The sequence below is a fragment of the Streptococcus australis ATCC 700641 genome (genome assembly GCF_000186465.1).
In the GTDB taxonomy this organism is placed as follows: Bacteria; Bacillota; Bacilli; order Lactobacillales; family Streptococcaceae; genus Streptococcus; species Streptococcus australis.
This window is the reverse complement of the sequence record NZ_GL636091.1, coordinates 242779-354389: the sequence shown is the minus strand read 5'-3', so window position 1 is coordinate 354389 and position 111611 is coordinate 242779. Positions and strand designations below refer to the sequence as shown.

The following is a 111611-nucleotide window of genomic DNA, read 5'->3' as shown; positions in this document are numbered from 1 at the left end:
CGGTCGCTTCCAATTTTGTCGTCTTCACTTGACGGACAGTTGGGAAGTTTTCATCGATATTCAACACAGAAGCGATTTTGCTTGGTGTTGGAAATACAATATCATTGATTTCTTCAAAGTGTTCATCATTCATATGGATATGATAATCTTCTTTAAAGCGATCATAAATCGAACTATAGTAATCTAAGCTCGGATAATTTGGGTTAATATATTGCTCTGGGACATAAGTCTGGTGGTAGATATAAGTATCTTCACCAATATGACGGGTCCGATCAATCTTGTAATAGAATTGAGTTGGAGCAAGTCCTAGTTTATCCAAGATGTTCAGTGCGTTGCCACGCTTGATAGAGAGAACTTTTACGGTCGCTTTTTGGATAGGGAAGGTTTCGACGTCTGAAAACTCAACCAGTTTGTGTTTTCTAGCGCGCGAAACAAAGGTTCCTTTTCCTTGTTGGCGGACGATGTATCCATCGCTAGCCAAATCGTTCAAAGCACGAACAACAGTAATCGAGCTAACATTATAAATCTTAATCAACTCGGCTTCTGTGTAAAATTTATCTCCATTTTCGAATTTGCCTGAGATAATTTGTTGCTTCAAATCATCTTTGATGTGTTGGTATTTTGGGATTGCCATGTACTTCACCTCTTTTTTCGATATCTCTTGTTAATATTATTTTAACATATTTTTTTGAAAGTGGTTGACATTTTTTCGTTAATATATTATATTAATAAATGAAAAGGGTTTCTTAGAAGGAGGTTCTCAGTATGGGGGCATTTGAAATCCGTGAAGATTTTTATTTAAATGATCAACCTTTTAAGATTTTATCTGGTGCAATTCATTATTTTCGGATCGATCGTGAGGATTGGTATCATTCCTTATATAACCTAAAAGCTCTAGGTTTTAATACTGTTGAAACCTATGTTCCATGGAATGCTCATGAGCCACAAAGAGGCCACTTTCACTTTGAAGGGAATTTGGACCTGGAGCACTTTATCCAAGTGGCTCAAGAGTTAGATCTGTATGTAATCCTCCGCCCATCACCGTTTATTTGTTCGGAGTGGGAATTTGGGGGCTTGCCAGCCTGGTTAATTGAAAAAGACCTTCGGATTCGCTCATCGGATCCGGCCTTTCTCGAGGAAGTGGCTCGCTATTACGATGAACTCCTGCCACGTGTGGCCAAGTACCAATTGGATCGTGGGGGCAATATCCTCATGATGCAGGTAGAAAATGAATACGGCTCTTACGGGGAAGACAAAGCCTATCTTCGGGCGATCAGAGATCTAATGATCGAGCGGGACATTACCTGTCCACTCTTTACTTCTGATGGACCTTGGAGGGCGACTCTTCGAGCAGGGACTTTGATTGAGGATGGACTCTTTGTAACCGGTAATTTTGGTTCGCGAGCAAATTACAATTTCTCTCAGATGAAAGAGTTCTTTGCAGAGCATGACAGAAAGTGGCCACTCATGTGTATGGAATTTTGGGATGGCTGGTTCAATCGTTGGAAAGAACCCATCATCAAGCGAGATCCAGAAGAGTTGGCAGAAGCAGTCCATGAGGTCTTACAAGAAGGATCTATCAATCTCTACATGTTTCATGGTGGGACCAACTTCGGATTTATGAACGGTTGCTCAGCACGAGGGACCGTCGATCTACCGCAGGTGACATCCTACGACTATGACGCTCTCTTAGATGAGCAGGGCAACCCGACTCCTAAGTACGATGCAGTCAAAAAGATGATGAAGACCTACTATCCAGAGTATCCACAGTCAGAACCACTTGTGAAGTCGAGTTTATCTGAACGAACATTGGAGTTGACCCAAAAGACTAGTTTGTTCGGCAATTTAAACGAGATTGCTCAAGTCACAGAAAGTCTTTACCCACAGACCATGGAAGAAATCGACCACCCATTAGGCTATCTGCTCTATGAGACAGAAGTGGAAATGGATGCGGAAGAAGAGCGCTTGCGTATCATCGATGCGCGTGATCGGGTGCAGGTTTATGCCAATGATCAGTTGATTGCCACTCAATACCAAGAAGAAATCGGTCAAGATCTTTTTTTAAACGGAGAAAAGAAAACGATTACAAACCTAAAATTCTTGATCGAAAACATGGGAAGAGTCAATTATGGGCACAAACTCTTAGCGGACACCCAACGAAAAGGAATCCGAACAGGAGTTTGTATCGATCTTCATTTCAAGCTTCATTGGAAACAATATGCGCTTGATTTTAGCCAGCTGGATCGCTTGGATTTTTCGAAAGAATGGCAAGAAGGTCAACCAGCTTTTTATCAATTTGCTTTTCATCTAGATCAGGTTGAGGATACCTTCCTTGATATGACTGGATTTGGAAAAGGGATCGTTCTTGTAAATGGCCACCATATCGGTCGTTTCTGGGAAGTCGGTCCAACACTCTCCCTCTACATCCCTCATGGTTTTCTCAAAGATGGGGAAAATGAGATCCTCGTCTTTGAGACAGAGGGCACTTGGAAGGAGACCTTAGAACTTGTTTCACAACCTACATTCAAAGAAGTAAAGGGGGAAAACTTATGACTATTGTAGGATGCCGTATCGATGGACGTTTGATCCACGGGCAGGTAGCCAACCTTTGGACTACCAAACTAAATATTTCACGTATCATGGTGATCGATGATGAAGTCGCTCAAAATGATATCGAAAAAAGTGGCTTGAAACTAGCGACACCACCTGGTGTCAAGCTCAGTATTTTGCCAGTAGCAAAGGCTGCAGAAAATATCTTGGCTGGAAAATATGACAGTCAACGTCTCTTCATCGTAGCTCGCAAACCAGACCGCTTCCTCGGTTTGGTAGAAGCAGGGGTACCACTTGAAACCTTAAACGTAGGGAACATGTCTCAATCAGACGAGACTCGTCCTGTTACTCGTTCGATCAACGTAGTGGATGCCGATGTGGAAGCTTTCCACAAGCTAGCTGAAAAAGGAGTTAAGTTAACTGCTCAAATGGTTCCAAATGATCCAGTTGAAGACTTCTTGAAGTTGCTCAAATAGTTTATAAATAAAAAAGAAAAATTTTAGGAGGAAATTGTCATGATACAATGGTGGCAAATTTTACTACTTACTTTGTACTCAGCTTATCAAATCTGTGATGAGTTGACGATTGTTTCATCAGCAGGATCACCAGTCTTTGCTGGTTTCATTACTGGACTTGTCATGGGAGATTTAAAGACAGGTCTCTTTATCGGAGCTTCTCTTCAATTGACAGTACTCGGTGTTGGTACTTTTGGTGGAGCTTCTCGTATTGACGCGACTTCTGGTGCCGTTCTTGCGACTGCCTTCTCAGTAGCACAAGGGATTGATGCAGAGCTTGCTATTGCTACAATCGCTGTGCCGGTAGCAACTTTGTTGACCTACTTTGATATTCTTGGTCGTATGACTACAACTTACTTCGCTCACCGTGTAGATGCTGCAATCGACCGCTTTGACTACAAAGGTATCGAACGCAACTACCTTCTTGGAGCGATTCCTTGGGCTCTTTCTCGAGCTCTCCCAGTTTTCTTCGCTCTTGCTTTTGGTGGAGCTTTCGTAGAAACTGTTGTTACAGGTCTTGCTAATGTACAATGGTTGGCAAACGGTCTGAAACTTGCGGGTCAAATGCTTCCAGGTCTTGGATTTGCGATCTTGCTTCGCTACCTTCCTGTTCGTCGTAACCTTCACTACTTAGCACTTGGCTTTGGCTTAACAGCAATGTTGACAGTGCTTTATAGCAATGTTCAAAGTGTTGGTAACGCCGTTTCAGCAATGCTTGGAACAGATGCTTTTGCAAAACTTCCAAAAGAACAAATGGTTGCCTTCACAAACAACTTCAAATCTGTATCTATGATTGGTATTGCCATTATCGGTATCTTCCTTGCAGTACAACACTTCAAAAACAGCCAACGTACAGTTGTAGCTGCTCCAGTAACTGAATCAGAAAGCGGGGAAATTGAAGATGACGAATTCTAATTACAAACTAACAAAAGAAGATTTTAAACAAATCAACAAACGTAGCCTCTTCACCTTCCAATTGGGTTGGAACTATGAGCGGATGCAGGCTTCTGGTTACCTTTATATGCTTTTACCTCAGTTGCGTAAAATGTATGGTGATGGCACTCCAGAATTGAAAGAAATGATGAAATTGCATACGCAATTCTTCAATACTTCACCATTCTTCCACACTATTATCACTGGTTTTGATTTGGCCTTGGAAGAAAAAGATGGTGTGAAATCGAAAGATGCGGTTAACGGGATCAAGACAGGTCTCATGGGACCATTTGCCCCTCTTGGAGACTCAATCTTTGGATCATTGGTACCAGCTATTATGGGTTCAATTGCAGCAACTTTGGCTGTTGCAGGAAACCCAGCCGGTATCTTATTGTGGATCGCTGTGGCAGTTGCTTATGACATTTTCCGTTGGAAACAATTGGAATTTGCCTATAAAGAAGGGGTTAACCTCATCAACAACATGCAAAGTACCTTGACAGCTTTGATCGATGCAGCTGCCGTTCTGGGTATCTTCATGGTTGGTGCCTTGATTGCCAGCATGATTGGTGTTGAAGTTTCTTGGACTCCACACATTGGGGACAAAGCGATTGAAATTCAAGATATGCTCAACCTTATCTTCCCACGTTTGGTACCAGCTATCATCACAGGTGTAATCTACTGGTTGCTTGGACGAAAGGGTATGAACTCTACAAAAGCTATCTTGCTCATCATCCTTGCAGCAATCGCATTCTCAGCATTTGGCCACTTCTTCTTTGGAATGGCATAATGGAGTAAGGTATGGCAAAACACCTAGTATTGGTCAGTCATGGTCGCTTCTGTGAAGAGCTCAAGGCCAGCACAGAAATGATTATGGGACCACAAGACAACATTCATGCCGTGGCCCTCTTGCCAGAGGAAGGTCCTGAGGAGTTTACAGCCAAGTTTGAAGCCTGTGTTGCAGACTTTGAGGACTACATCGTCTTTGCGGATCTTTTGGGAGGCACTCCTTGTAATACGGTTAGCCGTCTGATTCTTGAAGGGCGCGCCATTGACCTCTATGCAGGGATGAACTTGCCAATGGTAATTGAATTTATTAATAACAGCCTGGTCGGAGGAGAAGAAGCTTATCCAGCGCGTGCACAAGAAAGCATCGTGAAGGTTAATGATCTCTTATCCAACTTTGATGACGACGAGGATGAGTAAAATACGATAGCGAAAACCGCTTGAACATTCGGAATGGGGCTGGGACAATTGTCTCGGCCTCTTACCGCTTATAAGGCGGGTAGAAAAGAGGAGAAGCATGCTAGATTATACAAAAGAAGAACTGCTGGAACTGGGGGCTGAAATTACGACACGCGAAATTTACCAGCAACCGGAAGTTTGGAAAGAGACCTATCGTCTCTATCAAGAGAAAGCAAAAGAAATCCAAGAGTTTTTGGAGGCTATTGGGAAGCGTCATGGCTACATCAAGGTCATCTTGACAGGGGCAGGGACCTCAGCCTATGTGGGGGATACTTTGGTTCCGTATTTGCAGGAAGTGCACGATGAACGTCACTGGAATTTCCAATCCATTGCGACGACAGATATCGTGGCGCATCCACAAACCTATCTCAAAAAAGAAGTACCAACTGTCTTGGTTTCCTTTGCACGAAGTGGCAACTCCCCAGAAAGTGTCGCAACCGTGCAGCTGGCCCAAGACTTGGTCAATGAACTCTATCAAATCACCATTACCTGTGCGGAAGAAGGGAAGCTGGCTCAGCAGGCTCACGGAGATGAGCGCAATCTCTTGCTCTTACAGCCGAAAGAAACCAACGACGCCGGCTTTGCCATGACCTCCAGCTTTACCTCTATGCTCTTGACAGCCCTCTTGGTCTTTGATCCAAGTGAGGAAGCAATCAAGGCAAAACGAGTAGAAGAACTGATTCACCTGTCAGAACAGGTCTTGGAAAAAGATCGCGAGGTTAAGGAAGTTGTAGACTTAGACTTCGAACGCGTCATCTATCTGGGGGCAGGACCTTTCTTTGGGTTAGCTCATGAAGCTCAGCTCAAGATTTTGGAATTAACTGCAGGTAAAATCGCGACCATGTACGAGAGTCCTGTCGGCTTCCGTCACGGTCCGAAATCGCTCATCAATGATCAGACTCTGGTCCTGGTATTTGGCTCCATTGATCCTTATACGCGTCAGTATGATCTAGATTTGGTTGGAGAAGTAGCCGGAGATCAGATTGCCCGTCAGGTCGTCCTCTTGACGGACCAAGCTGCTGGGATTGAGCATGTACGAGAAGTTTTGGTAGCATCTTCAGCCGATTCACTAGATATCTACCGTGCCTTCCCTTACATTATCTACGGTCAATTGATTTCTCTCTTGACTTCGCTCAAGGTTCAAAATCGTCCAGACACGCCATCACCAACTGGTACCGTCAATCGGGTTGTACAAGGAGTGGTGATTCACCCTTTTCACTAGAATGAGTGATCTTGGAGGAGACAACTTGTGAAACACTATCAAAAATATCTATTTGGTCAACTGGACGGCCAAGACGTAGAAGCTTATCGCTTCGAAAATGACCTAGGTTATCAATTGTCTGTCATGACCTATGGGGCGACGATCTTAGAGTATGTGACACCAGACAAGCATGATCAATTCGCTAATATTGTATTGGGCTTTGACAATTTTGATGCCTATGTCGGCAATAGCCCCAAGTATGGAGCTAGCATTGGCCCAGTCGCGGGCCGGATTGCGGAGGCAAGTTTTGAGATCAATGGTCAAACCTATCACTTAGAAGCCAATAATGGTGCCAACTGCAACCACAGTGGACCGACTGGCTGGGACAGCGCCTTGTTTAGCGTGGAATCCGTGACAGACCAAGAAATCACCCTGTACACAGAGCGGGCGGATGGTATCGGTGGTTTCCCTGGAAATCTCAAGATCTGGGTGACCTATGGCTTGACGGAAGCAGGGGAGTTGGAAATCAGCTATCGAGTAGAAACGGACCAAGATACTCTAGTTAATCCGACCAACCACAGCTATTTCAACCTATCAGGAAACTTCACTCAGCCGATTAATGACCATGTCTTTCAGATCAACCATCAAGGGCTTTACCCTATCCATCCCGACGGTGTCCCTCTTCACACTGTGGACAAAGAAAGTCCGATCGTTCAGCATCTCTACCAAGCTATGCTCTTAGAGGATCTCTTTAAGGATTCTGATCCGCAAATCCGCCTGGTAGAAGGCTTGGACCATCCATTTGCTCTTCCAGAAGGGCATGAGAATGCAGGCTTCTTCTATCATCAGCCGTCTGGACGCTTTTTGACCTTCAAGTCAGAAGCTCCCGCCTTGGTGGTGTATTCTGCTAACTTTGTGGATGAAACGGTTTATCTGGAAGGAAAACCAATGGTTCAGCACAATGGTCTAGCCTTGGAATTCCAAACCGTACCAGATGCCATTCATAGCGACCAAGCTGAAAAGGTCATCTTGAGAGCGGGTCAAGTCTTCACCAGCAAGACTAGCTACCATGCCATCGCTAAGAAATAATGAGGACAGGGGAGTGGCCAAACAAGGATGTGAAAACCTTGCTTGGAACCTCCTCTTTTTTTGAAAAAAATTTTAAAAATGACTATAAGGAAACTTTAAGCTTCCCGTCGTATACTAATACCATCATCAAAGACCTCCTAACTTTGAATGATAAAACTCCTAAAACTTTTTCATAATAATCTCCCTATAAGAGCCACCAAAACCGGTGGCTTTTTTTCTATGTACCTTAGTGAGTCAAGTCAAATAGGGACGTAGACGAGCTTAGGTACATTGACGCAGTTCGAACGCTAGTGAGAACTACGATCCTTATTTCTTAGCAAATGTTAGCGAGTTTAGGTACGTTGACGCAGTTTGAGCGGAGCGAAAACTACGTTCTTATTCTTTACGAGTGTTAGCGAGTTTAGGTACGTTCCTTAAAAAGAAACAAGGTAGTTTAAGAGGGGAATCGATTCCCAACACCCGACAATCAATAATATGTGATAGATCAAATAGAATATGATTTTAAATCATCAGAGGCATCATTTTTTGCTATAATAGACTGTATGAGTAGAATTTTAGACAATGAAATCATGGGCGATGAAGAGGCCGTTGAACGGACGCTACGCCCGCAATATTTACATGAATATATTGGTCAAGATAAGGTTAAAGACCAGCTAAAAATCTTTATCGAGGCAGCCAAGCTTCGGGATGAGGCGCTGGATCATGTCCTTCTTTTTGGCCCTCCGGGACTAGGGAAGACTACGATGGCTTTTGTCATTGCCAATGAACTGGGCGTCAATCTAAAGCAGACTTCCGGTCCTGTCATTGAAAAGGCTGGTGATTTGGTAGCTATCCTCAATGATCTAGAGCCAGGCGATGTCCTTTTTATCGATGAGATCCACCGTCTTCCTATGTCAGTCGAAGAAGTACTATACAGCGCCATGGAAGATTTTTACATCGACATCATGATTGGTGCTGGCGAGACCAGCCGGAGTGTCCATCTGGATCTTCCTCCCTTTACCTTGATTGGTGCGACGACTCGAGCTGGGATGCTGTCCAATCCCTTGCGCGCTCGCTTTGGAATTACCGGTCATATGGAATACTACGAGCAAGATGATCTGACAGAGATTGTCGAGCGGACCGCCGAGATTTTTGAGATGGAGATTACCCACGAGGCTGCCGAGGAGCTTTCTCTTCGTAGTCGGGGGACTCCTCGGATTGCCAACCGTTTGCTGAAGCGGGTGCGTGATTTTGCCCAGATTATGGGCGATGGCTTGATTGACGATACCATTACCGACAAGGCCCTCTCTATGCTAGATGTGGACCATGAAGGACTGGACTATGTCGATCAAAAGATCCTGAGGACCATGATTGAGATGTACGGTGGCGGCCCGGTTGGCCTTGGGACTCTATCGGTCAATATTGCCGAAGAGCGAGAGACCGTAGAAGATATGTATGAGCCTTACTTGATTCAGAAAGGCTTTATCATGCGGACCCGGACAGGGCGCGTGGCGACCCGCAAGGCTTATGAACACCTGGGTTATTCCTACAATGGAGACTAGAAGAAGATGCTAACGGAAAAAGCGATAGTAGAGCAAATCCAAGCGGATCAAGAGATGATGACTGTCTTGGCCATTATTCGGGATCTCAACCTGGCAGACGCTTGGCTTGCAGCTGGTGCGGTGCGCAATTTCGTCTGGAACCAGCTCTCTGGCAGATCAGGATTTGACGCGTCGACAGATCTGGATCTGGTCTTTTATGACCCTACGATGAGCTATGAGGAGACTCTGCAGATCGAGCAGGAGTTAAAAAAGACCTATCCTCAGTACGCTTGGGAAGTGAAGAATCAAGTCTATATGCACCAGCATAGTCCGGGGACGGCTCCTTATCGCAGTGCTTGTGACGCGGTTTCTAAATACCCCGAGCAGTGTACAGCAATTGCAGTTCGCCTAAGGAAAGATGGTCAGCTAGAGCTCTTTCTCCCCTATGGGACAAGGGATATCGAAGATTTCATCGTTCAGCCGACTCCACATTTTTTAGCCAGTCCCGAGCGTTTGGCGGTTTATACAGAGCGTATGCGGAAGAAAGATTGGAAACGAAAATGGCTATCCCTTCAGATCATCCTGCCTGAATAAAAAAAGAAAGTCAGCCCACCTCAACGATGGACTGGCTTTTTTCGTCTTGCCTCAAAAATATAATTTTAGCAGATTATATTTTTCTTACATTCTGTTATAATAGAAAGGAGGTGCTGTCATGAAAAAAATCGTATTTGTGTGTTTAGGAAATATTTGTCGGAGCCCCATGGCGGAGTTTGTCATGAAGGATTTGACCAACCAGTATGAGATTGAAAGTCGTGCTACATCTAACTGGGAGCACGGGAACCCTATTCACCAAGGGACTCAAAAGATTTTTCGCAGTCATGGCGTGCCCTATGATGCATCTAAAACATCCCTTCAAATCAGTGACCAAGATTTTCGTACCTTTGATCTGATCTTAGGAATGGATGAGAACAATGTAGCTGACCTCAAACGAATGGCACCTCCTGGAACAGAGCACAAGATTCATCTCTTTGCAGGAGAAAGTGTTCCAGATCCATGGTACACAGGAGATTTCGAAGAGACCTATCGCCGTGTTCTAGCTGGTTGTCAAGAGTGGTTGGATCGATTAGAAGATTAGTTTCGGACTGGCTCCTGAAATGAGTAACCGGCTGAAGATAAAAAGAATGAACAGAGTATGGAAAAAATAAAAGAATTATTTGAGACCTATAAGGTCTATGTTACGAGAGAGAATATTGAACGATTGTCCTTGGGGATTATTGTTCTGTCTGCTTTGTGGGTATTTCTTTCCTCCATTCCTTTCGGAGGTGTATTGACCCTCGATAAGGGAGCTATTCGCTATGACGGAAGTGTCGTCCGAGGCAAGATGAATGGCCAAGGGACGGTGACTTTTGAGAATGGGGACACCTACAAGGGCAATTTTGTCAATGGGACCTTTAGTGGTTATGGAACCTTTACAGCCAAGGCTGGCTGGAAATATGAAGGTGAATTTGTCAATGGCCAACCAGAAGGCCAGGGAACCTTGACGACAGAACAAAATGTCGTTTATAAGGGAACGTTTAAACAAGGAATTTATCAAAATGCGAATTAAATGGTTTTCATTGGTACGGATAACGGGACTTCTTCTCGTTCTTCTCTACCATTTCTTTCAAAAAGTTTTTCCTGGTGGATTTATTGGAGTCGATATCTTCTTTACTTTCTCAGGATTTTTGATCACGGCTCTGCTGATCGATGAGTTTGCCCGTCATCAAAAGATTGATCTCAAGGGCTTCCTTAGACGACGCTTCTACCGGATTGTCCCTCCTTTAGTCTTTATGGTCTTGCTGGTCATGCCTTTTACCTTCTTGGTCAGACGAGACTTTATTGCTGGGATTGGGACGCAGATTGCAGCCGTTTTTGGCTTTGTGACCAACTTCTATGAGATGTTAAGTGGCGGAAGTTACGAAAGTCAGTTCATCCCTCGTCTTTTCATTCATACTTGGAGTTTGGCTCTTGAAGTTCATTACTACGTCCTCTGGGCGCTCTTGGCTTGGTTTTTGGGTAAAAAAGCTAAATCAGTTGGCCAATATAGAGGCTATATCTTCCTATCTTCGACAGGTATCTTTTTGGTGACCTTCCTGACCTTCTTTGTCGGAGCGCTGGTCACCAAGAATTTGTCCAATGTCTACTTTTCTAGTATCGCTCACGTCTTTCCTTTCTTTGTGGGGAGTGCTTTAGCGACAGTGACAGGGATTACAACGACCAGCCCAAATCTTACTCAATTAGTGAAGAAGCTATCTCTACAGAAGACGTTAGCGATTTTAGCGGGTGCTTTTCTAGTTTTATTGGTCTTGACCTTTATCCTTCCCTTTGATAGTGTTTGGACCTATTTATTTGGCTTTTTAGTAGCAACTCTTGCTGCATCTGTGATGATTGTGATGACGCGTGTCCTTCATGAAAAGACACCAGATCAGAAAGAACCAGCAGTGATTACCTTTATTGCAGATACAAGTTATGGGGTCTATCTCTTCCACTGGCCATTTTACATCATCTTTTCTCAATTAATGACCAATGGATGGGCTTCTCTATTAACAGCGCTTGTATCCTTTAGTCTTGCTGCCTTGAGTTTCTATATTATTGAACCAACCTTGGCTGGACGTGAACCGAAGATTTTTGGGATCTCGATGGATCTCAGAAGCTTCACGAAGCCACTCTTTTACAGCGCGATTCCCTTGACCTTGCTCATGTTTGGGATTGCACTCTTTGCGCCACGCGTCGGAGCCTTTGATGAAAACCTGATTACCGAAGGGCTTCGTCAATCCGACAGCAAGATGCAGATCACGCGTGCCCAAGTTGACAATGCTTCAGCGACTTCCTACAATGTATCAGATGGCGTGACCATGATCGGAGATTCTGTAAACCTCCGGGCATCAGATTATCTGAAACAAGTTCTGCCAGATATCCAACTAGATGCTTTGGTGAGTCGCAATCTGGACTCAGGCTTAAAGGTATATGAAACGGATATTGCCAATAGAGTCTTGCTCAAGAACGTGGTGATCGCACTTGGAACTAACTCTTCTAATAATTATCAAGAATTGTTGGATAAGTTTGTTCAAGAACTACCAAAAGGACATCGCTTAATCTTTGTGACCCCATATGATGGACGTGAAGCAAATGATAGCAAGAGCGTCACCGTTCAGACTCGAAAGTATGAGCTAGAGTTAGCTAAAAAATACGATTATGTCTATGTAGCGGACTGGCATCAAGTTGCTGTCGAAAATCCAGCTATCTGGGCTGGAACGGATAGTGTCCACTTTGGTTTAGAATCAGATGGCTCCATCGATGTTGGGGGAAATCTATATGCTAACGTCGTAAAAGAAGCAGTTGATCAAGCAAATCGGGGGCCAGTTAAGCCGTAAAAATTACTAAACGACTTAAGCAATTTTCACTTGAAGAAAATTGCTTTTTTTAGTAAAATCAAGAAAACGCTTACAAAAAATGCGTGAAAATATTTGTTTGTGAAATTGAAGTGCTTTCTCAAAAAAATTCTTCAATTTTTTCTTGAAAATACTCCTGTATAGAAGGAGAAGGAGGATTCATGATAAAAAGTTAAAAAAATCTTTGTGAAACTATTTACAAATTTTCTAAAATAGAGTACAATAATATTGTGAAAAAATTAACAAATCGAAATTTCTTACACTATTCTTGAAAGTTTCTGAAAATAGGAAAAAGTTCCGGAAAAGGATAAGGGTTTCAAACATTGGAGGAAAGCATCAAATGGCTGATAAAAAAACTCTCTCACCTGAAGAAAAGAAACTCGCTGCTGAAAAACATGTAGACGAGTTGGTGCAAAAAGCGCTCGTAGCGCTTGAAGAAATGCGCAAATTGGATCAGGAGCAAGTAGACTACATTGTGGCGAAAGCATCTGTAGCTGCTCTTGACGCTCATGGTGAGCTCGCTCTTCATGCCTATGAAGAAACTGGTCGTGGAGTCTTTGAAGACAAGGCGACTAAGAACTTGTTCGCTTGTGAGCACGTTGTAAACAACATGCGTCACACCAAGACAGTTGGTGTCATTCAAGAAGATGATGTCACTGGTTTGACCTTGATTGCTGAGCCAGTCGGAGTAGTCTGCGGGATTACCCCTACAACCAACCCAACTTCAACAGCAATCTTTAAAGCATTGATCTCCTTGAAGACACGGAACCCTATCGTCTTTGCTTTCCACCCATCAGCGCAAGAATCATCTGCTCATGCGGCACAAATCGTTCGCGATGCAGCGATTAAAGCAGGAGCTCCTGAAAACTGTGTGCAATGGATCACGCAACCATCTATGGAAGCAACCAGTGCCCTTATGAACCACGAAGGGATTGCGACTATCCTTGCAACAGGTGGTAACGCAATGGTGAAAGCGGCATACTCATGTGGGAAGCCAGCTCTTGGGGTAGGTGCCGGAAACGTTCCTGCCTATGTTGAAAAATCAGCTAACATCCGCCAAGCAGCACACGATATCGTTATGTCTAAATCATTTGACAATGGTATGGTCTGTGCATCTGAACAAGCGGTTATCATCGATAAAGAAATCTACGATGAGTTTGTTGAAGAATTCAAATCTTACCATACTTACTTTGTTAACAAAAAAGAAAAAGCCCTTCTTGAAGAGTTCTGCTTCGGCGTAAAAGCTAACAGCAAAAACTGTGCGGGTGCGAAATTGAATGCGGACATCGTTGGGAAGCCAGCAGCATGGATCGCTGAACAAGCTGGCTTCTCTGTACCAGAAGGAACCAATATCCTTGCGGCAGAATGTAAAGAAGTTGGCGAAAAAGAACCGTTGACTCGTGAAAAATTGTCACCAGTCATCGCTGTCTTGAAATCTGAAAGCCGTGAAGACGGAATTAACAAAGCTCGCCAAATGGTTGAATTCAACGGTCTTGGTCACTCAGCTGCCATCCATACAGCAGACGAAGAATTGACCAAAGAATTTGGTAAAGCAGTTAAAGCCATTCGTGTGATCTGCAACTCTCCTTCGACTTTCGGTGGTATCGGGGATGTTTACAATGCCTTCTTGCCATCATTGACACTTGGATGTGGTTCTTACGGACGCAACTCTGTTGGGGATAACGTTAGTGCCATCAACCTCTTGAATATCAAAAAAGTCGGACGCCGGAGAAATAACATGCAATGGATGAAACTTCCTTCAAAAACATACTTTGAACGTGATTCAATTGAATACCTACAAAAATGTCGTGACGTTGAACGTGTCATGATCGTTACAGACCACGCTATGGTAGAGCTTGGTTTCCTTGATCGTATCATCGAACAGCTTGATCTTCGTCGCAACAAGGTGGTTTACCAAATCTTTGCAGACGTAGAACCAGATCCAGATATCACAACTGTTGAACGTGGTACAGAGATCATGCGTGCCTTCAAACCAGATACTATCGTCGCTCTCGGCGGTGGATCTCCAATGGATGCGGCCAAAGTAATGTGGCTCTTCTACGAACAACCAGAAGTGGACTTCCGTGACCTTGTACAAAAATTCATGGATATCCGTAAACGTGCCTTCAAGTTCCCATTGCTTGGTAAGAAGACTAAATTTATCGCTATCCCAACAACATCTGGTACAGGATCTGAAGTAACACCATTTGCCGTTATCTCTGATAAAGCAAACAACCGTAAATACCCAATCGCAGACTACTCATTGACGCCAACCGTTGCCATCGTAGACCCTGCCTTGGTATTGACAGTTCCTGGATTTGTAGCTGCTGATACAGGTATGGATGTATTGACGCATGCGACTGAAGCTTATGTATCTCAAATGGCAAGTGATTACACTGACGGTCTTGCTCTTCAAGCCATCAAACTTGTCTTTGAAAACTTGGAAAGCTCAGTGAAGAACGCGGACTTCCATTCACGCGAAAAGATGCACAATGCGTCAACTATCGCAGGTATGGCCTTCGCCAATGCCTTCCTCGGTATTTCTCACTCAATGGCCCACAAGATTGGTGCACAATTCCACACGATTCACGGACGGACCAATGCGATCTTGCTTCCATACGTTATCCGTTACAACGGTACACGTCCGGCTAAGACAGCGACATGGCCTAAGTACAATTACTACCGTGCAGATGAGAAATATCAAGACATCGCTCGTATGCTAGGGCTTCCATGCTCTACACCAGAAGAAGCAGTAGAGGCTTATGCAAAAGCTGTTTACGAACTTGGTGAACGCGTAGGAATCCAAATGAACTTTAAAGCACAAGGAATTGATGAAAAAGAATGGAAGAAACATTCTCGAGAATTGGCCTTCCTTGCTTACGAAGATCAATGCTCACCAGCTAACCCACGTCTTCCAATGGTAGACCATATGCAAGAAATCATCGAAGATGCTTACTATGGTTACAAAGAACGTCCAGGACGTCGTAAGTAAGACGCTAGAGAACAACTGATGTTTATCAGCTATCCCTCGCTCAAAAGAGCGGGGGATTTTTCTTCATTTTAATGATAGAAATTTATTTTTATGATCTGAAAATTATCTTTTAAAAAAATCTAATAAATATGTTGCAAGCGCTTACTTTATTTGTTATAATATTCACAAAGTGAAACTACAATAAAATGGTTTGATAAAACCAACAAAAAAGGAGTCGCTTATGAAAGCAGCAACATATGTATCCGCAGGAAATCTTCAGTTGATTGATCAACCAAAACCAGTCATCAAGAAACCGACTGATGCGATTGTTCGTTTGGTCAAAACGACCATTTGTGGAACAGACCTCCATATTTTGGGAGGAGATGTTCCAGCTTGTAAAGAAGGGACCATCCTGGGTCACGAAGGAATTGGGATTGTCGAGGAAGTCGGCGATGCGGTTACGAACTTTAAGGTAGGAGACAAGGTTATCATCTCTTGCGTAACAGCTTGTAACACTTGCTACTACTGTAAACGTGGCTTGCCATCTCACTGTGAAGATGGCGGTTGGATCCTTGGTCACTTGATCAACGGTACCCAAGCAGAGTATGTCCATATCCCTCACGCAGACGGCAGTCTCTATCATGCACCTGCCTCTGTTGATGACGAAGCACTTGTTATGCTCTCAGATATTCTCCCAACTTCCTATGAAATTGGGGTGCTCCCATCTCACGTGAAACCAGGAGACAACGTTTGTATCGTTGGTGCAGGGCCAATCGGCTTAGCAGCTCTCTTAACCGTACAATTCTTCTCTCCAGCTACTATTATCATGGTAGACTTGTCAGAATCTCGTCTTGAAGCTTCTAAGAAGTTTGGGGCGACTCATACCATTTGTTCAAGTGATATTGATGAAATCAAGTCCTTTATCAATGAAGTGACCGATGGTCGTGGTGTCGACATCTCGATGGAATGTGTGGGCTATCCAGCAACCTTTGATGTCTGCCAAAATATTATCTCTGTCGGTGGTCATATTGCCAACGTCGGAGTGCATGGGAAACCAGTTAGCTTCAATCTTGATGACCTTTGGATCAAGAACATCACGCTCAACACTGGTTTGGTTAATGCCAATACAACCGAAATGCTTCTTAATGTCTTGAAATCTGGTAAGATTGATGCGACGAAGTTGGTGACCCACCACTTCAAACTTTCAGAAGCAGAAAAGGCATACGAAATCTTCAAACATGCTGGCGAAAACAATGCTCTGAAAGTCATTATTGATAACGACCTCAGCTAAGAAGGCTCAATCGTTTGATGCTGAAACAAAAAGGACAGGAACAGTTTCATGTTCCTGTCCTTTTTAACAGATGTAGTAGTTGTTCTTGTCACATCTATTTACTTGCCACTCCTAATAAAACGTACTATAATATGATTAGAAATATAACATAAATAGAAAGGTGTGATCTTATGAAAATGTTCCATTATCATCGTGAGTTCTGGTTGGACTTCCATTTCTGGCTCTTGGTCTTACTTTTAGTGGCTGTAGCTATGATGACACAGGATCCGCTTTCGGTTGTTAGTCTTGCTTATCTTGCTTTTGTAGGGATTTTGATTCTTCTTCAGGTCTTTCAACCGCAGGTGTCCAATCGCCAGCATCCAGTAGGTAGCTACCATTTCAATTGGGACTTTTATCGTGACACCAGACTGTATATTGATCTCTTTTTATTGGCTGGTCTATTAGAAGGTCCGTTTACTTCAACGGATATAGTTTATTGGATCTTGCTTGGGGCATTCGTCGGCTCTATTGGCTTTGTGTTTGTCGTAAAGGAAAAACCGATTCAAAAAACGGCCTAGTGAATTGAAAGTTCTAGAAGACATTTATTTGGGATCACTTTCCTCGATGATAAAGAGGGTGAATAGAAAAAGGTTTTGCTTCGTTCACACGAAAAAATCCTAGCTTTTTTAAAAGCTGGGATTTTTTGTACTGTTTAGTGAGATGATAAAGAAGTGTTACTATTTGCCTCGTTTGCGAGCGTATTCGTCAAAGGCGCCAGCGAAGGTTCCCATGAGTAGGGGAGTTGCGATCAGTCCGACAGTAATCCAGACGGATCCACCGTCCACATGGCTGAGTTCCTGCTCGGACAAGCTTCTAAAACGTGTTTCTTCGAGTTTCATGCTTGCTCCTTTCTAGTGCATGATGCCGTTGACGATGCTACGACCGAAATCACGCCCCGAATTGTATAAAATGTTCCAGGTCTGTACGATAAACTTGGCTGAATCAAAGACGGATCCTCCTCCGTCAATGGTGGCTAGTTCTGCCTCAGTCAGGCAGGTGTAATGGATGCTTGTATCCATAGATGTCCTCCTTAATGTAAAATCGTGTAGAGTAAATCAATTGCCTCGTTCAGAATGGTGAAAGTGACCATGAAGGCAATAGCAAATTTAGGAAAGTACCCTTCTACCTGCTTGGGTGCTTTTTTATCGAGAATGCAGTATCCTGTCAAAAGGATGAGGGTGATAAATACCAGACTCATAAGTCTCCTCCTTTACCATTTTCGTGTCATATTACTATGAAATGCATCGATCAGTTTTGTTGTCCCGATATAAGCAGAAGAAAAACCGTAAGCGAAAACTAACAGAAAAGGGAGTCCTCCACCATTAATATCACTTAATTCTTCATGCGTGAGATCTTTAAATTGTACTTGGTCTATCATTGCTTTTCTCCTTCAAATTAATTATTTAAATGCTCCCCAAATGGCAGTTCCTACAGCTGTTACACCACCAGCAATAGTGCCAGATAGATAGGGATGAGCAAGGATCCAAGCAACCAATGGGATAGCTCCCCCATCGACTTGTGTTAATTCTTCTTCTGTTAAGGGTGTGAATTTTTGTGTGAATTCTGTTGTCATTTAGTTTTCCTCTTTCTTTTTTGTTTGTTGCCATCTAGCATCAACTGCTAGATAGATTGTAGCCGCAATGGCTAAATTCATTTTTGGTTGAAATGCAATCAAATGTGCATCATGTAAAACTGTTAATGCGATGATGATTGTAAAAATCATCGTATGGATAGGCCATCTCATATCTTAATACTCCTAATTTTTGTTGAATAGCAAAGCTAGGGTAATTTTTCAATAGAGCTAGCTTATATTTTGTTGACTTTCTTCATTTTATGTCAGCCGAGCTGATTTGATGAAGCAAGGATAAGGTTAAATAGCCAATGCAGTGTTTAGCTTACGTTTCAAGTTTTTGTTTAAAACAAAATCAATGAAAGCAAGATTAATAGAACAAAAGCTTTGGTATTCTTTTTCATGTTCGGTATTCCCTTTCCTTATTTATTTACGGAAGAAGTAATACAAAAACCATGGGATGATAATGGGAGTATAGTACATCTGTGGTCCTCCTTTCTTTTTGTTTGGTCACTTATACTATTCGTATAAAAATCTGGAAATGGAAAAAATTTCTAAAAAAGTTTTAGAATGTTTGAATCTCTGAAACTAGTTTCAGAGATCTTTTTATTTTCCCTAAAATGTGAAACTATAAACCAATTGCAAGAATAACATTGTAAGCGCTTTAAAAAAGAGCTATAATTAATTTACAAGTACTCGAGTTGCCATAGTATCAAAGGAGAAGGAGTTATGTCACAGATTACAAAAGATGAACTGATCCAGCAAATCAAAGATGGCGTCATTGTTTCTTGTCAGGCTCTCCCTCACGAACCGCTCTATACAGAAACAGGAGGAGTTATTCCTCTCTTGGTTAAAGCGGCTGAGCAGGGTGGAGCTGTCGGAATCCGAGCCAACAGTGTCCGGGATATCAAGGAAATCAAGGAAGTGACCAAGTTACCAATTATTGGAATTATCAAGCGTGACTACCCACCTGAAGAACCCTTTATCACGGCTACCATGAAAGAAGTCGATGAATTAGCAGCTTTGGATATCGAGGTCATTGCTCTGGATTGTACCAAACGTCCCCGTCATGATGGTCTTTCGATTAGTGACTTTATCCATCGAGTCAAAGAAAAATATCCCGATCAGCTCTTGATGGCCGATATCTCGACCTTGGAAGAAGGATTGACGGCTGTTGAAGCGGGAGTAGACTTTGTCGGAACGACCTTATCTGGATATACAGACTACAGTCCAAAGGTCGATGGACCCGATTTTGAACTGATCCATAGCCTCTGCCAAGCAGGAGTGGATATCATCGCAGAAGGTAAGATCCACTATCCTGATCAGGCCAAGAAAATCCATGATCTCGGGGTGCGCGGTATCGTCGTAGGTGGCGCTATTACCCGACCAAAAGAGATCACCGAGCGCTTCGTCGCAGCCTTAAATTGAGAAAACAAAACAGAAGATTGAAGGAGGAGGAGACCCAATAGAGACTAGTCGAATTCATTTAATGAGAATGTTTCAGTGAAGGATAACGATGAAGATTTCAAGAAGGAAGTCATATTTGCTTAACTTTCTGCAACATAAATCTAGTGTAAAAGGAGAAATAGATGATATTTGATGATTTAACAAACATAAAATTGTACAAAGGGATTCATCCTAATCTGGATCAAGCGATTGATTATCTCTATGAACACCGGAAAGATTCTTTTGAGCTAGGGAGATATGATATCGACGGTGACAAGGTCTTTCTCGTTGTCCAAGAAAACACCCTTAACAAAGATGAAAATGATCGCTTTGAACATCATCGCCGTTATGCCGACCTTCATTTATTAGTTGAAGGACATGAATTTTCTAGCTACGGTTCCCGTATCCTAGATGAAGCTATTCCATTTGATGAAGCAAGTGATATTGGCTTTGTTCATTGTGAGAAATTCTATCCACTTCATTTGGGCTATCATAATTTTGCAGTCTTCTTCCCTGGTGAACCTCACCAACCAAATGGTTATTCAGGTCAGGAAGAAACAGTCAGAAAATATTTATTCAAAATTGCGATTGATTAGATGTCTTAAATAGAAAATGGAGGAGATAGGCAATATAGTTAGTTTTTTCGGAGAAGTTAAGTCTTCAAAGCGCTGATTACATATTTTGTATTTAAAACAGAAAGAGGAAAACAATGAAAAATAGTAAGAAAATTCTTTTCGCTTTGGTTCTCGCGTTATTCGCATTGTTTGTCACTGCATGTTCATCTTCAAAAAATGATGCAGAAGGAAGTAATAAAACTGGAGAATTATCTGGTGAAATTGTAATGTGGCACTCATTTACTCAGGGGCCTCGGTTAGAAAGTATTCAAAAATCAGCTGATGAGTTCATGAAGAAGCATCCAAAAGTTAAAATCAAGATTGAGACATTTTCATGGAATGACTTCTATACAAAATGGACGACTGGATTAGCAAATGGCAATGTTCCAGATATTAGTACAGCTTTGCCAAACCAAGTTATGGAAATGGTGAATTCAGATGCTTTGGTTCCATTGAATGATACTGTTAAGACAATTGGAGAAGACAAATTTAATAAAACAGCATTAGATGAAGCGAAGGTTGATGGCAATTTTTATTCCATTCCTTTGTACTCACATGCTCAAGTAATGTGGGTTCGCACCGATTTATTGAAACAATATAATATTGAAGTTCCAAAAACATGGGATCAATTGTATGAGGCTTCCAAAAAATTAAAAGAAAATGGAGTTTATGGAGTGTCTGTACCTTTCGGGACAAATGATATGATGGGGACACGCTTCTTGAATTTCTATGTACGAAGTGGTGGTGGAAGTCTTTTGACAAAAGATATGAAAGCTGACTTGACAAGTAAACTGGCTCAAGATGGAATTAAATATTGGGTGAAGATGTACAAGGAATTTTCTCCAAAAGATTCACTTAACTTTAATGTCTTGCAACAAGCCACTTTGTTCTATCAAGGAAAGACAGCATTTGACTTTAACTCAGGATTCCATGTCGGTGGTATCCAAGCAAATAGCCCTCAATTGATAGATGCAATTGATGCCTACCCTATTCCAAAGGTGAAAGAATCAGATAAAGATTATGGTATTGAAACTTCTAATATTCCATTGGTAGTTTGGAAGAATTCCAAACATCCAGAAGTAGCGAAGGCATTCTTAGAATCTTTGTATGAAAAGGAAGATTACATTAATTTCTTAGATTCAACTCCTGTTGGAATGTTGCCTGCCATCAAAGGAATTAGTGATGATCCAGCCTATAAAGATAATGACATTCGCAAGAAATTCCAACATGCAGAAGAAGTTATTACAAAAGCAGCAGAAAAAGGTACAGCTATTGGATATGAAAATGGTCCAAGTGTTCAAGCTGGAATGTTAACAAATCAACATATCATTGAACAAATGTTCCAAGATATTATTACAAATGGTAAAGATCCAATGGAGGCTGCTAAGGATGCAGAAAAACAATTGAACGATTTATTCGAAACTGTAGCAGTTGATGTTAAATAATAATAGCAGAGGCTACAATAATGTAGCCTCTATTTTTAGAGAGGAAAAAGCATATGGTCAAAAATAGAAATTTGACTCGATGGGTGTTTGTGTTACCTGCTATTATCATTGTTGGACTATTATTTGTTTACCCATTTTTCTCCAGCATTTATTTTAGCTTTACAAACAAACATTTGATCATGCCGCGGTATAAATTTGTAGGATTAGCAAATTATAAAGCAGTTTTATCGGATCCTAATTTCTACAATGCCTTCTTCAACTCCCTTAAATGGACAGTCTTTTCTCTTTTGGGACAAGTGCTTGTTGGTTTTGTGTTAGCACTTGCATTGCACAGAGTTAGACGCTTTAAGAAGTTATATAGAACATTGTTGATTGTTCCTTGGGCATTCCCAACAATTGTTATTGCCTTTTCTTGGCAATGGATTTTAAACGGGGTATATGGTTATCTACCTAACTTGATTGTGAAATTGGGACTGATGAATCATGTTCCTGGATTTTTGACAGAAAGTACGTGGGCCTTTATCTGTTTAGTATTTATTAATATTTGGTTTGGTGCTCCTATGATCATGGTCAATGTTCTATCAGCCTTACAAACGGTTCCGGAGGAACAGTTTGAAGCGGCTAGGATTGATGGGGCTTCTAGTTGGCAAGTTTTTAGATTTGTTATTTTACCTCACATTAAAGTAGTAGTCGGATTACTTGTTGTACTTAGAACAGTATGGATCTTTAATAACTTTGATATTATCTATCTGATTACAGGTGGTGGCCCTTCAAACGCAACAACAACATTGCCAATATTTGCATATAATCTCGGATGGGGAACAAAACTTCTTGGGCGTGCCTCAGCGGTAACAGTCTTGCTATTTATTTTCTTATTGGCAGTATGTTTCATTTACTTTGGAGTAATTAGTAAATGGGAGAAGGAGGGTAGAAAATGATGAAGAGAAGAACAAATGTACTCCTTGATATTGGGTCACATGTTGTTTTAGTTATTTCAACTATTATCGCAATTTTTCCTTTAATTTGGATCCTTTTATCTTCTGTAAAAGGAAAAGGTGAATTAACCCAGTTTCCAACAAGATTTTGGCCTAAACAGTTTACTCTCGATTATTTTACGCATGTCATTAATGATCTACATTTTATAAATAATATAAAAAATAGCTTATTAATCGCATTAACGACAACTGTCATAGCTATTATCATTTCTGCAATGGCTGCTTACGGTATCGTTCGCTTCTTTCCAAAATTAGGGGCGATCATGTCTCGGTTGCTGGTAATTACCTATATCTTCCCTCCGATTTTGTTGGCAATTCCTTATTCTATTGCCATTGCAAAAGTTGGATTAACCAATAGTTTAATTGGTTTAATGATTGTTTACCTTTCGTTTAGTGTCCCTTATGCAGTGTGGTTGTTAGTGGGCTTCTTCCAAACAGTTCCAATTGGAATAGAGGAAGCAGCAAAAATAGATGGAGCAAATAAATTTGTTACCTTCTATAAAGTGGTGTTACCAATTGTTGCACCAGGTATTGTTGCCACAGCTATCTATACCTTTATCAATGCATGGAATGAATTCCTTTACGCACTGATCTTGATCAACGATACAAGCAAGATGACGGTTGCAGTAGCTTTGCGTTCATTAAACGGTTCGGAAATTCTGGATTGGGGAGATATGATGGCAGCTTCTGTAATTGTGGTATTGCCTTCAATCATCTTCTTCTCAGTTATCCAAAATAAAATTGCAAGTGGTCTTTCTGAAGGATCCGTAAAATAGTAAAAATAGAAACAGGAGAAAAACAATGGTTGTAAATTATGGTGTTGTCGGTACAGGATACTTTGGTGCTGAATTGGCAAGATATATGAAAGAAAATGACGGTGCAGTAATTACAGTTGTGTATGATCCAGAAAATGCAGAAGCTGTAGCAGAAGAATTAGGAGCCCGAGTGGCGTCATCACTCGATGAATTGGTTCAAAGTGATGATGTGGACTGTGTGATTGTTGCTTCTCCTAATAATCTGCATAAAGAACCCGTTATTAAAGCTGCTCAGAATGGAAAAAATGTTTTTTGTGAAAAACCGATTGCCCTATCATATGAAGATTGTAAAGAGATGGTAGAAACATGTAAAGAAAATGGTGTGATTTTCATGGCTGGTCATATTATGAATTTCTTTAATGGTGTTCATCATGCTAAAGAATTGATCAACCAAGGAGTTATTGGAGATGTTTTGTACTGTCATACAGCTAGAAATGGCTGGGAAGAACAACAACCATCCATTTCATGGAAAAAAATTCGTGAAAAGTCAGGAGGACATCTTTACCACCATATTCATGAGTTGGATTGCGTTCAATTTTTAATGGGAGGTATTCCTGAAACAGTTACGATGACAGGCGGAAATGTTGCTCACCAAGGAGAAAACTTTGGCGATGAAGATGATATGATTTTTGTCAATATGGAATTCCCTGGTAAGCGATTTGCTTTGCTTGAATGGGGCTCTGCCTATCGTTGGGGAGAACACTATGTTCTGATTCAGGGAACGAAGGGTGCTATAAAATTAGACCTATTTAATTGTAAAGGTACTCTGAAAGTAGACGGAAAAGAAACTTATTTCTTAATCCATGAATCTCAGGAAGAGGATGATGACCGTACAAGAATTTATCATAGCACTGAGATGGATGGTGCCATTGCTTATGGTAAACCAGGGAAACGAACTCCATTATGGCTATCTTCTGTTATTGATAAAGAAATGAAATATCTTCATGACATAATGAATGGTGCTCCCGTATCAAAAGAATTTGAAAAACTATTAACTGGAGAAGCGGCATTGGAAGCAATTGCGTCTGCTGATGCTTGTACTCGTTCCATTAATGAGGACCGAAAAGTTAAATTATCAGAGATCATGGGTTAATAATATTACTGATACGGCAAAAGGAGAAAATATGTCAGGTTTAAAAAAATATGAAGGAGTCATCCCTGCTTTTTACGCTTGCTATGATGACCAAGGAGAAATTAGCCCGGAGCGGGTACGTGCGCTGGTAGAATATTTTATCGCGAAAGGTGTGCAGGGCTTGTATGTCAACGGATCTTCCGGCGAATGTATCTACCAGAGCGTAGCCGATCGCAAGCTGGTCTTAGAAGAAGTCATGGCAGTGGCTAAAGGAAAATTGACCATCATCGCTCACGTAGCCTGCAACAATACCAAGGATAGCGTGGAATTGGCACGACATGCAGAAGAACTAGGAGTAGATGCCATTGCGGCCATTCCGCCGATTTACTTCCGCTTGCCAGAGTATAGTGTAGCCCACTATTGGAATGAAATCAGCGCAGCAGCGCCAAACACAGACTTCGTTATCTACAATATCCCGCAATTGGCAGGTGTGGCTTTGACACCGAGTCTGTATAAAGAAATGTTGAAAAATCCACGGGTCATTGGGGTGAAAAACTCTTCGATGCCTGTGCAGGATATTCAAACCTTTGCTTCTTTAGGTGGTGAAGACCACATCGTCTTTAATGGTCCGGATGAGCAATTCTTAGGTGGCCGTCTGATGGGAGCAGGAGCTGGTATTGGAGGTACCTATGGTGCTATGCCGGAGCTCTTCTTGAAACTCAATCAATTGATTGCGGACAAGGACTTGGAGACTGCGCGTGCCTTGCAGTTTGCCATAAATGGCATTATCGGAGTCTTGACGTCTGCTCATGGCAACATGTATGGAGTCATTAAAGAAGTCTTGCGGATCAATGAAGGTCTAGAACTGGGATCTGTTCGGAGTCCATTAACTCCAGTAACGGAAGCAGACCAGCAAGTGGTTCAAAAAGCAGCTAGCTTAATCCGTGAAGTCAAGGAACGTTTTCTTTAAAAAGAATAGAAATCGGAAAGGAGAGGTGTATGGCCTATTACCTAGCGATTGATATCGGTGGGACCAATATCAAATATGGTCTGATTGATGAAGCAGAGAATTTGATTGAGTCGCATGAAATGCCGACAGAAGCTGAAAAAGGGGGACCTGGAATTCTAGGGAAAACCAAAGCTTTAGTAGAATCTTACCTCGAAGAAAATAACATTCTTGGAGTCTGTATTTCGTCAGCTGGGATGGTTGATCCCGATAAGGGGGAAATCTTTTATGCTGGACCACAGATTCCCAATTATGCGGGAACTCAGTTTAAAAAAGAAATTGAGGAAACCTTTCACATTCCCTGCGAGATTGAAAATGACGTCAATTGTGCTGGTTTAGCAGAAGTCATGTCGGGGAATGGCCAGGGGGCTCAAGTTGCTGTCTGTTTAACAGTCGGCACTGGAATCGGTGGCTGTCTCTTAATTAATGGGGAGATTTTCCATGGTTTTAGCAATTCTGCCTGTGAAGTAGGCTATCTTCATCTTCAAGATGGTGCCTTCCAAGATTTAGCCTCGACTACGGCTTTGGTTGAATATGTTGCCAAGGAGCATGGGGATCCTGTCGAACAATGGAGTGGCCGTCGCATATTCAAGGAAGCGACCCAAGGAAATACCATCTGTATGGCGGGAATCGATCGAATGGTCGATTACCTAGGTAAGGGGCTTGCCAATATCTGTTATGTTGTCAATCCTCAAGTGGTCATCCTTGGTGGTGGGGTCATGGGACAGGAAGCGATATTGAAACCAAAAATTTCAGCCGCGCTCAAAGACTCCCTGGTTCCAAGCCTTGCAGACAAAACACAATTGGAGTTTGCGCATCATCAAAATACAGCAGGGATGGTAGGAGCTTACTACCATTTCAAACAACAACAAGCCAGACGCAATTAAATCAAAAAACGAGGCTGGGACAAAAGTCCTAGCCTCTTATTTGTTTTTGCATTGTCAAGCAAGACGCAGTGGTTGAGTGGGCTCTACTACGCTGATTACATCAGCTTTTACAGCCCTACTCAACTGTGCGGAGGTGGGACGACGAAATCGAATTCTAACGAATTACCGATTTCTGTCCCACTCTCATTTTTTGTGGAAAAGAAAAACCAGAATGCAGAGGAAAGGATCCTCAGCTCCTGGTGATAAATCGGAAGATTAACGTCTACGTGAATCGTAGCCATTGAGTTTTTTGTTTTCCCAATAGCTATTGAAAATTTTCTCCTTGCGCTCCCGATCCATTTCAAGAAAGTGAGCGTAGATTAAATCAATCGTGGTTAAGAAGGGAAGGGTTGCCGTAATACGGTCAATATAAGTGCTTCCAGGTAGGGGAGCAACTGGTAAAATTTCCGTAAAGTCATCCTTGATAGCGTCTGGTTGAGCAGTAAGAAGAACCGTTTTTGCACCCATTTCTTGAGCATCTAAGAGACTATGGATAATCGAGCGTGTGGTTCCCGACAGAGAGAAGGCAATGACCAGACAGGATTTATCCAAGATACTGGTCGTCCATGCAAAGCCGTCTTGATCGGTTAAGGCCTCACAAACAACGCCAAGTCGGAGGAAACGAAGTTTCATCTCAGAAGCCACCAATCCTGAGCTTCCTTTTCCAAAGAAGTAGACCCGATCTGCTTGAGTGATTAAGTTGGCGACTTCTTTGATTTGGTCGTCTTTTGCTAGGTTTTCTGTAGCCTGAAGGACCTGCTGGTAGCGACGCAAGATATCCTGGGTTAATTCGTCGTGCGGGGATTGTTGCTTTTGAGATTTGGTTTCTTCGTTAAAGTGATAAATAAATTCACGGTAGCCTGTGAAGCCACACTTTTGGGAAAAACGGGTCAAAGCAGCTTTTGATACATGCAACAGTTCCGTTACTCTAGACGAGGAAAGAGAGTGTTGCTGTGCTTCAGGAGATAAAAAATAGCGGGCAATGTCTAACTCTAGCTCCGTCATTTCTTCTTGATGGCTCTTAATAATGCTTCGGAGATCACGATCTTGTTTCACAGCGGTCCTCCTTTCAACTGAGGTTACACATGGAGAAAATCCTATAATATATTTCACAGTATAACATAAAAAACCGGGATATACAAGGAATACGACTAGCGAACGACTGAAAGAAGGAACAGAATCAACATCTTTTTTGAATCACCTTTGTTAAAAAAATAAGCTCTGGAAACAAAGGAAAGACGCTGAAAAAAGTTGATAAAATATGATATAATTTACACAAGAATTTGTTCCTTCTCGTAAAGGAAGAGGTAAGGAGGTGGAGTGATGGCCAACGCAACTCTCGAAATGATGCAAGAGATTGAAATGGCGGCAGAAGCCGTTGTCGCAAGTTACGAGGATCAGGTCCAAGATTTGCGCCAACAGCTAGGTGATCACCTACAGGAGGTAGCTGCATCCTATGACAAAGAGACCGCTAAGCTAGTAGCAGAGCGGGAAGAGTCCTCGAAAGCGATGATTGCTAGCTTGGAAGCAGACCTTGCAGTGACTAGTCAACGCAATGACGAAAAGGTGCAGCAAGCCATGACAGATAAGCGCGTAGCTTTGGTAGACGAAATTGTAGAAAAGGTGGTAGCAACCTATGGCAATTAGCCCAATGCAACACCTTTCCCTGGTTTTGCCCACAAGACTAATGGACGAGCTTCTCTTGTCGCTCCAGTCAGAGGAATCTGTCCAAATCTATGATTTGAGCGCACAAGAAGATTGGCAAGTTGCCTTTCAGACGATTGATAGGACCAAAGGATTAGCTCAAAGACTGGATGAACTAAGACGTCGGGAAGAACAGTTGGAAAAGGCCATTCAGGCCTTGGAGCCTTTCATTCCTCAAAAGAAGGGATTAGAAAAACTGAAAGAAGCTCCTTTGTCTTTGTCTTTCCAAGAGCTAGAGTCCCATGGGCTTATCCGTGATGAGCAACGTTTCTTACAGTCGGTGCAAAAGCAATTGGCTGTCTTAGCAAAGGCGCGGGATCGCATCCAGCTAGCCCAAGAAGAGCTTGCCTCTTTGGAAAAATGGGTTGATTTGACAACGACACCGGACCAACTCAAGCGTTTCCGCTATGTCCGTGGCTTAATCGGTACCATTCCGAATAGTGAACAGGATCAGGCGCGTCAGGCCTTGCTAGCGCACCCAGATGTAGAGGTTGATGTGGTCTTCAGCTCGGAAACGGAGCATGGGGTCGTTGTCTTGTATAAGTCTGGTGACTTAGCGGGTATTCAAGATACGCTGACCAGTTCGCATTTTAAAGAGTTTGACTACCAAGGAGAGGCCCTGCCGAAAGAACGTTTGGAGCAACTCAAGAGAGAGATCAAAGAACAAGGTGCTGTCGAAGCAGCTACTTTGGAAACGCTCAGTCAGGCTAAGGAAGACCTCAACCAACTCAAGTACCAACTCGATTATGTCTTGAGTTTAGGAGCGCGGGAGGAGGCCAAAGGTTCTCTAGCCAGTACAGCCCATTTGGTTGCCCTAGAAGGATGGATTGAAACAGCTCAACTAGAAGCTTTAAAGGCTAAACTTCAAAAGGAATTTGGGAGCCAAGTCGTCTTGCAGACGCGAGAGGTCACCCAAGAAGAATGGGATCAGGTACCCATCAAGCTAAAAAATAATGCCTTGGTGGAGCCTTTCGAGTTGGTGACCGAAATGTACGCCCTGCCCAAGTATTATGAGAAAGATCCGACGCCAATCGTCTCTCTCTTCTACTTCGTCTTCTTCGGCATGATGGTAGCAGATATCGGCTATGGGCTCTTGTTGACGTTGGCAACTGGATTTGCTCTAAAGGCCTTCCAGCTTCAGCCGAGCGCAGCAAAAAACCTTCGTTTCTTCTGCCTCTTAGGAATCTCGGTAGCCCTTTGGGGAGTCGTATATGGTTCCTTCTTCGGCTTTGAGATGCCTTTTGCTTTGATCAGTACGACGACCAATGCCATGACCATCTTGATCCTATCGGTCGTCTTTGGTTTCATTACCGTTTTGGTCGGTCTCTTCCTAGGAGGGATGAAAAATGTCCGCCTGAAAGACTATACGGAAGCCTACAACGCAGGCTTTGCTTGGGTCTTGATCTTGTTAGGCTTGATGCTCTTAGCAGTCGGAAATATCCTGCCAGGCTTATCCTACCTAGTCCCCATTGGTCAGTGGCTAGCCATTCTCAATGCGATTGGGATTCTGGTGGTGTCCATTGTTAGTGCTAAGAAATTATCAGGACTAGCAGCAGGTCTCTTTAATCTCTACAATGTTAGTGGGTATGTCGGAGACTTGGTCAGCTTTACCCGTTTGATGGCGCTTGGCTTGTCAGGGGCTAGTATCGGTTCAGCCTTTAACTTGATTGTCAATCTCTTCCCAACCCTGGGACGGTTCACAGTCGGCCTTGTCCTCTTTGTCCTCCTCCATGCCATCAACATGTTCCTGTCCTTCTTATCAGGCTATGTGCATGGAGCGCGTTTGATTTTTGTCGAGTTCTTTGGCAAGTTCTACGAGGGTGGTGGAAAGCCCTTCCAACCTCTAAAACCGTCGGAACGCTATGTCAAAACAAAAAAATAATTCAGTAAATCAATCATACAAAATTTTATAGGAGTATATTCATGGAATCTTTAGCTTCATATTTCTCAACTCATGGGGGGGCCTTCTTTGCTGCCCTTGGTGTAGCCATTGCAGTGGCTCTTAGTGGAATGGGTTCAGCCCTTGGTGTTGGTAAGACCGGTCAGGCTGCTGCTGCACTCTTGAAAGAACAACCCGAAAAATTTGCCCAAGCCTTGATCTTGCAATTGTTGCCAGGTACACAAGGTTTGTATGGTTTCGTTATCGGAATCTTGATCTGGTTGCAAATTAAGCCAGATATGCCTCTTGAAACAGGGGTCGCTTACTTCTTTACAGCTCTTCCAGTTGCGATTGTTGGTTATTTCTCAGCGAAACACCAAGGGAATGTCGCAACGGCTGGGATGCAAATCTTGGCAAAACGCCCAGAAGACATGATGAAAGGAGTTATCCTTGCGGCCATGGTTGAAACCTATGCTATCTTGGCCTTCGTTGTATCCTTCCTTTTGACTCTTCGCGTCGGCTAATCTAGACACACCTAAGTCAAAGATGAGGAGGCTTCTCTTCGTCTATTATCGGTGGTGAAGAACTCCAAAGGAGGAAATAAAAACAATGACGGATTATTCCCAATTAAAGGATTCCATCCTTGAACAGGCCCATGAAAAAGGCCGGAAATTAGTGGCGGAAGCGACGGCTAAGGTCCAAGCAGAAGCCCAGTTGCAGGAAGCTCGTTTGGTAGAAGAAAAGTTACACCAACGGGCGGTTCAATTGCAGACGATTGAGCGCCACTTGCAACGTGAAAGCCAACAAATTGAAAATCAAAAGCGCCAATCGACACTGGTCACTAAGCAACGGGTTTTAAAAGAGTTGTTTGCGGATGCCTACCAGAAAATGGCGACATGGTCACGCCAGGAAGAACTCACATTTCTTCACCGTATTCTTCCTCGCTATGCGGACCAAGCAACCGTCTTAACCCTGGGTGCTGTGACGGCAGAGAAATTGACAGATCAAGATCGTCAGGATTTGATAGAGGCCTATCCACAACTTCAATTAGCGACAGAAACTCTTGCCCAAGAAGCTGGTTTTGTCCTTTCCTTTGGCGAAGTAGATGCCAGCTACCTCTACCGTGATTTGGTTGATGCTGTACGGGAGGAGCAGAGCTTCCATATGGCAGCCAGCATTTTTAAAGAAGAAAAGAACTAGGAGGGCCTATGTGTGAACGGACGTATTCTCAAGTAAATACCGGGATTAGTGTACGTGAAGCTAGTTTTTTGAGCCCAGCTCAGTTTGATGCCCTTCTGAACAGTTCCGATGCAGAAGCGCGTGCTAATCTCTTGCAAGGGACGGCCTATGCCTTGGAGGCAGATCAACTGCGTCAAGTCCAAGTTGTCGAGCAAGCCTTGATGAAGCATCTTCTAGCTGAGTACGATTGGGCTTATCAGGTAGCTCCAAACCCAGCTGTGGTCGACCTCTTTGCCCTCAAGTACACCTATCACAATCTCAAGGTCTTATTGAAAGAGCGAGCAACGGGGCGAGATTTGAATTTCTTGTTATTGGATGCAGGTCCCTATTTCTTAGCGGTTCTTGAACAAGTAGCCAAGACCTTTTCTTCAGAGAACTGCCCAGAATTTATGGCTCAAGAAGTAGCAGCGACCTGGCAGGAATATGTCGACTATCAGGACATTCGCGTTCTGGAGATCGGCATGGATCTGGCTTACTTTGATCATCTCAAACGCTTGGCGAAAGACCTGGGGCATCCACTTCTAGAATCGCTGGTTACCTTGACCATTGATTGTTACAATGTCATCACTGTTGAGCGGGCCCTCAGCCTGAAAAAGCCAGGCAGCTTTATGAAGCAACTCTTGTCCGATGCAGGGACCCTCTCAGCAAGAGAAGTCATCCAGTGTGTGGAGCAGGGCAACCTCATCAGTTGGTTCCAACAAGTTAATCCCTTGCCTTATGATGTGGAACTGTCTCGGTACGAAGAGCAGATGCGAGCAGGGAGAGTGAGCGCTGAGACAGTGGAATACCTGGAGCATGTGATCAAGCACCGAATTTTGGAACAAGCTTCCTTTGAGACAGACGGTCCCTTGCCTTTAGCTCGCTATCTCTTCGGAAAAGAGCTGGAGGTGAAGAATCTTCGTTTGGTCTTAACGGGGCTAGATAATCAGCTTCCAATTGACAAAATAAAAGAAAGGATGAGACCGATCTATGGCCAGTAAAACGCAAAAAATTGCCGTTGTAGGAAACCGAGATGCCATCCTTCCTTTTCAGATGATTGGCTTTCAGACCTTTCCCGTAGCAGAGGCTCAAGAAACCATCAATACCTTACGTCAGTTGAGCCAAGAAGATTTTGGCATCATCTATCTGACGGAGGATATGGCTCAGGAAATCCCAGATACCATTGCCCACTACGATCGGCAAGTAACTCCAGCCGTCATCTTGATTCCTACTCATAAGGGATCGACTGGACTGGGACGGCAACGCATTCGCGATAATGTCGAAAAAGCAGTAGGACAGGATATTTTATGAGAAAAAATGAATTTGGTCAAGCGATTGGAGATGCACTGCCGGATTTTACACCGGGGCGCTTGCCAGCTATTGAGCGGATCGAGGGTCGCTATACCGTAATTGAGCGCCTGTCAAAAGAAAAACACGGGGCGGATCTTTATCAGGTCTACGGGCCAGCCTCCCCAGCAGCTATGTGGACCTATCTGTTCAAAGGCCCTGCCCGAAATGAAGAGGAGTGGGACCGCTTATTAGATGGTCTCATGGCAGCCCAAGGTCGCTTTTACTATGCGATTGTAGACAAAGATTCGGGCAAGGCATTAGGGACTTTTTCTCTCATGCGGATCGATCAAGCCAACCGGGTGATTGAAGTCGGAGCAGTGACCTACTCACCAACGCTCCAGAAGACTCGCATGGCAACCGAAGCCCAGTATCTGTTAGCACGCTATGTGTTTGAGGAGTTAGGCTACCGCCGCTATGAGTGGAAATGCGATGCCTTAAACCAAGCTTCTCGCGAAGCAGCTGAGCGCTTGGGGTTCACCTATGAAGGGTGTTTCCGTCAGGCTATTGTTTATAAAGGTCGGACTCGAGACACAGATTGGTTGTCTATCATTGACCAAGAATGGCCAGCTATCAAAGAGCGTTTCGAAGCTTGGTTGGATCCAACTAATTTCGATGCCAATGGTCAACAAAAGCAATCTCTAAGAGAGATAGCGCAAAAGTAATACAAAGAAACAAAGGATTCCCAGGAGGAATACATGACTCAAGGAAAAATTATTAAAGTTTCCGGTCCCTTGGTGGTTGCATCAGGGATGCAGGAGGCCAATATCCAAGACATTTGCCGGGTCGGCGATCTTGGTTTGATTGGTGAAATTATTGAGATGCGGCGGGACGAAGCCTCTATCCAAGTATATGAAGAAACGTCTGGAGTCGGACCCGGTGAACCAGTGGTAACAACCGGAGCTCCCCTTTCTGTTGAGTTAGGACCAGGCTTGATCTCTCAGATGTTTGACGGGATCCAACGTCCCTTGGAACGCTTCCAAGAAGTCACCGCCAGCGATTTTTTGGTTCGTGGGGTGCAAGTTCCAAATCTAGACCGTGACACCAAATGGACCTTCGAACCAAGCGTGGCAGAAGGAACAGAGGTAGTTGCGGGAGACATCGTCGGTACGGTTCAGGAGACCAATATGGTGGAACACCGCATCATGGTACCCTTCGGTGTCAGTGGACGTGTGACCAAGATCGCAGCAGGTTCTTACACAGTGGAAGAGCCGGTCTATGAGATCGAGCAGGCTGATGGTAGCCTCTTTACTGGTACTTTGATGCAAAAATGGCCGGTTCGTCGAGGCCGTCCCTTTGCACAAAAACTGATTCCAGTAGAGCCTTTGGTTACAGGCCAACGGGTCATCGATACCTTCTTCCCTGTGACTAAGGGTGGAGCTGCAGCTGTTCCTGGTCCTTTCGGAGCTGGAAAAACAGTTGTGCAACACCAGGTGGCCAAGTTTGCCAATGTAGACATCGTGATTTATGTCGGTTGTGGGGAACGTGGAAACGAAATGACGGACGTTCTGAATGAATTTCCAGAATTGATCGATCCAACAACTGGCCAATCCATCATGCAACGGACGGTTTTGATCGCCAACACTTCTAACATGCCAGTGGCAGCGCGTGAAGCTTCCATCTACACAGGGATCACCATTGCCGAATATTTCCGTGATATGGGCTATTCCGTTGCCATCATGGCCGATTCGACATCGCGCTGGGCAGAAGCTCTTCGTGAAATGTCTGGTCGTCTAGAAGAAATGCCAGGGGATGAAGGCTACCCGGCCTACCTTGGTAGCCGGATTGCTGAGTACTACGAACGGGCCGGTCGAGTCAAGACACTCGGAACCACTGCGCGTGAAGGCTCTATTACGGCGATCGGTGCCGTTTCTCCTCCGGGTGGAGATATCTCAGAGCCGGTGACCCAAAACACCCTGCGGATCGTCAAGGTCTTCTGGGGACTAGATGCTCAGTTGGCGCAACGACGACACTTCCCAGCCATCAACTGGTTGAGTTCTTATTCCCTTTACCAGGATGAGGTGGGCCAATATATCGATCAGCATGAGCAGATTAGCTGGGCAGAAAAAGTCACCCGCGCCATGAATCTGTTGCAAAAAGAGAGTGAATTGCAAGAAATCGTGCGTTTGGTTGGTCTGGATTCCTTGTCTGAAAAAGACCGCTTAACCATGAATGCAGCCAAGATGATCCGCGAAGACTACTTGCAACAAAATGCCTTTGATGAGGTGGACACCTATACTTCCTTCAGCAAGCAGGTAGCCTTGTTGACCAACATTTTGACCTTTGACCAAGAAAGTCAGAAAGCGCTAGAATTAGGGGCCTACTTCACAGAAATCATGGAAGGAACGGTAGACCTTCGGGACCGCATTGCCCGCAGCAAGTTCATCCATGAGGACCAGTTCGGCACCATCCAAGCCTTGAAAGAAGAAATCGTAGAATCCCTACACCAAATCGTCGCGAAAGGAGGAGTAGACAATGAGCGTGATTAAAGAATACCGTACTGTCAGCGAAGTTGTTGGCCCCTTGATGATTGTCGATCAGGTCGAGGGGGTTCACTACAATGAACTCGTAGAAATCAAGCTCCATGACGGAACAACCCGTCAGGGACAAGTCCTCGAAGTCCAAGAAGACAAGGCCATGGTCCAACTCTTTGAAGGATCTAGCGGGATTAATTTGGAAAAAGCCAAGGTTCGCTTTACCGGACGTCCCCTAGAACTTCCAGTATCAGAAGACATGGTGGGACGCATCTTTAACGGGATGGGCAAACCGATCGATGGTGGTCCAGAGATTATCCCAGAGAAGTACTTGGACATTGATGGGCAAGCCATCAACCCTGTTTCGCGGGACTATCCGGATGAATTTATCCAGACAGGGATCTCAGCCATTGACCATTTGAACACCTTGGTTCGGGGTCAAAAACTCCCAGTCTTCTCAGGTTCTGGTCTTCCTCACAAGGAGTTGGCGGCTCAGATTGCTCGTCAAGCGACGGTGCTTAATTCTGAAGAAAACTTCGCCGTGGTCTTTGCGGCCATGGGAATTACCTTTGAAGAAGCCGAGTTCTTTATGAACGACCTGCGGGAAACAGGGGCTATTGATCGCTCTGTCCTCTTCATCAACCTAGCTAATGATCCAGCTATCGAGCGGATTGCCACTCCTCGGATCGCCTTGACCGCGGCAGAATATTTGGCCTATGAAAAAGACATGCACGTCTTGGTCATTATGACCGACATGACTAACTACTGTGAAGCCCTTCGGGAAGTATCCGCTGCTCGCCGGGAGGTTCCAGGACGTCGGGGATATCCAGGGTATCTTTATACCAACCTCTCGACCCTCTACGAACGTGCAGGACGCTTGGTTGGGAAGAAAGGATCTGTGACTCAGATTCCAATCCTCTCCATGCCGGAGGATGACATCACCCACCCAATCCCTGACTTGACAGGCTACATCACCGAAGGTCAGATTATTCTGTCTCGTGATCTCTACAATAGTGGTTACCGTCCACCGATCAATGTCCTTCCTTCCCTTTCTCGTTTGAAAGACAAGGGTTCTGGTGAAGGCAAGACTCGGAAAGACCATGCGGCGACCATGAACCAGCTCTTTGCGGCCTATGCTCAAGGGAAACAAGCAAAAGAGTTAGCTGTGGTTCTTGGGGAGTCTGCCTTGTCAGATACAGACAAGCTCTATGTCAAATTTACCGATCGTTTTGAGAAAGAATACATCAACCAAGGCTTTACTACCAATCGGACCATTCAAGAAAGTCTGGATCTAGGCTGGGAATTGCTGTCTATCTTGCCACGGACAGAGCTCAAGCGGATCAAGGATGATATGATTGATGAATACCTCCCAAAAACTTCCAAGGAAGCACAAGCCTAGGAGTAGAAAGGAGGAAGTCAAATGGCACGATTAAATGTCAAGCCCACCCGGATGGAGTTAAATACCCTCAAAGAGCGTCTGAAGACAGCAACTAGAGGCCATAAACTTCTAAAGGACAAGCGGGATGAACTCATGCGACGCTTCATCGAATCGGTCCGTGAAAATGACCGCCTCCGCCAGAAGGTTGAGGCAGCTCTCATTGGCAATATGCAAGAATTTGTCCTCGCTAAATGTCTGGAGAATGACCTCATGGTCCAGGAAATCTTTGCGGTGCCGACGCGTGAGGTCAGTCTGCATATCGAGACGGAGAATATCATGAGTGTGCGCGTGCCCAAGATGCATGCTCATATCGATAATCCGTATGGAGACGATGAGGGAGACGTGGTATACAGCTACGTGGCTTCCAATAGTCAGATGGATAGCACCATTCAAGAAATGGAAGAACTCCTCCCAGACCTGCTGCGCCTAGCAGAGATTGAAAAAACTTGTCAACTCATGGCTGATGAGATTGAAAAAACGCGTCGTCGGGTCAATGGACTGGAGTATGCGACCATTCCAGACCTCAAGGAAACCATCTACTATATCGAAATGAAACTCGAAGAAGCTGAACGAGCTAACCTCGTCAGAATGATGAAGGTCAAATAAGATACAAAGCCGTTAAGCAACTCAAAGGAAAATAGGAAATCCAACGACGAAGCGACCACTTCTAGTTGGATTTATCTTTTTCCAAAGAGTTGTAGGCGTGTTAAATTATAAGATACAAGCCGTTAAAAATAGCACCCCAAGTGATGTCTACAGGACACGAACTTGGGGTGTTTTTTAGCCTCTATTCAACTGAAAAATCTTCTAAAATCCCTTCATTCAGGGCTCTCAAAGGCTTCTGATACAATGAATTTGTTTGATTATCCAAATAGTACTAACTGTCGTTAATTGTTAAGAGATTGTAACAAGAAAGGACTAATGTTACAAATTAGGGTCAGTTAGATTAAAAGAAAAGAAGAGCCATTTTAAAGACAAAAAATGTGGTAGAATATTAAATGTATCTGTCTGGAGATAAATCTCCGATAATAAGAAAACGAGGAAAGAACGTATGAAGAAAGTAAATAAAAAGGCTTTAATTGCTTCGACTGTTGCTATGGCGGTCTTGCCATTTACAACTGGTAAAGCAGAATCAAATGGGGATTGGGTTGCCCGTTCTGTAGATGAAATTCGTGCAGATATTTCAACTTCAGAAAACAAACAAACCTACACCATCAAATATGGGGATACCCTAAGCACGATTGCGGAAGCTTTGAATGTTGACGTAACTGTTTTGGCAAACTTGAACCAAATCAGCAACATTGATTTGATTTTCCCAGGAACTGTTTTGACAACAACTGTCAATGATCAAAACCAAGTGACAGGTGTAGAAATCCAAACTCCTACAGCAGGCAATGCTGACGCAACTGTGACAACTTCTGCTGATTTGACAAACAACCAAATCAAAGTGGACAACCAAACTGTTGCAGTGGGTGATTTGACAAAACCAGTAGCAGATGAAAGCAACCAAGCTGTAGAACTCCCTCAAGCACCTGCAGTTGTAGCAGCAGTGGCAGAGCAAGTATCAGAAAGCTTACCAACCCCAGAAGCATCAGCTGAAACACCTGCACCAGCAGCTCCAGTAGCAGAGGAAGCACCAGCACCAGTTGTTGAAGAAGCGCCTGCACAACCTGCTGCAGCGCCAGCAGAAGTAGCGGCTCCTGTAGAAGCACCAGTTGTTGAGGAAGCACCAGCGGCTCCAGTAGCTGAACCAGCTCCAGTCGTAGAAGTCCCAGCAGAACCAGAAGTTACTGCGGTTGCTTCAACACCACAATATGGTGCACCAGCACCAGTTGTTGATACGACAGCTTCAACTCCTTCAACAGCAACTCCAACTTCAAATGAAGGTCTTCAACCTCAAGCAATTAAATTCAAAGAACAAGTAATAAATGAACTTGGATTGACTGACATCGGTGGTTACCGTCCTGGTGACCCAGAAGATCACGGTAAAGGTCTTGCGATCGACGTTATGGTTCCAGAAAGTTCAGCAATCGGTGACCAAGTAGCTCAATATGCGATTGATCACATGCAAGAAAATGGAATTTCTTACATCATCTGGAAACAACGTTTCTATGCTCCAGTAAACAACATTTATGGACCAGCAAACACTTGGAATGAAATGCCAGACCGTGGTAGCGTAACAGAAAATCACTACGACCACGTACACGTATCATTTTACGAATAATTAAGACATAGCAAAGAATCAGGATATTCCTGATTCTTTTTTGTATAAAAAATAGAGAGTGGGACAGAAATCGGTAATTCGTTAGAATTCGATTTCGTCGTCCCACCTCCGCACAGTTGAGTAAGGCTGTAAAAGCTGATGAAATCAGCGTAGTAGAGCCCACTCAACCACTGCGTCTTGCTCGACAATCCAAAGACAATTGAGAGGCTAGGACTTTTGTCCCAGCCTCTATTGGATTATAGAATAATATCAGATTTTTCTACTTGATAGAGAGCCATACTCATAAACAAAGCAACGACAAGAAGGATTAAAATACCAGGTGTCCAAGAGTGGAAGATTTGTTGGCTTGAACCAAATAAGATAGGCCCAAGTGCAGCAAAGACGTATCCTCCTGTTTGAGCTAGTCCAGAGAGCTGAGCAGTTTTCTCAGGAGAGCTAGACTTCATGGAGAAGGTAACCATGAGGTAAGGGAATAAGATACTCGTAAAACTTCCGATCAAGATATTCAGGATCAACCAGTAAATGAAGTTGTCTGTCTTTAGTAACAGCATGGCAATTCCAGTAAAACCAGCTAAAACAGTTGTTATCAGCATGGTGCGACGGCTTTGTTCAGAAAGGCTGGTGGTGAGACTTGGAATGGTCATAGAGAAGGGAAGACTCATCAGGGTGAATACAGATGCTAAAATTCCTGCATTGGCTTGACTGATGCCGGCTTGGGTCGCCATGGTAGGAAGCCAGGTCATAGTGGTATAGAATAAGAGAGATTGTAGACCACAGAAGAGCATGATAGCCCAGACCTTACCATTCTTATACCAGCTAGTCTTATTTTCATTAGAAGAAGAGCTTTTTTTCAAATAATGATTGTGACGAGCATTGGGGACCCAGATCACAAGAGCGAGCGCACAGACGACTGTCAGCACCCAAACCAGACCTTGCCAAGAGGTGGCTTGAGTGATAGGAACAGCGACAGAAGAAGCTATTGCAGTAGACAAGCCCATTGCAGTGATATAGAGGGTTGTCAAGAAGCCAAGACGTTTTGGCTCATTGGCTTGGATCAAGCTTGGTAGAAGGACATTGATAAAGGCAATAGCAGCACCAATCAAAAGAGTTCCCACATAGAGGAGAGGCAGATTGATGGTGCGTAGAGCAGATCCAATCGTCATCAGGATCAAGACTCCGAGAAAGAGTCGCTCAATCCCAAAGCGTCTCGCCCAGCTAGTAGCAAAAGGAGAGAAAATAGCGAATGTTAGGAGGGGTAGACTCGTCAAGAGGCCAAGAGAACTCACCTCGACACCAAAGCTAGCAGCAATATCTGATAAGACAGTGGAGAGGGTCGTAAATGGGGCCCGCAAGACCACTCCTAGTAAAAGGATCCCTGGAATGAGAAAACGTGAATGGTTTCGTTTCATAATGTGCCTCCTTGTTTGAAAATGAACAGTATCCGTATCATTATAGCACAAGAAGTTAGAGGAGGCAAAAGGAATTTTTGATGAATAAAGCTTGTAAAATAGGCGTTTTGCTTATAAATATAGTAAACAATAGAAAGATCGAACTGAATAAATTTTTTGAAGGTTTTAAAACTTTTTTCTCACATATGTTTATAGGAACGTCGTTTTCGCTCCGCTCAAACTGCGTCAACGTACCTAAACTCGCCAATCCTCGTAAAAAAATAAGGAACGTAGTTCTCACTAGCGTTCGAACTGCATCAATGTACCTAAGCTCGTCTACGCCCTTATCAGGCTTAGTTAGATGAAATAGGTTTAGTAATAATTACATAACGCAGTGGTTGATTGGTATCTTTGTTCGCTCTTATAGCTCCAAAGATTACCTAATCAACTGTGCGGGGGTGAGACAATTGAAAAGTTTTGGGGAACCTTTTCAACCTGAGCCTAAAAATAAGGACGCGAAGCAATTTTAAAAAATTGTTCTGTCTCACTCCCATAAAAAAAAGCCACCTGATTTGGTGGCCTTTATGGGAGATTATTATGAAAAAGTTTAGGATTTTCTATCAAACAAAGTTAGGAGGTCTTCATTTGATGGTATTAGTATAAATCGGAAAACTTAAAGAAAGCTTAAGATACCTTCCTGTAATTTAAAATCAGTCTTAAGACGGATGGTTTGATTTGTAGCTGTCATTCGATCTCATTCTAGGTTAACTTGCATTATTGTCAGAATTGTGAGAAAATAGTCTTCATCAAAGGAGGGAAAGGATAGCGAGATGAGAGAGGATATCAAGATTAACGACCGTGCCCTAGCACTGGAGAAACAATTGATTGAAAAGTTAGAGCTTGTGTTTGATACCGATGTTGAATTGGACGTCTACAACCTTGGTTTGATTTATGAGTTGGATCTGGATGAGGAAGGGACTTGCAAGGTAGTCATGACCTTTACTGATACTGCTTGTGACTGTGCGGAAAGTTTGCCTATCGAAATCGTCGCTCGCCTAAAAGAAATTGACGGTATTGAAGACGTCAAAGTAGAAGTAACCTGGTCGCCAGCTTGGAAAATTACCCGGATCAGCCGTTATGGGCGTATTGCACTTGGCCTTCCACCGCGATAAATCAATAAAACTCACTTTACAAATTCGTAAAGTGAGTTTTTTCATATCTTATTGTTTACCAGACTGTTCCATATTCCAGAAGTCGGTTACGGCACCACGAGAAGCAGAGGATACTGTGTGGGCATACTTACCGAGAACCCCACGGCTATACAGTGGTGGCAAGGTAGTTTCAGCTTTCCGTTTGGCCAACTCTTCATCTGAGACATGCATGGTGATTTCTTTGGTATCTTGGTCAACTGTTACCAGATCCCCTGTGTGGAGGTAGGCGATTGGACCGCCGACCTGAGCTTCAGGCGCGATATGTCCAACAACGAGACCGTAAGTACCACCAGAGAAGCGTCCGTCTGTCAAGAGGGCCACCTTATCTCCTTGGCCTTTACCAACGATCATGGATGACAAGGACAGCATTTCCGGCATACCAGGACCACCCTTAGGACCTACGAAGCGGACAACAACAACGTCGCCATCCACGATTTCGTCTGAAAGAACGGCTTCAATGGCAGCTTCTTCCGAATCAAAGACCTTAGCAGGACCCGTGATGTTGCGAACTTTCACACCTGATACTTTAGCAACCGCCCCTTCAGGAGCCAAGTTCCCTTTCAAGATGATCAATGGACCATCCGCACGTTTTGGATTTTCAAGTGGCATGATGACTTTTTGACCTGGTGTCAAGTCAGCAAATGCTTCTAAGTTTTCAGCCACCGTTTTACCAGTACAGGTGATGCGATCCCCATGAAGGAACCCATTCTTAAGAAGGTATTTCATGACGGCTGGTACACCACCAACATTGTAAAGGTCTTGGAAGACGTATTGACCAGAAGGTTTCAAGTCTGCTAAGTGAGGCACACGCTCTTGGAAATCGTTGAAATCTTCAAGTGTCAAATCCACATTAGCCGCATGAGCGATCGCGAGCAAGTGAAGTGTCGCATTTGTTGAACCACCCAGGGCCATGGTCACCGTAATAGCATCTTCAAAGGCTTCACGGGTCAAGATGTCAGATGGTTTCAGTCCCATTTCAAGCATTTTGACAACTGCACGACCTGCTTCTTCGATATCGGCTTTTTTATCAGCTGATTCAGCAGGGTGAGAAGAGGAACCTGGCAAGCTCATACCAAGGACTTCAATCGCTGTCGCCATGGTGTTGGCCGTATACATCCCACCACAGCCACCAGGGCCAGGGCAGGCATTACATTCTAGTTGTTTCACTTCTTCAGCAGTCATATCACCATGGTTCCATTTTCCGATCCCTTCAAAAACTGAAACCAAGTCGATATCTTTGCCGTTCAGATTACCCGGTGCAATGGTTCCTCCGTAGGCAAAAATAGCCGGAATATCCATGTTGGCAATGGCAATCATCGATCCTGGCATGTTCTTGTCACAGCCACCGATGGCCACAAAGGCATCCACGTTGTGCCCCCCCATAGCCGCTTCGATAGAGTCTGCAATGATATCACGAGAAGTCAAGGAGAAGCGCATCCCCGGCGTTCCCATAGCGATCCCATCCGCAACCGTAATGGTTCCAAATTGAACCGGCCAAGCTCCCGCATCTTTTACACCTTCTTTGGCCAATTTCCCAAAATCATGCAGGTGCATGTTACACGGTGTGTTTTCAGCCCAAGTAGAGATTACCCCTACGATTGGTTTTTCAAAGTTTTCATCTGTCATCCCAGTTGCCCGAAGCATAGCCCGGTTAGGGGATTTGACCATGCTGTCGTATACACTACTGCGATGGCGTGTATCTAATTCTGTCATCTGATTCCCTCTCATCGTATTTTTTATTATTATAGCACAATTCAAGCTTCAACGATAGAAGAAAATTCTTGAATTTTCAGACAATTCAGCTTGCTCGGTTTCTTGCTAAAATAATTTACAGTTATATCTTGACTTTTGTAAGTAAAGTGATATCATTTAGATATCACAAAGAAAGAAGGGTTCGTCCCATGGAAGAAAAAATTTTAACCCAAAAGAAAAACGGCTTAGCTGCCCTTATAGGCTTGCTAGTTGGGGATCTTGTCTTAGTTTTAGCCTTTATTAGTGCGATTGCTAGTCTACCAGAAGGTTTTCCACTTGCGATTGCAGTTATTACCTGTATTTTTCTCTTTATTGCTAGTCTGGTGTGCTATGCGGGGATCAAAATTATTAAACCGCAAGAGGCCTTGGTTTTGACCTTGTTTGGGAACTATATTGGAACCATTCGAGAAGCGGGTATTTACTTTGTCAATCCCTTCTGTGTCGCTGTCAATCCTGCCAATAACACCCGCTTGGGCCAAAGTGGTGATGTCACCACCAAGTCACCCATGTCTGTCAGTAAAACAGCAGAAGGTAACAATATTTCTATCGAGACAGGTAAAAAGAATATTTCCTTAAAAGTGATGACCTTGAATAACTCTCGTCAGAAGATTAATGACTGTTTGGGAAATCCTGTAGAAATCGGTATTGCAGTCACTTGGCGTGTAGTGGATACAGCTAAAGCAGTCTTCAATGTGGATAACTACAAAGAATATCTCTCATTGCAGTGTGATAGTGCTCTTCGAAATATTGTCCGCATCTATCCTTATGATGTAGCTCCTAATGTCGATACGACAGGAGACGGTCAGGCAGATGAGGGTAGCCTAAGAGGCTCCAGTGAAATTGTGGCCAGTCGTATTCGAGAAGAGATTCAAGCACGTGTAAAAGATGCTGGGCTCGAAATTCTAGAAGCTCGTATTACCTACTTGGCCTATGCTCCAGAAATCGCAGCTGTCATGCTGCAACGCCAACAAGCTTCTGCCATTATCGATGCGCGGAAGATGATTGTCGACGGAGCAGTTGGGATGGTTGAAATGGCCCTTGAACGCCTGAGCGAAGGAGAGATTGTAGAGCTAGACGAAGAACGGAAGGCTGCTATGGTTTCGAACCTTCTTGTCGTTCTCTGTGGCAATCATGATGCACAACCAATTGTCAATACGGGAAGTCTCTATTAAGAATGGCTGACCAAAAGAAAAACAAATTCCACTTAGATTGTCAGCCAAGTTATATGCTGCTATCGCATCATGGGCAGAAGATGACTTTCGATCGGTCAATGGGCAGATCGAATACCTGCTGACAGAATGTGTCAAACAACGAAAAAAGGATGGCAAATACGTTTCGAAAACGATTGATGAGCCATTTGAAATAGAGCTTTAAGGAGAACTCCTGTCCCTTTTGATGGGGCGGGAGATTTTTTTAACAATTTTTTGTCAAGTAACTTTACTTTACAAAAAAGTTTTGTTATACTGTTAAAGTTGATGAAAATCAAACCTAATTGAATTTATATCTTAAAAGGAGAAAAACGAAATGGCAGTACCTGCACGTCGCACATCAAAAGCGAAGAAAAACAAACGTCGTACGCACTACAAAGTAACAGCTCCATCTGTAAACTTTGACGAAGCAACTGGAGATTACTCACGTTCACACCGTGTATCACTTAAAGGATACTACAAAGGACGTAAGATCGCTAAAGCTGCATCAGCTGAATAATAGAAGGGAGATACCATGCGCGTAAATATTACACTTGAACACAAAGAATCTGGTGAACGCTTGTACCTTACTTCTAAAAACAAACGTAACACTCCAGACCGTCTTCAATTGAAGAAATACTCACCAAAACTTCGTAAACACGTTGTGTTTACAGAAGTGAAGTAGGGGTTCAATACGAATCAATACAGAAGAAAAACGCTGATTTCAAGCGTTTTTTCTTTTTGCCAAATGCGATATATTGCACTGTATTTCAATTCAAACTCTACCTTTTTCTCTACCTTTTTTCTTAAGACCTGGTTTGGAAAGTATGGGTTTCAGTTGGACTAAAAACAGGGGAATATTTTTAGTTCTGTAAGTATTAATCTATACGCTTACATATATCTTTTGGTCTCTATCCTTTAGGTGAAAATATCGATTTTATGGTATAATAAGGATAACTCTATACAAGGAGGTATGCCATGACTCTTGATGTAAATAAAGAAGAATTAACAATTTTAGGGATTCCCTTTGATAACTTTTCAGATTTTGATACTGTCTGGTATGCTATTGGGTCATCAATGATTGAAAATTATGAACCTACTGTTCAAGATGTGATTGATTTAAAAACTTATGTTATCAACAAACGAAAGGAATTGAATATTGGTTAAGAATCAATACGAAGGCTATGAGTACATTGACCCCAATCACCAATATACCTATCCAAATTCTACAGTCTTAATCAACAAACAAAATATTACAAATATTGAAGAAGCCTACCGGAATGAGCATTTATTCGTTACTAGAAGGCTTGCAGACTTGCGCTTGAAAACCATAGAAGTCTACTCCATTAGTGATATTTTAGCCATTCATAAATATTTATTTCATGATGTCTATGCTTGGGCGGGACAATTTCGCAAGGTGAATATCTCAAAAAATGGGAATCCTTTTATGTCAATACAATCTTTCAGTACTGCCCAAGACTATATCAACCATCTTATTCATACCTATTATCAAACTGCTAATTCAAAAGATGAGATTATTAAACAATTAGCAAAAATTCTTGATAATCTTAATTATTTCCATCCCTTTCGAGAAGGGAATGGACGAACTCAACGAGAAGTTATTCGTTCCTTAGCACTATCAAAAGGTTATTCTGCACAAGTACGCGTGGAACAAGATGATGAAGTTTACAATCTTTATATGGATGGGACAGTCTATGGGGACTTAGGAAAGTTAGAAGAACTACTTGGCAAAATACTGGAAAAATTGTAAATTAATCTACAAAAACACTTGTATATTTTTTAAATATCCTAAATATCACAGAAAATTATAACTTACTCAAAACTTAAAGACAAAAAGCTTCTGAAATCTAACGTTTCAGAAGCTTTCTTCTTATCATAAAACGACTGCAACTATTAATCGATACCACATTATCTATATTTATTAAAATAATTAATGTTTAAGTAGTGGTCCGCTAAGATGAAATTCAAAATTTGTAACATCAACTAAACCAACAACTTTGTCACTTTGATATAATTCCATCAAAAATTGTGCCATCTCTTCACTTGTGTGATATTTAGCAAAATGCTCATCATAATCATATTCTTTAGAATCTGTAGCAACTTGACCAAATTCCGTTTTTGTGGCAGCTGGAGCTAAAACCTTAGCTTTTAATTGATGTTGATTTGCCTCGAGTTCCAACGCCAAGCCTTCTGTAAAAGCACTGACATAAAATTTACTTGCACAGTATGTAACTGCATTTGGAACCATCATATATCCGCCTCTAGATGATAAGTTAATCAATTGAGCGCCTTTACAATCTTTATAATCTCTCACATATAGAGTTGATAGAATTGTTAAAGCTTCAATGTTTAAATGGATTAATGTTATTATCTTTTCTAAATTTTGAGATTCAACCTTATCATAATTTCCAAAACCAGCATTATTTATTAGAGTAGTAATGTGATATTTTTTCAAGCTTTCATAAAGAGCAAAAACATTACTGGACTTCGATAAATCAACAACTTTAATAACAACATCTAAATCCGGATAATGGTTCAAAATCTCTTGCTTCAATTTTTCTAGTCGTTCTTGACGCCGAGCAATTAAAATAAGATTCGTTCCTAATTTTGCAAATTGTCTTGCTGTCTCCGCTCCTATACCAGCACTGGCTCCAGTAATACAAGTATAATTCTTCGTTTGTTCCATACTATTTTCTCCTTTACAGATTGCTATTTGCATTTTTTATAAGAGTCGCTGCTCCCATTCCGCCACCTACACAGAGAAGCGATTCCATAATTTCCTTTATTTTCAATCAACTCATAAATTAGAGTACTTTATATCAAATTCCTTTGATGCTATGTATTTTACATAGTAAAGTGCACTTTATGTCAAGAGAAAACTGAAAATTTTTCGATTTTTTTAAAATTATGCTAAAATATTAAAAAAAAGGGGGAAATATTATGGCTCACTATTCTATTGGAGAATTTGCTAAAAAAACTGGACTTTCTATTTCCACACTTCGATACTATGAGCAAGAAAAATTGATTTACTCACACAGAGAAGAAAATAATCGTAGATACTATGATGACTCTGATATAGCGTGGACTCAATTCATTATTAGATTAAAAAAGACGGGAATGTCTATTAAAAATATGCAAGAATACGCTGATCTAAGATATAAAGGAGACTCCACAATTCCTCAACGACTTAGACTACTATTTTTTCAACTTGATGAACTTCATAAGCAACAAACTGAAATTAACCAACATATTGATTTTCTTGAAAAGAAAATTAAAACTTATTTAGGTATTAATCCTAATTAGCACCATTATTATTTTCTTTATCTAAAAAAGGGATTGACAATAAAATTGAACTCTTTTTATATTACTTGTTAAATGGTTGTAATTGGGATTTTCTCAAGTTGAACTTGTAAAATAGAAGTGTATACATTTTTAATCTATAGTCGTAGAGATTTAGTAAAACTATAGCCAAATATAGATCTTTTTCTATAATTTACTAATGTCTGTTATAATAGACAATATTTGATTTTTCTATTATAACAGACATTAATTGTATTAATTCTGTAATGATATTTTGGTATACTATATTGAAAAAAGAGGCAAAGATTATGAGAAAAATAATAGGTATACTACTACTTTCGTTATCAATAATCACGTTAATTGCTTGCTCAAAAAACAACTACCAATCTTTAGATGGGGAGTATTATTGGATCTCAAGTGAAAGAAACGAGTTGGTATTTACTATTAAAGGAGATAGTGCTTCCATTGAGCATGGAGAAGCCGATAGTTTTATCATTAACAAACAAAAGAACACAATCAAATTAACTGGACAAAATATTGCAAGTCGAACAGAAGAATATTCATTTAAAGATGGGGTCTTTTCTGTTGATATTAGTGGAATGAAACATGATTACTACTTAAAGGGGAGTAGTGAATATAAGAAAGCTCTCAAAAATTTTGGTTATAAATAAGATGATATGCACCTATTTGCCGAATAGGTGCATTATAGATTATTTCCAATACTTTTCTTGATATTTTTGACCAAATTTTCTATCTTTTCTATCCAGACATTTTTCGTGATTCACCAACTGCCAACATCCCTGATAAACTTCCTGAGATACAGGAATCTTTTTACCTTTGACGCAGATATAATATTTCATTGCATTCTCCTTTAAGGAATTCATTTATATTATTGATAAAAAAATACAACTAGGAGATCCTCTTATTGCAGCTAAACCATTTCTCACTAATTTATAAAATCGAAAAATTATTTTCTTCCTTTTAAGAGTGCATTTATAGCTACTTTGTCTTAATAAAATTAAACTTCAATGTGTTATCAAATATATAACAACTATGAATTCTATAATATCATTTCAATTGTAAATGATACCCCAAGCACTCATCCCCTCTTGTTCAACTACTACAGAGAATGAAAAATATATCTCTAATCCGAAAAAGTAAACTATTCGTAAAAAAAATAAATTTATGTAAACTCTAGTTTTCCAGAGGTACGTGACTGTCTTTCCATATATTTTAAAAGAATAGATGCTACTAGAATGAAAGAAAAACCTAGGGTTAACTCTTCATAAATTAGTTTGTTATATTTTGAAAGACTATTTCCTTCAATGAGACCTTGAGCAATCTGAATAGACCTTGTCAAAGGTAACATTTTAGAAAACCACTGAAAAATATTAGGCAATTTACTAACTGGAAAATTAGCCCCAGTAAAAATCAACAACAATCGACTGACTAAATTCAATATAAGATTTGTTTCACTTGTTATTAAAATAAAGCATGAAAAAATATATCCAAAACTCATTGCAACGAAAGAAGATAGGAAAAGGACACCAATAAACGAAGAAATCATTTCTATATTCCAATTAATTCTCAAAATAAAACTCACTAATACCACGCCGATAGTTACAGAAATCATACTAGTAAACATTGTGCTAATTGCACTAGAAAATAGTATCGATCTTAACTTGGTTTTTGAAGCAATTAGAAAACTCAATGTCCCATTATATTTTTCATCCATCAGTTGTGTACCAACACCAAACAAAGCTCCAAAAGATGTTATTAGTATCGCATTTCCAATCATCCATTTTTGAATATAATCAGTTCCGTAAATGTATCCGGCAATCAGAGAGAAAAGCAGTGTTTGTGAAATTGGAGGAATTAAGTCGAACATCATATAAGTTTTCCAATCCGACATCATTGAGGATTGTTTATAAGAAAAGATAATCCTTCTGAAAAATCTTAAAACACTTTCCATTTAATACACCTCCAAAGTTGCGTCAATTCTACTTTTTTTCTCTACACTGACAAAGGCAAAGTGAGCAATTATAAAATTAAATACGGTAAGTATAGAGAGAGTTGATATAACAATAAATATTTCTTTTAAATTCCCACCGTATACAACAAGTTCAAATCCTTTCATTACCCATGTTGGAGATAAAATATATGAAACCCACCTTATATATTGGTTTATAAAATCTAAAGGGAATACCATGCCTGTTATTAAAAGTAACGGATACTCTATTAAGTTCATTAACAAACGTGCACTTCTTGATAAGGTAAATGCTGAACACATCAGCATTCCTATACTAACGAAGGTCAATACTGCTAAGACAATCACAATTACTAATAAGCTAAAACTCTTAACAGCCATTATGCGACCAAATAATATCGTCACAAATATTACATTCAACAGAAATGCTACCACTCCCCAAAGACTATTACCAAGTAGTTTGCCAAAAATAATCTTTTTAAAACCTGACGGTGATGTGAATAAAATAGGTAATGTCCCTAAATACTTTTCTCTGTTTATGTCCGCAGCTGACGAAAAACAGATAATAGTCCAAAATGAAGATAGAGAGGTTCCTAAAATAGCATATAAAGTAAATTCTTGATTGGATTTATTACTATACATTAGCCCTAAGAGAATAGCATTACACAGAGGATTAAAAAATAGACAATAGCGAAACGTACTTCTAGCTACTGCTTGCTTCATGTGTACAATAGCACTAGCAAAAATAACTTTCATACTTACGACTACCTCACTAAATGCAAATAAATATCTTCCAGTGTTACATCTATTTCTTTTTGTTCTTTCACTTTATCTTGAAGAATTTTTGTTCTATCTTCATCTGAAATTAATGATGCAATTTCTGGTAATGTACCACAGGTTACAATTTCGCCTTGATTAATGATGGCAATTCTATCACAAAGTTCCTCAGCTTCAGCCATATAATGGGTTGTTAAAAGAATTGTTTTCCCATTTTTAGCCAACTCTTTTATGATGTTTCTCAACTCAAGTGCTCCTACTGGATCAAGACCAATACTCGGTTCATCTAAAAAAATTATCTCAGGATCATTTAACAATGCTCTAGCAATCTGAAGACGTTGCTTCATACCTTTTGAGAATGTCTCTACTCTACGTTTTGCAAAACTATTCAACCCAACCTGTTTAAGTAAATCTGGAATCAAAATCAGTTGCTTCTTCCGAGGTATCTTATATAGATCCGCAAAATAAAACAAATTATCCTCAGCAGAAAGTCTAAAATATAAACTTCTTTCTCCTCCAAAAATGAAATTTATTCTCTCACGAATTTGTTGCTCATCTTTATAGATATCAAATCCGGATATTTCTACTTCACCTGATGTAGGTAGAAGCATTGTTGAAAGAATTTTTATTGTAGTTGACTTGCCTGCACCATTCGGACCAAGTAATCCAAATATCTCTCCTCGTTTTATTGAAAAAGAAATTCCTTTCAAAGCTTCAAAATTTTCTCTTGTTTCTCTAACAAAAAAACTTCTCTTCAGATTTTTTATATTAATTACCATACTAGCCTTCCTTTAAATTATAGATAATTATCATCTGTTTAAATTATAGATAATTATCATCTGTTACGTATAAAAAAGTAACAAACAGTATATCTAAAAATAACCAACTTATATTCATTTTATATTTTGGCTTATCTCTAAAAATTGCTTTAGCTCTAGAACTACGTCCAGCCATCGGACTTATACAAACAATTCTATCACCACACATAAGATTACACTTTCAAAGTAAACTATTAGTAACACTAATAGTTTATCAGTACTGGTAAGCACTTTATTCTCCCACAATAATTATTATATCTAAGAATAAAAATAAAATAGGAAAAATTTTCGATAGTTTCTTCATATCACTAGTCCTTTATTAGTTTCTTTTATTATATAATATAAATAAATAACTCAAAAATTTGTTGTGAAAGAGGGAAAAATGAAATCATCACTTGGAAAAACACTAAGAAAAGTTCGTCAAGGAAAACAAATCACCCTATGTTCTGTAGCTGACGAGAATCTCTCTAAATCTCAAATCTCTAGATTTGAGCGAGGAGAATCAGAAATTTCTTGCATCAGACTTATTAATATTTTAAATAAGCTACATATTTCTTTAGATGAATTTATTATATTACATGAGAAGGATAATAATCATACTAAGTCATTTGCTCATTTAATACATTACATTCGAAACCAATACTCATTACAAAACATGGAGAGCATTTCCAAGCTTCTCTCCAATTCTTCAAACTATAATTTAAACTCTTTTGAAAGAACGATGGTAAAATCAATTCTTCACACCGTAGACCAAAAAGTTTTTCCATCGGATGAAGAAATACTAAATTTAACAGACTATCTATTTCAAGTTGAAAGTTGGGGATATTATGAAATTATTCTATTAGGTAACTGTGTAAGAACAGTTCAATACAGTTCTTACTTCCTATTAACAAAGGAAATGTTGAAGAACTATATATATTCATCATTAAATAAAACTAATAAGAGACTTGTTACACAGTTAGCAATAAATTGCTTAATTTTAAGCATAGACTTAGAAGAATTTTCTAATTGCATATATTTGATTAGTGAGATAGAAAAACTATTAGAAAATGAACAAAATTATTATGAGCAAACCGTTTTTCTGTATTCTACAGGATATTTTGAATTTAAAAAGAAGGATCAAAATGGAATCGATAAGATGAAACAGGCATTACAAGTATTTGAAATTCTAGGAGAATATAATATCAAGTCACAGTATCAAGAACATTTTAATAAAATTATAAAATAATAGAACGAAGGGGTAAAATAAATTATGAACCCTTATCTCCTCCTAAGATTGTTTAGTAAAGTTAACACAAATATATTCAATCACTAGAATAATTGTACTTAGACACAATGCTGTAATATTTTTTTGGTAAAATAATATTATAAAAGGAGGCGAAGGATATGAAAAAAATTATAATTTTTTTGCTACTGTTAATAATGCCGGTTATAATGATTGCATGTTCTAAAAGTAATCGACAGTCCTTGGATGGAGAGTATTATTGGATATCAAGTGAAAGAAACGAGTTGGCATTCACTATAAAAGGGAACAGAGGTTCAATAGAACATGGAGAAGCTGATAGCTTTATAATTGATCAAGAAAATAACACCTTTCATTTATCAGGAGAAGGTACCACTGATTCAACAGTAAAATATAAAGTTAAGGATGGTATCATCACAGTCGATATATCAGGAATAGAACATGAATATTATCAAAAAGGCAGTAAAGCATATAATAAAGCACTTCAACAATATAAGTAGAAACAGAGCTATGAAGTTTTGATTCCTTACGTAATTAGGTTATAAGAAAACACCCTGAAAGATAGATGGAGAATCTAACTTTTGGGGTGTTGTTAATTTTAAGAACATTGAATATGTCTTTATTTTGTAAGGGAAACACGGAAATCATTGTATTTGCTGTAATCAAAATCTTCATTAAGCCCTGTTACAAATACAATTGGGGTATAATGACCCTCTTCCAAAATGAAACCAGGTTTTACCTTAGCATTGGCTCCCCCAAGTCCAGCAATACCTGGAAGTAGGGCATCAAAAGCTCCAGGTTCGTCTGTTTCCCAGTAGTAGATATTACCAGAAGCTTGGACTGCTTTTGCTTTCGTCGTTGCAGTACGGATAGGATTCATATCAGCTTGATAAAAGTTTGCTGTCGTAGTGACCGTTCCGTCCGCAGCCACTGTCATTTGGAAATCTTTGGCAATTTCAGTTGTTCCTGTCCAAGTCCCTACCAGCTCTTCCGGAACCATTTGAGATGAATCTGTGACCTTATCAGTGCTTGCTGAACTAGATCCTTTAGTTGTTTGACCTGAGTTTGTTGCATCTTGTGATCCTTCTTGCGAACCAGCTTCAGCAGTTTTTGTATCTTTCTTCTCAGAAGAAGCCTTTGCTTTTTTCTGACTAGATTTAATAGTCGTTTGTGCCTCTTTGGCAGAAGATTTGCTCTCTTCTTTTTTTGAACCACATGCTACGAGTAGGCTCGCAGAAGTTAATGCTAAAAGTGCTAAACTTGTCCATTTTTTCATAATTATGATACCTCACCTAAATGTATATTAGCTATTATATTACAACATTACACATTGTTAAGTGTTTTTTTGAAATATTTTTGTAACATTTGTAATTTATCTAAATATTCGAGAGATTAATGCATATAATTTCCAAGTAAATAACTTCTATATTTCTTTATTACATAATCATCAGAAATAGAAAATTAATGTAAATAAAAAATTTTTAGAGTTTCATTGGTACAAAATTACCAACAATAATCCCCACAATTCTAGGATCTTCATCATATGAAAGAAGAATATCTTGATAGTTTGGGTTGATAGAAACTAACCTTAGGCCGTGCTCTTCACGATAAACTCGCTTAATGTAGGTCTGGCTGTTACAGACTACAGCATAAACTGCACCATCGTAATCAAATCCTGTTTCACGAATAAGAGCTACAGATCCATTTTGATATTTGGGTTCCATTGAGTCGCCAGATACCCATGACGCAAAATCATGAGCTAGTTCTTCATCAAAATAGACAGTATCATAGTTCTGATCATTATAAACTGATGAGCCAATGCCGGCGGACATTTTTTCGTAAACATGGTATTCGTATAGTTTTTTTGACATTGAAACAACATTCTTACATTGTTTTTTCTGAGCTAGGTTTCTGACATAACTCAGTGCGTTATTCTTTCCCTCATCTGATAGAGTATTGTATAGCCGAACGATTTCAAGTTCTGTAAAATAACCTATTGGGACATCTAGAATCTGCTCTAAAAGCTTTACTTTTTCTTTAGATGGTTTTTTTACCCCACGTTCCCATGCAGAATAGGCCTGGTAGGTAATACCTAATTGATCTGCAATATCTTTTTGAGTCATTTTTAGCTCTTTTCTACGCGCCTTTAGTTTTTCTGGTTGGTACATCGTTTCCCTCACATTAATAGTAATTTCAATTCAGCTTTTTGTTTTGCCTCTTTGTCCGTTAGCTTATTTTTATCCCAAACATAAGCTATAGATTTTCCTTTGTCATAAATGAGCCATACTCTTAAATTATTACAGTAAGTCTTTATTGTTTTCCAATTCTCTTGATCTAGAAGCTCTGGATATTCTTGACTAGTCACGAAGCCTTTTTTGATTACTGATTGTTCAATCTTATTGATTAGAGAAGTCTGATAGTTGTTGAATTCCTTTATAATCTGTTCTTTGACACCGTGAAACAAAAGGAGTAGTGTGGCATTTTGTCCATCAATATAAGCATCGATAGCCTGCTTAATGGTACTTTCTTTTCTAGGATAATATTCTCTAAGAAGATCTAAAAGGCGAAAGAACAATGCCTGTTTTGAGACATCGAGGCTATTTTGAATGTGTTGAAAGGTGTCGCAACTATAATAAATCTTTGACAACAAAACAATGTCAGGCATTAATACTACAGCAGAGAAAATATTCGCTTCTCGCTCTAGCAGACTCTCTTGATTATCAATAGATTCTGCAAAATAATTGCCTTCATGATTGAGAATAAAATGGCCCAGCTCATGACACAGAGTGAAATTTTGCTTAACTATAGGATTATCCTTCTCATAAGAAAAACTAATACCTAATTCATCAATAATAGTTAATCCTTCAATCTTGTGATTTGAGAAGTGATGACTAATCACTTGAATCTGATATTCTTGAATACAATGTTGAAAGAAGTAGTTGAAACTATAATTTAGTAACGAAATATCGTTATCCTTCATGTACTGGTATAACACACGTTTTGTAGACTTACTTATTCTTGTATACAATTCATCCAAAGAATGATACCTCCTTTAAGTATAAAATACAAAACTAAATCAATTTAGTTGAGTTTATTATATAAAAAAAGTGGATGTGTGTCCACTTTTTTTATATTACGTTAAATATATAAACATAGTCTAATTATTTCTTTTTTTTACCAAAGCTGAAAGTGCTATTCCTCCAAAAGTCAGCAACGCCCCTCCAATTTTATTCCTGTGTTCTCTATAAAATCTTTCGTGCTCTCCACAGAATTTTGCTTTTGGAGAGTATACTTCTTTATTACATCTAAAGTATTTACATGTTTTAATTTTCTCTTCTTTCATTCGTATCTTCCTCTACTAATAATGTTTCTGAATGGTTAACCAATGCATTGATATTTTCTGAAATACTCTGTGTCAAATTTATAAAAGAGCTGCTATTTCCTTTTGTAAAATTATCAATTTTCCAAGCTAAACTTTTTCCATCATATTTAGGCTCAAGTAAAGTTTGCTCAGTAAAAGCTTTGTAATTGCTTAATACAGCTATAACAGACTCATGTTCCTCTAATACTGTATACGCAACAACATTTAATTGCATTGCAGATGACAGGTAACTAATTGATTGTTGAAGCAGAGTATTTATTCTTTTTGCATCTTTTGAATTGGTTTTAATGTTGATAAAGTCTAAACCATCTGTGTAAATTGACATCATTAGTTTTGCAATGGTATTATTATTTTCTTTAATCGCTGAAAGTAGTAATTCTTTTTTTAATTGCTCATTTCTGGTTGCTAAGGCCTCTACAATTAGTTGGCGAGCACTGAAAAAGCCTGAAAATCTATCATTGTATTGCCCTTGTTCCACGCGGATAACTAGTTCATTTAAGCTTTCAATTTGTTCTGAAATAGATGCTAGTTGCCCTTGTATTGCAGAAAGCTCAGGTAGATTCCCTAACTCTTTGACAGTCCTTTTCTCTAAGGTTACACTACTTTTAATTTTTCCAGATTCAGTATCTTTTAATACTGCATAGGTCTCGCCTGTCTTTTTTCGTATACCATAACTCCATTCTCCCGATTTTAACTTTTCTTTTGCAACTTCGGATAATTTTGCAACGTATTCTACATTGTCATTATCATTCTTTTCAACAAGCTTTTTTAATAATTTAGCTTCGGGAATATGAGCAAATAAATTATTTCTAATCTTATTAGCAACTACTAAAGAGGCTTCTTTTTGCAGTGGAGTTAATGAATATGATTGGAAATCATAGTTGTATAATTCCTTTTTTCTGACATCAACTTCAAAATGCTCCATTTTTGGTATTTCAATTTCAAAACTTTCCATACTTTAATCCCCATTTTTGGAACTTTAATTTAAAGTTCTATAGTTTGTATTGTTTCTAGATCTTTGGTGACGATCGCAGTATCAAATCGTATTTCAAATAAAACTAAAGATTCCCCTGCAAATTCAATAGTATTTTTGTAACCTGGTACTTTAGCAATAAACTGGTCCGCCACTTCAAAAATAGTTCTGGTACTTTTTTGAACTAAGCCCTTAGCTTTTACGTGTTCATTTCCAGAGTGTGGAATTGTAGTAAATGCAATATGAAAGTTTGATTCCATTTCCTTAATCTTATCATTATCTTTGAAAGATGCGAAATAGAGTGTATTATTGGTTGAATCAAAAACAAAATTTACTATTCTTACATTTGGAATATTGTTTACAGATGTCGCTAAGGCAATTTCTTTTTGTTCTGACATTATTTTCAAAAATTCTTTTTTTACATCCATTTATAAAACACTCCTTTTAATCAATGAAGTTATCGAACAAAAAAGGCTAATTTTTTATTTACTTATTTTTTTAAATGCTTTTTTTCTCTTTTCCATAAACTCGATCAACTCTTTCTTGAAAATAGCCTTTTCTTCTTCGGTTAGACCATTTGAATTCATACGGAAAAGAAGTTCTACATTATCTAACTCGTCTTCTTTTAGATGTTCATCCGAATTATCAACTAAATAATCAATTGATACATTTAAAACTTGTGCAATCTTGACTAAATTATCTTGTGTTGGTTTTTTAGCTCCACGTTCCCATGAAGCATAAGCTGGTTGCGAAATTCCTAGTTTTTCAGCTACATCGACTTGTGTAAGATGTGCTTGTTTTCTAAGGTTTTTTAATCGTTCCGAAAATTCCATTTTAAACCTCTAAAATTTTTTTGTATTAATTTCAAATAATCTCTTGACAAATATAACCAATGGTTATATAATATAAAATATAGCCAGAAGTTATATTGGTTTTAAAAATAATAACGCCTAACTATCGGCATTATGATCATTGACAATTAAATAAAAAGTGCGTCTGACAACCAGAGGACTGATCATCAGAACAACACATAAACTTCGTACCTTTATTGTAAATGTTTTGATAAGAAAAGTCAAGTCCGTTTTATGGTTGAAGTGAAGATATAAAACAAGACTAATTTCTTGTGGGCTTCCACGCATTTCGGACTTTCGCACTTTTCCGAATAGTAAAGTGAACTGGCTTCGCCAAAGGGCGTAAGAGAATCCCTTGGGTATGATGATGACTACCTGAAGAGATTGGCTGGGAAAGCGATGGTAATTGACGCAAAGCACCTTGCTAAACGTTGCCACCGTGGAAAGAGGGATCTTTCCAACCAAATAACTTTTCTTTACTGCTGTCTATCATTATTGATAGACTTACTCTCAAGCTACTAAGTTCTTTCCTTTTTTCACTTAGTAGCTTTTTTACTTATTACAATAAAGGAGAACGATATGCAAAACTTTTTTCGCATTACAATGTAAACGACTCTATGATAATTATGAATTCACCTATGGCATGTTTAGTGAATCTGATAAACTACAGGCTAAACTCTATGCTCAAGCGCAAGTAGATCTAGATCATCTAGCTCAAAATGCTCGTAGAAATGGCTACTCTCATGGGGATATTCAATTCTATAGTCGTATGTTTAAACGCAAACTTTTTACACACTATTACTCAAGAGTGAAGCAACTAGCTTAACTCTTTTTATTTTACACTCAGAAAGGAAAATCTTATGATCTCAGAAACACTTAAAATGAAACCAGAATTTATTGGCCCTGCTTACTATGAACGTTTAGGAAATGCTCCTAAATTTATTTTTGGAAAAGAAGGCAAATACCAACGTCACATCCTAAACAGCGCAGAGCACGGTGCCTTTCATGTCATCACACCAGCCTCTACAACGGTCATTCCAGAAGATGCTCTAGTAGAAACTGTTAACCCAATCTTTTTCCCAGATACTGCTCTAAATGGCAATACTGTTGCACCTTATCTCAATGTCTTTGCGGAAAAATTGGTAATTAAAAAATAAGAAATTAAAGGAGAAAATCACATGGCTAAAATTGGATTAAACTACGGAGAAAAACTACAAATCGCTGACAAGACTTATCGTGTCATTACAGATGGACTAGATGTCCCAGCTGTCCTTGGGAAACTGACTTTCCGAGGCATTGAAGGTCCTGATATCATCTTTGAAGTGGATCGTTCACAACGAAATCCTGATGGATCATTTGTACAAGTCAATACAGGTGAGATCCGTGGAATTGTCGTAGGAATTCATTCTTCTGTCCAGCATGAAACCCTCTTTTTCACGATCGCTGATATGTCTGAGTCTGAGATCGAGGATCTGGGTATTAAATACCGAGAAGAGGTTGAATTGGAAGATATTGTTATCACACATACTCACGTCAATCGTAATGATATCTATAAGCTCTTTGCTTCTAAAATCAAGAAAAAAACTGGAGGCACACCGACTAAAGAAAACAAACCGGTAGAAAATAAGAAGGAAAACTAGGAGGTGATACAGGATGAAACTCTTTACCTATCGGGGAAAAAGAGTTCGAGTTTTTCATCGTAAACTAAAGGGAATCACATGGTTTATCTGGTGGTTTCCTTTTTTGTTGGCTATTAGTTTCTACAGCTACTTACATCTAGAAGAATTAAAAGTCCATCCTTTACCTCAAGGATATTTTCTAGGAGCTGGACTTCTCTTTTCTTTAATCTTCTCTTGGTTTATCAATCGGGTTTGCTACAGGAAGATGCTCTTTTTTCAAAAGCTAAACAGCCTTCGAATTCTTTCTCGCTTTTTGCTCGAGAATAACCTTTATCTAGTTAAAAAGGTCAGACGTGAAAACAAGATCATTGAAAAAATCACCTTGCCTCAAGTGTATATCAAACAGTCTCGCTACAAGATTGAAGTGAGCTTCATTCTAGAAGGCAATAAGTTCCAAGATCGCTTTTTAAATCTGGGAGCTACGCTTGAAGTCATGTTTAACGGGGACTTTCGTAATAAAACCTTTGATAACCGTTTTATCAAATATGAAATTGCTATTAACCGAATTGATAGCCGAATCACAATTGATGAAGTAAAAGTCAAGGGATCCAAACTCCAGCTCATGAAAGATGTATCTTGGGATTATATTGAAGAACCTCATCTTCTCATTGGCGGTGGAACAGGTGGAGGAAAAACAGTTGTTCTCATGACTATAATCTATGCACTAGCTAAAATTGGCTTTGTTGATATCTGTGATCCAAAGAATTCTGATCTAGCTGGATTAAAGAAAATTCCAGTCTTTCATGGCCGTGTTTATACTAGTAAGGAAGATATCATCAACTGTTTTAAAGAGAATGTAGAGTTCATGGAAAAACGCTATGAGCGGATGTCCACTTCGCCAAGATTCCAAGCTGGAAAGAACTTTACTCACTATGACATGAAACCAAAATTCATCCTGGTAGACGAGTGGGCAGCCCTCATGGCCAAGATTGATCGTGACTATAGCCAACAGTCAGAACTCATGGAATACCTCTCACAATTAGTTCTAGAAGGTCGTCAAGCTGGAGTCTTTATCATCTTTGCTATGCAACGGCCCGATGGAGAATTTATCAAAACGGCTCTTCGGGATAACTTTATGAAGCGTCTTTCCGTCGGTCATTTAGAATCAACAGGCTATGACATGATGTTTGGAGATGCCAATAAAACCAAAGAGTTCAAAAAGCTAGATGAAATTAATGGTGTCAAAGTCAAAGGACGAGGCTATATCGCAAACAACGGTGAGCTGGCTGGTGAGTTTTTCTCTCCTTATGTACCGCTTGATCAAGGTTTCTCCTTCTATGATGCCTACTCTAAAATTCCCATCATGGAGTTTGAAGGAGAAGAGTTCTCAGTATTTGAAGAATATAAACCACCGCTTGAAACAATTGACCCTATAGAGGAAGAGGAGACTATAGAAAACGAATCAAACAAAAGACCACTCAAGGAATTTGCGGACGAACAAAATCTTAAAATGCCAACCTTACGCAAGATTATCTATCTCTTAACAGAACAAGGGATCATCTTTGAGCGGACTGTATCCGCTATTCTAGTGGATCCTTTTCAAGAAAAACTTCTTCTTGAAATCCTCGCTCAATTTGAAGAGGGAGGACGCAGGTCTTATCCAAAAGCAGTTGAAGCGACGATTGTTCATCATGGGCTAGGACAAGGGCAAGGGCAAGCCTGACCGCAGGTCAGGCGCAGACCGTAGCCCGAAGTTTCTAGGCCATGATGAAACTTCAACCCCCGTTTTCTAATAGGGGGGTTACATTTGGCAAAAACGCCAAGTCCACCCCTCCTCATTCCTTATGGGAGTTGGGTTTTCAATTTTTATGAAGTGTGTCACTTTCGTCAAAAAAGTGTGTCACTTCGTTAGAAAGAGGTGTTGCGATGAATGGACAAAATTAGTCCTTTTCATATTAAGAATTTCAGAAAACAAACAGGACTGAATCAAAAAGCATTTGCACAAGCTGTTGATCTCCCTACAAGAACCTATCGCTCTTATGAAACAGGCGAAAGAGGACTGACGATTGATAAGTTTAGAGAACTTAAAGAAAGACTTGGTTACTATCAAGATTGCGATAAAAACAGTCTTCGAGCTCAGATCGACTATCTACGATTGACCTTTCCTAGATTGAAGGATTTAGATGCTTTCTGTGAAAACTTTCTTCACTGCCACCTAAGTGAATTTACAGACCAAGAAACTCGTCTTATGAACTATACCCACTTATGGCAACGAGGAAATATCTGGATTTTTGATTTCTTTGATAAGTCAGTGACCAATGACTACCAAACTTGTCTTCAACTATCCGGGCAAGGATGCCGTGAGTTAGAACTACTTCTAGAAGACAAGGGGATCACTTGGCAGATCTTTCTTCAAAACATTCTTTATTCCTATGAAGACGTTCGGGTGAAGCGACTCGATATCGCTCTAGATGAACTCTATAAGGGTTATGGTCACGAGGACGAACAAATTCAAATTCCCAAATTGATTGATAAACTCTATTCCAAAGAGATTGTCCTAGACACGATCAAGAAATGGAATATTACGGGTGGTGGATCCTTCACTGACAACGAAGACATGGAGGCTAATCACGGCTTGTCCATTTACTTTGGGAGCCGTCAAAGTCAACTCTATTTCAACTTTTATGAAAAGCGCTATGAAATTGCTCGAATGGAAAACATCTCCTTGGACGAATCCTTGGAGATTTTTGGTATCTGGAATCGCTATGAACTCCGCTTTTCAGATCAGAAAGCTCAAGGCATTGTGGAAGAATACATTAACGGTGTAGACCTCGGAGAAATCGCTAGAGGCATCATCAATAAAGAAATCCAAGTCTATGATGGTCTCACTCGCTTCGGAGCCTATAAACCTGATGAAAAATGGCAAAAACTCTTTGGAGGTGTTGAACCCTTAAAACTTTCAACCAATCCACAACCATACAGTATTGAGCGAACGATTCGCTGGCTTACCTATCAAGTTGCGAACTCTCTTGCACTAGTCACTGAAGCAGACAAGATCCTCCAAACAGAATACATGAAAATGATTCAGAATAGCGGAGAGATCACTGATCGAGGAAAAGCCATGTTAAGACTTCTCAAAGCCAATAAACACTATGAACACTAGAAAGGAAAAGCAATATGGAATACAAAGTTCAAATCAATTCACTAGAAAACTTTAAAGCATGGTCTGGTGGACTAACCACCTTAAACACCGTCCGTGAACGTGGTGGAGTAGATACTCTAACCGTCATTTGTGAAGATATCTTCTCTGGTGATACTCCAACAGAAGGACAAATCAATGACTGGCTCTGGTTTGATTCAGATTTTATCTACCAAGCTCTAGGCTACGATGATCTGCTTGAGGCTTCTTGAGATGCTGAAGAAGATTTATCAAGCAGATTTTCTGCTTCTTCCAGAACAAGAATTCTGGCATATGTACGTTCTCTTACGAAAAGGAAAGGACTTCTACTATGAATGCGCTGGAAGATCTACCGAAAAACCACCAGATGCGAAAGGTTTCTATGACTATGAACATGCCTGTTTCACGCTAGATGGTCAAGTGTTGAGCGTAAATAAAAAAATGCGCCCCTCACTCATTACTTATATCCAAAAGACCATCAAAGACAATCAAGAAACATTTAGAAAGGAAATTGAAATGGCTACTAAAACTATTTTTGAAAAGAAAGTCTCTCAAGTCACGAATGAACTGGGAGAATTACTTAAAAAGAAAGATCATAGAGAGGCTTGGACCAAGGCTGGAGAATTAAATAGTCTCCTAAAAAAAGAAGAAGCCAAAGACCTAAAACCTGACCTGATTGAACAACTTCAAACTGAGCTACGAGGCTACTATTACATTAATGGCGAGATCGAAAAAGCCAATAAGCGCCTCTATGCGAAAGGCTCAAAGCTCATTGAGCTTGCTGGTCTCTAAAGGAGGATATATGGATAAAGCTAAACGCTATTTGCTTCAAGCAAAAGAATATCTCTCACACTTTAAAAAGGTGGAGAAAAAAGGAGGTCCACCAAAACTAAAAGTCACCAATAAAAAGACCGTCAATATTGCAGTCATAGGAGGGATTTCTTTCCTCCTTTTTGTTGGTCTCTTGGGATCTATTCGTGCTATCACACTCTCAAATAAGGTAGGTACACTACAAGCTCAAGTAGAGGCCACTCAAAAGCAACAGACAAAGCCTATGGAGTCGAGTAGAAAATATGACTATAAACTCCAGTATTATCTGAATGATTATGTCTATGCTTATTTCACACTTCCTAATGAAGGTGAAAAACAAAAAGAGCAAGTGGACTACTTAAATAAATTCTACAACTTCATCCCTGATGTAAAATCTCAAGGGCAAGTTCGAAACCCCAGCTCACTTCTCTATTCTCAGTTAGTGACTGTAGAAGGAAAAGTTGCGACCTATAAGGTTAAATACAAGGAAAGCATCCATCGGGATAACAACACAGAAGAAAAAGAAATTGTGACAGGTTTCAATATTCCTTTTGATGAAAAAGATGGAAAGTACTATATCTCCGGCCTTCCTTGGTTCTCTGCTATTGAATCCTCACAAGCTGGACACTTTAGCGAAGATGATAAGCTCCAACTAACCGCTAACGACCACTTTTCAGATACTCAGCGTAAGAAGGTAGAAAAATTCCTCAAGATCTTCTTTACAAACTACACCACAAACCAAGATAATCTTAATCTGATCGCTAAAAATGTGGATATCATCGCAAATAGCACTTTCAAAACGATCGACTACACTTATCTCAAACAGGACGGTGATGATTTAATCGCTTATGTCCAAGCTACCTTTGAAGTTGGAGGTACCACTCACTCAGAAAACTTCACCTTTACTCTCTCAGAAAAAGAAAAGACCTACTATGTCACAAAACTAGAACACACCATTCCACTGAATTATGCAAATGATAAAGAATAGGAGAACTCTATGAATACAGACAATCTACGAACCTTCCTCCAGGGCGATGGAATTTGGATCCTGACAGCCATTGCCGTGCTCTTAGCGATTAAGGCTTGGCGAAACAGCTCTTGGCTTCAACTCTTCTCTGTCGTTGGTTTCTATGCCGTTATTGTTTCCATTGCGAAAGGACAAGATATCCTAAAAGCAGTCGGCTGGTTCCTGCGACTCTTCGGTATTGAATCAGGACTTTAAGTATGAATGAAGAAAGACTGTATGATTACAGTAAGGGACTAAATGCTCCTTATTGGATCCAAGAAATCAAGACAAAAAAGGGCACTCGACTATGGTACTTTGCGACACCGATGCAGTTGTCCTTTTTCATTGTCTTTATCATCGTTTTTGTGGCCATGTTACTCTTTGGAGGATTTATCTTTGTGCCACTCGCAAAAATCACTCACTCAATTTCTCTCTTGCTCTATTGGTATCTCCCTTATAAATTAGCCAAGTTCTACACCGAATACGAGCCTCATGGAAAAAAGATGCACGTCTTTATTGGAGATTACCTGATTTACTTCTGGGATTTTAAGCTAAACAAAAAAGCTATCTACCATGAAGATCGAATAGAGCCTGTAGAAGAAATTGTCTTTGAAAAAACAAATCTATAGAAAAGGAGGACCTATGAGTATTACTTTAACCTATCCTATAAGGGAAACACATGAAAATCTAGCTCTCAAAAAAGATCAAACCGTCGTTGCTTATTATCGTATTCCAAACACTCCTATCACGATTACGGATGATGAAAAAAAGGGCAAACACAAAATCACTGTTGCTCAAATGATGAAGAAGCTCCAGAAAAACAAGTTCTTTGAAATATCTCTGATCCCTAAAGACTATCTTTTAGAGGAGAAAATGCGGGACTTTTCAGATGCTCTAGCAGATGACAGCCGAGAACTAGGAGAAGAACTTCTTCTTTACACGGTGGATCGTCTAACGGATGAAATGGAAATTCCTTATCAGTTTGACTGGGTCGTTGGAGTGACCTTGCGCAAACAAAATCATGGAGCGACCGTCAAAGACTTGGCCTATGAGAGCTTCAATGAGTTCTCAGAAAAAATTGCCAAGGGTCTTGGCTATGAATATGAATTAAGTCCCACTTGGTATGAAGACTATAAAAGTGATGAATTCACTATTTTTCAAGCCTTCTCTGTCCTTCGGGCAAAACGGTTATCTAATGAAGAACTCTTTTATTACCAGCGGATGCAATATCTCCGCTATATCCCTCACTACAAGAAGGAGGTGCTCGCTAATCGTGCTCAATTCAATATCACAGATACCTTGATCAAAGTCCTAAAAGGTGGCTTTCTTAAGCTAGAAAGCCCTTATGGATCTTCTTTTGTGACTATTCTTCCGGTTGGTAAATTTCCTGTTCAATTCAATGGTTTTCATCTTGGCGAATTTATCCAACGCTTAAACTTTCCCGTTGAGCTACGAATCAAGGCAGAATTCATTGATACCAACAAGATCAAGGGACGAATGGGACGATCGAATACACGTTACAGAAACATCATGGAAGAGGCAGAAAACACCGATACTGTCCAACAAGATGAGATCATTATGGGTTCCATCTCCCTAAAGGACTTAATGAAGAAAGTCGGAAACAAGGAAGATATCATCGAATATGGAGCCTATCTGATTATCTCTGCTTCAAGTGTGAATCAGCTCCGTCAAAGACGACAAGTGGTTTTGAACTACTTTGATGATATGGGGGTTGAAATTAGTGAAGCCTCTCAAGACGGACCTTATCTCTTCCAAGCTCTGCTTTATGGTGAAAACCTCCAAAAGAAAACTCGCACCTGGACACATATGGTCACAGCCCGTGGATTTTCAGAACTCATGCCCTTCACCAATACCTCTTCTGGGAACCGTATTGGTTGGTATATCGGCCGAGTGGATAATTGGACAGGTCGTTGGGACAATATTGCAAAAGCCATTGATTCCTCAAAGAACATTGTCCTCTACAATGCGACAGTCGGAAATAAAGAAGATATTGCTGGAAAGATCACCAAGAACCCGCATATCATCATTACGGGTGCAACAGGACAAGGAAAATCCTTCCTTGCTCAGATCATCTTTTTAAGTGTGGCTTTACAGAATGTCAAGACACTTTATATTGACCCTAAACGTGAACTTAGAAATCACTATCAAGAAGTGATCAACTCACCTGAATTTGCACATCTCTATCCTGAACGCAAGAAACAGATTGAGAACTTTAACTTTGTAACACTGGATAGCTCACTACCATCCAACCACGGAGTCTTAGATCCTATTGTCGTTCTAGATAAAGAACAAGCTGTAGAGGTCGCAAAAAACATGCTTGAGTTTCTACTACAAGCTGTAGATGATGTCACGATGGATCAAAAAACAGCTATCACAGAAGCTATTAATGCGATTGTAGAAAAACGAGTCGCTGGTGAGAAGGTCGGATTTAAACACGTCCTAAAAGTTCTGAGAGACTCCACTTCCTCTGAAATTGCTTCGGTTGGCCGTTACCTGACCTCAATTGTGACGAATTCTATCTTGGAACTAGCCTTTTCAGATGGGACCACTCAAGGGCTTAACTACGAGTCACGAGTGACTATTCTAGAGGTCAATAACCTCAAACTACCAAAGGACGATTCCACAAAAATTTCAGATCATGAACGCAACTCTATTGCCCTCATGTTTGCGCTTGGTGCCTTCTGTACCCACTTTGGAGAACGAAATGAAAATGAAGATACGATTGAGTTCTTTGACGAAGCTTGGATTCTTATGAAGTCCGCAGAAGGAAAAGCCGTTATCAAAAATATGCGTCGGATTGGACGCTCCAAAAATAATACCTTGGCACTGATTACTCAGTCTGTACATGATGCAGAAAATGACGATGATACTACTGGATTCGGGACTATCTTTGCTTTTTATGAAAAATCTGAACGTGAAGATATCTTAAAACACGTCAATCTCGAAGTCACTGAAAGCAATCTCGAATGGATTGACAATATGATCTCTGGTCAATGCCTGTACTATGACGTGTATGGCAATCTCAATATGATTTCTGTACACAACATCTTTGAAGATATTGATATGCTTTTAAAACCAATGAAAGCCACAGTATCATCAAGCCTTGAAAATAAATACGCTAGTTAGGAGGTGAATCTATGCAAGAAGCTTTTGACAAACTAAGAGGAGTCGATATCTTTTCCCTTAAGTCCTATATGGAGCCAACTGGGTTCGCTTCCTTTAACGGGGCTTGGGTACTGATTAATGAGCTTTTCGTCAACTTCTTCTTTTTCATTCTAAACGCAGTGGTGGGCTTCTTTTCTTTGCTGATTCGAATTCTTGAAAAGATTGATCTCTACTCCAACTACAAGAACTATGTATTTAATGGAGCAATGAATATTTGGAAAGGATTCATCGGTTCAAGCTCTGGTGGAGTCGCAAAACAATCACTCGTTTCAATGTTGCTTCTGATTCTAGCGTTTTATCTCTTTTATCAGTTTTTCTTTTCGAAAGGAGCTTTTTCAAGAACACTCCTTCATGTCTTTCTAGTTCTCATCCTTGGTTTTGGTTATTTTGGAACAATAGCTGGAACATCAGGTGGTCTATATCTACTTGATACTATCAATCATGTCTCTCAAGATGTCACTAAAAATATCACGAATATTAAGGTAGAATATGGCAATAATAAATCCATTAAAATTGGAGATTCTATGGCAGATAGCTATATTGCAGAAACATCTTATAAAGCCTATGTCTTTGTCAATACAGGTCAAGAAAATGGGAAATATAAGAATAGCCAAGATGGGAAACAAGAGACTTTTGACGATAGTAAGGTATTAGGAACAGGCGATAAGAATGGAAACTTTAAAGCAGTTAAATCGAAAGATCGCAATAAATATCTGGATGAACTAGGAAATGGAGCCAATGATGATGGTGAAAAGAACCGTTGGGTTTCAGCTATGCCAGATTTCATCTTTACTCGCATGTTTTATGTCATCTTCAAAATTTGTGAAGCCTTTGTATTAGCGATACCGGTTATTTTGATTCAAATGTTAAACGTCATCGCTCAAACACTTGTCTTGATGATGATTCTGCTCTTTCCAATTGTGCTACTAATGTCCTTTGTACCAAGAATGCAGGATCTGATTTTTGGAGTTTTGAAAGTCATGTTTGGCGGACTACTTTTCCCAGCTATTACGAGTCTATTAACTCTATTAGTCTTCTACATTGAGAAAATGATTGAAAATATCGTCATTACAGGCTTTGATGGTATTCTTAAAACTCTTCCATCCCTGATCATCTTCGGCCTTGTCTTTAAACTACTCATTTCAGTTGTCTCAAAAGGACTTGTATATTTCCTTCTATGGAAATACAAAGCTGAGTTGATCCAATTCATTCTTGGATCTAAAGCACGTATGGTTGCGAATGACATAGGAAATAAAGTTGAAAAAGGAGTCACAAAGACCAGAGAGGTAGCTTCACAAGTCCCATCGAGAAGCCTTTCATCTGCTCAACACCTTGGGAACTTTGCCCTAGCAGGTGCTGGTTTGGGAGCTGGAATGGTCATGAATGCAAAGAGTCACTTCCAAAATGTTGGTTCTTTCTTTACCAATAAGGAATCGGAACACCAACCTGATGAAGTACTCCCAACAGAAACACTTGAGACGCCAACAAGTCCAGATACTCCAGAACCAAACATTCCGAAAACAAAGGCAATTCCTGAGAAGGTTAAACCAGTTGAAGAAAAAACACCAACTCCTTCAATGAAATCCCCAATCACAGCGGAGCCAACATCAAGTTCAAACGAGGAATTCCAAACTCTTAAAGAAGAATGGATTTCTCCATTTAAACAACTTCGCATTAATAGTATTGAGCGCAAATTAGAGGAATATAAAGATCCTCAATCCATGTACAAAGCCCAAGGATCTAATGCTTTCACTCGTGCTTACAGAAAGACCATGACACGAGATGATAAATTAAGAGCCAATATTGAACGAAGAGACCGATTAACAGAATGCTTAAAACAACTCAGAGGAGAATGATATGAATACCAAAATACGCTCAAGAACTTCTTTTCCAAGAGTTCTTGAAGAAACTCTTTATCAGGCCTACCAAGAAGGAAAACGCTCAGTCGATTTCCTTCTTTTATTTCCAGTCACAGAACAAGAGCGAGACCAAATTATCTTACAGGCTAAGTCCTATTCAGTCGTTTTAGATGCAAAATGGCGTTTTGGGACTGTTTTGTTCACTGCTTATATAAGACATTAACTAGAAAGGAGATTCGATGAAAAAACTAAAATGGTTTCTATTAGCTGGTCTCATTCCTCTCTTTCTACCGGTCCTCATTATCATTATCCTTATGGGGGCTGTCGGAGGTGGTGGAACGAATGGCTCACCCCAATCCCAAAATGAAGTGACTTATGCGGATCACTGGTCAGATGGAGACCCTTATACTCATAACCTACTTGTTCATCGCTTCGGTATCACGGCAGAGCAATTAGACGGCTTTTTAGATACGTTAGGAATCTCCTATGATAAGAATCGAATTAATGGAAAGAAACTCCTCGAATGGGAAGCTAAATCTAATCTTGATGTCCGTGGAATTGTTGCGATCGCACTGAATGAAAGCTCTCTTGGAACTGCTGGAGTAGCCACCAATCCTGGAGCTAATATGTTTGGTTTTGGAGCCTATGACTCCAACCCAGAATATGCCAATAACTTTAATGATGAGATTGCTGTTGTCGGACTAACCCAGCAAACCATCATTGGAAATAAAAACCAAACCTTCAAAATCCAAGATGACAAAGCTAAAAAGTTTGCGAATGGAACACTCAATCCAGCAACTGATGGTGGAGTCTATTTCACAGATACTACTGGATCGGGAAAAAGACGTGCAGAAACCATGCAAAAACTGGATGCCTTCATTGATGAACATGGAGGAACACCAAAAGCACCTGAACAAACGACAGGAAAAACTAGAGATGGTGGAGGAGTAACTTCAAATGATATACCGGTAGGTTACAGTCTGACAACAGCTATTGATACCACAGGATATATCACTAGTACCTATCCTTGGGGACAATGTACCTGGTATGTCTTCAACCGTGGGAAACAAGTCGGAGTCAACTTTGATCCATTTATGGGAAATGGTGGTCAATGGATGAATAAGCCAGGTTTCACAACAACCCATACACCAACAGAACACTCTGCTCTATCATTTAGTCCTGGACAAGCTGGAGCTGATCCAATATACGGACACATTTCATTTGTGGAACAGGTTAAATCTGACGGCTCAATTCTTGTCTCAGAATGCAATGTTAAGGGATTAGGAATTATTAGTTACCGTACTTTTGATGCAGAAACCGCCAAACAATTTACATATGTTATAGGACATTAGAAAGGATAATTATATGGATACACTACAACAAGTAAAACTAGATAAAATCGAAAATCTATTACAGGTTCTGGTAAATCTTCTTGATAAAAGATCAGATACTAATCAGTTAGAAATCATGACCCAAAAGGAAGTCCTCAAAGAACTGAATATTTCCCCTAATACACTTAAAAGTTGGGAACGTAAAGGACTACCACGATTGGAGCCACCAATCGAAGGGACCCGAACAGTGTATTATAAACGTGGGGATATTCTTAAATTCTTGACCATCTGAGGTAAACTAAATGCAAATTGAGACAATAGAAAGAAACAATAAGAAAGTTCTTAAGAAAATCAAAAAAGATGGTTCTATAACTTATTCTATGAAAGGAGCTTATTTAGGAACTGATAAAAAAACAGGAAAACAAGTTACAACTACTATATCAGCTCCAACACTAAAAGCCTTAGATCGCAAATATTTAGAGACTAAAAGAAAATTCGAAGAAAATGATTCTACTCGAAAAGAAACTCTATCTGTCGGTACTATAAAAGAACTGTCAGAATTTTGGTATGATAGTTATAAATCTTGGGTATCCTCTGATAATACAAGAAATAGAGTAAGGGGATATTTGGATACATATATCCTCCCAAAATTTGGTGATTATAAAATAGATTCTATTGAATCTACTGAAATTCAAAAATGGGTTGATCAGCTAGCAGAAAAAGCTCGAATAGAAATAAATAAGGGAAAACGTAAGGCAGATAAAGGAAAGGCATCTGATTATGGTGCAGTCGTTCATAAACTAAAAGATATTCTCGATTTCGGAATGGTACACTTTAATCTAAAGAATAATCCCGTAAAACAAGTCAGGATACCCCCAAAGCCTAAATCACCTCAAAACCGAATTCAAGTTCTACATGAAAAAGATATCGCTATATGGTTGAATTACTTAGATACGCTCCCAAACTCAAGAGCCAACAGGCGCTTTAAACTTATTTGTAATACTCTTTTAGCTTCTGCCTTACGAATTAATGAACTATTAGCATTGGAAGTTGATGACTTACTTTTCGAATCGTCAGAAATTAACGTAAATAAAACTCTTATGTGGAGGAGAGGAGACAAAACCTTAGGTACTAAAGGTAAGGTGATTTGTAAAAATTCTGCGAAAACTGATTCAGGAAATCGCAAAGTACCAGTACCTATTACCATTATTCAAGAGCTTAAAGATTTTAACAATGAAATGAATAATTACTTTGAAAAACATGGGCTTCCAAAATCTAAGTTGATATTTCCCACTATCTATGGAAATTACATGACTGATCGAAATGAGCGAGCTACTCTTATTAAACGATTAAAAGAGTTAGGTTTACCTGATTATGGTTTTCACCTATTCCGCCATACTCATGCATCTTTAATGCTCAACTCTGGAGCAAATTGGAAAGAATTACAAGAACGTATGGGTCACAAATCTATTTCAACCACAATGGATATCTATGCGGAATTAGATCCTAACCGAAAGAATGAAGCAGTCGATATTTTAATGGAACGACTTTCACAAATAAAAGGTGAAAATTAACAGTCATTTGAAACTCTACCTTTTTCTCTACCTTTTCTTCATAAACAGTCGTAAAGGCTGTTAAAATAAGCTTTTTAAGTATATAAGTTAACTTTTACAGAAGAAAAAAATTTATTAAGCTAAAAGCCATTGAAACGTTGATTTCAAAGGCTTTTAGCTTTTTGCCAAATGCGAACTATTGTACTGTATTTCAATTCAAACTCTAGCTTTTTAAGATGGCAAAACATTCATCGTTATCCATCGAAGAAACTTTGCCTTTTTCTACGATTCTTAATTAGAAACTCATTCCTTGAAAAAACGATTCACATCTGACTGACATGCTTCCAATAGTGTTTGTTCATCCGTTAATTCGAGTAGTTGCAATCCTTCATCGACCAACTTTTTATCAGTTAAACAAATTCCAAGTGTCACTTTAGCATTTCCTAGAAAATCATATCGCTTACTTTTTTTGGCCGTATCTAACAATAGATAACTGATACTAGTACACTTCTCCATCAAACCATTCCACAGAAAAATACTAGCTAAATTAGAGAGTAATTTATACTTGGTGGGAAGAATCTCTGTATAATCAGAGTAATCGTTCAGTCTATCTATAAATTCATCACAGATAGAAATCACTGTTTCTAGTGGAAGTGTAAATAAAATAACGACAATTAATTTTAGGTCACTATGATACCAGACATCCTGATTTTTAATTTCGTTCCATGCTTCCGTGGCCATCGTTCTTACCTTCTCATCTGGACCAGATTCTCTTAAACAAAGAATGACCTCTACTCTCTTTAGTATATTTAACACAGGAATATCATTAGGATGTTTTTTTAAATAAGCTACACTCTTATTCTTCAGTTCCAATAATTTATCATTTGATTGGTAGGCATTGTTATCTTCTGCTAATAAGATAATTTCTTCTCTATCGGAGTGGTGGTAAGAATGGCATATATATCGAAATTCTTCGAAATCTAGGCCAACTTGCTTTAGAAGATGCTCCATGGACTCAAAACTAGGTACTACTTGGTTCGATTCAATACGCGATAAATGCGCTCTTGAAATGTAACCCTGGCAAACTTCCTCTTGACTAATATGTTTTGATTTCCGTATTTTTTTATAGATCGTACCGTAATCCCAACGCATAACAGCTCCACCTCTAATTATGTGTATATATGTGACATTTTTACATTTCGATATATGTTTAGTATATCATATATATTAAAGAAAGATGTGAAAACGTGTAAAAAATCACTATTTATTCTTTATAGCATCACTCCCACTCTTCAATTTGTTAGATAGTTGGCGATGGTGGGGATTCCATTAATTGAAGGGATGTGTCCATAGATGAACAAAAGAAGCTTCAAAAAAATGTCTCTAATATTTATTTTAGGTATCATTGTAGGTCTATTCTTAATCCCATTACTTAGACCACTTATAGTTGATTGGCTAAAAACTATATTTGGTTAATAGTAACGTTAACCTTATTTAACAAAAAAGTTTTCCCTTTTATTTTTTAATAGCATTGTTTTGACAAATTAACTTCCACGTTTATTGGCGGTAGAAGTTGGTTTGAGAATTTAGCACTTTGATGATCTTAGATCATTATAATCCTACAAGTACAGGTATGACTTTTAGTTTTAGATATTCTCATTAGTTTAATTAAAGGAGGGACTGCGTTATGGTAACTAAGTATTACAAGTATATTCCTTGGTTGGTTTTAGGAGCTATTGGATCTTATGAGTCCGCAACTTATTTTGGACATAGTACATTTGATATACTGTATTTATCTATTGTTTTTATGATTGTTTACGTAGCTTTGTTCATTCTACACGAAAAATATCTGAAATATAAATATAAAGAAATATTTACACAGATTATGAGCAATCCTGAAAAAGATCATCATCATTAGTAAGATATAACACAATAAAACCCTAGCACTCAGATTGTACTGACCCAAAAAAAGTTAGACAAATAGGCTATCCAAAGGATTTAGTTCCGTATTTCACAGGACTAAATCCTTTTGGTTTTTCCTTAATTCGTTTGTTGTTCTAATAATCAATATAGTCTACAATAGCTTGTTCCAATTGTTTAAGCGACTTAAATATATTCTCATAACCATAAAACATTTCTGATTTTAAAATGCCTAAGAAGGATTCCATCATGTTGTTATCTGGGCTATGTCCTTCATAGCGAAACTTCCTCTGAAACACTTTCAGAGGAAGGAATTTGGTGCGCTCTTTTTCCAATTTGTTTTGGCTAAAAAACGATGAAATCAAGCACTAAAAAACCAGTAGAAGATACCCTAACACGGATTTCCACTGGATTTTACATTTTTCATACTAACAATCTTTCCGACTTAATTGATAAGAATATAGGATCGGAATGAAAACAATGGTGAGGATGACGATCCCCATTACATAAGGGACAGCGAACTGAATACCTGCTTCAATAAGGAGGATCAATCCTCCAATCACCCACAACTTCCCTGCCAAGCGATGGGTTTTGTGCCAGTTATCTTCACTCTGCAAGGTCCAAGGCAGACGGATCCCAACCGTGTGGTTCACTTTCAACTTAGGCATGTAATTGCCCATGATCACAAAGATGAGGCCTAGCAAAGCAGAAACAACAATAGAGGGATTGGTCGTAGAGCCTAGCGCCTTACTATATATGAGATAGGAGACGATTAAGGAGACGATTGGAATCAACCAGTAGATCACTTTGACCATTTTCTCATTCATCGTGCGGTTCTTAGGATCACGTCCGATCATAAAGATCACAAATAGATGCACCAAGAGAAGGAAAAAAGGAAGACCAAACACGGCCAGTGGCTTCGATTGGAAATTATTGGCCTGACCTGCAAGGTTGAAGTGAATGGAAATTTGGTTAGGCAATTGTGACCAAATGATCAAGCCCCAAATCATGGGCAAGAGTATCACAAAAGAGGTTAAGGCCAATAATTTTTTAGTTGTTTTCATCAGTAGAATCTCCTTTCAAATCAACGAGCCAGACCATTAAATCCTCCAAGACAGAAGTATTGAGTTCATAGTAGATAAAATTCTTTTCTTTTTCCTCTCGAATTAAATCCGCCTGCTTGAGGATGCTTAAATGATGGGAAATGGTCGCTCCTGCTACATCAAAGTGGCCAGCAATATCGCCAGCAGATAATTTCCCCGCCTTTAGCAGTTCTAAGATGCTTCTTCGTATCGGATTCGATAAAGCTTTAAATGTTTGCGCAAAATTCATTCTCTATCTCCTCTAATCTATTTAGATATCTTTCTAAATAGATTGTAAACCTTTCATATAATTTTGTCAACTCTATTTAGAAAAAAATCTAAATAGTTTCGGAAAACTGCCTGACAAGAATCTACTTTGTTGAAAAGCTCATCCCTGCCCTTTGATAGAAGCGACAAGTATTGATTTTTCCAGAAAAAAGCGTATAATCAAATTCATACTATTTAAAGGGAGTCTCTATGAAGAAGAGTTTTATTCACCAGCAAGAAGAAATTTCATTTGTAAAAACAACGTTTACCCAGTATTTGAAAGATAAGCTAGAAGTTGTCGAAGTTCAAGGACCTATCTTGAGCAAGGTAGGAGATGGAATGCAGGATAACCTATCAGGTGTAGAACATCCAGTTTCCGTTAAAGTCTTACAAATTCCTAATGAAACCTATGAAGTCGTTCATTCCCTAGCGAAATGGAAACGTCATACCTTGGCGCGGTTTGGCTTTGGGGAAGGGGAAGGTCTCTTCGTCCATATGAAGGCCCTTCGTCCGGATGAGGATTCGTTGGATGCGACCCACTCAGTTTATGTCGATCAGTGGGACTGGGAGAAGGTCATTCCAAACGGCAGCCGCAACCTTGCATACTTGAAAGAAACAGTCGAAAAAATCTACAAGGCCATTCGCTTGACGGAGCTAGCTGTCGAAGCTCGCTATGATATTGAATCTATCTTACCTAAACAAATCACCTTTATCCACACAGAAGAGTTGGTAGAGCGTTACCCTGACTTGACGCCGAAAGAACGGGAAAATGCCATCACCAAAGAATATGGAGCCGTCTTTTTGATTGGGATTGGTGGCGTCTTATCAGATGGCAAACCGCATGATGGACGGGCGCCGGACTATGATGACTGGACGACAGAAACAGAAAATGGCTACAAGGGCTTAAACGGGGATATCCTTGTTTGGAATGATAACCTAGGGGCGGCATTCGAATTATCTTCTATGGGGATTCGGGTTGATGAAGACACCCTCAAGCGCCAGATTGCTATTACAGGAGATCAAGATCGTTTAGAATTGGAATGGCACCGTGCGCTCTTGAATGGCCTCTTTCCACTAACTATCGGAGGAGGGATCGGTCAATCGCGGATGGCCATGTTCTTGCTTCGTAAGAAACATATCGGAGAAGTCCAAACCAGTGTTTGGCCGCAGGAAGTTCGCGAACAATATGAAAATATCTTATAAAATAGTTGAAAGTAAAGAAACGAAAGAAACGAAAGAAATCGAGCCTTGCATGTGATGCGGGCTCGATTTTTATGGGCTGGAGAAGTTCCCCTTTTTCTATTCCTGATGGGCTTGTAGGCTGATTTTATCGCTTGAGCGCTGTCACGGACTAGAAATTATGATAAAATAAATAGTACAAAGCAAGCAAAGGAGTGGTATCTATGAAATTACAAAAACCAAAAGGAACCCAAGATATCCTGCCACAGGAATCCGCTAAGTGGCAATATGTAGAAGGATTTGCTCGCGAAACCTTTAAAAAATACAATTACGCAGAGATCCGCACACCTATTTTTGAACATTACGAGGTCATTAGTCGTTCGGTAGGGGATACAACGGATATCGTGACCAAGGAGATGTACGACTTCTATGATAAGGGTGATCGTCATATCACTTTGCGTCCGGAAGGGACAGCACCAGTGGTCCGCTCCTATGTTGAAAATAAACTCTTTGCACCAGAAGTTCAAAAACCAAGCAAGGTCTATTATATCGGTCCTATGTTCCGCTATGAGCGCCCTCAGGCTGGCCGTCTGCGTCAATTCCACCAGATTGGTGTAGAGTGTTTTGGATCTAGCAATCCTGCAACAGACGTCGAGACGATTGCCATGGCTGACCAATTCTTCAAAGAGATTGGCATTGAAAATGTCGTCCTCCACTTGAATACCCTAGGTAGCACAGCCAGTCGGACGGCTTATCGTCAAGCTTTGATTGACTACCTCCTTCCAATGAAGGACCAACTTTCAAAGGATAGCCAACGTCGTTTAGAGGAAAATCCGCTCCGCGTTTTGGATTCAAAAGAAAAAGAAGACAAACAAGCGGTTGAGAATGCTCCATCTATTCTGGACTACTTGGACGAAGAAAGCCAGGAACACTTTGATGCTGTCCGGGCTATGCTAGACGGTCTAGGAATTGACTATGTCATCGACACCAACATGGTTCGTGGCCTAGACTATTACAACCACACCATTTTCGAATTCGTGACAAAAGTCGATGGAAATGAACTGACTGTTTGTGCGGGAGGCCGTTACGATGGCTTGGTAGAATATTTTGGTGGGCCAGCAACTCCAGGATTCGGTTTCGGGATGGGACTGGAACGTCTCTTGTTGATCCTCGATAAACAAGGAGTTGAACTTCCTGTTGAGGCATCGTTGGATGTCTATGTGGCTGTTCTGGGTTCAGAAGCAGAAGTAGCCGCCTTGGAATTGGTTCAGGCTCTTCGTCGTCAAGGCTTTATCGCAGAACGTGATTACCTAGGACGTAAGTTGAAGGCTCAGTTCAAGTCAGCTGACGTCTTTGGGGCAAAAACCATCATTGCCTTAGGTGGTAGCGAGGTTGAAAGTGGCCAAATCACCGTCAAAAATAACCAGACTCGTCAGGAAGTGACCACTTCCATCGAAGACGTAAAAAACGATTTTCAGACTATCTTGAATCAACTTTAAAAAGAAAAGACGGGTGCCTAGAGGGTATCGGTCTTTTTGTATACCATCTATCATCTCTTTGTGGAGAAAGCTGACAGTTGGGTCCATTTTTGATATACTAGTAGGGTGTGCATGTGCCCTTTAGCACTTGCAAGTCTAGTAAAGGAAAAAACAAGATATGAGTGAAAAAGAAAAAGAATCGCATAAACTTGGCTTAAGTGTCGGGTCCAATTTTCAAAATACTCAAGAGCTACGAAAAGTATTGGAACAATCAATTAGCCGGGAAGAAGAAGTTTTGACCGCTAGTCAACCGGTGGAATCAGAGCAGGACCTGGAAGAGAGCCAAGTTGATGGAGAAGGGTCCGAAACGGAAGCTTCGACCGAAACTCTAAGTCGCTTATCACGATCTGGTCATCATCGCAAAGAGAAGGTTGAAGCGAGGACGAAAGACCAAGAGGATATAGAAGAGACATTAGAAGATCAAGAAGATGAAAAGTCGTTGGGTCGCTATGCTATTAAGCGACCAGTTCCCTTGTCACTACCAATTGCTTTTAGCGTCCTACTCGGGATGGTCCATGTAGCTCTTCCTTTTATCAACTTACTTGCGACCAATCAACAAACTCAGGACTTATATGCTGGTTGGGCAATTTCTCAAGGTCAAGTTCCCTATGGTCATTTCTTTGGGGTCAATGGTTTGCTCTACTATGGTCTCAGTGGCTTAGGAAGTTTGGTAGGAGGTCAAGTTCTCCTGGTGGTCTTCCAGATTTTAGCCTACTTTTTTGCTGGGACGAGCCTATATCGGATGGTCAGAAGCCTGGTTGCAAGTGAAAAAATTGCAGGACAAGTTCAGCTACTCTTCTACCTTCTTGCTGGAGTGCTTGGATTTGGTGGGAACTATGCTGTCTTTTATGCCCTTCCCTTCCTCTTTGGCTCTATGAATTTCATTCTTGCTTATCTAGAGGGTGAGAAAACAGACGAATCCTTTGTCGTCTACGGTGCAGGAGCCTGTTTGGCCTTTATGATTGTGCCATGGCTGAGTGTGATTTTTTATCTGCTAGCTTTTCTGGGATTGACAGCCTATCATGTGAAGCAAAAGAAATTAGCCCATGGCTTCTATCAATTTCTTGCTACCCTCTTGGGATTCTCGCTTCTCTTTTATCCTTTAGGATACATCACCGTGTGGAACGGCTCTTTTGGATATGCAATCCATCAGACCTTGTATAGTCTCCGCTCCCTCCAGTTTGATGCCGGGCATCTCTTTGCCAACCTAGTTTATTACTGTTTATTGCTGTTGACGCTTGGTTTCGCTTCAGCTTTCGTCATGTCCTTCCGAAAAGTATCAACAAGTGGTCAACGTGTGATTCGGTTTATGAGTTGGTTCGGTCTTCTGCTAGTTGTTGCAGTTGTGGTTGGGACACCAGAGCAAGGGGCCTATCAGTTCCTTAGCCTGTTACCTTTTGGCCTTCCCTTGTTAGCCCTTTGGTTTGCTGGGGATGAGTCGACTTATCAGCGCCGAAAGATGAAGAACAATTCAATCTGGGACCTTTATTTCTCCAGTCAAGCCTTCCTACCGATTTTGGCAATGGCTTATTTAGTGGGCTATCCAGTTGTGAATCAATTGGTTCTCCAAAACAATCTAACTAGTGACCGAAGTGCAATTGCTCAGTATATCAAGAGTCATAGCGATTCCAAAGATACTATCTATGCTTGGGATCAGACAGCTCATCTCTATCAAGAAAGTGGTCGCTTAGCAGCTTCAGCCTTCCTAACTCCGACTGCCTATATGGGGCCGAGGGAAAATCGAACCAATCTGATCAATCAGATTAAGCAAGCCAAGCCGAAGTTTATTGTGGTCAATAAGGACCTAGATGTAACGTCTGCTCTGCAGAAAGTTCTAACCAAAAATTATGAAAAAGTGAACCAGAAGGGTTCGCAGTACACCTTGTACCAATATAAATAGACTATCAATATCTTGTGGTTTTGAAATGAAATAACATTTTTTGCCACAAGATATTGATTTTTTATTTTTGAGTGATATAATATGGGGTGAATTGTATTTGTATAAAAAAGAAAGTGGGCGAGCGTATGATAACGTTACGAGAAGAGCATATCCAAAGTCTCCCCCAACTCTTTGTGGAAAAGAGAGATGGGCGGAAGGTCAAGTTTGATGTCGATAAAATATACCGTGCTTTGGTTAAGGCGACAGAAGAAGTGACAGGCCTCACTCCAGCCTTGGAAGCGAAATTAGAAACCGTTACAGACCGGATCGTTGCTGAAATTTTGGAACGCTTCCCTCGTGGCGTGAAAATCTACGAGATTCAAAATGTCGTTGAGCACGAGTTATTACAAGCCAATGAATATGCGATTGCTGAGAGCTATATTACCTATCGGACTCAGCGGGATTTTGAGCGCTCAAAAGCAACCGATATCAATTTTACGATTGGCAAGCTCCTCAACAAGGACCAAGCAGTGGTGAATGAGAACGCCAATAAGGATAGTGATGTCTTCAACACCCAACGAGATTTGACCGCAGGGATCGTCGGCAAATCCATTGGTCTCAAAATGTTGCCCAAACACGTAGCCAATGCCCACCAAAAAGGGGATATACACTACCATGATTTAGACTATAGTCCTTATACTCCAATGACTAACTGTTGCTTGATCGATTTTGAAGGTATGTTAAAAAATGGCTTTAAGATTGGGAATGCAGAAGTAGAAAGTCCTAAATCCATCCAAACTGCAACGGCTCAAATCTCGCAAATCATTGCCAATGTGGCCTCTAGCCAGTACGGGGGTTGCTCAGCAGATCGGATTGATGAAGTCCTGGCTCCTTATGCAGAGAAGAATTATGACAAGCATTTGAAGGAAGCTGAGGAGTGGGTTCTCCCTGAAAAACGTGAGGACTATGCTTGGCAAAAAACGAAAAAAGATATCTACGATGCCATGCAATCATTGGAGTATGAAATCAATACCCTCTTTACCTCCAATGGGCAAACCCCTTTCACCTCGCTGGGATTCGGGCTAGGGTCTAACCGTTTTGAACGCGAAATCCAAAAAGCTATTCTGGAGATTCGAATTAAGGGACTCGGTTCAGAACACCGGACCGCTATTTTCCCTAAGTTGATTTTCACCTTGAAAAGAGGTCTCAACTTAGAACCAGATAGTCCCAACTATGACATCAAGCAATTAGCCTTGGAATGTGCGACCAAACGCATGTATCCGGATATCCTCTCATATGACAAGATTGTCGAATTGACGGGTTCCTTCAAGGTACCCATGGGGTGTCGTTCTTTCCTCCAAGGGTGGAAGGATGAAAATGGTGTGGAAGTCAATTCTGGCCGGATGAATCTTGGAGTCGTGACAGTCAATCTTCCCCGGATTGCCTTGGAATCTGAAGGAAATAAAGAGAAATTCTGGGAAATCTTTAATGAGCGGATGAACATCGCTGAAGACGCGTTGGTCTATCGGGTAGAGCGGACCAAGGAGGCAACCCCAGCCAATGCGCCGATTCTCTATCAGTATGGCGCTTTTGGGAAACGCTTGGGCAAATACGACCAGGTAGACCAGCTTTTCCGCAACCGTAGAGCGACGATTTCACTCGGCTATATCGGATTGTATGAAGTGGCGACGGTCTTTTATGGTCCAAATTGGGAAGAAAATCCAGAAGCCAAACAATTTACAATCGAAATCATTAAGGATATGAAGAAACGGGTCGAAGAATGGTCTGACCAATATGACTACCACTTCTCCATCTATTCGACGCCATCAGAAAGCTTGACAGATCGCTTCTGTCGCCTGGATACGGAAAAATTTGGGAAGGTTCCGGATATCACAGATAAGGAATACTACACCAACAGTTTTCACTACGATGTCCGCAAGAACCCAACCCCATTTGAGAAGCTGGACTTTGAAAAAGTCTATCCAGAAGCAGGAGCGACGGGTGGCTTTATCCACTATTGTGAGTATCCAGTTCTCCAACAAAATCCAAAAGCCCTTGAAGCGGTTTGGGATTATGCCTATGACCGGGTCGGCTATCTCGGAACCAATACACCAATTGACCGTTGCTACAAGTGTGATTTCGAAGGCGACTTTACGCCAACTGAACGCGGATTTACTTGTCCAAACTGTGGCAATAGTGATCCTAAAACAGTAGACGTTGTTAAACGGACCTGTGGCTATCTTGGAAACCCACAAGCTCGCCCCATGGTTAATGGACGCCACAAGGAAATTGCTGCGCGGGTCAAACACATGAATGGGTCCACGATCAAATCAGCTGGACAGCAAGTGACAGATTAGAAAAGGAAGATTATGGGAAAATACCAATTAGACGATAAGGGCAAGGCTCAGGTTCAGCGATTCCACGAGAAACATTCGACAGGTGGAATCAATAAAAAAGACCGGGTAGCCAGCCTGAGAGAGCAATTTTTAAAAAAAGCTAAGAAAAAATAAAAGTGAGAGTTCGCTCTCGCTTTTCTCATATGGGGAGGTAAAGATGGAATTACGCAGACCGACTTTAGCAGATAAAGAAACAGTTTTAGAGATGATGGCAGAGTTTGAACAGACTCAATCAGCCCACGATGGCGGATTTTGGGATGCTGAGAATTTTGTTTATGAAGAGTGGATGGAAAGTAATAGTGACATAGAAATGGGGCTAGGAATTCCGGAAGGTTGGGTGCCTGCTGTTCAGTTAGTCGCTTTTGCAAGAGACGGTCAGGCTGTGGGCTTTCTCAATCTGCGCTTGCGGCTCAATGACCATTTGCTCCAAGAAGGCGGGCATATCGGCTATAGTATCCGCCCTTCTGCGCGTGGGAAAGGATTGGCCAAAGAGCAGCTGCGACAAGGCTTGCAAGTAGCCAAAAGCAAAAATATTAAACGAGTCCTAGTGACCTGCGATAGGGATAATGCTGCCAGCCGAGGAGTCATTATTGCTAACGGTGGAGTATTAGAGGATATTCGAGGTGGGAAAGAGCGTTATTGGATTGATATAGATTGAGGAAAGCCTATGAAGTTACGACGACCAACTTTGGAAGATAAAGACGCGATTTTAGAGATGATTGCGGAGTTCGATGCTGCAAAATCCTATATGCACGGTGGCATGGGCTCCACTTGGAAACGAGCAAAGGATTATGAGGATTGGTTAAAGATTGTAGAGCAGCAGGAGGATGTTGCTAATTTGCCAGCAGGCTGGGTTCCTGCCATTCAATTTTTATCCTTTGATGAGACCGGCTTGCCTCTGGGCTTTTTAGCTCTGCGCTTGTCTTTGAATGACAAATTATTTGTGGAGGGCGGGCATATTGGCTATTCTATCCGCCCCAGTCAACGCAGAAAGGGCTTGGCTAAGTTGCAGCTAGAGTTAGGGCTGGCAGAGGCTAGAAAGCAAGGATTAGAACGAGTGCTGATTACCTGCGATGAAGACAACGAAGCCAGTCGTCGCACCATTCTCTCTGCTGGCGGTGTTTACGAAAACACAATCGACAGAAGTCAGCGCTACTGGATTGATTTGGAGGATGAAGATGAACAATCCCAAACCTCAAGAATGGAAAAGTGAAGAACTGAGTCAAGGGCGCATCATCGACTACAAGGCCTTTAACTTTGTGGATGGCGAAGGAGTGCGCAACTCCCTCTACGTAGCAGGTTGTATGTTTCACTGTGAGGGTTGTTACAATGTAGCGACCTGGTCTTTCAAGGCGGGTATTCCCTACACAAAAGAGTTGGAAGAGCAGATCATGGAGGATCTGGCCCAACCCTATGTCCAGGGCCTGACATTGCTTGGTGGGGAACCTTTTCTCAACACCGGCATCCTGCTTCCCTTGGTCAAGCGGGTAAAAAGAGAGTTGCCGGAAAAAGATATTTGGTCTTGGACCGGCTACACCTGGGAAGAAATGATGTTGGAGACGCCGGACAAACTGGAACTGCTTTCGCTGATTGATATTCTGGTGGATGGACGCTATGATAAGAGCAAACGCAACCTTATGTTGCAGTTTCGTGGCTCTTCCAATCAGCGGATCATTGATGTTCAAAAATCCCTCAAAGAAGGAAAAGTCGTCATCTGGGACAAGCTCAATGATGGCAAGGATTCCTATGAGCAAGTAAAAAGAGATTAGCAAGACTCGGTCAGCAAATGAATCCATTAAGAGAAGTTTTCGTTGATTTTCAGTTTGCAAGAAATGGCCTCTTTTTTCAGACAATTTCATTCTCACTGACAAAATTCACAAGGATTCATGGTATAATGGAATAGATTGTACGAAAGCTAGAGTGATCCAACTCGTACATTTAAGGAACAGAATGAGGAAATTGACATGACATTAGTTTATCAATCAACGCGTGATGCGAAAAATACCGTAACAGCCAGTCAGGCGATTTTGCAAGGTTTGGCAACAGATGGCGGTTTGTTTACTCCAGTAAGCTATCCAAAGGTGGACTTGAATTTTGACACATTAAAAGATGCTTCTTACCAAGAGGTGGCAAAGCTTGTTTTGTCAGCCTTCTTGGATGACTTTACAGCAGAAGAGTTGGACTACTGTATCACTAACGCCTATGACAGCAAGTTTGATACTCCAGCCATTGCTCCTCTTGTGAAACTAGATGGGCAATACAACTTGGAACTTTTCCACGGTTCAACCATTGCCTTCAAGGATATGGCCTTGTCTATCTTGCCCTACTTTATGACAACGGCAGCTAAGAAACACGGCTTGGAAAACAAGATTGTCATCTTGACAGCGACATCTGGAGATACTGGGAAAGCTGCTATGGCAGGTTTTGCGGATGTACCAGGAACTGAAATTATCGTCTTTTATCCAAAAGATGGTGTCAGCAAGGTACAAGAGTTGCAAATGACTACTCAAACCGGGGACAATACCCATGTGATTGCCATTGACGGGAACTTTGATGATGCTCAAACCAATGTGAAACATATGTTCAATGATGTGGCTCTTCGTGAGAAATTGGCAGCCAACAAGCTTCAGTTCTCATCAGCTAACTCTATGAATATCGGTCGTTTGGTCCCACAGATTGTCTATTATGTTTATGCCTACGCTCAGCTTGTTAAAACTGGCGAGATTGTGGCTGGTGAAAAAGTCAATTTCACAGTTCCGACAGGAAACTTTGGAAATATCTTAGCTGCCTTTTACGCTAAGCAAATCGGCCTACCAGTTGGTAAGTTAATCTGTGCTTCAAATGACAACAATGTCTTGACAGACTTCTTTAAAACTCGTGTCTATGACAAGAAGCGTGAGTTCAAGGTAACCACTAGTCCATCTATGGATATCTTAGTATCTTCAAACTTGGAGCGTTTGATTTTCCATCTTTTGGGAAATGATGCGGTGAAGACAGGTGAACTCATGAACGCTTTGAACACTCAAGGTCAGTATGAGTTGACTGATTTTGATGCAGAGATTCTGGATCTCTTTGCAGCGGAGTATGCGACAGAAGCGGAAACAGCAGCAGAAATCAAGCGTGTTTATGAGGCAGATGCTTATATTGAGGACCCTCATACAGCAGTTGCTTCGGCCGTATATAAAAAATACCAAGCGGCGACAGGCGATGTGGCTAAGACCGTGATTGCTTCAACAGCTAGTCCATATAAATTCCCAGTCGTTGCAGTAGAAGCTGTAACAGGGAAATCAGGCTTGACTGACTTTGAAGCTTTGGCTCAGTTGCACGAAATTTCAGGTGTAGCCTTGCCACCAGCAGTTGATGGCCTCGAAACAGCTCCAGTTCGTCACAAGACAACTGTTGCGGCAGCAGATATGCAGACTGCAGTAGAAACTTATCTAGGACTTTAAAAGAGAGGAAGTAAACTCGGTTGGGAAACTAACTGAGTTTCTTTTCATCAGGAGGAAAGTGTGTCTCGTCAACAACAAGTGGATCGACAAATTTTAAGGATTGCCCTCCCTGCTATCGGAGAAAATTTCTTGCAAATGCTCATGGGGATGGTAGATAGCTACTTGGTTGCTCAGTTGGGTTTGGTCGCTGTCTCGGGTGTATCCGTCGCAGGCAATATCATTACGATTTACCAAGCTATTTTTATCGCTCTTGGAGCAGCGGTTGTAAGTCTCTTGTCCAAAAGTATGGGACAAAAAGATCGGCAGGCCATAGCTCGTCAAGCCACTGAGTCTATCAAAGTAACGGTTTTAATAAGTCTTGTTTTAGGGACTTTATCCCTCTGCTTTGGCAAGGAATTGATTGCCCTCTTGGGGGTTGAAGCAGCCGTTGCAGAAGCTGGGGGCCTCTATCTAGCCCTTGTCGGAGGAAGTATTTTGCTTTTGGGTCTGATGACGACTTTTGGAGCCCTAGTCCGTGTAGCCCACAACCCGCGGGTCCCCATGTATGTCAGTTTGTTGACCAATGTTTTAAATGCTCTGTTATCGAGCATCTTGATATTTGTTTTTGGGCTAGGCATCGCTGGGGCTGCATTAGGAACGGTTCTCTCTCGCCTATTAGGGACTTACTTGCTCTGGCGTCAGGTTCAACTTCCCTTTGCTCCTTTTCGTTGGGGATTGGATCGAGACTTGTTATCCCTTGCCTTACCTGCTGCTGGTGAACGCCTCATGATGCGAGCAGGGGATATTGTTATCATTGCTATGGTCGCTGTTTTTGGTACAAGAGCAGTAGCTGGGAATGCCATTGGGGAAGTCTTGACCCAGTTCAACTATATGCCGGCTTTTGGGATTGCGACAGCGACAGTCATGTTGGTCGCCAAAAGTTTGGGACAGAATGATTGGCAAGGGATCAAGCAAATCACCAGTCGGAGTTTCTGGCTTTCCTTTCTCTCCATGTTTCCCCTCGCCCTTACTATTTTCTTGTTTGGAAGTCCTTTAACAGCCCTTTACACCAAGGATTCAGGAGCTCTTACCGCTTCCTTATCCGTCATTTTGTTCTCCTTGCTTGGAACGCCTCTGACAGCTGGAACGGTCATCTATACGGCTGCCTGGCAAGGTCTGGGTAACGCCCGCCTTCCTTTTTATGCGACCACGATCGGCATGTGGGTGATTCGGATTGGCTCAGGTTATCTGATGGGAGTTATCCTCGGTTGGGGCTTGCCAGGTATTTGGGCAGGTACCCTCTTGGATAATGGTTTTCGCTGGTTTTTCTTAAAAACGCTCTATCATCGGAAATGGAAGGAATAAAACTTATGACACGAGCTTTTATTTGGGATTTGGATGGAACTCTTTTGGATTCTTATGAAGCTATTTTAGATGGGATTGCTGAGACTTATGCCTATTACTCTCTGGACTTTGACCGGGAAGCGGTCCATGCTTTTATTCTTCAACAATCCGTCCAGTCTTTGCTTGAAGACGTTGCTAGAGAACATGGCTTGGATGCGGAGGAGATGAATCGTTATCGTGCTTCTAGCTTGCGTGAGAAAAACGCCCAAGTTCATCTGATGCAGGGGGCTAGAGACATTCTAGTTTGGGCTAAAGAGGGAGGAATTGCCCAATTTGTCTATACCCACAAGGGAAAGAATGCTTACCCAATTCTGGAAGATTTAGGGATCCTATCCTATTTCCAAGAGATTGTCACAACGGACAATGGTTTTAGGAGAAAACCAGATCCAGAAGGAATTGATTATCTAGTGGATAAGTATCAACTGGATCCGAGTGAGACTTATTATATTGGTGATCGAACCTTGGATGTTGATCTGGCAGACAATGCAGAAATTGGGAGTATTAATTTTTTAGATTACAAGCCGGATGTCAATCATGCGATTCAACGTTTGGATGACATTCGCTTCTATTTTGAAGAAGAAAAAAGTTAACTTATTTAACAAAGCAAGGCTTCTTTGTTGCTGGAATGGCACTATGAAAAGAATCCGTAAACAATTTGTTTTGAAAATGAAATAATTCCTTAAGAAATCTTTAAGATAAATCCGATATAATAAAACCATAAACAAAGACCTCCTAACTTTGTTTATGAAATCCTAAAACTTTTCTTTTTCATAATAATCTCCCTAAAAGGCCACCAAATCCGGTGGTCTTTTACTTTGCTTTTCTTAGGAGGAGATCATTTCGTTTGAGGCGAGCAAATTTCTTGCCTCGACTTTTTTAAAATGATACACTTGATAAATCAATTATTGATAAGTCAATAAAAAGATTAGAGGGAAGGAATGACAGAAATGCATGACTTGCTTTATCGTTTGAAGCTAGCTGATCAGGCATCAACCCAATTATTTGAAAAACAATTGGGCATTAGTCTGACCCGTTATCAGATGCTCCAGTTGTTATTAGTAGAGGCGCCATGTAGCCAAGTGGCCCTCCAGGAGAAACTAGCGATTGACCCTGCAGCCTTAACCCGCCACTTCAAAGTCTTAGAAGCTGGGGGCTATGTTACTCGTACTCGCAATCCAGACAATCAACGGGAGATTGTGGTGGAACTTACGGAGCTTGCCAGAGATCGGTTGTTGGTCCATCCTCCAGCACATCATCTACAAGTAAAAGGCCAGATGGATCAGATTCTTTCTGAAAAAGAGCAGGATCAGCTGAGTCACTTACTCGAAAAGTTGGTGTCTGGTCTCGAACAAATTACATTTTAAAAGGAGAATAATATGTCTGTCTTAACCGTTGTTTTAGCAAGTCTTGCTGCTTTCGAACATTTCTATATTTTTTATCTTGAGAGTTTAGCAACCCACTCGGCATCGACTAGTCGTGTCTTTAATATGGATCAGGAAGAATTACATCGTCCATCTGTGACTGTCCTCTTCAAAAACCAAGGCATTTATAATGCTCTGATTGGTGTCTTCCTCCTCTATGCCCTCTTTATAGCTAGAAATAGCGAAATTGTCACGATTTTTCTGCTTTTTATTATTGGTGTCGCAGCTTATGGGGCTGTGTCTTCTAATAAAAAAATTATCTTGACCCAGGGTGGACCAGCAATAGTCGCTTTAGCCAGCCTTCTTCTGCTTGGATAAGGATCAGCTCTTCCAGATTGGGAAGAGTTTTTCATTTCTATCCTTGGAACTGCGATGAAAAGGGCTCCATCTTCAGTTACTAGTTTGCCGTAAAAAATAACTATGCCTTTTGCATTCAGCTTTTAGTTTTCTTGAAGCTTTCTATAAGAAATGGTTTAGGTTTCCCTTGTATACTGTACTCATCCAATAAGAAATGAGGTACAGAAAATGAAAATCTCAGTCAATTATCCAAAACGTTTTAAGAAATTGCCACAACAAGGGTCTTGTTACGGCGAATAAATATTTTTCATAAGAGAAGGCTCTACCCGAAAGGGTAGAGTTTTTATGTACCAGGGACCTTGTGATTCGTGGTATAATAGGCCTATGGAAAAAAAGAATAAATTGCTACTCATCGACGGGTCTTCCGTCGCATTTCGTGCCTTTTTCGCACTTTATAATCAAATCGATCGCTTCAAAAATGCCAATGGGTTGCATACCAATGCGGTCTATGGCTTTAATCTCATGTTGAGCCATCTGTTGGAGCGCATTCAACCAACACACGTTCTCGTCGCCTTTGATGCAGGAAAGACTACTTTTCGGACGGAGATGTATGCCGACTACAAAGGGGGGCGGGCAAAAACACCAGATGAATTCCGTGAGCAGTTCCCTTTCATTCGCGAGCAATTAGACCATCTAGGAATTCGCCACTATGAGCTAGCTCAATATGAAGCAGATGATATTATTGGAACGCTGGACAAGTTGGCAGAATCAACTTCTGTTCCTTTTGATGTGACTATTGTCTCAGGGGACAAGGACTTGATTCAGCTGACAGATGACAACACGGTGGTTGAAATCTCAAAAAAAGGAGTGGCAGAGTTTGAAGAATTCACTCCAGCCTATTTGAAAGAAAAGATGGGATTGACACCGGAGCAATTTATCGATCTCAAGGCCTTGATGGGAGATAAGTCGGATAATATCCCAGGTGTCACTAAGATTGGAGAAAAGACCGGGATCAAACTGCTCCTTGAGTATGGCTCTCTCGATGGCATTTATGAGCATATCGATGAGATGAAGGCTTCTAAGATGAAGGAAAATCTCATCAACGACAAGGAGCAGGCCTACCTATCCAAGACCCTGGCGACCATCGACACCAATGCGCCTATCGAGATTGGTCTGGATGACATCACCTATACGGGTCCTCATCTAGAAAATCTTGCCAAGTTTTATGAGGATATGGGGTTCAAGCAACTCCGTCAGGCCTTGGATTTGAGCGAGGAAGCGGCAACTCCTGTAGCCCTTGACTACACAGAAGTTGAGCAGGTCACTTCAGATATGCTCACAGAAGATAGTTTCTTCCATTTTGAGATTTTTGGGGACAATTACCATACGGAACCCATCATCGGCTTCGCATGGGGGACCAAAGGTCAGCTCTACGTGAGTACAGATACTGGTCTTTTACAAACACCGATTTTCAAAGAATTTCTCGAAAAAACACCCCTCAAGGTCTATGACTTCAAACGGGCCAAGGTCTTGCTCAGCCACTTGGGTATTACCCTTCAAAATCCCGCGTTTGACAGTCGATTGGCCAAGTATCTCTTGTCGACCGTAGAGGACAATGAAATTTCAACCATTGCGAGTCTCTATAGTCAGATTACGCTGCCGCTGGACGAAGTCGTTTATGGCAAGGGAGCCAAAAAAATCATTCCAGAAAAGGCGGTCCTATTAGAGCATTTGGCACGAAAAGTCGCTGTTTTACTAGACACTGAAGAGCCTATGACGGAGCAACTAAAAGCTCACGACCAACTAGATCTGCTCTATGATATGGAGCAACCACTAGCAGCTGTTTTGGCCAAAATGGAAATCGCAGGGATTAAGGTGGAACGCCAGACCCTCCAAGACATGCAGGTGGAAAACGAAGCAGTCTTGGAGCGCCTGACCCAAGAAATCTACGAGTTGGCAGGAGAAGAATTTAACATCAATTCTCCAAAACAATTGGGTGTCATCCTCTTTGAAAAATTGGAACTCCCTCTTGAATACACCAAGAAGACCAAAACCGGCTATTCAACAGCTGTTGATGTTTTGGAACGCCTAGCGCCCATCGCACCGATCGTGTCTAAGATTCTTGAATACCGCCAAATTGCTAAGATCCAATCGACTTATGTCATCGGTCTTCAAGACTGGATTTTGGAAGATGGGAAAATCCATACCCGCTATGTACAGGATTTGACGCAGACAGGTCGCTTGTCCAGCGTGGATCCTAATCTACAAAACATTCCTGTCCGTTTGGAGCAAGGTCGTCTCATTCGTAAGGCCTTTGTTCCAGAAGAGGTAAACAGTGTCTTGCTGAGTTCAGACTATTCACAGATCGAATTGCGCGTCTTGGCCCATATTTCAGGAGATGAGCATTTGATTGATGCCTTTCAGCATGGGGCAGATATCCATACATCAACTGCCATGCGGGTCTTCAATATTGAAAAACCAGAAGATGTGACGCCAAATGACCGTCGCAATGCCAAGGCAGTAAACTTCGGCGTGGTTTATGGAATTTCCGATTTTGGACTGTCTAACAACCTAGGGATTAGTCGAAAAGAAGCCAAAGCCTACATTGAAACCTATTTCGAACGCTACCCTGGCATCAAGGACTATATGGAGAGAGTGGTACGGGAAGCGCGTGACAAAGGCTATGTAGAAACTCTCTTCAAGCGTCGTCGGGAGATTCCAGATATCAATTCTCGCAACTTCAATGTTCGAGGCTTTGCGGAACGGACAGCAATTAACTCACCGATCCAAGGATCGGCGGCAGATATTTTGAAAATTGCCATGATCCACTTGGACCAAGCCTTAGAAGCAGGCGCATACAAGACCAAGATGCTTCTTCAGGTTCACGATGAAATTGTTCTGCAAGTACCAACTGATGAACTTGCAGCGATCAAAGCACTTGTCAAAGAGACCATGGAATCTGCTATTGAACTTGCGGTACCACTGGAAGCCGATGAGAATGAAGGCAAAACATGGTATGAAGCCAAATAAGATTGAGTTTGTCCAAAACAGAAAGCGGTAGGAGACTTTTAAGTTTCCTACCGCTTTTTACGACAAACACTTGCAATGCCCTTCGTATTGTTATACTATTTAAAGAAAGGAAACGCATACAAAAGGAGATTCATATGGCCTATTCATTTCGCAATCCTAGTGATGGCATTATCAAACATTACCTAGAAACAAGCAAAATCATTGCTGTGGTCGGATTATCTGATCGTGAAGATACGACCAGCCATCGTGTCAGCAAGGAGATGCAAGAGCGGGGCTATCGGATTATTCCCGTTAATCCTCGTGCAGCCGGTGGGCAAATCCTTGGAGAAACGGTATACGCTAGCCTGCAGGAAATTCCTTTCCCAGTAGATATCGTCGATGTTTACCGTCGCAGTGAGTTTTTGCCAGATGTAGCGCGTGACTTTATCGAGTCGGATGCGAAGATCTTTTGGGCGCAATTAGAGCTGGAAAATCAAGAAGCAGAAGACATTCTTCGTGGAGCTGGACGAGAAGATATTGTGATGAACCGCTGTATCAAACGCGAGCACACTCGTTTGGTCTTAGGAGAAGAATAGCCTTTGATTTATCTCAGAACCTCTCGTCTTTCATTCAGTGATTAAACTGATACGAGAGATGAAATAAATGCAGACGGATTTCCCCAACAGAAAAAAAGAACCCACCTAGTGCTTTGGAGAATAGCTCCAATCGAAGGTGGGTTTTTGGGTTTCCTTGTTAATCAAGTGGGTTAGACTTTGGTAGATCCGGCGCCTTTTGCTGGAAGCGACTGTCCGCCTGCATCCGTTTTTGAAGGAGGGTATGGTAAAAGATGATTTGGCAACTGGTTGCATAAGGTTTGACATAAAAATTCGCCATTCCTAAAGTGAAAAAAGATAGAATTTGCCAACCGAGCAGGCTCAAATCAAGCACAAAGCGGTGACTCTTAAAGCCTTTCATCTCTTCCTTGCTTTGACGAAGGATAGACATGGGCCCATCATAGGTTCCTGTCATCAGTCGACTATACAGGATCAACTCGACCAAACTATACTGGTAATAAAAAGGGAGGAAGAGCAGGAGCCCAACCAGGGCCATTAAGAGTCCAGTCGTCATCATCGGCGCTAACTTGAGAATCGCTTGAACTTCTGGAGTATCCGCTCTAAGGGTAGAGGTAGAGGAGAAGGATTCATTGATAGCGAGAACGTGATAGCTGACCACCGTTAAGAGGAGCTGACTCACATAGAGGAGGCTCCCCCACAAAGATAGGATCACTTGCTTGATGAATAGCGTCAAAAACGCAGGTGTAAAATACTGGCTCTGAAAGATGGTGAAGATACCAAAGTTCTTTTCTCCCTTGCTAGAGGCAGAAATCAAAAAGCGAAAAGTTGCCCCTAAATAGAGAAAAGACAGGATAAAACAAACAATCGCAGGGAAAATCTGCCGACTTAGAAGAAAGAGCATCCCTTCTCTAAGTTCCATGTGAGCAAGTGTTTCAGTGATATCTGTCCCTGTCAACATGTAACTTGCAAGGATTGTCAGGAAAGTTGGCAAGGCAAAGTAGGAGAAGACTTTGGGATGTTGCAATTGCAGCTGACGAGCTTGAGCACGAACCAATTTGATATTCATAATGTCCTCTTTCATGGTAGTAGTACCCTTTATTATAACACAAGTCCGTGACAGAGCTGGTAAAATTTGGTACAATCGTACAGGTGCTCACAGGAGATCCTGTGACAGGAATAAGAAGGCTGGGACTGTTTTTCCCAGTACGGAGGTAACCATGACAGATTCACCGATTCAATATCGATTAATCAAAAAAGAAAAGCATACAGGAGCTCGTCTGGGAGAAATTATCACCCCCCACGGGACCTTCCCAACTCCAATGTTTATGCCTGTAGGGACTCAGGCAACCGTTAAGACCCAATCGCCAGAAGAACTCAAGGAAATGGGGTCCGGAATTATTTTGGCCAACACCTACCATCTCTGGCTTCGTCCCGGGGATGATCTAGTCGCAAAAGCAGGAGGACTGCACCAGTTCATGAACTGGGACCAGCCCATTTTGACAGATAGTGGAGGCTTCCAGGTCTATTCATTAGCGGATACCCGCAATATCACCGAAGAAGGGGTAACCTTTAAAAACCACCTCAACGGCTCGAAGATGTTCCTCTCCCCAGAAAAAGCCATCTCCATCCAAAACAATCTAGGGAGCGACATCATGATGTCCTTTGATGAATGTCCTCAGTTCTATCAGCCCTATGATTATGTGAAGAAATCAATCGAACGGACCAGTCGTTGGGCAGAACGTGGCCTGAAGGCTCATCGTCGCCCTCATGATCAAGGTCTTTTCGGGATTGTCCAAGGGGCTGGATTTGAAGACTTGCGCCGTCAGTCTGCTCAAGATTTGGTCAGCATGGACTTTCCAGGCTATTCTATCGGTGGGTTAGCTGTTGGGGAAAGCCATGAAGAGATGAATGCCGTGCTGGATTTCACAACTCCGCTCTTACCAGAGAACAAGCCTCGCTATCTCATGGGAGTAGGAGCTCCAGACAGTCTGATCGATGGCGTTATTCGTGGAGTGGACATGTTTGACTGTGTCTTGCCGACGCGGATTGCGCGAAATGGCACCTGTATGACTAGTCAAGGACGTTTGGTAGTGAAAAATGCGCAATTTGCAGAAGACTTTACACCGCTAGACCACGAGTGTGATTGCTACACTTGTAAGAATTACACCCGTGCTTATCTTCGCCATCTCCTCAAGGCAGATGAGACCTTTGGCATTAGATTGACCAGCTACCACAACCTCTATTTCTTGATTAACCTCATGAAGCAGGTCCGTCAAGCCATCATGGATGACAATCTTTTAGAATTCCGTGAGCATTTTGTTGAAAAATATGGCTATAACAAGTCAGGCCGGAATTTTTAGGAAAAGCTAAATAGGAAGAAAAAAGACTACAGCCATCTTAGAATAATAGAAATAACTGCTAGACGCAGTGGTTGATTGGAATCTTTGGAGCTTGTTAAGCTCCAAAGATTCCAATCAACTGTGCGGGGGCGAGACGACGAACAAATTAGATATAAATTTGTTCTGTCTCGCTCCCTTTTTTCTATATAATAGCAACTTTTTTGGCACGCTTTTTCTTTCGAAAACACTTTCATTAAAAAAATGAAAAAAATCTATTCAAATCCCTTGCATTGGGCCTTTCATTGTGTTAAACTACTATGGTGCTGTGAAAAACAGCTATTAGCTTTGATGCAAGAGGTTGCGACACGCTCGGTTGCATTGCCACGCAACGCGCGTCGGTTTTCTTGTGGAGCTAGCCTATTATCTTAAATAGACGAAAAGGAGAAAAAGATGGCAAACAAAAAAATCCGCATCCGTTTGAAAGCGTACGAACACCGTACACTTGACACAGCGGCTGCAAAAATCGTAGAATCAGCTACTCGTACAGGTGCACAAGTTGCGGGTCCAATCCCACTTCCAACTGAGCGTAGCCTCTACACAATCATTCGTGCGACTCACAAATACAAAGATTCTCGCGAACAATTCGAAATGCGTACACACAAACGTTTGATCGATATCATCAACCCAACTCAAAAAACGGTTGACGCTTTGATGAAATTGGATCTTCCAAGTGGTGTAAACGTAGAAATCAAACTTTAATCTAAAGCTTGATACCTTGAGCATAAAAAACGCTCGTTAAAAACTTTTTGAATAAAAAAATATAGAAAAGGAACTATTTTCTCATGACAAAAGGAATCTTAGGGAAAAAAGTGGGAATGACTCAAATCTTCACTGAAGCTGGCGAATTGATCCCTGTAACAGTTATCGAAGCAACTCCAAACGTTGTTCTTCAAGTTAAAACTGTTGAAACAGATGGTTACAACGCTATCCAAGTTGGTTTCGATGACAAACGCGAAGTATTGAGCAACAAACCTGCTAAAGGACATGTAGCAAAAGCTAACACGGCTCCTAAGCGCTTCATTCGTGAATTCAAAAACGTTGAAGGCTTGGAAGTTGGTGCTGAAATCACAGTTGATACTTTCGAAGCTGGAGACATTGTTGATGTAACTGGTACTTCTAAAGGTAAAGGTTTCCAAGGTGTTATCAAACGCCACGGACAATCACGTGGACCTATGGCTCACGGTTCTCGTTACCACCGTCGTCCAGGTTCTATGGGACCTGTTGCGCCTAACCGCGTATTCAAAGGTAAAAACCTTGCAGGACGTATGGGTGGCGACCGCGTAACCATTCAAAACCTTGAAGTTGTACAAGTTGTTCCAGAAAAGAACGTTATCCTTATTAAAGGTAACGTACCAGGTGCTAAGAAATCTCTTATCACTATCAAGTCAGCAGTTAAAGCTGGTAAATAATAAGGAAAGGGGAATACAGTCAAAATGGCAAATATAACATTATTCGACCAAACTGGTAAACAAGCGGGCGAAGTTGTTCTTAACGATGCGATCTTTGGTATCGAACCAAACCAAGCAGTTGTATTTGATGTGATCATCAGCCAACGTGCTAGCCTTCGTCAAGGAACTCACGCAGTTAAAAACCGCTCAGCCGTTTCAGGTGGTGGACGCAAACCATGGCGTCAAAAAGGAACTGGACGTGCTCGTCAAGGTTCTATCCGCTCTCCACAATGGCGTGGTGGTGGAATTGTCTTCGGACCAACTCCACGTAGCTATGCGTACAAACTTCCTCAAAAAGTTCGTCGCCTTGCGCTTAAATCTGTTTACTCAGAAAAAGTTGCTGAAAACAAATTTGTAGCCGTTGATTCTCTTGAATTTACAGCTCCAAAAACTGCTGAATTTGCAAAAGTTCTTGCAGCTTTGAGCATCGATTCTAAAGTCCTTGTTATTCTTGAAGAAGGAAACGAATTCGCAGCTCTTTCGGCTCGTAACCTTCCAAACGTGAAAGTTGCGACTGCTACAACTGCAAGTGTTCTTGACATCGCAAATAGTGACAAACTTCTTGTTACTCAAGCAGCTATCTCTAAAATCGAGGAGGTTCTTGCATAATGAATTTGTATGATGTTATCAAAAAACCTGTTATCACTGAAAAGTCAATGGCTCAACTTGAAGCAGGCAAATATGTATTCGAAGTTGACACTCGCGCTCACAAACTTTTGATCAAACAAGCTGTTGAAGCTGCATTTGAAGGTGTAAAAGTTGCGAATGTGAACACTGTAAACGTAAAACCAAAAGCTAAACGTGTTGGACGTTACACTGGTTTTACTTCAAAAACTAAAAAAGCTATCATCACGCTTACAGCTGATTCAAAAGCAATCGAGTTGTTCGCTACTGAAGCTGAATAATCTAAGGAGGAAATATCGTGGGAATTCGTGTTTATAAACCAACAACAAACGGTCGCCGTAATATGACTTCTTTGGATTTCGCTGAAATCACAACAAGCACACCAGAGAAATCTTTGCTCGTTTCATTGAAGAGCAAAGCAGGTCGTAACAACAACGGACGTATCACAGTTCGTCACCAAGGTGGTGGACACAAACGTCATTACCGTTTGATTGACTTCAAACGTAACAAAGATAACGTTGAAGCCGTTGTAAAAACAATTGAGTACGATCCAAACCGTTCTGCAAACATCGCTTTGGTACACTACACTGATGGTGTGAAAGCATACATCATCGCTCCAAAAGGCCTTGAAGTTGGTCAACGTATCGTTTCAGGTCCAGAAGCAGATATCAAAGTCGGAAACGCTCTTCCACTTGCTAACATCCCGGTTGGTACTTTGATCCACAACATCGAATTGAAACCAGGTCGTGGTGGAGAATTGGTACGTGCTGCTGGAGCTTCTGCTCAAGTATTGGGTTCTGAAGGTAAATATGTTCTTGTTCGTCTTCAATCAGGCGAAGTTCGTATGATCCTTGGTACTTGTCGTGCTACAGTTGGTGTTGTCGGAAATGAACAACATGGACTTGTAAACCTTGGTAAAGCTGGTCGTAGCCGTTGGAAGGGTATCCGTCCAACAGTTCGTGGTTCTGTAATGAACCCGAATGATCACCCACACGGTGGTGGTGAAGGTAAAGCACCAGTTGGTCGTAAAGCGCCATCTACTCCATGGGGCAAACCTGCTCTTGGTCTTAAAACTCGTAACAAGAAAGCGAAATCTGACAAACTTATCGTTCGTCGTCGCAACGAGAAATAATTTAGAACTAGTCGCTTAAGTGCTAGATAATCCGCCAGCTCGGTAGCACTCCTTGTGAGCGCAAGCCGCTGTGGTACTATATTTAAAGGAGAAAATAATAAAATGGGACGCAGTCTTAAAAAAGGGCCTTTCGTCGATGAGCATTTGATGAAAAAAGTTGAAGCTCAAGCTAACGACGAAAAGAAAAAAGTTATCAAAACTTGGTCACGTCGTTCAACGATCTTCCCAAGTTTCATTGGTTACACTATCGCAGTTTATGATGGACGTAAACACGTACCTGTTTACATCCAAGAAGACATGGTAGGTCACAAGCTTGGTGAATTTGCACCAACTCGTACTTACAAAGGTCACGCTGCAGATGACAAGAAGACACGTAGAAAATAAGGAGAACATAAATGGCAGAAATTACTTCAGCTAAAGCAATGGCTCGTACAGTGCGTGTTTCACCTCGTAAATCACGTCTTGTTCTTGACAACATCCGTGGTAAAAGCGTAGCCGATGCAGTAGCAATCTTGAAATTCACTCCAAACAAAGCAGCTGAAATCATCTTGAAAGTGTTGAACTCAGCAGTAGCAAACGCTGAAAACAACTTTGGTTTGGAAAAAGCAAACTTGGTAGTATCTGAAGCATTCGCAAACGAAGGACCAACAATGAAACGTTTCCGTCCACGTGCGAAAGGTTCAGCTTCACCAATCAACAAACGCACAAGCCACATCACAGTGGTTGTGACAGAAAAATAAGGAGGTAACATCGTGGGTCAAAAAGTACATCCAATTGGAATGCGTGTCGGCATCATCCGTGATTGGGATGCCAAATGGTATGCTGAAAAAGAATACGCGGATTACCTTCATGAAGATCTTGCAATCCGCAAATTTATTCAAAAAGAATTAGCTGACGCAGCGGTTTCTACTATCGAAATCGAACGCGCAGTAAACAAAGTTAACGTTTCACTTCACACTGCTAAACCAGGTATGGTTATCGGTAAAGGTGGAGCGAACGTCGATGCACTTCGTGCAGCTCTTAACAAATTGACAGGTAAACAAGTTCACATCAACATCATCGAGATCAAACGTCCTGACTTGGATGCTCACCTTGTTGGTGAAGGAATTGCTCGTCAATTGGAGCAACGTGTGGCTTTCCGTCGTGCTCAAAAACAAGCGATCCAACGTACTATGCGCGCTGGAGCTAAAGGAATCAAAACCCAAGTATCAGGTCGTTTGAACGGTGCAGATATCGCCCGTGCTGAAGGATACTCTGAAGGTACAGTTCCACTCCACACACTTCGCGCAGACATCGATTACGCTTGGGAAGAAGCAGATACAACTTACGGTAAACTTGGTGTTAAAGTATGGATCTACCGTGGTGAAGTTCTTCCTGCTCGTAAAGACGCTAAAGGAGGTAAATAACCAATGTTAGTACCTAAACGTGTAAAACACCGTCGCGAATTCCGTGGTAAAATGCGCGGTGAAGCAAAAGGTGGAAAAGAAGTAGCATTCGGTGAATACGGTCTTCAAGCTACAACTAGCCACTGGATCACTAACCGCCAAATCGAGGCAGCTCGTATTGCCATGACTCGTTACATGAAACGTGGTGGTAAGGTTTGGATCAAAATCTTCCCACACAAATCATACACCGCTAAAGCTATCGGGGTACGTATGGGATCTGGTAAAGGGGCGCCTGAAGGTTGGGTAGCACCAGTTAAACGTGGTAAAGTAATGTTTGAAGTTGCTGGTGTATCTGAAGAGATCGCTCGCGAAGCGCTTCGTCTTGCAAGCCACAAATTACCAGTTAAATGTAAATTCGTAAAACGTGAAGCAAAATAAGGAGAGGTCATGAAACTTACAGAAGTAAAAGAATTTGTTAAAGAACTTCGTGGTCTTTCTCAAGAAGAACTCGCGAAGCGTGAAAATGAATTGAAAAAAGAATTGTTTGAACTTCGTTTCCAAGCTGCTGCAGGTCAATTGGAGCAAACTGGACGTTTGAAAGAAGTGAAAAAACAAATCGCTCGTATCAAAACTGTTCAATCAGAAGCTAAATAATAGACTAGGGAAGGAGAATTTCAATGGAACGCAATAATCGTAAAGTTCTTGTTGGACGCGTTGTGTCTGACAAAATGGACAAAACAATCACAGTTGTAGTTGAAACTAAACGTAACCACCCAGTCTATGGTAAACGTATCAACTATTCTAAAAAATACAAAGCACATGATGAAAACAACGTTGCCAAAGAAGGCGATATCGTTCGTATCATGGAAACTCGTCCGCTTTCAGCTACAAAACGCTTCCGTCTTGTAGAAGTTGTTGAAGAAGCGGTTATCATCTAATCAAACCTGAAAGGAGAAAACTGAAATGATTCAAACAGAAACTCGTTTGAAAGTCGCAGACAACAGCGGTGCTCGCGAAATCTTGACTATCAAAGTTCTTGGTGGTTCAGGACGTAAATTTGCAAACATCGGTGATGTTATTGTGGCATCTGTAAAACAAGCTACTCCTGGTGGTGCGGTTAAAAAAGGTGACGTTGTAAAAGCTGTTATCGTTCGTACTAAATCAGGTGCTCGTCGTAAAGATGGTTCATACATCAAATTCGACGAAAATGCTGCAGTGATCATCCGTGAAGACAAAACTCCTCGCGGAACTCGTATCTTTGGCCCAGTCGCTCGTGAATTGCGTGACGGTGGTTTCATGAAGATCGTATCACTTGCTCCAGAAGTACTTTAATTTTAAAAATCACAAACACAGTCCCCTGGCTCATTGGCCAGGGTGCCCATCGGGCGTAAGAATAAAAGGAGAATAAAATGTTTGTAAAAACTGGCGACAAAGTTCGTGTAATTGCTGGTAAAGACAAAGGTGTTGAAGCTAAAGTCGTTGCTGCTCTTCCAAAAGTAAATAAAGTTGTTGTTGAAGGTGTAAACCTTGTTAAAAAACACCAACGTCCAAATAACGAAAACCCTCAAGGTGCTATCATCGAAAAAGAAGCTCCAATCCATGTATCAAACGTTCAAGTCTTGGACAAGAACGGTGTTGCTGGACGAGTTGGCTACAAATTCGTAGACGGCAAAAAAGTTCGTTATAACAAAAAATCAGGCGAAGTGCTTGACTAATCACGAAGGAAAGGAGAAGTATAATGGCTAATCGTTTAAAAGAAAAATACCTTAATGAAGTAGTTCCAGCTTTGACTGAACAATTTAACTACTCATCAGTTATGGCAGTGCCAAAAGTTGATAAGATCGTTTTGAACATGGGTGTTGGAGATGCTGTTTCTAACGCTAAAAACCTTGAGAAAGCTGCTGAAGAATTGGCATTGATCTCAGGTCAAAAACCACTTATCACAAAAGCTAAAAAATCAATCGCCGGCTTCCGTCTTCGTGAAGGTGTAGCGATCGGTGCGAAAGTAACTCTTCGTGGCGAACGTATGTACGAATTCTTGGACAAATTGGTTTCAGTTTCACTTCCACGTGTTCGTGACTTCCATGGTGTTCCAACAAAATCATTTGACGGACGCGGAAACTACACACTTGGTGTGAAAGAACAATTGATCTTCCCAGAAATCAACTTTGATGATGTTGATAAAACTCGTGGTTTGGATATCGTAATCGTAACTACTGCGAACACAGACGAAGAATCACGTGCATTGCTTACTGGCCTTGGTATGCCGTTTGCAAAATAATATAGGAGGTAAAACTAATGGCTAAAAAATCTATGATTGCTAAGAACAAACGCCCAGCGAAGTTCTCTACTCAAGCATACACTCGCTGTGAACGTTGTGGACGTCCACACTCAGTTTACCGCAAGTTTAAACTTTGCCGTGTTTGCTTCCGTGAATTGGCATATAAAGGTCAAATCCCAGGTGTAACAAAAGCATCTTGGTAATAGCATGATACAAAGAGCGTGACAACCTCAGCAAAAATAGGAGATTTGATGCAGGAGCGATGCTCCAAGACAAATCTATCTTTTTTGCCCAGGTTGTAGCTCGTGTTCAAATGAGAAATCCTCATTTGTATGTATCAAAACTTTCTGAGCCTAGCTCAATCATTAACTAGCAAGTGAAACATTCAAACTACTAGTAAGAGGAGAAATATAAAATGGTTATGACTGACCCAATCGCAGACTTCCTAACTCGTATTCGTAACGCTAACCAAGCAAAACACGAAGTACTTGAAGTACCTGCATCAAACATCAAAAAAGGGATTGCTGAAATCCTTAAACGCGAAGGTTTTGTAAAAAACGTTGAAGTGATTGAAGATGACAAGCAAGGTATCATCCGCGTGTTCTTGAAATATGGAGCAAACGGTGAAAAAGTTATCACAAACTTGAAACGTGTTTCTAAACCAGGTTTGCGTGTTTACAAAAAACGTGAAGATCTTCCAAAAGTTCTTAACGGACTTGGAATTGCTATCCTTTCAACTTCTGAAGGTTTGCTTACTGATAAAGAAGCACGCCAAAAGAACGTTGGTGGGGAAGTTATCGCTTACGTTTGGTAATTGATGATGTGAGAGCGTTAAAAGAATGCAGTGAAAATAGGAAGTTTGTAGAAGGAGCGATGCTCCAAGACAAACTTATCTTTTTCACCAAATTCTTAGCTCGAACTCAAATCAAGATACACAGTTCTTAGAGCGTGTTCAGTTCAGCTCTTGAACTAAATAAGTATCTTAAACCCCGTGAAAACTGGCCTTCAAAGGCCTGACAATTTAACAGGAGAATAAAAACATGTCACGTATTGGTAATAAAGTTATCGTGTTGCCTGCTGGTGTTGAACTCACTAACAATGACAACGTTGTAACTGTAAAAGGACCTAAAGGAGAACTTACTCGTGAGTTCTCAAAAGATATTGAAATCCGTGTGGAAGGTACTGAAGTAACTCTTCACCGTCCAAACGATTCAAAAGAAATGAAAACAATCCACGGAACTACTCGTGCCCTTTTGAACAACATGGTTGTTGGTGTATCAGAAGGATTCAAGAAAGAACTTGAAATGCGCGGGGTTGGTTACCGTGCACAACTTCAAGGATCAAAACTTGTTTTGGCTGTTGGTAAATCACATCCAGACGAAGTTGAAGCTCCAGAAGGAATTACTTTTGAACTTCCAAATCCAACAACAATCGTTGTTAGCGGAATTTCAAAAGAAGTAGTTGGTCAAACAGCTGCTTACGTACGTAGCCTTCGTTCACCAGAACCTTACAAAGGTAAAGGGATCCGTTATGTTGGTGAATTCGTTCGCCGTAAAGAAGGTAAAACAGGTAAATAATGTAGTTTGGTTGTTTTTCAACCAATCTTCATCTTTCCAACTCAGTGCTTAGCACATGATTTTAAAATTAAGAGGTGAAAATTGTGATTTCGAAACCAGATAAAAATAAAATCCGTCAAAAACGCCACCGTCGCGTTCGCGGAAAACTCTCTGGAACTGCTGATCGCCCACGTTTGAACGTGTTCCGTTCTAATACAGGCATCTACGCTCAAGTAATTGATGACGTAGCGGGTGTAACGCTCGCAAGCGCTTCAACTCTTGACAAAGAAGTTTCAAAAGGAACTAAAACTGAACAAGCCGTTGTTGTCGGCAAACTTGTTGCTGAACGTGCAGTTGCTAAAGGTATTTCTGAAGTGGTGTTCGACCGCGGTGGATATCTATATCACGGACGTGTTAAAGCTTTGGCTGATGCAGCTCGTGAAAACGGATTGAAATTCTAATAGGAGGACACTAGAAAATGGCATTTAAAGACAATGCAGTTGAACTTGAAGAACGTGTAGTTGCCATCAACCGTGTTACAAAAGTTGTTAAAGGTGGACGTCGTCTTCGCTTTGCAGCTCTTGTAGTTGTTGGTGACCGTAACGGACGTGTTGGTTTTGGTACAGGTAAAGCTCAAGAAGTACCAGAAGCAATCCGTAAAGCAGTAGAAGATGCTAAGAAAAACTTGATTGAAGTTCCTATGGTTGGAACAACAATTCCTCACGAAGTAACATCAGTATTTGGTGGAGCTCGTGTATTGTTGAAACCAGCTATCGAAGGGGCTGGGGTTGCTGCAGGTGGTGCAGTTCGTGCCGTTGTTGAATTGGCAGGTATTGCAGATGTAACGTCTAAATCACTTGGATCAAACACTCCAATCAACATTGTTCGTGCAACAGTGGAAGGTTTAGCTCAATTGAAACGCGCTGAAGAAGTTGCTGCCCTTCGTGGTATTTCAGTTTCTGACTTGGCTTAAGAAAGGAGATTCAAATGGCTCAAATTAAAATTACTTTGACTAAGTCTCCAATCGGACGCATCCCGTCACAACGTAAAACTGTTGTAGCACTTGGACTTGGCAAATTGAACAGCTCTGTTATTAAAGAAGATAACCCAGCAGTACGTGGTATGATCACTGCAGTATCTCACTTGGTAACAGTTGAAGAAGTAAAATAATCTATTTTGAAATAGAACAAGGTTTTCAGGGGTATGAGAAATTTCTCATCCCCTAAAACTAAATATAAGTATAGGCGAGTTTGTAGTCGGGACACCTTTTCCTGATTACATGCGTTAGCAATTTACAAAAGAGGAGAAAATAATAATGAAACTTCATGAATTACAACCTGCTGCAGGTTCACGTAAAGTCCGCAACCGTGTTGGTCGTGGTACTTCATCTGGTAATGGTAAAACTTCTGGCCGTGGTCAAAAAGGTCAAAAAGCTCGTAGCGGTGGCGGTGTACGTCTTGGTTTTGAAGGTGGACAAACTCCATTGTTCCGTCGTCTTCCAAAACGTGGATTTACAAACATCAACGCTAAAGAATATGCGATTGTAAACCTTGATCAGTTGAACGTCTTCGAAGATGGTGCTGAAGTAACACCAGTTGTACTTGTTGAAGCAGGTATTGTAAAAGCTGAAAAATCAGGAATTAAAATTCTTGGTAACGGAGAATTGACTAAGAAATTGTCTGTTAAGGCAGCTAAATTCTCTAAATCAGCTGAAGAAGCTATCACTGCTAAAGGTGGTTCAGTAGAAGTCATCTAAGAGGGGTGACCTATGTTCTTTAAATTATTAAAAGATGCATTTAAGGTTAAACAAGTACGATCAAAAATTTTATTTACTATTTTTATCATACTTGTCTTCCGAATTGGGACTACGATTACGGTTCCTGGTGTGAATGCGAAGATCCTTAACAACTTACAAGATGTTTCCTTCTTGAATATGATGAGCTTGGTGTCAGGGAATGCCATGAGAAACTTCTCTGTCTTCGCCCTCGGGGTGAGTCCTTACATCACAGCTTCCATCGTAGTTCAGCTCCTTCAAATGGATTTGCTTCCAAAGTTTGTTGAGTGGGGGAAACAAGGAGAAGTTGGGCGGAGAAAGTTAAATCAGGCAACACGCTATATTGCCTTGGTTCTAGCTTTCGTTCAATCCATTGGAATTACAGCTACTTTCCATACTTTGTCACAAGCTAAATTAGTATCGACACCGAACGTTGAAACCTACATCTTAATTGGTGCAATTTTAACGACAGGTTCGATGATTGTGACCTGGTTGGGAGAACAGATTTCAGACAAAGGATACGGAAACGGTGTTTCTATGATCATCTTTGCAGGGATTGTTTCTTCCATCCCAGAAATGATCAAAGGTGTTTATGAAGATTCATTTGTTAACGTCCGTCCTGGACAATTGAACAATTCACTAATTTTCGTAGGTGTGTTAATCTTAGCGATTTTAGTGATTATCTACTTCACAACCTTTGTGGAACAAGCGCAGTATAAAATTCCAATTCAATACACAAAGATTGCACAAGGAGCTCCATCTAGCTCATATCTTCCATTGAAGGTAAACCCAGCCGGAGTTATTCCTGTCATCTTTGCTAGTTCGATCACAGCTGCACCGGCAGCAATTTTCCAGGTCATTAGTGCCATGGGTTACAATGCTGGATGGGTTCGAACAGCACAATCTATGTTAGCAACCAATACACCAACAGGTGTAGCAATGTATGCTTTGCTAATCATTTTGTTTACTTTCTTCTACACATTTGTACAGATTAACCCAGAAAAAACTGCGGAAAATCTACAAAAGAGTGGTGCCTACATTCCAGGTGTACGTCCTGGTAAGGGAACAGAAGACTACATGTCACGTCTTCTTAGACGGTTGGCTACGGTTGGTTCTCTCTTCCTTGGATTCATCACCATTATTCCAATTCTTGCCCGGGATGTCTTTGGTTTAACAGATACAGTTGCTCTCGGAGGAACTAGTCTCTTGATCATCATCTCCACTGGTATTGAAGGAATGAAACAATTAGAAGGTTACTTATTGAAACGCAAATACATTGGTTTCATGGATACAACAGAATAGAATTAGGTTGACATTGTCAACCTTCTATTTTGTTTTTGAATAAGTTTGTTAGATCGTAACAGACTTATTTAAAAACAAAATAAGGAGCAAATGATTATGAATCTATTAATCATGGGATTGCCTGGAGCAGGTAAGGGGACACAAGCGGCTAAGATTGTCGAACAATTTCAAGTTGCACATATCTCAACTGGGGATATGTTCCGTGCTGCAATGGCCAATCAAACCGAAATGGGTGTGTTGGCAAAATCATTCATCGATAAAGGTGAATTGGTGCCGGATGATGTGACAAACGGGATAGTAAAAGAACGTTTGGCTCAAGACGATATTAAGGAAAAAGGATTCCTCTTAGATGGTTTCCCTCGTACGATTGAACAAGCACATGCTTTGGATCAAATCTTGGTCGACCTTGGTCTTGAACTTGAGGGAGTGATCAACATCGAAGTAGATCCGTCTTGCCTTCTTGAACGCTTGAGTGGACGTATTATTCACCGTGAAACAGGTGAAACCTACCATAAGGTATTCAATCCACCAGCTGATTACAAGGAAGAAGACTATTACCAACGTGAGGACGATAAACCAGAAACGGTTAAACGTCGCTTGGATGTGAACATTGCTCAAGGTGAGCCAATTCTTGCTCATTATCGTGCAAAAGGGTTAGTCCATGATATCGAAGGAAATCAAGACATTAACGACGTCTTTAAAGATATCCAAAAAGTCTTGGAGAATTTGAAATAAAAACGTTTTAGTCACTTGCAATAATTGACAACAAGTGATACAATGAATTAGTCTGACTTATAATTGTTACCTCTGTGCTCAGAGGAATGAATCGAAATTTATGGAGGTACTTTTGCGTGGCAAAAGACGATGTGATTGAAGTAGAAGGCAAAGTAGTCGATACGATGCCGAATGCTATGTTTACGGTTGAACTTGAAAATGGACATCAGATTTTAGCAACAGTTTCTGGTAAAATTCGTAAAAACTATATTCGTATTTTAGCGGGAGATCGTGTTACAGTGGAGATGAGTCCGTACGATTTGACACGTGGACGTATCACATACCGCTTTAAATAATCGAAAAACTTGGAGGGATAAAAATGAAAGTAAGACCATCGGTCAAACCAATTTGCGAATACTGTAAAGTAATTCGTCGTAATGGTCGTGTTATGGTAATTTGCCCAGCAAATCCAAAACACAAACAACGTCAAGGATAAGATAGAAAGGAGAAAACATGGCTCGTATTGCTGGAGTTGACATTCCAAATGACAAACGTGTAGTAATTTCATTGACTTATGTATACGGTATCGGACTTCCAACATCTAAGAAAATTCTTGCTGCTGCAGGCGTTTCTGAAGATATTCGTGTTCGCGACCTTACACCAGATCAAGAAGATGCTATCCGTCGTGAAGTTGACGCAATTAAAGTAGAAGGTGACCTTCGTCGTGAAGTGAACTTGAACATTAAACGTTTGATGGAAATCGGTTCATACCGTGGTATCCGTCACCGTCGTGGACTTCCTGTTCGTGGACAAAACACTAAAAACAATGCTCGCACTCGTAAAGGTAAAGCTGTTGCGATTGCTGGTAAGAAAAAATAAGAAAATAAAATAAGGAGGTAAAAATCTTGGCTAAACCAACACGTAAACGTCGTGTGAAAAAGAATATCGAATCAGGTATTGCTCATATTCACGCAACATTTAATAACACAATTGTTATGATTACTGATGTGCATGGTAACGCAATTGCATGGTCATCTGCAGGTGCTCTTGGTTTCAAAGGTTCTCGTAAATCTACACCATTTGCTGCACAAATGGCATCAGAAGCTGCTGCAAAATCAGCTCAAGAACATGGTCTTAAATCAGTAGAAGTTACTGTTAAAGGTCCTGGTTCTGGTCGTGAGTCTGCTATTCGTGCTCTTGCTGCTGCTGGTCTTGAAGTTACTGCAATCCGCGATGTGACTCCTGTGCCACACAATGGTGCTCGTCCTCCAAAACGTCGCCGTGTATAATCATCAACAATTACACAGCTTTTCGTTTCAGAGGGAGTATAGCAAATGATTGAGTTTGAAAAACCAAATATAACAAAAATTGATGAAAATAAAGATTACGGTGTATTTGTAGTAGAACCACTTGAACGTGGTTATGGTACAACACTAGGGAACTCTCTTCGTCGCGTATTATTAGCTTCACTTCCAGGTGCTGCTGTTACTTCAATTAACATTGAAGGTGTATTGCACGAATTTGATACAGTTCCAGGTGTCCGTGAAGACGTTATGCAAATCATTCTTAACGTTAAAGGGATCGCTGTAAAATCTTACGTCCAAGACGAAAAGATTATTGAACTTGATGTAGAAGGTCCTGCAGAAGTAACTGCTGGAGATATTCTTACAGATAGTGATATTGAAATTGTAAACCCTGATCATTATCTTTTTACAATCGGTGAAGGATCAAGCTTCAAAGCGACTTTGACTGTAAACAGCGGTCGTGGTTATGTTCCAGCTGATCAAAATAAAAAAGATGATGCACCAGTAGGTACACTTGCTGTAGATTCAATCTATACGCCAGTGACAAAAGTTAATTACCAAGTTGAACCAGCTCGCGTTGGTAGCAACGATGGTTTTGACAAACTAACCCTTGAAATCTTAACAAATGGAACAATTATTCCAGAAGATGCTTTAGGTTTATCTGCTCGTATTTTGACAGAACACCTTAACCTCTTTACGAACTTAACAGAAATCGCGATTGCGACAGATGTTATGAAGGAAGTAGATACAGCATCAGATGATCGAGTACTCGAACGTACCATCGAAGAATTGGATCTTTCTGTTCGTTCATATAACTGTTTGAAACGTGCCGGTATCAATACTGTGTATGATTTGACAGAAAAATCTGAACCTGAAATGATGAAGGTTCGAAACCTTGGACGTAAGAGTCTCGAAGAAGTTAAAGTTAAGCTTGCCGATTTAGGCCTTGGGCTAAAAAACGATAAATAGAGGAGGAATACATGGCTTACCGTAAACTAGGACGCACTAGCTCACAACGTAAAGCAATGCTTCGTGATTTGACAACAGATCTTATCATCAATGAAGCAATCGTAACAACTGAAGCACGTGCAAAAGAAATCCGTAAATCAGTTGAAAAAATGATTACTTTAGGTAAACGTGGTGACTTGCATGCACGTCGTCAAGCAGCTGCTTACGTACGTAACGAAGTTGCATCACAAAACTTTGATGAAGAAACTGGTAAATATTCAGAAACAACTGCACTTCAAAAATTGTTCTCTGAACTTGCACCACGTTATGCTGAGCGCAATGGTGGATATACTCGTATCCTTAAAACTGAACCACGCCGTGGGGATGCTGCGCCAATGGCAATTATCGAATTAGTATAAAATCATCAATTTTGTTGAGTGTTATGATGTTGGAAGGACTGGACGGTTCTTCTTAGTCTAGCTCTGGTCTGCCGCTAGGATTTATCCTAGCGGTAACACTCATCATATTGAGGTAAATGGTAGACGCTTGTTTACGAAATTGCTTTAATTTAAAACAATTTCGTAAGCAGGCGTTTTTTGATATAATAGAAGAGTTATGACAGTAAAAGAAAAATCACAAGCACTCTCCCAGCAGTTATTGGCAAAGCGTTACCTAGCCTCGCTGAAAGATAATCCAGAGCAGTACATTGGGGTTGAACTCGAATTTCCAATCGTAAATACCATGGGTAATAAAACGGATGTACTGGTGACAAAGGCTCTTTTTAAGCATCTGCAAGAAGTTGAAGAGTTTATTGCGATTAAACAAGATGAAGATGGGAATCCAGTCCAGTTACAACATAAAAGAAACAAAGATCAAATTGTATTTGAATTATCCTACAATACCATTGAATTTGCATTTGAAAAGACTAAAACTATCCAAGAAGTTGAAAGTCGGTTTCATCATTACTTAGGAATCATTCAGCCGTTTTTAAGAGAGAGACAGCATCAAATTGAAGGAAGTGGCATCCATCCTTATTGGAGAATAAATGATAATCAACCTGTAAAAATTGATCGTTATAAAATGCTGATTCAATTCCTACAACTGTCTGGACAAGATCCTAACAATCGATTTCATCATTATCCAGACTATGGGACCTTTATTTGCGGCAATCAAGTGCAATTAGATGTTTCAAGAGCAAATTATTTGGAAATAATTAATGCGATGAATAAGGTGGAACCAGCAAAAGCATATCTTTTTGCTAATTCAATTTTTGATGGAGAAAATTGGAATACGAAGATCTCAAGAGATATTTTCTGGGAAGATTCCATGCATGGTTATTATCAGGAAAATGTTGGTGTAAATCCTAAAGCGTTTATAAATGAACAGGAGTTTCTAGAATATTTAGCAAAGACAGCCTTGTTTTATGTTTATCGTGAGGATGAAATCCTATATTTCGAACCTGTTAGAGTAGAGGATTACCTCGCAAAAGAAAAAATAGTAGCCTATCATTTAGATGGCACTAGACAACAAATAAAACCGCAAGAAGAGGACATAAAGAATCATAGAAGTTACCATTTTCAAGATTTAACAACAAGAGGAACCATCGAATATAGAAGTGTTTGTACTCAACCATTAAATAAAACATTTGCACCAATTGCATTTCATGTTGGATTGCATCATAATATCAAAGAATTGGAAGAGTATTTAGCTCAAAATATTGTTTTTGATTTTAGTAAAGAAAATCCGAAACAACTAAGAAGACAATATTCGAAAAAAAATTTAACTGAAAGTGAATTAGAGAAAATTAAACAATATTCATTAGATCTGTTAAAAATCTCAAGAAGGGGATTGATTGATCGCGGAAACAATGAAGAGGAATATCTAGAAGAATTAATGAAAGATCTTGGGAAGTGCTGATTTAACAGCATTTCCTTTTGTTGGGATCAAAAAAATATAAAAAAT

133 protein-coding genes and 1 pseudogene (1 of these 134 running past the window's edge) are annotated in these 111611 nt (G+C 40.9%); 107 read left to right on the top strand and 27 right to left on the bottom strand.

Annotation, left to right across the window (positions count from 1 at the left end):
- Positions 1-634, bottom strand: partial view of a GntR family transcriptional regulator gene (locus HMPREF9421_RS01835; protein WP_006595289.1) — the 5' portion only. Its footprint begins 83 nt before the window's first position; 634 of the gene's 717 nt are visible here — the first part of the coding sequence; it begins with the start codon at positions 632-634; its stop codon lies beyond the left edge, outside the window.
- Positions 635-765: 131 nt separating this feature from the next.
- On the opposite strand from HMPREF9421_RS01835, the gene HMPREF9421_RS01830 reads away from it, so the two are divergent.
- From HMPREF9421_RS01830 to HMPREF9421_RS01755, 15 genes are all read left to right on the top strand, one after another.
- Positions 766-2553 (top strand): glycoside hydrolase family 35 protein, encoded by a 1788-nt coding sequence (locus HMPREF9421_RS01830; protein WP_006595288.1) that lies wholly within the window; start codon positions 766-768, stop codon positions 2551-2553.
- Positions 2550-3026: a PTS sugar transporter subunit IIB gene (locus tag HMPREF9421_RS01825; RefSeq protein WP_006595287.1), complete on the top strand. Its 477-nt coding sequence runs from the start codon at positions 2550-2552 to the stop codon at positions 3024-3026. The genes HMPREF9421_RS01830 and HMPREF9421_RS01825 overlap by 4 nt, the downstream gene beginning before the upstream one ends.
- Positions 3027-3065: 39 nt before the next feature.
- Positions 3066-3980: a PTS mannose/fructose/sorbose/N-acetylgalactosamine transporter subunit IIC gene (locus HMPREF9421_RS01820; RefSeq protein WP_006595286.1), complete on the top strand. Its 915-nt coding sequence runs from the start codon at positions 3066-3068 to the stop codon at positions 3978-3980.
- Positions 3967-4785 carry a PTS system mannose/fructose/sorbose family transporter subunit IID gene (locus tag HMPREF9421_RS01815; RefSeq protein ID WP_006595285.1) on the top strand — a complete coding sequence of 273 codons (819 nt, stop codon included), beginning with the start codon at positions 3967-3969 and terminating at the stop codon, positions 4783-4785. Before HMPREF9421_RS01820 ends, HMPREF9421_RS01815 begins: the two co-directional genes overlap by 14 nt.
- Positions 4786-4796: 11 nt before the next feature.
- A complete protein-coding gene (locus tag HMPREF9421_RS01810) occupies positions 4797-5201 on the top strand; it encodes a PTS sugar transporter subunit IIA (protein WP_006595284.1) in 405 nt (134 codons plus the stop codon).
- Between the two features lie 97 nt (positions 5202-5298).
- Entirely contained in the window at positions 5299-6462 is a 1164-nt protein-coding gene (locus HMPREF9421_RS01805; RefSeq protein WP_006595283.1) for an SIS domain-containing protein, read from the top strand.
- A 27-nt stretch (positions 6463-6489) separates the two neighbouring features.
- Positions 6490-7530, top strand: a complete 1041-nt coding sequence (locus HMPREF9421_RS01800) for an aldose epimerase family protein (RefSeq protein WP_006595282.1) — start codon at positions 6490-6492, stop codon at positions 7528-7530.
- A gap of 542 nt (positions 7531-8072) precedes the next feature.
- Positions 8073-9071: a Holliday junction branch migration DNA helicase RuvB gene (gene ruvB / locus HMPREF9421_RS01790; protein WP_006597050.1), complete on the top strand. Its 999-nt coding sequence runs from the start codon at positions 8073-8075 to the stop codon at positions 9069-9071.
- Positions 9072-9077: 6 nt separating this feature from the next.
- Positions 9078-9644 carry a nucleotidyltransferase family protein gene (locus HMPREF9421_RS01785; protein ID WP_006595279.1) on the top strand — a complete coding sequence of 189 codons (567 nt, stop codon included), beginning with the start codon at positions 9078-9080 and terminating at the stop codon, positions 9642-9644.
- 118 nt (positions 9645-9762) lie between these two features.
- On the top strand, positions 9763-10185 hold the full coding sequence (locus HMPREF9421_RS01780; protein WP_006595278.1) for a low molecular weight protein-tyrosine-phosphatase: 423 nt from the start codon (positions 9763-9765) through the stop codon (positions 10183-10185).
- 57 nt (positions 10186-10242) lie between these two features.
- Positions 10243-10656, top strand: coding sequence for an MORN repeat-containing protein (locus HMPREF9421_RS01775; protein ID WP_006595277.1), 414 nt, complete (start codon positions 10243-10245; stop codon positions 10654-10656).
- Positions 10646-12463, top strand: coding sequence for an acyltransferase family protein (locus HMPREF9421_RS01770; RefSeq protein ID WP_006595276.1), 1818 nt, complete (start codon positions 10646-10648; stop codon positions 12461-12463). The genes HMPREF9421_RS01775 and HMPREF9421_RS01770 overlap by 11 nt, the downstream gene beginning before the upstream one ends.
- A gap of 358 nt (positions 12464-12821) precedes the next feature.
- Positions 12822-15473, top strand: a complete 2652-nt coding sequence (gene adhE / locus HMPREF9421_RS01765) for a bifunctional acetaldehyde-CoA/alcohol dehydrogenase (RefSeq protein WP_006595275.1) — start codon at positions 12822-12824, stop codon at positions 15471-15473.
- A 220-nt stretch (positions 15474-15693) separates the two neighbouring features.
- The gene (locus HMPREF9421_RS01760) at positions 15694-16743 is read left to right on the top strand and encodes a zinc-dependent alcohol dehydrogenase family protein (protein WP_006595274.1); all 1050 of its coding nucleotides are present in this window, start codon (positions 15694-15696) and stop codon (positions 16741-16743) included.
- 170 nt (positions 16744-16913) lie between these two features.
- Positions 16914-17300, top strand: coding sequence for a hypothetical protein (locus HMPREF9421_RS01755; RefSeq protein WP_006595273.1), 387 nt, complete (start codon positions 16914-16916; stop codon positions 17298-17300).
- Between the two features lie 159 nt (positions 17301-17459).
- On the opposite strand, the gene HMPREF9421_RS10920 is transcribed toward HMPREF9421_RS01755, so the two are convergent.
- From HMPREF9421_RS10920 to HMPREF9421_RS10910, 6 genes are read right to left on the bottom strand one after another with little or no spacing between them, the layout of a single operon-like run.
- A complete protein-coding gene (locus HMPREF9421_RS10920; protein ID WP_006595272.1) occupies positions 17460-17621 on the bottom strand; it encodes a hypothetical protein in 162 nt (53 codons plus the stop codon).
- Between the two features lie 12 nt (positions 17622-17633).
- A complete protein-coding gene (locus HMPREF9421_RS01750; protein WP_006595271.1) occupies positions 17634-17801 on the bottom strand; it encodes a hypothetical protein in 168 nt (55 codons plus the stop codon).
- A gap of 11 nt (positions 17802-17812) precedes the next feature.
- A complete protein-coding gene (locus HMPREF9421_RS10915) occupies positions 17813-17980 on the bottom strand; it encodes a hypothetical protein (RefSeq protein ID WP_006595270.1) in 168 nt (55 codons plus the stop codon).
- Positions 17981-17992: 12 nt separating this feature from the next.
- On the bottom strand, positions 17993-18160 hold the full coding sequence (locus HMPREF9421_RS01745; protein WP_006595269.1) for a class IIb bacteriocin, lactobin A/cerein 7B family: 168 nt from the start codon (positions 18158-18160) through the stop codon (positions 17993-17995).
- Positions 18161-18181: 21 nt separating this feature from the next.
- A complete protein-coding gene (locus HMPREF9421_RS01740) occupies positions 18182-18355 on the bottom strand; it encodes a Blp family class II bacteriocin (protein WP_006595268.1) in 174 nt (57 codons plus the stop codon).
- Positions 18356-18526: a hypothetical protein gene (locus tag HMPREF9421_RS10910; RefSeq protein WP_006597048.1), complete on the bottom strand. Its 171-nt coding sequence runs from the start codon at positions 18524-18526 to the stop codon at positions 18356-18358.
- A gap of 555 nt (positions 18527-19081) precedes the next feature.
- Here HMPREF9421_RS10910 and HMPREF9421_RS01735 point away from each other — a divergent pair.
- The 8 genes from HMPREF9421_RS01735 (at position 19082) to HMPREF9421_RS01700 (ending at position 26632) form a co-directional block, all read left to right on the top strand.
- The gene (locus tag HMPREF9421_RS01735; RefSeq protein ID WP_006595266.1) at positions 19082-19780 is read left to right on the top strand and encodes an N-acetylmannosamine-6-phosphate 2-epimerase; all 699 of its coding nucleotides are present in this window, start codon (positions 19082-19084) and stop codon (positions 19778-19780) included.
- 161 nt (positions 19781-19941) lie between these two features.
- Entirely contained in the window at positions 19942-20394 is a 453-nt protein-coding gene (locus HMPREF9421_RS01730; RefSeq protein ID WP_006595265.1) for a NanQ anomerase/TabA/YiaL family protein, read from the top strand.
- A gap of 113 nt (positions 20395-20507) precedes the next feature.
- Complete coding sequence (locus tag HMPREF9421_RS01725; protein ID WP_006595264.1) at positions 20508-21857, top strand: ABC transporter substrate-binding protein; 1350 nt, start codon at positions 20508-20510, stop codon at positions 21855-21857.
- 53 nt (positions 21858-21910) lie between these two features.
- The gene (locus tag HMPREF9421_RS01720; RefSeq protein ID WP_006595263.1) at positions 21911-22795 is read left to right on the top strand and encodes a carbohydrate ABC transporter permease; all 885 of its coding nucleotides are present in this window, start codon (positions 21911-21913) and stop codon (positions 22793-22795) included.
- Positions 22795-23628: a carbohydrate ABC transporter permease gene (locus HMPREF9421_RS01715; protein ID WP_040803187.1), complete on the top strand. Its 834-nt coding sequence runs from the start codon at positions 22795-22797 to the stop codon at positions 23626-23628. Before HMPREF9421_RS01720 ends, HMPREF9421_RS01715 begins: the two co-directional genes overlap by 1 nt.
- Positions 23629-23653: 25 nt before the next feature.
- The gene (locus tag HMPREF9421_RS01710) at positions 23654-24760 is read left to right on the top strand and encodes a Gfo/Idh/MocA family protein (protein WP_006595261.1); all 1107 of its coding nucleotides are present in this window, start codon (positions 23654-23656) and stop codon (positions 24758-24760) included.
- A 31-nt stretch (positions 24761-24791) separates the two neighbouring features.
- Entirely contained in the window at positions 24792-25709 is a 918-nt protein-coding gene (locus HMPREF9421_RS01705; protein ID WP_006597047.1) for a dihydrodipicolinate synthase family protein, read from the top strand.
- 29 nt (positions 25710-25738) lie between these two features.
- Positions 25739-26632, top strand: a complete 894-nt coding sequence (locus tag HMPREF9421_RS01700) for an ROK family protein (protein WP_006595259.1) — start codon at positions 25739-25741, stop codon at positions 26630-26632.
- Between the two features lie 255 nt (positions 26633-26887).
- On the opposite strand, the gene HMPREF9421_RS01695 is transcribed toward HMPREF9421_RS01700, so the two are convergent.
- On the bottom strand, positions 26888-27727 hold the full coding sequence (locus tag HMPREF9421_RS01695) for a MurR/RpiR family transcriptional regulator (protein WP_006597060.1): 840 nt from the start codon (positions 27725-27727) through the stop codon (positions 26888-26890).
- Positions 27728-27994: 267 nt separating this feature from the next.
- Between HMPREF9421_RS01695 and HMPREF9421_RS01690 the strand changes: the two genes are divergently transcribed.
- The 11 genes from HMPREF9421_RS01690 (at position 27995) to HMPREF9421_RS01640 (ending at position 38955) form a co-directional block, all read left to right on the top strand.
- Positions 27995-28318: a hypothetical protein gene (locus HMPREF9421_RS01690; RefSeq protein WP_006595257.1), complete on the top strand. Its 324-nt coding sequence runs from the start codon at positions 27995-27997 to the stop codon at positions 28316-28318.
- The gene (locus HMPREF9421_RS01685; RefSeq protein ID WP_006595256.1) at positions 28308-30257 is read left to right on the top strand and encodes a V-type ATP synthase subunit I; all 1950 of its coding nucleotides are present in this window, start codon (positions 28308-28310) and stop codon (positions 30255-30257) included. The genes HMPREF9421_RS01690 and HMPREF9421_RS01685 overlap by 11 nt, the downstream gene beginning before the upstream one ends.
- Before the next feature lie 41 nt (positions 30258-30298).
- Positions 30299-30778, top strand: a complete 480-nt coding sequence (locus tag HMPREF9421_RS01680; protein ID WP_006595255.1) for a V-type ATP synthase subunit K — start codon at positions 30299-30301, stop codon at positions 30776-30778.
- An 85-nt stretch (positions 30779-30863) separates the two neighbouring features.
- On the top strand, positions 30864-31454 hold the full coding sequence (locus tag HMPREF9421_RS01675; RefSeq protein ID WP_006595254.1) for a hypothetical protein: 591 nt from the start codon (positions 30864-30866) through the stop codon (positions 31452-31454).
- Positions 31455-31462: 8 nt separating this feature from the next.
- Positions 31463-32473, top strand: coding sequence for a V-type ATPase subunit (locus HMPREF9421_RS01670; RefSeq protein ID WP_006595253.1), 1011 nt, complete (start codon positions 31463-31465; stop codon positions 32471-32473).
- On the top strand, positions 32463-32783 hold the full coding sequence (locus HMPREF9421_RS01665; RefSeq protein ID WP_006595252.1) for a V-type ATP synthase subunit F: 321 nt from the start codon (positions 32463-32465) through the stop codon (positions 32781-32783). Before HMPREF9421_RS01670 ends, HMPREF9421_RS01665 begins: the two co-directional genes overlap by 11 nt.
- Positions 32780-33484, top strand: a complete 705-nt coding sequence (locus HMPREF9421_RS01660; protein ID WP_006595251.1) for a GNAT family N-acetyltransferase — start codon at positions 32780-32782, stop codon at positions 33482-33484. Before HMPREF9421_RS01665 ends, HMPREF9421_RS01660 begins: the two co-directional genes overlap by 4 nt.
- 33 nt (positions 33485-33517) lie before the next feature.
- Positions 33518-35308, top strand: a complete 1791-nt coding sequence (locus HMPREF9421_RS01655; protein ID WP_006595250.1) for a V-type ATP synthase subunit A — start codon at positions 33518-33520, stop codon at positions 35306-35308.
- Entirely contained in the window at positions 35295-36692 is a 1398-nt protein-coding gene (locus HMPREF9421_RS01650) for a V-type ATP synthase subunit B (protein WP_006595249.1), read from the top strand. Before HMPREF9421_RS01655 ends, HMPREF9421_RS01650 begins: the two co-directional genes overlap by 14 nt.
- 21 nt (positions 36693-36713) lie before the next feature.
- A complete protein-coding gene (locus HMPREF9421_RS01645) occupies positions 36714-37337 on the top strand; it encodes a V-type ATP synthase subunit D (protein ID WP_006595248.1) in 624 nt (207 codons plus the stop codon).
- Between the two features lie 445 nt (positions 37338-37782).
- Positions 37783-38955, top strand: coding sequence for a LysM peptidoglycan-binding domain-containing protein (locus HMPREF9421_RS01640; RefSeq protein WP_006595247.1), 1173 nt, complete (start codon positions 37783-37785; stop codon positions 38953-38955).
- 236 nt (positions 38956-39191) lie between these two features.
- Here HMPREF9421_RS01640 and HMPREF9421_RS01635 read toward each other — a convergent pair whose 3' ends face one another.
- The gene (locus HMPREF9421_RS01635; RefSeq protein ID WP_006595246.1) at positions 39192-40364 is read right to left on the bottom strand and encodes a CynX/NimT family MFS transporter; all 1173 of its coding nucleotides are present in this window, start codon (positions 40362-40364) and stop codon (positions 39192-39194) included.
- Positions 40365-41173: 809 nt separating this feature from the next.
- Here HMPREF9421_RS01635 and HMPREF9421_RS01625 point away from each other — a divergent pair.
- A complete protein-coding gene (locus tag HMPREF9421_RS01625) occupies positions 41174-41515 on the top strand; it encodes a metal-sulfur cluster assembly factor (protein ID WP_006595245.1) in 342 nt (113 codons plus the stop codon).
- A gap of 48 nt (positions 41516-41563) precedes the next feature.
- Here the strand turns inward: HMPREF9421_RS01625 and ilvD are convergent, their stop codons facing one another.
- Complete coding sequence (gene ilvD / locus HMPREF9421_RS01620; protein ID WP_006597056.1) at positions 41564-43267, bottom strand: dihydroxy-acid dehydratase; 1704 nt, start codon at positions 43265-43267, stop codon at positions 41564-41566.
- A 188-nt stretch (positions 43268-43455) separates the two neighbouring features.
- On the opposite strand from ilvD, the gene HMPREF9421_RS01615 reads away from it, so the two are divergent.
- The 6 genes from HMPREF9421_RS01615 (at position 43456) to HMPREF9421_RS01595 (ending at position 46264) form a co-directional block, all read left to right on the top strand.
- Positions 43456-44478: an SPFH domain-containing protein gene (locus tag HMPREF9421_RS01615; RefSeq protein WP_006595243.1), complete on the top strand. Its 1023-nt coding sequence runs from the start codon at positions 43456-43458 to the stop codon at positions 44476-44478.
- Positions 44479-44503: 25 nt separating this feature from the next.
- Positions 44504-44680, top strand: a complete 177-nt coding sequence (locus tag HMPREF9421_RS10210) for a type II toxin-antitoxin system antitoxin (protein WP_081453566.1) — start codon at positions 44504-44506, stop codon at positions 44678-44680.
- 150 nt (positions 44681-44830) lie between these two features.
- Positions 44831-45013 carry a 50S ribosomal protein L32 gene (gene rpmF, locus HMPREF9421_RS01610; RefSeq protein ID WP_003009516.1) on the top strand — a complete coding sequence of 61 codons (183 nt, stop codon included), beginning with the start codon at positions 44831-44833 and terminating at the stop codon, positions 45011-45013.
- Positions 45014-45028: 15 nt separating this feature from the next.
- Positions 45029-45178 carry a 50S ribosomal protein L33 gene (rpmG, locus tag HMPREF9421_RS01605; protein WP_001265622.1) on the top strand — a complete coding sequence of 50 codons (150 nt, stop codon included), beginning with the start codon at positions 45029-45031 and terminating at the stop codon, positions 45176-45178.
- A 293-nt stretch (positions 45179-45471) separates the two neighbouring features.
- Positions 45472-45660, top strand: a complete 189-nt coding sequence (locus tag HMPREF9421_RS01600) for a hypothetical protein (protein ID WP_000171299.1) — start codon at positions 45472-45474, stop codon at positions 45658-45660.
- Complete coding sequence (locus HMPREF9421_RS01595) at positions 45653-46264, top strand: Fic/DOC family protein (RefSeq protein WP_006595241.1); 612 nt, start codon at positions 45653-45655, stop codon at positions 46262-46264. The genes HMPREF9421_RS01600 and HMPREF9421_RS01595 overlap by 8 nt, the downstream gene beginning before the upstream one ends.
- 180 nt (positions 46265-46444) lie before the next feature.
- Here HMPREF9421_RS01595 and HMPREF9421_RS01590 read toward each other — a convergent pair whose 3' ends face one another.
- Positions 46445-47200 (bottom strand): SDR family NAD(P)-dependent oxidoreductase, encoded by a 756-nt coding sequence (locus HMPREF9421_RS01590; RefSeq protein WP_006597061.1) that lies wholly within the window; start codon positions 47198-47200, stop codon positions 46445-46447.
- 254 nt (positions 47201-47454) lie between these two features.
- On the opposite strand from HMPREF9421_RS01590, the gene HMPREF9421_RS01585 reads away from it, so the two are divergent.
- The gene (locus HMPREF9421_RS01585) at positions 47455-47817 is read left to right on the top strand and encodes a MerR family transcriptional regulator (protein ID WP_002888280.1); all 363 of its coding nucleotides are present in this window, start codon (positions 47455-47457) and stop codon (positions 47815-47817) included.
- A 305-nt stretch (positions 47818-48122) separates the two neighbouring features.
- Positions 48123-48485, top strand: coding sequence for a hypothetical protein (locus HMPREF9421_RS01580; RefSeq protein ID WP_040802840.1), 363 nt, complete (start codon positions 48123-48125; stop codon positions 48483-48485).
- A 39-nt stretch (positions 48486-48524) separates the two neighbouring features.
- Here the strand turns inward: HMPREF9421_RS01580 and HMPREF9421_RS10545 are convergent, their stop codons facing one another.
- The 4 genes from HMPREF9421_RS10545 to HMPREF9421_RS01565 all read right to left on the bottom strand — a co-directional run bounded on the left by HMPREF9421_RS10545 (position 48525) and on the right by HMPREF9421_RS01565 (position 51357).
- Positions 48525-48674: a hypothetical protein gene (locus HMPREF9421_RS10545; RefSeq protein WP_006597052.1), complete on the bottom strand. Its 150-nt coding sequence runs from the start codon at positions 48672-48674 to the stop codon at positions 48525-48527.
- Between the two features lie 323 nt (positions 48675-48997).
- A complete protein-coding gene (locus HMPREF9421_RS01575; RefSeq protein ID WP_006595237.1) occupies positions 48998-49786 on the bottom strand; it encodes an ABC transporter permease in 789 nt (262 codons plus the stop codon).
- The gene (locus HMPREF9421_RS01570; RefSeq protein WP_006595236.1) at positions 49787-50557 is read right to left on the bottom strand and encodes an ABC transporter permease; all 771 of its coding nucleotides are present in this window, start codon (positions 50555-50557) and stop codon (positions 49787-49789) included.
- Between the two features lie 8 nt (positions 50558-50565).
- Entirely contained in the window at positions 50566-51357 is a 792-nt protein-coding gene (locus tag HMPREF9421_RS01565; protein ID WP_006595235.1) for an ABC transporter ATP-binding protein, read from the bottom strand.
- 421 nt (positions 51358-51778) lie between these two features.
- Between HMPREF9421_RS01565 and HMPREF9421_RS01560 the strand changes: the two genes are divergently transcribed.
- Positions 51779-52624 (top strand): helix-turn-helix domain-containing protein, encoded by an 846-nt coding sequence (locus HMPREF9421_RS01560; protein ID WP_006597041.1) that lies wholly within the window; start codon positions 51779-51781, stop codon positions 52622-52624.
- 158 nt (positions 52625-52782) lie between these two features.
- A complete protein-coding gene (locus HMPREF9421_RS01555; RefSeq protein ID WP_006595233.1) occupies positions 52783-53139 on the top strand; it encodes a hypothetical protein in 357 nt (118 codons plus the stop codon).
- A gap of 119 nt (positions 53140-53258) precedes the next feature.
- On the opposite strand, the gene HMPREF9421_RS01550 is transcribed toward HMPREF9421_RS01555, so the two are convergent.
- From HMPREF9421_RS01550 to HMPREF9421_RS01520, 7 genes are all read right to left on the bottom strand, one after another.
- Positions 53259-53915 (bottom strand): hypothetical protein, encoded by a 657-nt coding sequence (locus HMPREF9421_RS01550; RefSeq protein ID WP_006595232.1) that lies wholly within the window; start codon positions 53913-53915, stop codon positions 53259-53261.
- 205 nt (positions 53916-54120) lie between these two features.
- Positions 54121-54807, bottom strand: coding sequence for a helix-turn-helix domain-containing protein (locus HMPREF9421_RS01545; RefSeq protein ID WP_006595231.1), 687 nt, complete (start codon positions 54805-54807; stop codon positions 54121-54123).
- An 8-nt stretch (positions 54808-54815) separates the two neighbouring features.
- A complete protein-coding gene (locus HMPREF9421_RS01540; protein ID WP_006595230.1) occupies positions 54816-55676 on the bottom strand; it encodes an ImmA/IrrE family metallo-endopeptidase in 861 nt (286 codons plus the stop codon).
- Between the two features lie 120 nt (positions 55677-55796).
- Complete coding sequence (locus tag HMPREF9421_RS01535; RefSeq protein ID WP_006595229.1) at positions 55797-55982, bottom strand: hypothetical protein; 186 nt, start codon at positions 55980-55982, stop codon at positions 55797-55799.
- The gene (locus tag HMPREF9421_RS01530) at positions 55963-56976 is read right to left on the bottom strand and encodes a hypothetical protein (protein WP_006595228.1); all 1014 of its coding nucleotides are present in this window, start codon (positions 56974-56976) and stop codon (positions 55963-55965) included. Before HMPREF9421_RS01530 ends, HMPREF9421_RS01535 begins: the two co-directional genes overlap by 20 nt.
- 29 nt (positions 56977-57005) lie before the next feature.
- Positions 57006-57422 (bottom strand): pyridoxamine 5'-phosphate oxidase family protein, encoded by a 417-nt coding sequence (locus HMPREF9421_RS01525; protein ID WP_006595227.1) that lies wholly within the window; start codon positions 57420-57422, stop codon positions 57006-57008.
- A 54-nt stretch (positions 57423-57476) separates the two neighbouring features.
- Positions 57477-57827 (bottom strand): helix-turn-helix domain-containing protein, encoded by a 351-nt coding sequence (locus tag HMPREF9421_RS01520; RefSeq protein WP_006595226.1) that lies wholly within the window; start codon positions 57825-57827, stop codon positions 57477-57479.
- 878 nt (positions 57828-58705) lie between these two features.
- Here HMPREF9421_RS01520 and HMPREF9421_RS01510 point away from each other — a divergent pair.
- From HMPREF9421_RS01510 to HMPREF9421_RS01440, 15 genes are all read left to right on the top strand, one after another.
- A complete protein-coding gene (locus HMPREF9421_RS01510) occupies positions 58706-59002 on the top strand; it encodes a hypothetical protein (RefSeq protein ID WP_006595224.1) in 297 nt (98 codons plus the stop codon).
- Between the two features lie 21 nt (positions 59003-59023).
- On the top strand, positions 59024-59485 hold the full coding sequence (locus HMPREF9421_RS01505) for a hypothetical protein (RefSeq protein WP_006595223.1): 462 nt from the start codon (positions 59024-59026) through the stop codon (positions 59483-59485).
- A 13-nt stretch (positions 59486-59498) separates the two neighbouring features.
- Positions 59499-61187, top strand: a complete 1689-nt coding sequence (locus HMPREF9421_RS01500; protein ID WP_006595222.1) for an FtsK/SpoIIIE domain-containing protein — start codon at positions 59499-59501, stop codon at positions 61185-61187.
- A 207-nt stretch (positions 61188-61394) separates the two neighbouring features.
- A complete protein-coding gene (locus tag HMPREF9421_RS01495) occupies positions 61395-62627 on the top strand; it encodes a replication initiation factor domain-containing protein (protein ID WP_006595221.1) in 1233 nt (410 codons plus the stop codon).
- 14 nt (positions 62628-62641) lie between these two features.
- On the top strand, positions 62642-62875 hold the full coding sequence (locus HMPREF9421_RS01490) for a hypothetical protein (protein WP_000456042.1): 234 nt from the start codon (positions 62642-62644) through the stop codon (positions 62873-62875).
- 1 nt (position 62876) lies between these two features.
- The gene (locus tag HMPREF9421_RS01485) at positions 62877-63434 is read left to right on the top strand and encodes a hypothetical protein (protein WP_006595220.1); all 558 of its coding nucleotides are present in this window, start codon (positions 62877-62879) and stop codon (positions 63432-63434) included.
- Between the two features lie 10 nt (positions 63435-63444).
- Positions 63445-64440 (top strand): conjugal transfer protein, encoded by a 996-nt coding sequence (locus tag HMPREF9421_RS01480; protein WP_006595219.1) that lies wholly within the window; start codon positions 63445-63447, stop codon positions 64438-64440.
- A gap of 9 nt (positions 64441-64449) precedes the next feature.
- The gene (locus HMPREF9421_RS01475) at positions 64450-64674 is read left to right on the top strand and encodes a TcpD family membrane protein (RefSeq protein WP_003005585.1); all 225 of its coding nucleotides are present in this window, start codon (positions 64450-64452) and stop codon (positions 64672-64674) included.
- A gap of 2 nt (positions 64675-64676) precedes the next feature.
- Positions 64677-65087, top strand: a complete 411-nt coding sequence (locus HMPREF9421_RS01470) for a conjugal transfer protein (protein WP_006149323.1) — start codon at positions 64677-64679, stop codon at positions 65085-65087.
- Between the two features lie 13 nt (positions 65088-65100).
- Positions 65101-67605, top strand: coding sequence for an ATP-binding protein (locus HMPREF9421_RS01465; RefSeq protein WP_006597062.1), 2505 nt, complete (start codon positions 65101-65103; stop codon positions 67603-67605).
- An 11-nt stretch (positions 67606-67616) separates the two neighbouring features.
- A complete protein-coding gene (locus HMPREF9421_RS01460; RefSeq protein WP_006595217.1) occupies positions 67617-69500 on the top strand; it encodes a phage tail family protein in 1884 nt (627 codons plus the stop codon).
- 1 nt (position 69501) lies between these two features.
- Positions 69502-69726 (top strand): hypothetical protein, encoded by a 225-nt coding sequence (locus HMPREF9421_RS01455; RefSeq protein ID WP_006595216.1) that lies wholly within the window; start codon positions 69502-69504, stop codon positions 69724-69726.
- Between the two features lie 16 nt (positions 69727-69742).
- Positions 69743-70855, top strand: coding sequence for a CHAP domain-containing protein (locus HMPREF9421_RS01450; protein WP_006595215.1), 1113 nt, complete (start codon positions 69743-69745; stop codon positions 70853-70855).
- A 13-nt stretch (positions 70856-70868) separates the two neighbouring features.
- A complete protein-coding gene (locus HMPREF9421_RS01445) occupies positions 70869-71126 on the top strand; it encodes a MerR family transcriptional regulator (protein ID WP_006152868.1) in 258 nt (85 codons plus the stop codon).
- 10 nt (positions 71127-71136) lie between these two features.
- Positions 71137-72408: a tyrosine-type recombinase/integrase gene (locus tag HMPREF9421_RS01440; protein WP_006595214.1), complete on the top strand. Its 1272-nt coding sequence runs from the start codon at positions 71137-71139 to the stop codon at positions 72406-72408.
- A 282-nt stretch (positions 72409-72690) separates the two neighbouring features.
- On the opposite strand, the gene HMPREF9421_RS01435 is transcribed toward HMPREF9421_RS01440, so the two are convergent.
- Complete coding sequence (locus HMPREF9421_RS01435) at positions 72691-73539, bottom strand: helix-turn-helix domain-containing protein (protein WP_006595213.1); 849 nt, start codon at positions 73537-73539, stop codon at positions 72691-72693.
- A 535-nt stretch (positions 73540-74074) separates the two neighbouring features.
- On the opposite strand from HMPREF9421_RS01435, the gene HMPREF9421_RS01430 reads away from it, so the two are divergent.
- Positions 74075-74305: a hypothetical protein gene (locus tag HMPREF9421_RS01430; protein ID WP_006595212.1), complete on the top strand. Its 231-nt coding sequence runs from the start codon at positions 74075-74077 to the stop codon at positions 74303-74305.
- A gap of 67 nt (positions 74306-74372) precedes the next feature.
- On the opposite strand, the pseudogene HMPREF9421_RS10540 reads toward HMPREF9421_RS01430, so the two are convergent.
- From HMPREF9421_RS10540 to HMPREF9421_RS01415, 3 genes and pseudogenes are all read right to left on the bottom strand, one after another.
- A pseudogene (locus HMPREF9421_RS10540) lies at positions 74373-74579 on the bottom strand (IS3 family transposase); the annotation flags it as partial.
- 156 nt (positions 74580-74735) lie between these two features.
- Positions 74736-75371 (bottom strand): SdpI family protein, encoded by a 636-nt coding sequence (locus tag HMPREF9421_RS01420; protein WP_006595210.1) that lies wholly within the window; start codon positions 75369-75371, stop codon positions 74736-74738.
- On the bottom strand, positions 75358-75639 hold the full coding sequence (locus HMPREF9421_RS01415) for an autorepressor SdpR family transcription factor (protein WP_006595209.1): 282 nt from the start codon (positions 75637-75639) through the stop codon (positions 75358-75360). The genes HMPREF9421_RS01420 and HMPREF9421_RS01415 overlap by 14 nt, the downstream gene beginning before the upstream one ends.
- Positions 75640-75866: 227 nt before the next feature.
- Here HMPREF9421_RS01415 and asnA point away from each other — a divergent pair, with 227 nt between their 5' ends.
- The 15 genes from asnA to HMPREF9421_RS01345 all read left to right on the top strand — a co-directional run bounded on the left by asnA (position 75867) and on the right by HMPREF9421_RS01345 (position 92803).
- A complete protein-coding gene (asnA, locus tag HMPREF9421_RS01410; protein ID WP_006595208.1) occupies positions 75867-76859 on the top strand; it encodes an aspartate--ammonia ligase in 993 nt (330 codons plus the stop codon).
- A 200-nt stretch (positions 76860-77059) separates the two neighbouring features.
- A complete protein-coding gene (hisS, locus tag HMPREF9421_RS01405) occupies positions 77060-78334 on the top strand; it encodes a histidine--tRNA ligase (RefSeq protein WP_006595207.1) in 1275 nt (424 codons plus the stop codon).
- A gap of 157 nt (positions 78335-78491) precedes the next feature.
- A complete protein-coding gene (locus HMPREF9421_RS01400) occupies positions 78492-80273 on the top strand; it encodes a hypothetical protein (RefSeq protein WP_006595206.1) in 1782 nt (593 codons plus the stop codon).
- A gap of 125 nt (positions 80274-80398) precedes the next feature.
- Entirely contained in the window at positions 80399-82609 is a 2211-nt protein-coding gene (nrdD, locus tag HMPREF9421_RS01395) for an anaerobic ribonucleoside-triphosphate reductase (RefSeq protein ID WP_006595205.1), read from the top strand.
- A 12-nt stretch (positions 82610-82621) separates the two neighbouring features.
- Positions 82622-82762 (top strand): hypothetical protein, encoded by a 141-nt coding sequence (locus HMPREF9421_RS10535; protein ID WP_006595204.1) that lies wholly within the window; start codon positions 82622-82624, stop codon positions 82760-82762.
- Between the two features lie 43 nt (positions 82763-82805).
- Positions 82806-83306, top strand: coding sequence for a GNAT family N-acetyltransferase (locus tag HMPREF9421_RS01390; protein ID WP_006595203.1), 501 nt, complete (start codon positions 82806-82808; stop codon positions 83304-83306).
- A 9-nt stretch (positions 83307-83315) separates the two neighbouring features.
- Entirely contained in the window at positions 83316-83861 is a 546-nt protein-coding gene (locus tag HMPREF9421_RS01385; protein WP_006595202.1) for a GNAT family N-acetyltransferase, read from the top strand.
- A complete protein-coding gene (nrdG, locus tag HMPREF9421_RS01380) occupies positions 83827-84417 on the top strand; it encodes an anaerobic ribonucleoside-triphosphate reductase activating protein (protein WP_006597046.1) in 591 nt (196 codons plus the stop codon). Before HMPREF9421_RS01385 ends, nrdG begins: the two co-directional genes overlap by 35 nt.
- Positions 84418-84612: 195 nt before the next feature.
- On the top strand, positions 84613-86097 hold the full coding sequence (thrC, locus tag HMPREF9421_RS01375) for a threonine synthase (protein WP_006595200.1): 1485 nt from the start codon (positions 84613-84615) through the stop codon (positions 86095-86097).
- A gap of 60 nt (positions 86098-86157) precedes the next feature.
- On the top strand, positions 86158-87441 hold the full coding sequence (locus HMPREF9421_RS01370) for an MATE family efflux transporter (RefSeq protein WP_006595199.1): 1284 nt from the start codon (positions 86158-86160) through the stop codon (positions 87439-87441).
- Between the two features lie 5 nt (positions 87442-87446).
- Positions 87447-88070: an HAD-IA family hydrolase gene (locus HMPREF9421_RS01365; RefSeq protein ID WP_006597065.1), complete on the top strand. Its 624-nt coding sequence runs from the start codon at positions 87447-87449 to the stop codon at positions 88068-88070.
- A 348-nt stretch (positions 88071-88418) separates the two neighbouring features.
- Entirely contained in the window at positions 88419-88844 is a 426-nt protein-coding gene (locus HMPREF9421_RS01360; protein ID WP_006595197.1) for a MarR family winged helix-turn-helix transcriptional regulator, read from the top strand.
- A gap of 12 nt (positions 88845-88856) precedes the next feature.
- On the top strand, positions 88857-89219 hold the full coding sequence (locus tag HMPREF9421_RS01355; RefSeq protein WP_006595196.1) for a DUF1304 domain-containing protein: 363 nt from the start codon (positions 88857-88859) through the stop codon (positions 89217-89219).
- A 363-nt stretch (positions 89220-89582) separates the two neighbouring features.
- Entirely contained in the window at positions 89583-92228 is a 2646-nt protein-coding gene (gene polA / locus HMPREF9421_RS01350) for a DNA polymerase I (RefSeq protein ID WP_006595195.1), read from the top strand.
- 134 nt (positions 92229-92362) lie between these two features.
- Positions 92363-92803, top strand: a complete 441-nt coding sequence (locus HMPREF9421_RS01345; RefSeq protein WP_006595194.1) for a CoA-binding protein — start codon at positions 92363-92365, stop codon at positions 92801-92803.
- A gap of 157 nt (positions 92804-92960) precedes the next feature.
- On the opposite strand, the gene HMPREF9421_RS01340 is transcribed toward HMPREF9421_RS01345, so the two are convergent.
- Complete coding sequence (locus tag HMPREF9421_RS01340; RefSeq protein ID WP_006597055.1) at positions 92961-93848, bottom strand: DUF975 family protein; 888 nt, start codon at positions 93846-93848, stop codon at positions 92961-92963.
- 151 nt (positions 93849-93999) lie between these two features.
- Between HMPREF9421_RS01340 and tgt the strand changes: the two genes are divergently transcribed.
- The 31 genes from tgt (at position 94000) to HMPREF9421_RS01190 (ending at position 111566) form a co-directional block, all read left to right on the top strand.
- Positions 94000-95142, top strand: coding sequence for a tRNA guanosine(34) transglycosylase Tgt (tgt, locus tag HMPREF9421_RS01335; protein ID WP_006597058.1), 1143 nt, complete (start codon positions 94000-94002; stop codon positions 95140-95142).
- Positions 95143-95571: 429 nt separating this feature from the next.
- Positions 95572-95880: a 30S ribosomal protein S10 gene (rpsJ, locus tag HMPREF9421_RS01330; protein WP_003009585.1), complete on the top strand. Its 309-nt coding sequence runs from the start codon at positions 95572-95574 to the stop codon at positions 95878-95880.
- An 83-nt stretch (positions 95881-95963) separates the two neighbouring features.
- Positions 95964-96590 (top strand): 50S ribosomal protein L3, encoded by a 627-nt coding sequence (gene rplC / locus HMPREF9421_RS01325; protein WP_003010846.1) that lies wholly within the window; start codon positions 95964-95966, stop codon positions 96588-96590.
- Between the two features lie 24 nt (positions 96591-96614).
- On the top strand, positions 96615-97238 hold the full coding sequence (gene rplD, locus HMPREF9421_RS01320) for a 50S ribosomal protein L4 (protein WP_006595191.1): 624 nt from the start codon (positions 96615-96617) through the stop codon (positions 97236-97238).
- Entirely contained in the window at positions 97238-97534 is a 297-nt protein-coding gene (locus tag HMPREF9421_RS01315; protein ID WP_006595190.1) for a 50S ribosomal protein L23, read from the top strand. The genes rplD and HMPREF9421_RS01315 overlap by 1 nt, the downstream gene beginning before the upstream one ends.
- 17 nt (positions 97535-97551) lie before the next feature.
- Complete coding sequence (rplB, locus tag HMPREF9421_RS01310) at positions 97552-98385, top strand: 50S ribosomal protein L2 (RefSeq protein WP_006595189.1); 834 nt, start codon at positions 97552-97554, stop codon at positions 98383-98385.
- 102 nt (positions 98386-98487) lie between these two features.
- Positions 98488-98769, top strand: coding sequence for a 30S ribosomal protein S19 (rpsS, locus tag HMPREF9421_RS01305; protein ID WP_000533766.1), 282 nt, complete (start codon positions 98488-98490; stop codon positions 98767-98769).
- An 11-nt stretch (positions 98770-98780) separates the two neighbouring features.
- The gene (gene rplV, locus HMPREF9421_RS01300) at positions 98781-99125 is read left to right on the top strand and encodes a 50S ribosomal protein L22 (RefSeq protein ID WP_006595188.1); all 345 of its coding nucleotides are present in this window, start codon (positions 98781-98783) and stop codon (positions 99123-99125) included.
- A gap of 12 nt (positions 99126-99137) precedes the next feature.
- Positions 99138-99791 carry a 30S ribosomal protein S3 gene (gene rpsC / locus HMPREF9421_RS01295; protein WP_006595187.1) on the top strand — a complete coding sequence of 218 codons (654 nt, stop codon included), beginning with the start codon at positions 99138-99140 and terminating at the stop codon, positions 99789-99791.
- A 3-nt stretch (positions 99792-99794) separates the two neighbouring features.
- Positions 99795-100208 (top strand): 50S ribosomal protein L16, encoded by a 414-nt coding sequence (gene rplP / locus HMPREF9421_RS01290; RefSeq protein WP_006595186.1) that lies wholly within the window; start codon positions 99795-99797, stop codon positions 100206-100208.
- A 9-nt stretch (positions 100209-100217) separates the two neighbouring features.
- Complete coding sequence (rpmC, locus tag HMPREF9421_RS01285; RefSeq protein WP_003002350.1) at positions 100218-100424, top strand: 50S ribosomal protein L29; 207 nt, start codon at positions 100218-100220, stop codon at positions 100422-100424.
- A 23-nt stretch (positions 100425-100447) separates the two neighbouring features.
- Positions 100448-100708 (top strand): 30S ribosomal protein S17, encoded by a 261-nt coding sequence (gene rpsQ / locus HMPREF9421_RS01280; RefSeq protein WP_000440801.1) that lies wholly within the window; start codon positions 100448-100450, stop codon positions 100706-100708.
- Between the two features lie 25 nt (positions 100709-100733).
- Entirely contained in the window at positions 100734-101102 is a 369-nt protein-coding gene (gene rplN / locus HMPREF9421_RS01275; protein ID WP_002894494.1) for a 50S ribosomal protein L14, read from the top strand.
- 77 nt (positions 101103-101179) lie between these two features.
- On the top strand, positions 101180-101485 hold the full coding sequence (gene rplX / locus HMPREF9421_RS01270) for a 50S ribosomal protein L24 (RefSeq protein WP_006595185.1): 306 nt from the start codon (positions 101180-101182) through the stop codon (positions 101483-101485).
- A 23-nt stretch (positions 101486-101508) separates the two neighbouring features.
- Positions 101509-102051, top strand: coding sequence for a 50S ribosomal protein L5 (gene rplE / locus HMPREF9421_RS01265; protein WP_006595184.1), 543 nt, complete (start codon positions 101509-101511; stop codon positions 102049-102051).
- Positions 102052-102068: 17 nt separating this feature from the next.
- Positions 102069-102254 (top strand): type Z 30S ribosomal protein S14, encoded by a 186-nt coding sequence (locus tag HMPREF9421_RS01260; protein ID WP_001085699.1) that lies wholly within the window; start codon positions 102069-102071, stop codon positions 102252-102254.
- A 212-nt stretch (positions 102255-102466) separates the two neighbouring features.
- Positions 102467-102865, top strand: a complete 399-nt coding sequence (gene rpsH, locus HMPREF9421_RS01255; RefSeq protein ID WP_006595183.1) for a 30S ribosomal protein S8 — start codon at positions 102467-102469, stop codon at positions 102863-102865.
- Between the two features lie 226 nt (positions 102866-103091).
- The gene (rplF, locus tag HMPREF9421_RS01250) at positions 103092-103628 is read left to right on the top strand and encodes a 50S ribosomal protein L6 (RefSeq protein WP_000086640.1); all 537 of its coding nucleotides are present in this window, start codon (positions 103092-103094) and stop codon (positions 103626-103628) included.
- A gap of 83 nt (positions 103629-103711) precedes the next feature.
- A complete protein-coding gene (rplR, locus tag HMPREF9421_RS01245) occupies positions 103712-104068 on the top strand; it encodes a 50S ribosomal protein L18 (protein WP_003010871.1) in 357 nt (118 codons plus the stop codon).
- A gap of 17 nt (positions 104069-104085) precedes the next feature.
- The gene (gene rpsE, locus HMPREF9421_RS01240) at positions 104086-104580 is read left to right on the top strand and encodes a 30S ribosomal protein S5 (RefSeq protein ID WP_006595182.1); all 495 of its coding nucleotides are present in this window, start codon (positions 104086-104088) and stop codon (positions 104578-104580) included.
- A gap of 14 nt (positions 104581-104594) precedes the next feature.
- Positions 104595-104777, top strand: a complete 183-nt coding sequence (rpmD, locus tag HMPREF9421_RS01235) for a 50S ribosomal protein L30 (RefSeq protein ID WP_002894509.1) — start codon at positions 104595-104597, stop codon at positions 104775-104777.
- A gap of 145 nt (positions 104778-104922) precedes the next feature.
- Entirely contained in the window at positions 104923-105363 is a 441-nt protein-coding gene (gene rplO, locus HMPREF9421_RS01230; RefSeq protein ID WP_006595181.1) for a 50S ribosomal protein L15, read from the top strand.
- Between the two features lie 12 nt (positions 105364-105375).
- The gene (gene secY, locus HMPREF9421_RS01225; protein WP_006595180.1) at positions 105376-106683 is read left to right on the top strand and encodes a preprotein translocase subunit SecY; all 1308 of its coding nucleotides are present in this window, start codon (positions 105376-105378) and stop codon (positions 106681-106683) included.
- Positions 106684-106779: 96 nt separating this feature from the next.
- Positions 106780-107418 (top strand): adenylate kinase, encoded by a 639-nt coding sequence (locus tag HMPREF9421_RS01220; protein ID WP_006597039.1) that lies wholly within the window; start codon positions 106780-106782, stop codon positions 107416-107418.
- A 116-nt stretch (positions 107419-107534) separates the two neighbouring features.
- A complete protein-coding gene (gene infA / locus HMPREF9421_RS01215; protein ID WP_001029883.1) occupies positions 107535-107753 on the top strand; it encodes a translation initiation factor IF-1 in 219 nt (72 codons plus the stop codon).
- Between the two features lie 23 nt (positions 107754-107776).
- Positions 107777-107893, top strand: a complete 117-nt coding sequence (gene rpmJ, locus HMPREF9421_RS10205) for a 50S ribosomal protein L36 (RefSeq protein WP_001808836.1) — start codon at positions 107777-107779, stop codon at positions 107891-107893.
- A 17-nt stretch (positions 107894-107910) separates the two neighbouring features.
- Positions 107911-108276 carry a 30S ribosomal protein S13 gene (gene rpsM, locus HMPREF9421_RS01210; protein ID WP_003009631.1) on the top strand — a complete coding sequence of 122 codons (366 nt, stop codon included), beginning with the start codon at positions 107911-107913 and terminating at the stop codon, positions 108274-108276.
- Positions 108277-108302: 26 nt separating this feature from the next.
- Positions 108303-108686: a 30S ribosomal protein S11 gene (gene rpsK, locus HMPREF9421_RS01205; protein WP_001118385.1), complete on the top strand. Its 384-nt coding sequence runs from the start codon at positions 108303-108305 to the stop codon at positions 108684-108686.
- Positions 108687-108731: 45 nt separating this feature from the next.
- On the top strand, positions 108732-109670 hold the full coding sequence (locus tag HMPREF9421_RS01200; RefSeq protein WP_006595177.1) for a DNA-directed RNA polymerase subunit alpha: 939 nt from the start codon (positions 108732-108734) through the stop codon (positions 109668-109670).
- Positions 109671-109681: 11 nt separating this feature from the next.
- Entirely contained in the window at positions 109682-110068 is a 387-nt protein-coding gene (gene rplQ / locus HMPREF9421_RS01195) for a 50S ribosomal protein L17 (RefSeq protein WP_006595176.1), read from the top strand.
- A 196-nt stretch (positions 110069-110264) separates the two neighbouring features.
- Complete coding sequence (locus tag HMPREF9421_RS01190; protein WP_006595175.1) at positions 110265-111566, top strand: glutamate-cysteine ligase family protein; 1302 nt, start codon at positions 110265-110267, stop codon at positions 111564-111566.
- Positions 111567-111611: the final 45 nt, after the last annotated feature.

Coding starts and splice junctions, on each gene's coding strand:
- rplF (WP_000086640.1), top strand. CDS start 103,092: ATGTCACGTATTGGTAATAAAGTTATCGTGTTGCCTGCTGGTGTTGAA.
- rplC (WP_003010846.1), top strand. CDS start 95,964: ATGACAAAAGGAATCTTAGGGAAAAAAGTGGGAATGACTCAAATCTTC.
- asnA (WP_006595208.1), top strand. CDS start 75,867: ATGAAGAAGAGTTTTATTCACCAGCAAGAAGAAATTTCATTTGTAAAA.
- HMPREF9421_RS01745 (WP_006595269.1), bottom strand. CDS start 18,160: ATGATAGACCAAGTACAATTTAAAGATCTCACGCATGAAGAATTAAGT.
- HMPREF9421_RS01680 (WP_006595255.1), top strand. CDS start 30,299: ATGGAATCTTTAGCTTCATATTTCTCAACTCATGGGGGGGCCTTCTTT.
- HMPREF9421_RS01560 (WP_006597041.1), top strand. CDS start 51,779: ATGAAATCATCACTTGGAAAAACACTAAGAAAAGTTCGTCAAGGAAAA.
- HMPREF9421_RS01475 (WP_003005585.1), top strand. CDS start 64,450: ATGAATACAGACAATCTACGAACCTTCCTCCAGGGCGATGGAATTTGG.
- HMPREF9421_RS01750 (WP_006595271.1), bottom strand. CDS start 17,801: ATGGATACAAGCATCCATTACACCTGCCTGACTGAGGCAGAACTAGCC.
- rpsS (WP_000533766.1), top strand. CDS start 98,488: ATGGGACGCAGTCTTAAAAAAGGGCCTTTCGTCGATGAGCATTTGATG.
- HMPREF9421_RS01505 (WP_006595223.1), top strand. CDS start 59,024: ATGGCTAAAATTGGATTAAACTACGGAGAAAAACTACAAATCGCTGAC.
- HMPREF9421_RS01550 (WP_006595232.1), bottom strand. CDS start 53,915: ATGAAAAAATGGACAAGTTTAGCACTTTTAGCATTAACTTCTGCGAGC.
- HMPREF9421_RS01340 (WP_006597055.1), bottom strand. CDS start 93,848: ATGAATATCAAATTGGTTCGTGCTCAAGCTCGTCAGCTGCAATTGCAA.
- HMPREF9421_RS01580 (WP_040802840.1), top strand. CDS start 48,123: ATGAGAAAAATAATAGGTATACTACTACTTTCGTTATCAATAATCACG.
- polA (WP_006595195.1), top strand. CDS start 89,583: ATGGAAAAAAAGAATAAATTGCTACTCATCGACGGGTCTTCCGTCGCA.
- rplP (WP_006595186.1), top strand. CDS start 99,795: ATGTTAGTACCTAAACGTGTAAAACACCGTCGCGAATTCCGTGGTAAA.
- HMPREF9421_RS01490 (WP_000456042.1), top strand. CDS start 62,642: ATGGAATACAAAGTTCAAATCAATTCACTAGAAAACTTTAAAGCATGG.
- HMPREF9421_RS01385 (WP_006595202.1), top strand. CDS start 83,316: ATGAAGTTACGACGACCAACTTTGGAAGATAAAGACGCGATTTTAGAG.
- HMPREF9421_RS01670 (WP_006595253.1), top strand. CDS start 31,463: ATGTGTGAACGGACGTATTCTCAAGTAAATACCGGGATTAGTGTACGT.
- HMPREF9421_RS01675 (WP_006595254.1), top strand. CDS start 30,864: ATGACGGATTATTCCCAATTAAAGGATTCCATCCTTGAACAGGCCCAT.
- HMPREF9421_RS01760 (WP_006595274.1), top strand. CDS start 15,694: ATGAAAGCAGCAACATATGTATCCGCAGGAAATCTTCAGTTGATTGAT.
- nrdG (WP_006597046.1), top strand. CDS start 83,827: ATGAACAATCCCAAACCTCAAGAATGGAAAAGTGAAGAACTGAGTCAA.
- rplQ (WP_006595176.1), top strand. CDS start 109,682: ATGGCTTACCGTAAACTAGGACGCACTAGCTCACAACGTAAAGCAATG.
- HMPREF9421_RS01655 (WP_006595250.1), top strand. CDS start 33,518: ATGACTCAAGGAAAAATTATTAAAGTTTCCGGTCCCTTGGTGGTTGCA.
- HMPREF9421_RS01740 (WP_006595268.1), bottom strand. CDS start 18,355: ATGACAACAGAATTCACACAAAAATTCACACCCTTAACAGAAGAAGAA.
- ilvD (WP_006597056.1), bottom strand. CDS start 43,267: ATGACAGAATTAGATACACGCCATCGCAGTAGTGTATACGACAGCATG.
- HMPREF9421_RS01220 (WP_006597039.1), top strand. CDS start 106,780: ATGAATCTATTAATCATGGGATTGCCTGGAGCAGGTAAGGGGACACAA.
- secY (WP_006595180.1), top strand. CDS start 105,376: ATGTTCTTTAAATTATTAAAAGATGCATTTAAGGTTAAACAAGTACGA.
- HMPREF9421_RS01665 (WP_006595252.1), top strand. CDS start 32,463: ATGGCCAGTAAAACGCAAAAAATTGCCGTTGTAGGAAACCGAGATGCC.
- rpsM (WP_003009631.1), top strand. CDS start 107,911: ATGGCTCGTATTGCTGGAGTTGACATTCCAAATGACAAACGTGTAGTA.
- HMPREF9421_RS10535 (WP_006595204.1), top strand. CDS start 82,622: ATGGGAAAATACCAATTAGACGATAAGGGCAAGGCTCAGGTTCAGCGA.
- hisS (WP_006595207.1), top strand. CDS start 77,060: ATGAAATTACAAAAACCAAAAGGAACCCAAGATATCCTGCCACAGGAA.
- HMPREF9421_RS01570 (WP_006595236.1), bottom strand. CDS start 50,557: ATGAAAGTTATTTTTGCTAGTGCTATTGTACACATGAAGCAAGCAGTA.
- HMPREF9421_RS01590 (WP_006597061.1), bottom strand. CDS start 47,200: ATGGAACAAACGAAGAATTATACTTGTATTACTGGAGCCAGTGCTGGT.
- HMPREF9421_RS01470 (WP_006149323.1), top strand. CDS start 64,677: ATGAATGAAGAAAGACTGTATGATTACAGTAAGGGACTAAATGCTCCT.
- rpmD (WP_002894509.1), top strand. CDS start 104,595: ATGGCTCAAATTAAAATTACTTTGACTAAGTCTCCAATCGGACGCATC.
- HMPREF9421_RS01805 (WP_006595283.1), top strand. CDS start 5,299: ATGCTAGATTATACAAAAGAAGAACTGCTGGAACTGGGGGCTGAAATT.
- HMPREF9421_RS01705 (WP_006597047.1), top strand. CDS start 24,792: ATGTCAGGTTTAAAAAAATATGAAGGAGTCATCCCTGCTTTTTACGCT.
- HMPREF9421_RS01455 (WP_006595216.1), top strand. CDS start 69,502: ATGAATACCAAAATACGCTCAAGAACTTCTTTTCCAAGAGTTCTTGAA.
- HMPREF9421_RS01345 (WP_006595194.1), top strand. CDS start 92,363: ATGGCCTATTCATTTCGCAATCCTAGTGATGGCATTATCAAACATTAC.
- HMPREF9421_RS01500 (WP_006595222.1), top strand. CDS start 59,499: ATGAAACTCTTTACCTATCGGGGAAAAAGAGTTCGAGTTTTTCATCGT.
- rplD (WP_006595191.1), top strand. CDS start 96,615: ATGGCAAATATAACATTATTCGACCAAACTGGTAAACAAGCGGGCGAA.
- HMPREF9421_RS01260 (WP_001085699.1), top strand. CDS start 102,069: ATGGCTAAAAAATCTATGATTGCTAAGAACAAACGCCCAGCGAAGTTC.
- adhE (WP_006595275.1), top strand. CDS start 12,822: ATGGCTGATAAAAAAACTCTCTCACCTGAAGAAAAGAAACTCGCTGCT.
- HMPREF9421_RS01600 (WP_000171299.1), top strand. CDS start 45,472: ATGACTCTTGATGTAAATAAAGAAGAATTAACAATTTTAGGGATTCCC.
- HMPREF9421_RS01725 (WP_006595264.1), top strand. CDS start 20,508: ATGAAAAATAGTAAGAAAATTCTTTTCGCTTTGGTTCTCGCGTTATTC.
- rplX (WP_006595185.1), top strand. CDS start 101,180: ATGTTTGTAAAAACTGGCGACAAAGTTCGTGTAATTGCTGGTAAAGAC.
- HMPREF9421_RS01530 (WP_006595228.1), bottom strand. CDS start 56,976: ATGGAAAGTTTTGAAATTGAAATACCAAAAATGGAGCATTTTGAAGTT.
- HMPREF9421_RS01820 (WP_006595286.1), top strand. CDS start 3,066: ATGATACAATGGTGGCAAATTTTACTACTTACTTTGTACTCAGCTTAT.
- rpmF (WP_003009516.1), top strand. CDS start 44,831: ATGGCAGTACCTGCACGTCGCACATCAAAAGCGAAGAAAAACAAACGT.
- HMPREF9421_RS01710 (WP_006595261.1), top strand. CDS start 23,654: ATGGTTGTAAATTATGGTGTTGTCGGTACAGGATACTTTGGTGCTGAA.
- rplV (WP_006595188.1), top strand. CDS start 98,781: ATGGCAGAAATTACTTCAGCTAAAGCAATGGCTCGTACAGTGCGTGTT.
- HMPREF9421_RS01830 (WP_006595288.1), top strand. CDS start 766: ATGGGGGCATTTGAAATCCGTGAAGATTTTTATTTAAATGATCAACCT.
- thrC (WP_006595200.1), top strand. CDS start 84,613: ATGACATTAGTTTATCAATCAACGCGTGATGCGAAAAATACCGTAACA.
- HMPREF9421_RS01440 (WP_006595214.1), top strand. CDS start 71,137: ATGCAAATTGAGACAATAGAAAGAAACAATAAGAAAGTTCTTAAGAAA.
- HMPREF9421_RS01815 (WP_006595285.1), top strand. CDS start 3,967: ATGACGAATTCTAATTACAAACTAACAAAAGAAGATTTTAAACAAATC.
- HMPREF9421_RS01645 (WP_006595248.1), top strand. CDS start 36,714: ATGGCACGATTAAATGTCAAGCCCACCCGGATGGAGTTAAATACCCTC.
- HMPREF9421_RS01585 (WP_002888280.1), top strand. CDS start 47,455: ATGGCTCACTATTCTATTGGAGAATTTGCTAAAAAAACTGGACTTTCT.
- HMPREF9421_RS01535 (WP_006595229.1), bottom strand. CDS start 55,982: ATGAAAGAAGAGAAAATTAAAACATGTAAATACTTTAGATGTAATAAA.
- HMPREF9421_RS01735 (WP_006595266.1), top strand. CDS start 19,082: ATGTCACAGATTACAAAAGATGAACTGATCCAGCAAATCAAAGATGGC.
- HMPREF9421_RS01315 (WP_006595190.1), top strand. CDS start 97,238: ATGAATTTGTATGATGTTATCAAAAAACCTGTTATCACTGAAAAGTCA.
- HMPREF9421_RS01825 (WP_006595287.1), top strand. CDS start 2,550: ATGACTATTGTAGGATGCCGTATCGATGGACGTTTGATCCACGGGCAG.
- HMPREF9421_RS10545 (WP_006597052.1), bottom strand. CDS start 48,674: ATGAAATATTATATCTGCGTCAAAGGTAAAAAGATTCCTGTATCTCAG.
- HMPREF9421_RS01635 (WP_006595246.1), bottom strand. CDS start 40,364: ATGAAACGAAACCATTCACGTTTTCTCATTCCAGGGATCCTTTTACTA.
- HMPREF9421_RS01510 (WP_006595224.1), top strand. CDS start 58,706: ATGATCTCAGAAACACTTAAAATGAAACCAGAATTTATTGGCCCTGCT.
- HMPREF9421_RS01615 (WP_006595243.1), top strand. CDS start 43,456: ATGGAAGAAAAAATTTTAACCCAAAAGAAAAACGGCTTAGCTGCCCTT.
- HMPREF9421_RS01435 (WP_006595213.1), bottom strand. CDS start 73,539: ATGCGTTGGGATTACGGTACGATCTATAAAAAAATACGGAAATCAAAA.
- rpsQ (WP_000440801.1), top strand. CDS start 100,448: ATGGAACGCAATAATCGTAAAGTTCTTGTTGGACGCGTTGTGTCTGAC.
- HMPREF9421_RS01190 (WP_006595175.1), top strand. CDS start 110,265: ATGACAGTAAAAGAAAAATCACAAGCACTCTCCCAGCAGTTATTGGCA.
- HMPREF9421_RS01545 (WP_006595231.1), bottom strand. CDS start 54,807: ATGTACCAACCAGAAAAACTAAAGGCGCGTAGAAAAGAGCTAAAAATG.
- rpmJ (WP_001808836.1), top strand. CDS start 107,777: ATGAAAGTAAGACCATCGGTCAAACCAATTTGCGAATACTGTAAAGTA.
- HMPREF9421_RS01430 (WP_006595212.1), top strand. CDS start 74,075: ATGGTAACTAAGTATTACAAGTATATTCCTTGGTTGGTTTTAGGAGCT.
- rplN (WP_002894494.1), top strand. CDS start 100,734: ATGATTCAAACAGAAACTCGTTTGAAAGTCGCAGACAACAGCGGTGCT.
- HMPREF9421_RS01445 (WP_006152868.1), top strand. CDS start 70,869: ATGGATACACTACAACAAGTAAAACTAGATAAAATCGAAAATCTATTA.
- rpmC (WP_003002350.1), top strand. CDS start 100,218: ATGAAACTTACAGAAGTAAAAGAATTTGTTAAAGAACTTCGTGGTCTT.
- HMPREF9421_RS01390 (WP_006595203.1), top strand. CDS start 82,806: ATGGAATTACGCAGACCGACTTTAGCAGATAAAGAAACAGTTTTAGAG.
- nrdD (WP_006595205.1), top strand. CDS start 80,399: ATGATAACGTTACGAGAAGAGCATATCCAAAGTCTCCCCCAACTCTTT.
- HMPREF9421_RS01525 (WP_006595227.1), bottom strand. CDS start 57,422: ATGGATGTAAAAAAAGAATTTTTGAAAATAATGTCAGAACAAAAAGAA.
- HMPREF9421_RS01660 (WP_006595251.1), top strand. CDS start 32,780: ATGAGAAAAAATGAATTTGGTCAAGCGATTGGAGATGCACTGCCGGAT.
- HMPREF9421_RS10910 (WP_006597048.1), bottom strand. CDS start 18,526: ATGAGATGGCCTATCCATACGATGATTTTTACAATCATCATCGCATTA.
- rplO (WP_006595181.1), top strand. CDS start 104,923: ATGAAACTTCATGAATTACAACCTGCTGCAGGTTCACGTAAAGTCCGC.
- HMPREF9421_RS01700 (WP_006595259.1), top strand. CDS start 25,739: ATGGCCTATTACCTAGCGATTGATATCGGTGGGACCAATATCAAATAT.
- HMPREF9421_RS01625 (WP_006595245.1), top strand. CDS start 41,174: ATGAGAGAGGATATCAAGATTAACGACCGTGCCCTAGCACTGGAGAAA.
- HMPREF9421_RS01720 (WP_006595263.1), top strand. CDS start 21,911: ATGGTCAAAAATAGAAATTTGACTCGATGGGTGTTTGTGTTACCTGCT.
- HMPREF9421_RS01200 (WP_006595177.1), top strand. CDS start 108,732: ATGATTGAGTTTGAAAAACCAAATATAACAAAAATTGATGAAAATAAA.
- HMPREF9421_RS01365 (WP_006597065.1), top strand. CDS start 87,447: ATGACACGAGCTTTTATTTGGGATTTGGATGGAACTCTTTTGGATTCT.
- HMPREF9421_RS01785 (WP_006595279.1), top strand. CDS start 9,078: ATGCTAACGGAAAAAGCGATAGTAGAGCAAATCCAAGCGGATCAAGAG.
- tgt (WP_006597058.1), top strand. CDS start 94,000: ATGACAGATTCACCGATTCAATATCGATTAATCAAAAAAGAAAAGCAT.
- HMPREF9421_RS01775 (WP_006595277.1), top strand. CDS start 10,243: ATGGAAAAAATAAAAGAATTATTTGAGACCTATAAGGTCTATGTTACG.
- HMPREF9421_RS01730 (WP_006595265.1), top strand. CDS start 19,942: ATGATATTTGATGATTTAACAAACATAAAATTGTACAAAGGGATTCAT.
- HMPREF9421_RS01520 (WP_006595226.1), bottom strand. CDS start 57,827: ATGGAATTTTCGGAACGATTAAAAAACCTTAGAAAACAAGCACATCTT.
- HMPREF9421_RS10915 (WP_006595270.1), bottom strand. CDS start 17,980: ATGAGTCTGGTATTTATCACCCTCATCCTTTTGACAGGATACTGCATT.
- HMPREF9421_RS01755 (WP_006595273.1), top strand. CDS start 16,914: ATGAAAATGTTCCATTATCATCGTGAGTTCTGGTTGGACTTCCATTTC.
- HMPREF9421_RS01355 (WP_006595196.1), top strand. CDS start 88,857: ATGTCTGTCTTAACCGTTGTTTTAGCAAGTCTTGCTGCTTTCGAACAT.
- rpsJ (WP_003009585.1), top strand. CDS start 95,572: ATGGCAAACAAAAAAATCCGCATCCGTTTGAAAGCGTACGAACACCGT.
- HMPREF9421_RS01650 (WP_006595249.1), top strand. CDS start 35,295: ATGAGCGTGATTAAAGAATACCGTACTGTCAGCGAAGTTGTTGGCCCC.
- HMPREF9421_RS01360 (WP_006595197.1), top strand. CDS start 88,419: ATGACAGAAATGCATGACTTGCTTTATCGTTTGAAGCTAGCTGATCAG.
- HMPREF9421_RS01415 (WP_006595209.1), bottom strand. CDS start 75,639: ATGAATTTTGCGCAAACATTTAAAGCTTTATCGAATCCGATACGAAGA.
- HMPREF9421_RS01495 (WP_006595221.1), top strand. CDS start 61,395: ATGGACAAAATTAGTCCTTTTCATATTAAGAATTTCAGAAAACAAACA.
- rpmG (WP_001265622.1), top strand. CDS start 45,029: ATGCGCGTAAATATTACACTTGAACACAAAGAATCTGGTGAACGCTTG.
- HMPREF9421_RS10920 (WP_006595272.1), bottom strand. CDS start 17,621: ATGAAACTCGAAGAAACACGTTTTAGAAGCTTGTCCGAGCAGGAACTC.
- HMPREF9421_RS01780 (WP_006595278.1), top strand. CDS start 9,763: ATGAAAAAAATCGTATTTGTGTGTTTAGGAAATATTTGTCGGAGCCCC.
- HMPREF9421_RS01810 (WP_006595284.1), top strand. CDS start 4,797: ATGGCAAAACACCTAGTATTGGTCAGTCATGGTCGCTTCTGTGAAGAG.
- HMPREF9421_RS01690 (WP_006595257.1), top strand. CDS start 27,995: ATGGCCAACGCAACTCTCGAAATGATGCAAGAGATTGAAATGGCGGCA.
- HMPREF9421_RS01485 (WP_006595220.1), top strand. CDS start 62,877: ATGCTGAAGAAGATTTATCAAGCAGATTTTCTGCTTCTTCCAGAACAA.
- rpsE (WP_006595182.1), top strand. CDS start 104,086: ATGGCATTTAAAGACAATGCAGTTGAACTTGAAGAACGTGTAGTTGCC.
- HMPREF9421_RS01450 (WP_006595215.1), top strand. CDS start 69,743: ATGAAAAAACTAAAATGGTTTCTATTAGCTGGTCTCATTCCTCTCTTT.
- rplE (WP_006595184.1), top strand. CDS start 101,509: ATGGCTAATCGTTTAAAAGAAAAATACCTTAATGAAGTAGTTCCAGCT.
- HMPREF9421_RS01685 (WP_006595256.1), top strand. CDS start 28,308: ATGGCAATTAGCCCAATGCAACACCTTTCCCTGGTTTTGCCCACAAGA.
- HMPREF9421_RS01640 (WP_006595247.1), top strand. CDS start 37,783: ATGAAGAAAGTAAATAAAAAGGCTTTAATTGCTTCGACTGTTGCTATG.
- HMPREF9421_RS01460 (WP_006595217.1), top strand. CDS start 67,617: ATGCAAGAAGCTTTTGACAAACTAAGAGGAGTCGATATCTTTTCCCTT.
- HMPREF9421_RS01555 (WP_006595233.1), top strand. CDS start 52,783: ATGAAAAAAATTATAATTTTTTTGCTACTGTTAATAATGCCGGTTATA.
- rpsH (WP_006595183.1), top strand. CDS start 102,467: ATGGTTATGACTGACCCAATCGCAGACTTCCTAACTCGTATTCGTAAC.
- ruvB (WP_006597050.1), top strand. CDS start 8,073: ATGAGTAGAATTTTAGACAATGAAATCATGGGCGATGAAGAGGCCGTT.
- HMPREF9421_RS01715 (WP_040803187.1), top strand. CDS start 22,795: ATGAAGAGAAGAACAAATGTACTCCTTGATATTGGGTCACATGTTGTT.
- HMPREF9421_RS01420 (WP_006595210.1), bottom strand. CDS start 75,371: ATGAAAACAACTAAAAAATTATTGGCCTTAACCTCTTTTGTGATACTC.
- HMPREF9421_RS01575 (WP_006595237.1), bottom strand. CDS start 49,786: ATGGAAAGTGTTTTAAGATTTTTCAGAAGGATTATCTTTTCTTATAAA.
- HMPREF9421_RS01400 (WP_006595206.1), top strand. CDS start 78,492: ATGAGTGAAAAAGAAAAAGAATCGCATAAACTTGGCTTAAGTGTCGGG.
- HMPREF9421_RS01770 (WP_006595276.1), top strand. CDS start 10,646: ATGCGAATTAAATGGTTTTCATTGGTACGGATAACGGGACTTCTTCTC.
- HMPREF9421_RS01465 (WP_006597062.1), top strand. CDS start 65,101: ATGAGTATTACTTTAACCTATCCTATAAGGGAAACACATGAAAATCTA.
- HMPREF9421_RS01565 (WP_006595235.1), bottom strand. CDS start 51,357: ATGGTAATTAATATAAAAAATCTGAAGAGAAGTTTTTTTGTTAGAGAA.
- HMPREF9421_RS01480 (WP_006595219.1), top strand. CDS start 63,445: ATGGATAAAGCTAAACGCTATTTGCTTCAAGCAAAAGAATATCTCTCA.